Raw genomic sequence first — 115,343 nt, forward strand, 5'->3', positions numbered from 1 at the left:
CTGTTATTATCCATTTGGATGCCTCCTTTTGTTTTTGAATTTGGCTGCGAACCTTAATTCTATTTTAACAAAAGGAGGTTTTTTTGCCTTCTCACCGCTAAAGCTTTTCCGAACACACTTGCATAGCAAGTGGTTTTAATTAGGACAATAAAAAACAATCCAATAAATTTAATTAATGGATTGTTCTTTATATTTTGTATTTAGTTATAAGTAGCTTATGCTTTTTTCCAACGTTTAAGTGTTGGTAGTAAAGCAGTCATTTCTTTTCTTGCCTCTTCTTCTCCTATTGCTTTTCCTAAAACAGGTACAATTAGCTCAATCATATCTTCCATCGACATTTTGGGATCAATAAATTTTCCGTCTTTATAGCAATTTGTGCAGTAAATACTTTTACTTCCATCTGGTTCTTTTCCTATGAAATGTTTGTGTTCTTCATTAAAAGGTAAACCACAGCTTTGACACATTGTTACTTCTGTCATCTTCCTCATTCCTTTCGTTATAACTTAATATTATACTAAATTAATTATAAATTAACCCTTTAGTCCATTTGCTTGTCTTTCCATATTTTCTATAACAATGTCATGAATATCGCCTAATGAAGCGCAATATTCAAGAACTTTCCATGGTGTATTGGTATGAAAATGTATCTTTACTAATTCTTCATCTCCAACTGCAAGTAAACAATCACCTTCAATGTTTTTAGTAATATATTCATTTATCTCATCTTCTGATAAATTTTCTCCTTCGATTAATAACTGTGTATCAAACTTATATTCAATCATAATTATTCTCCTTTAAAAGTAATTCTTTCTATATACTTTATTATATATATCTTTTTTCAGAATTTCCATATAATTTTATATAAAAAAGGTCGCAAACCATGCGACCTCTTACATATAATAAAGATTTAATAGAGAATGTTCTTAATCTTCATTCAAGAATCCTAATTAATTTTTAAACTAGTTTACTCCCTCAATCTCATTATTTAAAATTCTATTTTTTAAATCTTCAACTTTTTCTTTGATCGTTGTGGCTATCTTTATGAATTCTTCATCACTTTTGCCTGTTGGATCATCTAATCCCCAATCTTCAATATGCTTTGCTGGTAAGAATGGACAAACTACGTTGCATCCCATTTTCACTACAATATCAACTTCTGGAATGTCAGTTAATAATTTTGATCTATGATTTTCATTCATATCTACACCATATAGATCTTTTATTATTCTAACTGCATCTTGATTAATCTGATCCTTTAATTCTGTTCCAGCTGAGTATGATTCAAATACATCCCCTGCAAACAATTTTCCTAATGCTTCTGCCATCTGTGATCTACAAGAATTGTGTACACATATAAAGGCAACTTTTGGTTTATTCATAAAAATAACACACCTTCCTAATTTAATTACTTTTCATCTAGTTGTTCTTATTTTGCTTATGAGAAGCCTTCTTAAATACAATTGAATTATCATTAAGCTTAGATGGTTTTCCTAGTGAAGTAATTGGTTTTTGTACAATCCCTACGAGTTCCCATCCCTCTTCACCATATTTATTTAACTCTTCTTCTAATGATAAATCACTATCTAAACTAATAAATTTATCTACTGTAAATACTTTATACTTCCATTCAGTATCCATTAGTTCACCTCTTTATTAATTATTTGTGAGATTAAGGTCCCCAAAAACTGTTCTTATCTCTATTAAACAATTAATATTTTGTCCTTATCCTTTATTTATTATTTTCAGTCTAGTATATTTAAAAGTTCTTTTCCTTTTACATCTTCAGCCTTCCATTCAATAACTGCAAAATTACCGCTTGATATTTCGTTCACTTTATTAATCCATTGAATTTCATTACTTGCCTTTGCTTTTAGAATTTTATTTGTGGTATTTGTTGCATATAAACTTGAGTTAATAACCCACCACTTACTATTAATACCTGCACGTTTTAGATCTTCGTCTAATCTTAAAGCTTCATAAACTGGTGTTGTTTCAGCTAATGTCACTATAACAACCTCTGTTTCATCTGAATTTTTAAGCTTAGGTAATAGCTTAATAACAGATTCTGGTATATCACCTTGAGAACGCTGTATTTCTTTATTATAGCTTTGAGTTGAATCTAGTAAAAGTAGCGTATGGCCTGTTGGTGCAGTATCAATTACAACTATTTCATTTTCTGACTTTTCAACTATTTCTGCAAAAGCTCTAAATACAGCAATTTCCTGAGTACAAGGAGATCTTAAGTCTTCTTCTACATATTCTAAATCTTCTTCACTCATAGTTTCTCTTGCCTTGCTTAATACTTCTTCTCTATATTTTTCTAACTCTTTCTTCTCATCTATATTACTTATAGTTATACCATAACTTTCATCTAAAACAAATTTTAAATGTGCAGCTGGATCAGTAGTTGTAAGATGCACTTTTTCACCTTTTTCTGTTAAGCCTAATGCAATAGTTGCTGCTATTGTGGTTTTACCTACTCCACCTTTTCCCATTGTAAATATAACTTTTTTATTAGAATTATATAAATCATCAATGACAGCTTTTAATCTTGGAATCTTATCAACACTTAATTTTTCTTCACTTTGCTTTATATTATCTTTTTTTAAAAAAGCTCTTACATTTTCAAGGCCTGTTATATTATATGGCCTTAATGGTATTTCAAAGGTTTTTAGATTAGTTAAATACTTAGGCATTTCTTTTAAGGCCTTTTGTTGCTTTTCATATAATGCAGTCGATAACTTGTCATCATGATTTTGAAGTACACCATTAATAATTAATATCTGATTATTAACTCCTATTTCTTGCAACTCTTTGGATGCTCTCTCTGCTTCTTTTAATGGAGAGGCTTCAGGCCTTGATACTAAAATCAATGTTGTTAAATCTTTATTTGCTAATGCCTTTACTGCATTCTTATAAATTTCTTTTCTATCTTCTAAACCTGCTAATTGTCCAAGACATGAAGCTCCATGCTTACTATCTCTTATAAAGTTACTCCAGGCTGATGGTAGTTGTAGCATTCTAAGGGTATGACCTGTAGGTGCTGTATCGAATATTACATAATCAAAATCCTTTTGAATCTTTTCATCTGTGATAAAATTGGAAAACTCATTAAATGCTGCTATTTCAACTGTGCAGGAACCTGAAAGCTGTTCTTCCATATTATTTATTACTACATCAGGAAGCTTTCCTCTATATGGTCCTACAACACTCTCTCTATATTCTTTTGCTGCATCTTCAGGATTGAAGTTTGCAACAACAAGATTCGGTACTTCCTTTATTTGAGTTCCCTTATTATTAAGCTCAGTATTAAAAACATCCTGTAAATTAGACGCTGGATCTGTACTTACAAGCATTATTCTTTTTCCTTGATCTGCTAAGGTCATAGCTGTAGCACAAGCAGTTGAAGTTTTTCCAACCCCACCTTTTCCGGTAAAGAATAAATATTTAGTTAATTCTAACTCATTTAGATTAAATAGCTTAGCCATATTTACACATCCCTTCGCTAATTAGCAGCATCCACCCTTGCAACCGCAGCTCTTAGGTTTAACATTAAGTGTGGCTTTTTTTATTGCAACTTTAAGATAATCTTCTGGTATATCTAAAAGAGCACAGAATTCTTCATTTGTTGGATATCCTTTTGTTTTAACTACTTTGTTATCAACTAGAATTACTGGAAGGATATCTACTCCATCACTATTTAATAATTCATTTATAATTTTATTGTCTACAAAAGCCTGAGGATTACTTGTTAGATTATATCTTTCAACCATAACTCCATTACTCTTTAAGTTATTTAATACAGTTGCCACTCTTAAAAGTTCTGGATCTACTCCTGGACCACAAACTCCTGTTGAGCAACACATTGCTGGATCAAAAATAATCATTTTTTTCATAAGACACAACTCCTTTAAACTTTAAATTTTACTTTTCACACTTTTCTTTTTTAGTAATACTTTTGCATATACAATCATCTGTTTCAGTAACAATGTTCATTAAATACAATATAAGCTTATTTGCCTTTGTATTATCAAGTGCATAATGACTCCATAATCCTTCTTTTCTACATTTAACAAGACCACACTCAATTAAAACCTTCATATGATGTGATAATGTAGGTTGAGTAAATTCAAAGTTCTCTAATATATCACAAGCACATTTCTCTCCGCAAGAAAGGATATCCAGAATTTCCAATCTATTGGGGTCTGATAAGGCTTTAAATATTTTTGCATTTATTTCATAATTTTTATCCATTAAATCACCTCTTATATAGATAACTATCTATATATTAATCATAGACATTCATCTATATAGTGTCAATAAGTCTTATATATATTTAACATTTATTAACACAATATATATATGCACATCAATATTATATTCAGCTCTTCTTTATTTGTTTCTGCATATATAACAATAAAATCTCTAGAATTTATAAAAAGTATATAAGAAGGACTTCTTATATACTTTCATAATCATCTATATATTATTTAATTATATTTCTCTAATGCACTTCGTCTTTCCATCATAATTGTGTTTCTCCACTTTCCATTTCTATCTTTTCCTACTTTTTCTCTATATCCAACCTCTCTAAATCCACATTTCTTATGTAGATTTATACTTGCCTCATTTTCCTCCATAATACCTGATTGAATTGTCCAGTATTCATGATCTTCTGACTCAACTATCAAGCTTGAAAGCAATTTTGAACCTACTCCTTTTCCTTTGTAATTATTATCTATATATATGCTTAATTCTCCTACCCCTGCATATACGCATCTACTTGAAACTGCAGATAAGGCAGCCCAACCAATAACTTTTTCTCCTTCTAATGCAACCAAACGACAACTCTTAACGTGTCCTTTATCCCATTCATCATATGATGGACACTCCGTTTGAAAGGTTGATATATTTGTGTCCATACCTTGCTGATATATTCTTGCTACACCTTCCCAGTCTTGCTTTACCATGTTTCTAATTTTCACTTCCATAATGCTTCCTCCCCAATTTAACCTTTAAACTTTTTTTGCTATTTCTTTATTCCTAAAATATCGTCCAGTACATTTAAATCCGATAATAAAGAATTTTCTCTAATTGTCCCTAAAAAAGAACCTGTGTTTTTTACTTGAATAAGGTTTTTAGTCATTGAACCTATTGAATTAAGAATCATAAATGTCGGCAAGCTTACTCTAGCTATTCCTAAATCTATGCAATCATTTATTGAGAACTCTTGTATATTATAAGGAAGACCTGCCGCAATGCTTATAGGCCCGTCTATTTCCTTAGCAAGAAGTTTTATTTCATCAAGAGTTTTTACATATGCTACAAAACAAATATCTGCTCCAGCTTCTAAATATTTATTAGCTCTTTCTATTGCAACTTTAATAGCTTCTTCCCTTTTATCATAAGCCTTTAAAGCATCTGTTCGTGCATTTAATATAAAATCATTTTTATTAAGTTCTTTTTTTATCCTCTTAACCGTGTCTATCTTCTCAAACATTACACTTTCATTATAAATTTTTAAAGTTTTCCCTTGAGTTTGATGATTTAAATCTTCTATGTTTATTCCTGATACCCCAGCATCTATAAATTCTTTTATTGTATTAATAAAGTATTCGCCATCACCATAACCATCTTCCCCATCTGCTATAACTGGTATATTTACTGCATCAACAATTTCCTTTGTAATTTTTAAATTCCTCTTTAAATCAATATCATCTTCACTCATATAGCCTTTTGAAATAGAAAAACTATATCCTGAACATTGAACCGCTGGGAATCCCGCATACTCAATAATTTTTGCTGAAATACCATCATAGGCATCTGGCATTATAATTGTTTTTCCTGAATTTAATAGTTCTTTTAAAACTCTATCTCTATCCATTTTACACCTCATTCTAGACTAAAGTTTTGTATACTAGTTCTTAAAATTGCGTCAGTATTCATATCTATTATTTTAACACAAATCCATGATATGGAAATGAATTATATATAAAAAGACACACCCTCAATATTTTGAGAATGTGCCTTTCTGCTTTTAATATTAATTATACTTCTTTCTTTAATCCAAAATATTTTCTTCCCCAATAAAGAGCTACATTTACAAGTCCAATCATTACCGGAACTTCTACTAGTGGTCCTATTACAGCTGTAAAAGCTTCTTTTGATTCTATACCAAAGACTGCAACTGCTACTGCTATAGCAAGTTCAAAGTTATTGCTGGCTGCAGTAAATGATAAAGTTGTTGTTCTCTTATAGTCTACACCTGATTTATAACTAATAAAGAAAGAAACTGAAAACATTATTGCAAAATAAATCATAAGTGGTATTGCAATTCTTACAACATCTAAAGGTAGTTCTACAATATATTTCCCTTTGTATGTGAACATTACTATGATTGTAAATAGTAATGCAATTAAAGCTAATGGGCTTATTTTAGGAACAAACTTTTTAGTGTACCATTCCTTACCCATTTTAGGCTCTAAGAAAAGTCTTGTTAACATACCAAGTGCAAATGGTATTCCAAGATAAATTGCTACTGAAGATGCCACTTCTCCCATTGAAATATCTACTTTATAACCAGTTAAACCTATCCATGTAGGTAAAACTGTAATAAATATATAGGAATATATCGAATAAAATATCACCTGAAATATTGAATTAAATGCTACAAGAGCAGCTGCATATTCTGTATCTCCATCAGCTAAGCTATTCCAAACAATAACCATTGCAATACATCTCGCAAGCCCTATTAATATTAAGCCTGTCATATATGCAGGATATCCCTTTAAAAAGACTACTGCTAGAACAAACATTAGTATTGGTCCTATAATCCAGTTCTGTACTATTGATAATCCTAGAACTTTAGGATTTCTAAACACTTTTCCTAGTTCTTTATAGTTTACTTTTGCAAGTGGTGGATACATCATAACAATTAATCCTATTGCTATTGGAATAGATGTAGTACCAACTGATAACTTAGATAATCCTTCTGATAAACTAGGCACACCCCAACCTAAAAGAATACCTATTGCCATAGCAAGAAATATCCATAACGTTAAATAACGATCTAACCACGATAATCTTGATGATTTATTACTCATTTAAATCACTCCTATTTTGTATAAATATTAAAGTCAACTTTCCCTTCTTTTAAGTCATCACAACTTAAACCGCTCTCTCTATACTTCTTAAGTCTTTTATAATCATCATTACACTTATTCATCTTAGTTGCATGTGTTCTCATAATTTCACTTATAAAAGGATATTCCTTTATTATTTCTTCATTTATTCTGTAGTACACGTACTTAGTAACTTTATAGTAATCTAATATTTTAGCATTAGTTAGCTTATTTAAGTGTCTTGAAGCATTTGATTGGTTTATATTTAGTATAACTTCAATCTCACAAACACAGAGTTCTTCGTCTTTAAGAATATTTAATATTCTTATACGTGTCTCATCTGATAATGCTTTCATCACTTGTACTAAATCCATTCTTTCACCTCTAATATGATTATATTCGTTTTTAATCATATGATAATTGTGCTTAATTTGCAACCTCTATTTTTATTATTTAGCATAAATTTAACAATTCTATTTAAACTACAATATTGTTGAATTTATTTTTAATATTTGGTAACATTACATAATACTACTATACTTTTTCTGGAGGATTAAAATATGAAAAGCAAAGGTTTAATAAAAAAGGTTTTACTACTTTCCTGTGCGGCTTTAGTTATTACTTTAAGTGGCTGTACAAAAGCACCAAGTGACACTGCTAATACTTCTTCAAAATCAAATAGTGATTATAAAAGTAAGTACAGTGGTAAAAAGCCTATTGTAACTATAGAAATGGAAGATGGTTCTAAGATTAAAGCAGAACTTTATCCTGATGTTGCACCTAAAACTGTAGATAATTTTGTAGACTTAATTCAAAAGAACTTCTATGACGGAATAATTTTTCATAGAGTAATTCCTGACTTTATGATTCAAGGGGGAGACCCAACTGGTACTGGTACTGGTGGATCAGATAAGACTATTCCTGGAGAATTTAGTGAAAATGGCTTCAAGAATGACTTAAAGCATACAAGAGGGGTTCTTTCAATGGCAAGAACTAATGATCCAGACTCTGCAAGTTCTCAATTCTTTATTATGGTAAAGGATGCTCCAAGTCTTGATGGGAAGTATGCTGCTTTTGGTAAAGTAACTGAAGGTATGGACGTTGCAGATAAAATCGTTAGTGTAAAAAGAAATTCTCAAGATAAGCCACTTACTGACCAAAAAATGAAAAAAGTTACTGTTGAAATACAATAATCTTAAAAAGAGCTGCTTTATTGCAGCTCTTAACTTTTTAACAAAACTATATGGACTCCTAAAGTTTCCTTTCGTTCATCACATTCAACAAAAACTTTTCCTCCGTGAAGATTAACTATGCTTTTTACTATAGGCAGCCCTAAGCCTGAACCTTCAACTTTTAAGTTCCTTGAAGCATCTCCTCTATAAAATCTCTCAAATATTTTATTTACTTTATCTTTCTCTAATTCTCTATATTCATTTGTTACTATAAATTCTACTTCACTAGGCGATTCTTTAATTTCTATATTTACTTCACTACCCTTTTTGCTGTACTTTATCGCATTGGTAAATATATTTTGAAATACTCTAGCTATCTTATCTCCATCAATATTTAGTATAATCTCCTCTTCAGAGAAATCCCTTATAAAATCTATATTGGCATTTTTACTCTCTAGCTCAAGTTCTCCTAAACATTGCCCTATTATTTCTACTACATTTATTTCACTTTTATTAAGCTTAATGTCCTTACTTTCTAGTTTTGAATATTCAAATAAATCATCTATCAAGCTTTTTAATCTCTTTGCATTATCTAAAGATATGTTTGAATATTTATTTATATCTTCATCTTGAGTACTTTTTTTATTTATAAGCTCTAAATAACCTAGTAATGATGTAAGAGGAGTTCTTAAATCATGGGATATATTTGTTATTAATTCATACTTTTGTTTTTCTTCTTCCTGCTCTTTTTCTCTCATCTGCTTAAGATTTTTGGACATATTATTTATTTCCTTAGCTAATACATTTAACTCATCTCTTCCTTTTTCATTAATGGTATAACCTAAATCTCCTGATGATAATATTTCTACCTCTTTTGCTATTTTCCCTATATATCTTGCTTTCCTATTTATAAGTAAATATATTATAGCTATCATTAAAATAATTGGTGCTACAAGAAACCATATATAATACTCACTAGATTTTATAGTTGTATTTTTCCATACATATAAATAACATTTTTCATTATCAACTTTTACTTCATATACTCTGTAAAAAACTGATTTTTCATCTTTAAATGGATGGCTTAAATCTATATATGAAAAAGGGATATAATTTTTATTTCCTGTTTTACTTACATTACTAGATTTTAAAATGATCTGCCCATCGTTATCTGTTATAGCCATATTAAAGTTGTTAAGCTTAGCTACTTCGTCTAAATATTCTTCACACGAATCACTCTTTCTAGTAACAAATCTACTACTTTCAACATAGGCCTCATTTGCTTTGTTTACTAAGGTTTCTGGATATTCACCCTTGTCATTTTCTATAAAAATCACTGTTGCTACTATTGTAACTAAAAGTGCTAGGATATTTATAATCAAAAGACTTCTACTTAAGCTTCCAAATAATATTTTCTTTATTCTATTTATCAAATTTATACCCAACTCCCCATACTAATTTTATAAATTCAGGATTCTTAGGGTTTATTTCTATTTTCTCTCTTATATTTTTAATATGTGAAGCTACGATATTGCTGGCATTAAAATAAGGTTCATCCCAAACATTTTCATATATTTGTCTATTGCTTAATACTCGTCCCCTATTTTCTATTAGTAAATCTAATATATTAAACTCTATTGGTGTTAACCTTACAAATTCTCCATCTACATAAACTTCTCTTGAATCCTTATTTATTTCTAGATTATCTATAATTAAATTCTTAGAATCACTTTTACCTGAAAATTCTATATATCTTCTTAGTTGTGATTTTACCCTTGCCATAAGCTCTATTGGATTAAATGGCTTTGTTACATAGTCATCAGCTCCCACGTTTAACCCTAATATCTTGTCACAATCCTCTGATTTTGCTGATAGTAAAATTATAGGCAGCTTTTTCTTCTCTCTTATTTTTAAGCAAGCTTTTATTCCATCAAGTTTAGGCATCATTATGTCAAGTATAATTAAGTCTATATCATTATCATTAAGTTTATTTATTGCATCTATTCCATCCTCAGCTAAAACAACCTTATATCCTTCATTTATAAGATAAATTTCTATTAATTCTCTTATTTCATTATTATCATCAACTACTAAAATAGTACTACTCAATACTTATCACCCTTCTAAAAGTTTATTTTTTCCTTTACTACATATAAAGGTCTATCCTTACTTTCTTCATATATTCTAGACACATATAATCCTATAATCCCTAAGGAAATTACTTGAATTCCTATAAAAAATGCTACCATAGAAAATAGAATTAACGTATGATCAGAATTATTTATTAATCCGTATATTAAAAGCACGCTTGAGATAAATTCTATGATAATTCCCAATTTTATTATAAACTTTATAGGTTTAGTTGAAAATGATATTATTCCATCTTCTGCTAATTTAATCATTTTTTTCAGTGAATACTTAGTATATCCATTTAGTCTTTTATCCCTTTCGAATTCTACATAAGTTTGTTTAAATCCAATCCAGGACACCATTCCCCGTATAAATCTGTTTTTCTCTGGCATATTCTTTAAATATTCTACTACTGCTCTATCCATGAGCCTAAAATCCCCTGTGTTTCTTGGTATATTTATATCTGACATATAGCCTAGAAACTTATAAAAATACTTTGCTGTTATAAGCTTAAAGAAGCTTTCTCCTTTTCTTTCAGTTCTTTTACCATAGACCACATCATATCCTTGTTCCCATTTTTCTATCATTTTAATTATAAGTTCTGGTGGATCTTGAAGATCTCCATCTATTACAACAACAGCGTCCCCTTTTGCATTATTTATTCCTGCTGTAATAGCTATTTGATGTCCAAAGTTTCTTGAAAAATCTATCACCTTGCAATTTTTATCTATATTGCATACCTCTTTTAACTTCTCTAAGGTTTTATCTTTAGAACCGTCATTAATAAATATCATTTCATAATTTAACTTATTATTTTCTACCACCTGCTTCACTCTTCTATAACATTCATGAATTAAATTTTCTTCTGAATACATAGGTATTACTATTGATATTAATTTATCTTTCATACTTTTTCTCCTTCTATATTTTTTCTTTAAAGGCCGTTAATGGCAATATAATAAATAACCAACTTACTATAAAGGAATATCTATCTTGTGATTCTGTTATCATATACAAAAGCCCATAGCCACAATAGATTATATAAAGTAGGTTTATAATTGAATTCTTTAAATATTGCTGCCTATTATATAAACCCTTATAAGTAAGTACCATCATTATTAAATAAAATAATTGTCTATACGCTTGCCCATAATTATTTAAATCTATGGTTATATCTTTAGGTTCGATATCTCTCTCACTCCAATATATCCCTCCAAAATCTCCTTCACTCCACTGAAAAGTGTACTTTCTTCCTAAAAAATATAGTAGTTTTGCAGGTGAAGTTTCTGTATATCTTTCTTTTACTAGTTCCTTTGATGCATGTTCTGTTTCATAATAGTTTCCATTGAAAGCTGCTGCTACTTCTGCATCTTCTTCATTCCACCTACCAAACGTAGTCATATTAGTTCCCTTTAATATTGATGTCCAAGGAGTTTCACTCCCATGCCATAAATTATATTCTGTGATTCCATTCATCTTTAAAGTCGCATTAACTGTTATGAGTGGAATAATAAATGCTATTAGAATATACGCTATTGCTACTGTCTTATATTTAAAGGATTTCTTAATATAAACTAAGGTATATAATATAAAGGCAATAACCATAACCGGTGCTACCATTCTAAAGAAATTACCTATTGATAAGATTAGTCCAGCTAATAATAAATACTCCTTAGGTTTTTTGTCTTTTATAACTAAAATAAATAGATATACACTTCCTAAGTAAAAAGATATTGCTATATTCTCTGTACAATAGGCTGCTGTATAAATTATTGTGGCTGGATATATGGCTGCTAAATACATTCCCCATATTGTTTTTTTCTCTTCCTTAAATATTTCTTTTGAAATCTTATAGCATATAAATACCCCAATAGTTGAACTTATAACATTAATTAGTTTAAGAGTTAATAATGGAACGGGCGAAATAAGTCTTATTAGTGCAAAATAAAGTACTGGTATAGTTAAATGTGGAAATCTTGCATAGTAATTAAAGCCTTTAAATATAGAATATTCTCCATTTAATACGAGCTCACTTCTTTCATACATACCTGCAAAGTCTGATACAGGTACACTATTTATTGAAAGTACCCAAGCAAGTCTTATTAAGAAAGCATAAATCATTATTCCAATTAATATTCTCCTGGTACTAAATCCTTTTTTTATTGCAATAAGTAATGCTATGGTAGTTATGCTGAATAAGGCTACAAATTCCATGTTTAGTGATTTATAATACTCAACATAACGTATATATAAGCCACAAGTTACAAAAACCACTAATAGTAACAATACTTTTAGACACTTATTTATAAAGATTGATAATCCTTTCTTCACTTCATCACCTCTTATTTCCATGATAGCTAGTAAATTTCAAGAAACTATTTGAAAAATAATGGAGATTCTATGAAGAATTCTTAAAAATACTCTATTAATTACATTTCCAGCTTTTAAATAAAAAAATAAGTTCAGACACTAATCCAAGCCTATTTCTTATGATTTTAAACACTATTTATTTAATATATACTGAATAAAATAGATTCAGTTTGAATTAAATAGTTTTATACGTTTACTTCATATTCAATTCGCCTTCAAGAACACGTTATATACTAACTTTTTTTGATTTTGTATGTTTATAGTCATATAATGAGAGAGGTCTTTTATTATAAAATACGGAGTTGAATATATATGGCAAATAAAAACAAGCATACTATACACCACGTTCTATCACATTGGCATAATGTAAAATTAAAGCTAATGCTAGAGGGAATCATTGTTGGTATTTTTACTGGGTTATTGATTGTCTTTTATCGGCTTACCCTTGAAAAAGCAGAAGAATTAAGAAATAAATTTTTAGAATTGCAAGCTTCAAACCACTTGATGATTATTGTGGGATTTTTAGGTTTAATTATTGGCGCTCTTATTGTTGGCAGACTAGTTGTTAGTGAACCTTTAATAAGTGGTAGTGGAATACCTCAAGTTGAAGCTATATTAAAAGGAAAACTTAAAATGAATTGGCTTCCTATAATTATTAAGAAATTTATTGGTGGCGTTATATCTATCGGAGCTGGTTTATCTTTAGGAAGAGAAGGTCCATCAATTCAATTAGGTGCTGCTGTTGGACAAGGTGTTGGGAAAGTATTTAAAAGAATGAAAATAGAGGAAAAGTATCTTATTACAAGTGGAGCAAGTGCTGGTCTTGCAGCAGCCTTTAATGCTCCTCTCGCTGGAGTAATGTTTGCTCTTGAAGAAGTTCACAAGCATTTTTCTCCTTTAGTATTGCTTTCTGCGATGTCAGCCTCATTAACTGCTGATGTTGTTTCTAAGCATTTCTTTGGACTTAACCCAGTATTTAATTTTAATCATATTAATCCTCTACCAATTAATGCTTATGGATATATTATTGTTTTAGGAATCATAGTTGGATTGTTTGGTGTTTTCTATAATTATGTACTTTTAAAAACTTTAAAAATATATGATAATCAAAAATGGGTTTCAAAGAAGTTCAACCTTTTATTACCTTTCATTATTTCAGGTATATTAGGATTATTTTTACCAGAAGTACTTGGTAGTGGTCATTCAATTATAAATTCATTAATTTCTGGGAGTTTTACTTTTAAATTAATCCTAATTATTTTAGTAGTAAAATTTTTATATTCCATGATAAGTTTTGGTTCAGGTGCTCCAGGCGGAATATTTTTTCCTCTTTTAGTTTTAGGTGCTATAACTGGAAGTATATATGTACATATATTAATTCAATTTTTTAACTTAAATCCAGAATATATGAATAACTTTATTATCTTAGCCATGGCTGGATATTTTGCTGCAATTGTAAGAGCTCCTATTACTGGAAGTATCTTGATAACTGAAATGACAGGTTCTCTAACTCATTTATTATCTTTAAGCATAGTTTCATTAGTAGCCTATATTATTGCAGATTTATTAAGATCTGAACCTGTATATGAATCTCTTTTAGATAGATTATTAAGAGGTAATAATTTAACTACATCATCAGAAAATACTAAAAATAAACTCATTCTTGAAATACCTGTATTTGTAGATTCTGAAATGGATGGTAAACCTATAAGAGAATTAAGCTTACCAGATAACTGTCTACTGGTTGCAATTAAGAGAGGGGAAAATGAAATAATTCCAAGAGGCGATACTATTATTTACTCTGGTGATTACCTAAATGTTTTAGTTGATGAAAATATGGCTTCTTTAGTAAATGATAATTTAATGGATAAGTGTGGACAATATTAACCAGTTTCTATATAAGCTTAACAATTTGGCTAAGCTTTTCGAAAAAGCACGTATAATCAAGGTTTAACCAAACAAAAATAGCAGTTAGATTTTAACTGCTATTTTTTATTTATCTATTATTTTTAAAAGGAATTATAAAATAAAACTCAGTATGCTTCCCCTTTTCACTTATAACCCCATATTCAAAATTATGAAGTTTTAATATTTCACTGCATATAGCTAGCCCTAGTCCCATTCCTCCGCTTTTTCTACTTTTATAATATCTTTCCCATATGCCGTCTGCATACTTTTCATCAATTCCTTCTCCATTGTCTTTTACCGATACTCTTATGCCCTGCTCTTCGTCTATTGCACTTAGCTCTATAACCCCACCATCGTTGCTAAACTTTATTGCATTATCAATAAAATTATAAATTACCCTATATAAATAATTACTATCTGCAAAAATATCTGCATCCTTATTTAACAGATTAATTTTTAATATAAGATTTTTATTTTCCAGCTGGATTCTAAATGAATTTTGAAAATCAAGTAAAAATTCATTTAGGTTGAAGTTTTCCTTTTTTAATATATCTGTTCCTCCCTGCAACTTTGAAAGCTGTAATATATCTATTACAAGAAGGTTTAATCTATCCACTTCTTTAATTATGTCTTTTAAATACTTCTTTCTATGCTCTTCTTCTAAAATATCATCGTATATAGCTTCACTATAATTTCTTATTACACTTAAAGGTGTTTTAAAGTCGTGTGATACATTTGCAATAAAATCTCGTTGCATAACATTTTTCTTTTCTATTGAATCTGCCATTATTTTAAGACTATTAGATAACTCTTGTATTTCATCCTTTGTATCAACATCAACATCAATATCAAAATTACCTTGAGTTATGTCTAATGATGCTTTTTGAAGTTTAATAATAGGTCTGGTAATTCTTTTCCCTATCATAGATACAAGAGGTATTGAAATAATTAGTGCAACTAAAAATATAACAGATAGAATTATATATGTAGATCTCATATACTCAGCTGAAAATTTATTGTTTTGTAGAATAATTATATCTCCCAAATTAGTACTGTTTTTATAATATAAGAACTCTTGATTCATTTGATTTTTATATTTTCCCTTTTCCTTTAATGCTTCAATACCAGTATTTTTTATGACAGACATCATTCCCATTTTTGATGCGGAAAGTGTAGTTATTTCTCCATCTTTAACAAGGATTGCACTAGATACTTGATACTCTGATATTATATCTGAGTACTGAGTTCCAGACTTTAGTGCTTCATATATTTTATCTGAAGCAGTTTTAAGTTCTGAATACTGCATATTAACATAAAAGTATGATAAAAAAATACTGCTAGATAAAAAACAAAATATAATTACCAAAACTATCATTCCAATGAAGTACTTTATGAGCCTTAATGTTAATTTCCCCATAATTTCACCTCCAATTTTTCTACAGTTTATTCTTCAATCTTAAGCTGTAATTTATATCCCACACCCCATACTGTTTTTATATGTTTATTACAGTATTTAATCTTTTCTCTCAAGTTCTTTATATGAGTGTCCACAGTTCTGGTATCTCCCATAAAATCATAAGACCAAACTTTTTGTAAAAGTTGCTCTCTTTTAAATACCTGCTCTGGATTTTTACATAGAAACATTAAAAGGTCAAATTCCTTTGGGGTAAGAGTTAGTTCATTTCCATTTTCAGTCACTATTCTTTTTTCCTCTGAAATACTCATATTTTCAAATTTAAATTCTTCTTGTACTTCAGTAGTATTTTTTTTGATTCTGAGACCTACCCTAAGTATTAGCTCCTTCATACTGATTGGCTTAACCATATAGTCAACGGCCCCAAGCTCTAATCCAAATATCCTATCTTCTTCTTCTCCCCTAGCTGTAGTTATAATTACTGGAGTGTCACCTTTATTTTTAATTTTCCTTAAGAGTGACCAGCCATCTTTTTCTGGCATCATAATATCTAAAATTATAATATCGTATTCATTGTCATCTATAGCTTCTTCACCTTTTGCCCCATCAGTGGCAACCACTACATCATATCCTTCATTTTTCAAATAAAGCATCATGACTTCAGCTAGTTTTTTTTCATCCTCAATTATAAGAATTTTTCCCTTCATCTTAAGATACCCCCTTTGTAGGTTTGTTTCTAGTACTATTCTATAACTTTCACAATTCTATCACAATTATCTCATAATTTAATCAATATATAAAATTATTATATAAATATAGACAGTAGTAATTGTGAAAATTAAATTTAATTAAAAGGAGTGTTTTTTATGAAAATCAAAAACATCGTATTATCTCTAGCAATTGTATCTGTAATTGGAGTTGGTACAACGGCGTATGCTGCTACATCTAGTTCAGCATCTGAAAGTAATCTAACCAATCAAACCTGTTCTGGGGTTGGCTTAGGTAGGGTTACAAATATGCGTGGATATGATATCTTAACCAATCTTTTGAAAAGCAAAGGTGCAACAGATGAGGAAATTTCTTCATCATTAAATTCAGGCAAATCTCTCTATGATCTTTTGAAAGAAAAGGGCGTAACTGATGAACAAATCAAAGAGTACATGGTAAATGAAAAAACAAAAGGCATAGACGAAGCTGTTGCTAGCGGTAAATTTACTAAAATGCAAGGAGAGGAATTAAAAGAAGATATCAAAGAAAATTCTGCAAACTGCACTACTCCTGGTCAAGGAAATAGCAATATGAGAGGCATGGAGAATAGAGGAAATAGTGCCGGAGGAAGAATGGGAATGCATCGTTCATAAATTAAAAGGGACTGTAACATGATTTGTGTATATACAAATCTGTTGCAGTCCCTATAATACTCTCCATACTATACATGGATGAGAGTTTTTTTATTCGTCTTCTTATCATAAGTTTTAATGATGATGATGCTCCCCATGATGATTACAAACTACATCTTTATCCTCTAAAGTTCTGTTAATGTATTCTTCAACCACCTTCAGATACTCTCCTGAAGCCCCCTTTACTACCTGAAGACCATTCTGCTGTAAACCAGCAATTGCTCCTGCGCCGATTCCTCCTGTAATAACTACATTTGTACCATGCCTTACAAGTAAATCTGCCAATCCTTGATGCTGATGTGTAAGTTCTGCAGAAGAAATTTCTTGAACTTGTAAAACTTTGTTATCTTCTACTGTTATAATTACAAAGCTCTTACTCATTCCAAAGTGTTGATTCACCACATCTCCATTATTAGGTATTGCTATTTTCATATTATATTACCTCCACTTTATTATTGTCATATGCTATTTATATTATATGATAGCAATAAGTTACTGTCAAATGCCAATAACAAAAAATATTAGTCAATCTCAATCTTTATATACATTTTTTATTCTTTTAACTTTTCCTTAGCTACTTCAACTTCAAATCCATCTACAAAGTTTTTTACATCTTTTAATTTAGTATCTTCTCGAATTGAATTAGGAATTTCTAGTTTTTTGTATACTTCTTCTAATTCAATTTTAGTTCCAATTGATACTTCTTTTATAGTCATATATCCCTTAATATCATCAATATTTAATTTAGACTCTTCTGTTATTTTCTGTGGTAAAACTTGAAAAATGCCAATACTTTTACTTATAAATACCCCTGTAAAAAACAATCCTATTACAAGTATAATTACAGTTAAAGTTTTTAATTTCTTCTTTCCAGTCTTATATTCTAATGCATCCTTTTTAGGACATGAGATCACGCACCTTTGACAACTAATACATTCTGCTGAGGTTACTTCTTTAACATTTGCTACCTTTATATTCATTGGACAGCTTTTACTACATAATCCACAATTTACACAAGCATCTTCGTTTCTAACAATTTTTGATGGGCTAATTTTCGAAATAATTCCATACACTGCTCCCATGGGGCAAAGGTATTTACAAAAGAATCTGTCATATAGCATAGATCCTACTAAAACAATAACTAACATTATAGTCCCTACTAAGTATTCAGTGGTTAAACTTGTGATTCCAGCACTAATATGTCCATATGCTGCCCATGGGTCATAAGGATCTACCCATAACCCTGTAGTTTGCCATGCGAAGTATAGAGTTCCCAGAAATACAACATATTTTAAATATCTTAAAGGTTTATCAATTTGGGGATGAATAATAAATCTTTTGTGAAAGATTTTCTTGCCAATTATTCCAAAAAACTCTTGAAGAGTTCCAAAAGGACAAATAATACCACAGAAGCTTCTTCTAAATACTAAGGCTAAAATTAATGTTATTCCTAGAAGTATCATGGTGCCTGAGAATATCTTTTGTAAGAATGTCCCTGTAAACACCAAACTATATAGAGATTCTAGTGCGCCATATGGACATAATGCATGTATTGAAGGTGCTACCCCTCCACCTTGAACTTGATGTAAATAAGCCTCTCTCGTCACCATTATTAGAAAAAATCCTAAGAGCACCCATCTTAAATATTTTGTAAACTTCTTGTTCATGAAATTTCCCCCTATTCGATTTTATTTATATGGTTTCTTTATTAAAACTTACCTTATACCTGTTAAAAATAGCTCCTCCTTGTATTTTTTAGACATGTATAAGTTTATAATTGAAGTTAGAACCATATATCAATTCTATAGTGATAAATTGATATAACTTTGGGGGAATTGTGAACAATTTGTGAAAAGTAGTTTTAATTAATTTTCTTTTTAACATATCTATTTACAGTGGAAATGTTGTAATAGTAAATAAATAGTCTGCAGATTTTTTTCTACAGACTATTTATTGCAATTCATATTCAACTTAATCTATTTAAGAAGAAATTATAGGGAGTTTAATTCTTAACTGCAGTTATTCCATAAAAATTATCACCAATATCTATATTGGAGATATCCGAAAATCCACTCTTGGCTAATATATTTATCAATTCTAACTTATCTAGTCTGTGATCAACTGGAGGTCCAAATTCACTTTTGATTTTTTGCCAGTCTACAATTGCAATTTTCCCTTTAATGCTTATAATTTTTTTAACTTCTCCTAAAAATCTCTCAAGTTCTTCCGTCTCATGCAAAACATTAGCTATAAACGCAAATGTTATTTTACCTTCTTCTAATTTAAGATTGTTTTCTTCTGTCAAAATTGTTTCTATATTAAAAATATTATTTTCCTTTATCTTTATTTCAACCTCCTGAAGCATTTCAGACAAAATATCTAATGCAAATACTTTTCCATTCTTACCAACAATTTCAGCTGCAGGAATGCTAAAATATCCGATTCCACAACCTATATCCGCCACGATATCTCCTTCATGTAGTCCAAGACTCGTAAGAGTTTTTTCTGGTGGCAACATTTTTCTTCTTTCTTCATTATCTAGTTTATGCTTATTTTTCACATCAAATTTATGTGCCATTTTTTACTCCTTCTTTCTTTTAGTGAATGCTTATAAATTAACTTGCCCTTTTTCATAATACTCAATAAATGCAAAAATTCTAACTGGATTCATTAATGTTAATTATGGAATTATCGTTTTAACTATTCTGGAAATAAGTTATTTATACATACAAATAAGCTATGATATCAATTAGGAATAAGTTTACCTTAATAATCTTTAACCTATATCCTATGTTAATAGCATAGCTTATGACTCCACATAATTTACTTAGAAAAATACTCTAATTTGTCCTTTAGAACATTTTTGGGTTGAAATCCTACCATTTTTTCGGCAACTTCTCCATTTTTGAAGATGATTACTGTAGGTACAGCCATTACTTGATATTTTTGAGCTATATCACCACTTTTATCTACGTCAAGCTTAAATACTTTAACCTTTCCCTCCATTTCCTTCCCTAATTCTTCTACTATTGGTGCAAGCATTTTGCATGGTCCACACCATGTTGCAGAAAAATCTACTAATACTATATCTTTACTATTTAAAACCTCATTTTGAAATTCGTTACTATTTAATTCTCTAGCCATAATTTTACTCTCCTCCACTTTATTTTTTATTTATCTTTCTAAAGGTTTGATATAAGATCCTGTTCCACCTGAAACATTAATAACTTTAAACCCTTGCGATGCTAATTCTGTACAGGTTCTTGCACTTCTAGCACCTGATTGACATATTATGTGATACTCTTTTGTCTTATCAAGATATTTATCAGCATCTGATATAATGTTCCCCATTGGTACATTTTTAGCTGTCGGTACATGACCATTATTGTATTCATAGCATTCTCTTACATCTATTAAATTAATCTTTCCTAATTTACTATCTAAATCATGAACACTTATTGTATTAAAATTTGAAAACATATTTCCTCCTCCTAAAATTCTTATTATTAGTTTATCTATAAAAATTTTAACCTATAGATCTTTTTACTATTCAGTATATTTCTGTCTAGTTTTTTATCTTTTTAACCTTCCTTTATATCCTCCAGTACCACCAGCAACATTTATAACTTTATATCCCTTTGAGGCTAATGATCCACATGTTCTTGAACTTCTAGTTCCTGATTGACAAATTATATGGTATTCCTTTTCCTTGTCTAAATACTTTTCAGTATTCTCTATGATCTTATTCATAGGAATATTTCTAGCATTAGGAACATGACCATTTTTATATTCATATGGCTCTCTAACATCAATTATATTTATCTTTCCTAATCCATCAATTTCACTAACCTTTACAGAACTAAATTTTTTCTTAAAAAGAAATCCAAACATAATAATCCTCCTAATTCTTCAATTAAATTTCACAATAATTTTTTTTAAGTACTTCAATTAACTCTCCAATTTTTTCGTCTCTAATTGAATAAGTTATTGTTTGACCATTTTTATTTGAATCTAATATTCTATGTGCTTTTAATACTGAAAGATGTTGTGATAACGCAGACTGAGTCAAACTACTAATCCTTTGATGAAGTTCACTTACATTCATTGGTCTCTCAATTAAATGACAGACGATCATCAATCTGTTTTCATTAGCTAAGACCTTTAAAAGCTCTGCTATTTCTTTTGCATGCTCAATCATCTAAATTTCTCCTTTTTCTCACTTTTATCATTAATCAATTACTTTGTATTAATATATTAGTAAATTCTAATATACTAATATATTATGCAATTAAATATTTTTTGTCAAGACTCTTTGAAAAAATATTTATATAAATATGAAATTTAGAATTAAGTATGCCATACTAAACTTTCACAAATCCCTTACATTTCTATCGAACTTCCATTAATATATAAAAAACTGGTTAAGAAGTCATTATGACATCTTAACCAGTATATAAATTCATATCCTTAATTATTATTATCTTTCCTCTTTCAAGTCTTATAAAACCTCTCTTTTCAATGTTCTTCAAATTTCTGCTTACTACTTCCCTTGCTGAATTTAATTCAAAAGCCAGTTCACTATGGGTTGCATATATTATTTTGCTGTTTTTACTTTTTAAAAGCTTTATAAGTCTTGTTTCTAAGGATTCATGAATCATTTTTTCTTTATTTTTAATCACTTTACTTAATTTCTTATGTAAATCCTCATAAATATACAAAAGAAAATCTGAATCCTTCATTATATATTCTTTTACTATATCAATTGGTATAATGCATATTTCTGAATATTGAATACTCTTACCTGAAATATTTAATGATTCAAAATTAGATATACAGCTTAGAGCTTCATGGCAGAATTCCCCCTCCTCTATATTATATAAGTTAGTATGCCCTCCATTTTTATTTATTCTATTTATATTAATCATCCCTTTAAGAACAAATAAAATTCCATTACAGGCTCCCTCTTCAGCTCCTATATATTCATCTGCATATAGATTTTTAAAATAAGCATTTTCACTTATTATTCCATTATTATTTTTATCAAATTTCTCTAATACTGGGTATATTTTATATAAAAGATTTATGTTTTTTAATTTTGCATTTAATATTTCTCCATCATAACTCATCATACACCCTCCTCAGCTTTATTATTTAATCATTTTAAAAAAAATATAATTTAGTTTTTAATTTATAATTACGCAGCTACTTTTTCATATCCTATTGCTTTTTTAGGACATACTGCAACACACTTTCCACACTGTATACAATCAGGATGGCTTAATATATCACCTTTATAATCATAAGGAACTAAACCAATTGGACATTTCTTCTCACATATCTTACAAGAAACACATGATGAAGATACCTGAAGTACTTTTTTATTTTTTTTGAATTTTGATGTTATTGAAGCAAGAGTTCCCATTGGGCAAAAATTACACCATGTTCTGTGATTATATATTAATGACAGTGCCACTCCTATTATAGTAGTTATCACTATTAATCTATAAAATACCATTCCTATACCATAAAAATTACCCCAATTTTTAATTATTCCTGCAATAAATTGCATCATCATAATTGTCAATATTAAAGCTCTGAAGTAATACGATTTAAAAATTTTCGGTGGTTTTCGTATATTACTAAATTTAGAAACTACATTATCATAAAAATTTCCTCTAGGGCATAAATTTCCGCACCAGAATCTCCCCTTAAAAACAGATACTATTACAGGTGCTATCATGCATATACCTGCTAAAACCCCAATTCTCAAATCAAGCATACCAATCAATATAAATGCTACCAGCAACGTAAATGAATACTTTTTCCACAGTTTAAAGATTTTTTTCATTATGATTCCTCCAAGTTATTAAAATATTATTAAATAAATGCACTTGTTAAACAGTGCTTTTTTATTTTAATGAATATCTTTAATATTTTCTGTGACTTTGTCACATATGTGAAATCACTTTTCCTCTTTTTAGTTTTTTTCTTTGCTACTTCAATTCCTAACAATATATATCTATAAATAATTTAAAATCATTGTTAAAAATCAAACAAAAGAATATTGACTTATTAATCACTATATCTTAATATATGAATATAATAATTTATATAGTATACTTTAGAAAGTAGGAAACACTATGGATAAAGATTTTGATAAGTATAATGATGTTTCAGAAATGCTTAAAGTACTGTCTCATCCAGTAAGACTTTGCATTGTACGTGGGTTATTAGAACACGGTGCCTGTAATGTTACTTATATGCAAGATTGCTTGGACACACCTCAATCTACTATATCTCAACATCTACAAAAATTAAGAACTGCAGGTATTATAGAAGGCAGGAGAAACGGTCTTGAGATATTCTACAAAGTTTGTAATGAGCAAGTTGAAAATTTAATTAAACTATTTTTTGGTGAAAATAATTAATTTTGGAGGTATTAATATGAGTAAAAAAGTTTTAATAGTTGGTGGTGTTGCTGGTGGAGCTTCTGCTGCTGCTAGACTTAGAAGATTAGATGAAACTGCTGAGATAATTATGTTTGAAAGGGATGAATATATCTCATTTGCTAATTGCGGGTTGCCTTACTATATTGGAGAAACAATAAAGGAAAGAAGTAAACTTTTAGTTCAAACACCTGAAGCAATGAAGGCAAGATTTAATATAGATGTTAGAAATAACAGTGAAGTTGTAAGTATAGATACAAAAAATAAAAAGGTTAAAGTTAATAGTAAAGATAAAGGAACTTATGAAGAAAATTTTGATTACTTAATACTTTCTCCTGGAGCAAAAGCCTTAAGACCTAATATACCAGGAATAAATAGCAAAAATATTTACACATTAAGAAACATTCCTGATACTGATGCCATAAAAGCATATGTTGATAAGAAAGGTGTTAATAGCGCTGTAGTTATAGGCGGCGGCTACGTAGGTGTTGAAATGGCTGAAAACCTAAAAGAAAGAGGTTTAGATGTTACTCTTGTCGAAGCTGCTCCTCATATTCTTGCACCATTTGATTCTGATATGGTTGTTCTTGCAGAAAAAGAATTAGTAGAAAATGGTGTTAAGCTTATATTAAATGATGGTGTTAAATCCTTTAATGATGTAGAAAATCAAGTTGAAGTAACTTTAAATAGTGATACTAAAGTTACTGCTGATTTAGTTATATTAGCTATAGGGGTAGCTCCAGATACTACATTTATAAAAGACAGTGGTTTAGAATTTGGACCAAGGGGCCATATCATTGTTAATGAAAAAATGGAAACAAATATGGACGGTATTTATGCTGTTGGAGATGCTGTAGAAGTTGTTGATTTTATAACTAAACAAAAAACTGCTATTCCTTTAGCTGGTCCAGCCAATAAGCAAGGTAGAATTGCTGCTGATAATATAGCTGGTTTAAATTCAACCTATAAAGGAACTCAAGGAACTTCTATAATTAAGATATTTGGATTAACTGCTGCTGGTACTGGGGCTAATGAAAGAACTCTTCAAAGAGCAAATATGCCTTACAAGGTTATATATGTACACCCAGTATCTCATGCATCTTATTATCCAGGCGCAATCCCTATGTCTCTTAAATTGATATTCAATGATGAAGGGAAAATATTAGGTGCTCAAGGAATTGGCTTTGATGGTGTTGACAAAAGAATTGATGTTATAGCTACTACTATAAGACTTAATGGTACTGTAGAAGATTTAGCTGAACTTGAACTTTCTTATGCTCCACCTTTCTCTTCTGCTAAAGATCCAGTTAACATGGCTGGTTTTGTAGCTCAAAATGCTTTAGCTGGAAGAAGTAATGTAATTGCTTGGAAGGATATTGAAGAATTTAAAAATGATGACTATATGCTTGTGGACGTTCGTTCTGAGGTAGAATTTAATAATGGACACTTAGAAGGTGCAGTAAATATACCTGTAGATGACTTAAGAGAAAGACTTAATGAGTTAGATAAGAATAAAACTATTGTTGAATACTGCCAAGTAGGTTTAAGAGGATATATTGCTGATAGAATTTTAAGTCAAAATGGCTTTAAGGTTTTAAATGTTACTGGAGGATATAAAACTACATCAATGTTAGACTTTTCTCCAAAACAAACTGAGTCAAATGACGATGATGATAGCAATGATACTCACTCTGCCCTAACTATTGATCCTGACACTCAGGTAGTAAAAACAGATGAAAACTCTAAAGGTAAGTATGATAAAGAGTTGGATGCTTGCGGACTTTGTTGTCCTGGTCCACTAATGCAGGTTAAAGCTTCTATTGATGATTTAAAGGATGGGCAAATCCTTAAGGTTTCTGCCTCTGACCCTGGATTTTATGAAGATATTAAGGCTTGGTGTAAAAGAACAAACAACGAATTAATAGATATATCAAAAAAGGGTGGTAATATAATTGCCTATATAAAAAAAAATGTTAAAAATAGAATAGTTAATGAAAACATGCCTACAATGCCTATAAAAGACAATAAGACAATGGTTGTATTTAGTGGTGATTTAGATAAGGCAATTGCATCTTTTATAATAGCTAATGGCGCAGCTTCAATGGGTAAAAAGGTTACCATGTTCTTTACCTTCTGGGGACTTAATATTCTTAGAAAACATGAAGCAGTTAGTGTGCAAAAAGGCTTTATGGATAAGATGTTTGGATTAATGATGCCAAGAGGAAGTAAGAGACTTAAACTATCTAATATGAACATGATGGGTATGGGCGGAAAAATGATTCGTAAAGTTATGAAGGATAAAAATGTTTCATCTCTTGAGGATTTAATACAATCAGCTATTGATAGTGGAATCGAAATTGTTGCCTGCCAAATGTCCATGGATGTTATGGGACTTCACAAAGAAGAGTTAATTGATGGAGTTAAAATAGGTGGAGTTGGTTATTATTTAGGTGAAGCTGAAGATTCTAACGTTAACTTATTTATATAAAACAAAAAAGTAAGATGACTTAAAGTTATCTTACTTTTTTCTATACTTACTATCACAAAGCTTTTGCTCATTCTAAAATGTTGATTTACTAAATTTCCACTATAGAGTACTGATTCTTAAATAAGACTATTACTCCTTATCTATTCCTTTGCACCAGTTTTTACAAAATTTAGCTTTTTTATTACACAATACTTTTTTAGAACCACAATTAGGACAGGTTCTTTTATCCTGTTCATAGTTTATATCATACTCTGCACCACAATCTAAGCATTTAAATTTACAAAAGTTTGTTGTGTAATTTCCTCCACTTATATTTATAGCTTTGCCTTCAGTTAGTGCTATAGCTACCTTTTTTCTTGCGCTATCTATTATATTTTGGAAGGTTTGTCTAGATACTTGCATTTTTTCAGCACATTCCTCTTGTTTTAATTCTTCAATATCCTTAAGTCTCATAGCTTCTAATTCTTCAACCTTTAGTACCACTTCTTCTATCTGACATTTAGGTTTTCCAATTGGAATAAAATACGTATCTTTAGGAAAAAATTCTACATTTCTAAATTTAGTCGGTCTAGCCATACTTAACCTCCTTTATATCTCTGCTATTTTATAAAACACTATTCTAAGTTATCTTCTTCAATCTTAATAGTTGTTGTATAACCAGAACTGAAGCTCCAACTGCAATTGATTTATTTTTAAAATATCCACCCCTATTAAAGATAACTTCATTATTCTTAATATGGCATTTTTCTAATGCTACTTTTATAGATGTATCATAAAATAATTGAGAATTTTGAATTAAAGGTCCACTTAATATAATCAATTGTGGATTAAATAACTTTATATAATTTGCAAGACCTATTCCGAAATGCATAGCAGAGTCTAACAATATATTAACAGCAATATCATTTTTACTTTCTGCTAGAATTAATATATCTTTATAGCTTATTTCTTCTAGATCTTTATTGATTAATGCTTTTTCTTGGCTTTTCACTTCTGCTATAAATTTTTGCTTTATTTTTAATATTGAAGCATAGCTTTCAATGCATCCGTTATTTCCACATGAACATAGTTCTCCTCTTGTATCAACAATCATATGCCCAAATGCATCTTCTGCATTATTTATTGTTCTAATTAAAATACCAGATGAGATTGCTCCAGTTCTTATTCCCACACCACAATTAATATAAGCTATATTTTTCTTGCCTTTACCACTACCAAAAAAATATTCTCCTACAACTGCTGTATTGGCGCCATTATCTATATATACTGGTACTTCAAATTCTTTTATTAGTTTATCATGTAAATATTCAGTGTTAAAATCCCCAACTGTTCCTATTCCAATTCCTATCACCATTTTCATGTCGATACTTAACTCTATTAGTAAGTCTTTTATATTCTCAGGTAAAAATTTAGTTATATTCTCGATATCATATGGATTATTTATTATCTTATCTGCTACTATTTCTATTTTTAAGTTTGTTATAGTTATCTCAATATATGTTCTAGATATATCAATACCTATAGTATAAAACTTCTGTGGATTGACATCATATAAAACAGGTTTCCTTCCTCCAGTTGATTCAGCAATAGCTGACTCAATTACTAATTCATTATCAGTTAGAACCTGAATATCTCTATTTAACGTTGTTAATTTAATTTTTGTTTTATCTATTAATTCATTTTTTGTTATTGGACCACATTTTTGTATAATATCAAAAATATATTTACATCTATCATTTAGATATTCTAGTATTTTATAAGCATTCATTTTCATATGCTCCTTTATAATATTAATAATATATTAATATCTTTTATAACTTTTGGCAAATAAAATAGTCCGTAGAATCATCTCTACAGACTATTTTTAAATATTAGCTTATTTTAGCAATTGTTCTTTTCTAGCTCTATATTCTTCTTCGCTTATTTCGCCTTTTGCAAATCTCTCATTTAATATATCAATTGCATTTGATGAAGTTCTATTAGCCGCTAAACTTATATCTTTTTTATTTATAGCTTTATAAACAAAATATATTACTAATAAAAGAATTATAACCATTGGTATCATCATAAGAAATCCTGCACCTCCATATCCATAACCGCCAAATCTTCCATAGCCTAATCCATTACAGAACATATAAAATTCCTCCTTTATTCATATGTTTTTATTAAGTTTTATCTTTGATTTTATTATATTATTTAATTGTGAAGGAATTATGGAGAATTCTATTCCCTTGCTATTATTAATATCAATTTATATTTTAAATTTTTTAAATATATTATACTTTAGGAAGTCAATAACAATCATAAAACACATAGTAATCCCTAATAAAATAAAGATTTGATTTATTAAAATATTAGGAATAAATGCACCAATTGTACCAATTAATATAAATCCAATTATTGTCGTTATATTTACTATTAATAAATTTTTATTAGGGATTGATGACCAAAAATGTTTTCTTTCTCTTACAATTAACATTCTAAATTGTGTATTAAATACAAGACTTAACATTACTAAAGTACGAAGCTTTTCAAATTCCAAGTGAAAGTAATTTATACCAATAAAAATTATAAATAAGTCTTCAAGTGCAAAAAAGACACCAAGAATCAATGAAGAAATAGTAATATTTTTAATATCCCATTCATTAGGTTCATCTGTAGCCTTTACATTGTCAGTTGCAATGGACATTGTAACAAAGTCATTGGCAAAAACCAATAAGGACATACCTAATAATGAAATGGCTATATCATGTAACCAAAAAAATCCTACAGTAAATAGCACAACTACTTCTACAACTTTAGTAATCTTATTTATAACCCAAGTTAACATTCTTTGATATGTTTTTCTACTAACTTTAACAGCATCAATTATTTCACTTAATCCTGGTTTAGTTAAAACTATACTTGCAGAAGCTTTTGCCACATCAGTAGCTGAACTTACAGCTGTTCCTAGTTCTGCCTGTTTTAATGCAGGTGAATCATTAACCCCATCTCCTGTCATTCCAACAACATGTCCATTCTCTTGAAGTAATTTTACTATTTTATATTTATCTTCTGGATATACCTCTGCAAAGCCATCACTATTTCTAATTAGTTCTAACTGTTCATTATGATTTAAGTTGTTTAAATCACCCGCTTTTTTAATTCTATTACCTATTCCAACTTGTTCTGCTATTTCTCTAGCGATAGCCACACTATCTCCTGTTAGCATTAAACTTTTTATTCCTAATCTCTTTATCTCTTCTATCATTATTTTTGAATCTTCTCTTGGAGGATCTGCTATTCCGAGCAAGCCTACAATTTTAATCATATTTATATCATCTGGGTCTGATATTGCAACTGCTATTGTTCTTAATCCTCTTTGAGAAAATTCATTTATGGATGCTTCAATTTTCTCCATGGTTATTTTATCTATTTTATTACAAATACCTATAATAGTTTGTGCTGCTCCCTTAATAATTCTATGGTTGTTTCCATTAACTTTAACCATTGCCTCTGTTCTCTTTATTGACGGATTGAATGGAGTATATTCAAGTTGCTCATATTTATCAAAGTTAAAATTATTAGTTCTTGCATAATTTATAATAGATATATCTATTGCATCCATGCCTTCTTCTTTAGATGCTGCTGCAGCTATTTCAGTTACATCTTCTTTTGTATATTCTTTAAAAGGAACGCTATCTACAACTGTTAGCCTATTTTGAGTTATTGTACCTGTTTTATCAAAACAAAATATATCTATGGAGGCTGCATCCTCTATTGAATCAAGTTTTGTTACTAAAACACCTTTTCTAGATAACTCTGTAGCCCCTACTGCTTGTACTATGGTTAAGACTGCAGGTAATGCTACTGGTATTGCCCCTATTAGAAAAACTACAATAAAAGATAATATTAATAAAATATCTTTGTGAAGATATATTGCATATGCAGAAACTATAACTGATGCTATTATCCCTAAATACATCATATACTTTACAATGCTTAACATTAATTCTTCTTGTTTTGACTTAGGTTTAGCTATTTTAACTAGTTCCACTGTTTTACCAAAGTATGTGTTAATACCAGTGTTTATAACTATACATCTAGCTTCTCCTGCTTTAACCACTGAACTTGAATAAATTACATCTGTGCTTTTTAAATTTTTAGGCAAAGATTCACCAGTTAATGCTGATTCATCAACAGATATCTCCCCGCTAATTATACTAACATCTGCAGGAATTAAATCTCCTAATTTAACTATAATTATATCCCCTGGAACAACTTCCCTTGCATCTTTTAATACCCAATTTCCATCACGTAATACTTTTGCTTTTATTTCTAACTTCTTTTTAAGAAGTTCTACTGCTTTTTTTGAATTACTTGATTGTAAGAATCCTATAATTGCATTTACAGTAAGTAATATAGAAATTATTATACTTTCAGTATAATGTTTCAATATGATTGTAAGAACTATTGCTAATTCCAACAACCAAGGCATTGGACCCCAGTATCTTTTAAAAAATTCAATAAATAGATTTTTTTTGATTTCTTCAACTTGATTATATCCAAATTTTTTTACACGATTATTTGCTTCCTCTGTAGAAATTCCATTTTCAGATGTCTCCAAAAATTTCATTATCTCATTAGAAGACATTTTTTTATATTCAAAAGTACTTTTCATTTCTAAAATTCTCCTTTCAAAGTCTTACTCTTTGCTTTCTTTATACTTCGATAATGCCAAAAACAATATCCAAATAATCACTCCGCCTAAACTTACTAATTGTGCTATTCTAAATGATCCTAACATTAAACTATCAGTTCTCAATCCTTCAATAAAAAATCTACCTATAGAATACAATCCTAAATAACTAAAGAATACTACACCTTGTTTTCTATTTTTTCTTAGAAGTATCATCAATATTATAAATACTACTAGATTCCATACTGATTCATATAAAAAAGTAGGCTGATAATATTCTCCATTGATATACATCCCTTTTTGAATAAACTCAGGAAAATGTTTTATATATTCATAAGATACTACCCCTCCATGGGCTTCTCCATTGAAAAAATTTCCCCATCTTCCAAGTGCTTGAGCAATAATAATTGATGGAGCTACCACATCTACTATCCTAAAAAAATTAACTTTTTTATACTTTGCAATAGCAAATGCTGAAATACCGCCAAATAGAATGCCTCCATGAATTGCAAGTCCGCCTTGCCTTAGATTAAATATTTGTATTAAATCATACTTGTAGTATTCAAATTCAAAAGCTACATAATAAAGTCTTGCCCCTATAATTCCTATTATCAATGAGACCATTAAAACATCTATAATAGAATCAAAATCTACTTCCCTATATTTACAATTAAACTTAGCCAATATAACGCCCAATACAATCCCTAGACTTATAAATACACCATACCACCTAATATCCATTCCAAAAACATAAAATGCGACTGGATTCATTATTTATTCCTCCTTTTATCCTTATTGCTATCTATAAGTATATATACTTTTAACCATTTTGGCAATAAGTTTCATTTAAAAAAGCTAGCATACTAATGCATCTAGATTTATTTAAAACCGCATTAATATACTAGCTTATATAAATTTTAGTTATACTTATCTTTCTAATGGACGAATATAAGATCCTGTTCCGCCTGAAATATTAACAACTTTAAACCCTTTCATTGATAATTCTGTACAAGTTCTTGCACTTCTTGCACCTGATTGACAAATTATATGATACTCTTTTGCTTTATCAAGATATTTATCTGGTTCTAAAATAATTCTTCCCATAGGTATATTTTTAGCTGTTGGTACGTGACCTCCGCTATACTCATAGTCTTCTCTTACATCTATTAATTCTATCTTACCTAACTTACCATCCAAGTCATGAACACTTATTGTATTATAATCACTTTTATTAAAACCTGAAAACATATTTCTTCCTCCTACTATTAAAGTTTTATTTTTTTACTATTTCATTTAGAGTCTCATAAGTATGCTCTATTATTTCAGCACATCCTATTTTATCTTTTTTCAAATCCTTACATAATTCTGATCCATATTTTTCTCTTATACTTGACATTAATTCTCTTGTATATTGTCTAGCATTATTAGTCTCTTCGTTACTTTCTCTTCCTTTTAAATATCCAATTATAGCAGTTGCAGCTCCGGCTGCACCGCATATACTTCCTACTGTGAAGCCTGTTCCCATACCACTTCCTAATGCTATTGGAATATCTGTATTATTTTCTTCATTAAATCTCTTAATTATTGCTTCCCCACAAGTATATCCTTGTTTATGGTATTCTGATGCTTTTGTCATTTGAGTTCCCCCTAAAATATTAATAATTACTATCTTTTTAATGTGCCTCTATATCCACCTGTGCCACCACTTACATTTATAACTTTATAACCTTTTGATGCCAATATTCCACAGGCTCTTGTGCTTCTTCCACCTGACTGGCAAATTATATGATATTCCTTTTCTTTATCCAAATACTTCTCTGTATTCTCTATAACTTTGTTCATTGGAATATTTTTAGCATTAGGAACATGACCATTCTTATATTCATATGGTTCTCTAATATCAATAAGATTTATTTTCCCTAACCCATCAATTTCATTAACCTTTATTGAATTAAATTTCTTATTCATCAAAAATCCAAACATAATAATCCTCCTAAATTTCATTTTATAATATAAGTAATTTAGATATTTCTAATATACTAATATAATATGAAGTTCTATTACTTTTGTCAATACTTTTTAAATCCAACTAAATAAAATATAGTCAAAAAAGCTAAATCTAAAATGGTTAACTTTTTAGATTTAGCTCCTTAATTTTAAATTTCGCAATAATTTGCTTTTAATACTTCAATTAACTTTACAACCCTCTCATCTCTAATAGAATAGGTTATTGTAAGTCCACTTTTATTTGACTCTAATATTTTATGTGCTTTTAACATTGAAAGATGCTGAGATAATGCTGATTGAGTAAGGTTATCTAAACGTCCATGAAGTTCACTTACATTTAATGGTCCTTCAATCAAGTGACATACAATCATTAATCTATTTTCATTTGCCAAAACCTTTAATAGTTCTGCTATTTCCTTTGCATATTCTTTCATTTTTTGTCTTTAGTGAGAGTATATTGCAAGTGCCCAGCTCTCACTAAATCCTCCTTCCTTACTATTCACTTTTTAATGTCTAATAAATTATTATTGTAGACTCAAAAAATCTTTCTTGAAATTCTACTAATGCTTTTATTTGCTCTTTGTTATATTTGTTTAATTCTTTACAAACTACTAATTTATCCTCAATATCATTTGCTCTTTTTATTATTGCTACAACATATCCTTCATATGTTTCTAAAGGCTCAAATTCACCAATAATATATACATCGATCTCTTCTCCATCTCCTGATATAGTATTGGGAATAAATCCATAGTTTAATGAATATATAAAGTTATGCTCAGGGTGCTTAGAACCTAATGGCCTATCTATTTTCACTTTAACACTTTTACCTAAGTAAGATTCCATGTAACTACCTCTCTACTTTATGTTTATAATACTTCTTCTATTCTGTTATCATCGTATATCTCCACGCCATATATAAGTATATTACACATTTCTAATACACTTATATAGTATTGGGTTAAATTCTTTTTGTCAACTCCAAACTTATTTTATGAAATTCGCTCCTCTTTTATTTTATAAAATAAAATTATCTTAGGAAATTTATCCACTTTATGTATATAACATGAAATCACTTTGTTTTTTACTGTATAATAGAATAGTAATATTTTTGCTTATTGGGGGATTGAATTATGCGAGACCAGATTCTATCAACTATATTTCAATGTATTATACTAATTGGAATACCGTGGATAGGGTATATGCTTTTTACTAAAGAGAAACTCGGTTTTTGTAAATGGGTTGGATTATACAAACCTAATAACAGTAAGTGGATATTGAAAGCTCTTTTAATACTCATTATATCAGTTATAATTATGGGTGGTCCTATTTTTATTTTTGAGACATTTAATGTTATTCCAAAAGGAATGGTATATTCTTTAAATGCTAGTGGTAAGGGCTTTACTGCTGAGATAATAGCCATTGTTTTAATAAAAGCAATTTTTCAAAATGCACTATCTGAGGAAGTATTCTTTAGAGGTTTTATAGGGAAAAGGCTTGCAAATAAATTTGGTTATTTATCAGGTAATTTGATTCAGTCAATCCTTTTTGGACTTCCACATGGTTTAGCATTCATAATTGCTTATAAAGCTTATGCTTTTGGTATTATTCTTTTTCTCGCTGCTACAACAGTAGGTTTTTTACAATTCTATATTAATGAAAAGAAGGCTAATGGAAGTATATTCCCTAGTCTAATTATACACAGCATTATAAACATAGTGTCCAATATTTAGCAAAGGGACATTTGAAGGAGAGTGATATTCTAATGAAATTTATAGATATGGATAACTGGAAAAGAAAAGACCACTATAAGTTCTTTAAAGAATTTGAATACCCACATTTTAATATTGGTGGAAATGTTGATATTACACAGTTTTATAAATATATTAAAGAAAATGAACTTCCTTTTTTTATATCAACCTTATATGCTGTATCAAAAGCTGCAAATAACATAAAGGAATTCAGACTTAGAATTAGAGATGATAGGGTTATTGAACATGAAGCTATACACCCTTCTTTTACAGTACTAGCAGATGAAGATTTATTTAGTTTTTGCACATCCAACTTTATTGATGATTTTAAGGATTTTAAAACTAATACATTAAATGATATAAATGATGTGAAAAATAATGTTATTATCAAAAATGAACCTGGTCGAGATGATCTATTATATACTACCTGCATTCCATGGATTTCCTTTACTAATATAATTCACCCTCTTCATATGAATCCAGTAGATAGCATACCTAGAATAGCCTGGGGCAAGTACTTTGAAGAAGGTGGTAAAATAAAGATGCCAATATCTGTACAACTTCATCATGCATTAGCTGATGGAATACATATTGGTAAGTATTTTAATCTTCTACAAGAAATATTAGATAATCCTTCTAAGTATCTATAAAACATAACTCAAAAGACTATTAGGGATAAACAACTATCCTAATAGTCTTTTTTCTACATCTTATATATCAACCACTTACATGTATTCATTTCATATTTAAGTTCATAAACTCTACTAGCTTCATTAATCACGCTTTGACATCTAAAAAGTATCATTGGATTTCCTGCTATTTTTTCTTTTTCCTTATACAGTACTCTATCAACCTTTATAACAGTTGTTGATTCATCCTCATTCTTCACTTTAAATCTTATGGGCCTTGGGGTACCATCCTCTGTAAACCAAGCTATCATCTCAATTGTCTTGAAAATTACTTTCATAAGTCTCAACTCCTCATAATAAACTTGACATAATCTTATAGTCCTCTTCTCCCACTCCCCCACTCATATTTCTTATACCTGAATGTAAAAATGAAGATCTTAATATGGACTTTGAACCATACTTAAGACGTATTTTATCAATAGTTTTATCTAAAGCTCTTATTTTGTCTATATCCTTATGGTCAAATAATCCATATTGATAAAATTCATTTGTACAAAAATCGGTAACCTGTACCCCCATATGTCTTATTGGTTCTCCTTTCCATTTCTCATCAAACAAATTACAAGCTACTTCTGAAATTATCTGAGTAGAATCTGTTGGACAATATAGTTTTCTTTGATGAGAATAATTAAAAAAGTCTTTACTTCTGATACTCATTGAAATAACTCTACAACAATTTTCAGAATTTCTAAGTCTTGTTCCTACCATTTCTGAAAGAGAAAGTAGTATAAGATGTGCTGTTTTTCTATCCTCCACATCAAAAGGAATTGTTGTAGAATTGCCTATTCCTTTCATGTCAATATGCTTATCACTTCTTACCTCAGAACTATCGATTCCATTTGCATAATTCCATATTAAAGTGCCATGACTTTTTAAATAGTACCTTAAAATATCTAGATCATAATTAGCTAAATCCCCAATTGTAAATATATTAAGCTTATTTAATTTAGGTAAGGTAGCTCTTCCTACCATAAACAAATCCTCTACCGGTAGCTTCCACATCTTTTCCTTTATTTCCCAGGAAAATAATGTATGTATATTATCCGGTTTTTTAAAATCTGAAGCTACCTTTGCCAAAAGTTTATTTGTAGATATCCCTATATTTACTGTAAAGCCCAACTCTTTTTTAATTCTATCTTTAATCTTATCCGCTAGCTTCATATAATCTGGATATATATGTTCCATATTTGAAAAATCAAGAAAGCTTTCATCCACTGAAAATCTTTGTATCTTAGGTGTATATTCTTCCAATATTGCATTTAATGCATTACTGCATTGCATATAAAGCCAGTATCTAGGCGGTACAACCACTAGATCTGGGCATTTTTGTCTAGCTGTAAATAAGGTTTCCCCTGTGTTTATTTTATATTTTTTTGCTGGAATAGACTTTGCAAGAACTATTCCATGTCTACTCTCTTCACTGCCGCCTACTACAGAAGGAATATCACGCAAATCTACTTTTTCACCTTGTTGCTTTCTATAGCTTGCTTCCCAGGATAAGTAAGCTGAATTAACATCAATATGAAATATTAGCCTATTTTGTTTATTCATAATATACATCCCTTTTTATTGATTGAAGTTAACGCTCTTTCTTTTCTAGCTCTATTATATGCGAACATCTGTTCTGTGTAAAGTATTTTTTAGCTTTATATGAAAAAATAGCCACTAGTTAAAACATAGAAAAACTTCAGAATTAATTCCTGAAGTTTGGTATTACCATGAATATTTAAAATTAGTGCTATATGTCCACTTACTAAAATTATAATACTTCAAATCTGTCAATTTTATGTGAAAAGTATGTGGTGTATTACTTTTTGGATTTACAGATATATTTTTCAAATCTGGCTCTGTTATTGTTGAAGAAAAAGTTCTTCTATTAATATCTTTTATTTTAATAACCAAGACTCCTATGCCTAATTGGTCTAGTTTTTAACTAGTAATTATTTTGAAATGCTAAGTAAAAAATACCGTAAATTAATTTAAATAATACGGTATTTTTATAACTTCATATCTAATTTTATTTGCATAACATGCTACTCAGTTTTCAAGAAGCATTTCTATTAATCACTTCGATTTTATTTCAAGTTAAATAGTAAGTAACTTAATAAATACTGTTATTATATCTCTTTTACATTCTGCCCACATTTCTCCACCATGAAGTTCAACAATTTTTTTAGAAATTGCTAACCCTAATCCTGAGCCCTGAATTTTATTTGATCTTGAAACATCAACCCTATAAAACTTTTCAAATATTTTATTTAATTCATCTTGATTTAGATGCTCGCCTTTATTTGATATAGATACTATAATATTGTCTTTATCCTTTTCTAAATTAATCAGTATATCTGACGGTTTAAAGCTATATTTTTCAGCATTGCTTAGAATATTCTCAAAAACTCTAACTATTTTTTCTATATCTATGTTTACAAATATCTCTTCATCAAAACTTCGTGGTATAACTTTCAACCCCTTATTTTCAAGCATAGGAGAATACTCACCTATTATTTGATTGATAATAGGACATATATTTACCTTGACCAATTCTAAATTAATTTCTCTATTTGAGAGTTTCGTATATTCAAAAAGCTCATCTATTAATGTTTTTAATTTTATAGAAAGATTGAATGATGAATTTAAATACTCATTTAATTCTTCTTTAGTAGTAAACTTCTCACTCTTTAAGATATCCAAATATGCAATTATTGGTGTAAGAGGAGTTCTTAAATCATGAGAAATATTTGTTATAAGTTCTGCTTTGTTTTTTTCTAATTCTCTTTCATATTCAAATTTATCTTTTAACTCTTTAGACATGAAGTTTATATTTACGCATAACTCTGCAAGTTCATCTTTACCTTTAACTTCTAGTTGCTGTCCTAAATTTCCACTAGCGATAGCTTTTATTTCTTTAGCCATATACCTTATGTATTTTATATGTCTATTTGATAATAATAAGAAAAATAAAATAAAAGTTCCTATTGCTGTTACTAAATATATGCCTAAAATGTAATATACTCTATATGTCTCTAGTATATATTGATTTTTAGTAATGTATGGAGCAAAAACATATATTGTCAAAACATATAAATACATCAATGTTAGTATAAAACTTAATACTGTTTCAATTAAAAGTTTTAATTTCAAGCTTATTCTAAGCTTCATATCTTATATCCAACCCCCCATATTGTTTTAACATATATAGGTTTCTTAGGATCTTCTTCTATCTTTTCTCTTATTCTAGTTATGTGAACCATTATAGTACTGTCAGCTTTATAGAAATCTTCCCCCCATACTCGTTCATATATCTTTTCTATACTAAATACAATTCCTTTATTTCTTGCAAGAAGTTCTAGTATATCAAATTCTTTGGGAGTGAGTCTCACATCTTTATTTCCTACAAATACTTCTCTTGTATCAGTATTTATAGTTAAATTACCAATTTCAATTATACTTTTAGATATTTGGGATTCAGCTGAATAGCGGGTGTATCTTCTTATCTGGGATTTAACCCTTGCAATTAGCTCCATCGCATTAAAAGGTTTAGTGATATAGTCATCAGCTCCAGAAGCTAGTCCTTGAATCTTATCTAAGTCCTCTGACTTTGCAGACAGAAAAATTATAGGCATAACTCTATCTTCTCTGATTTTCATACATACTTCTGTACCGTTCATGCCTGGCATCATAATATCTAAGAGCACAAGCGCAATATCATTATTATTTATAATTCTTAGTGCTTCTTCTCCATTTTCAGCTTTAAGAATTTCATAACCTTCATTTTCTAAATATATCCCTACTACTTTTCTTATTTCTTCATCATCATCAACAATTAAAATTTTATTTTGCATAAATCGGCTCCTTCTTTTTAAGGATTTTTACATTTCAAAACATACGCTGGTGGTACATTAAATAAAACTCTTTCTAAATCTATTTTTTTAAAATAACCAGCAATAAAATCTTTCTTTAAGAGAGTATATTGAAACGTTATAAACAATCCGTCTTTTTTTAATATACTTCTAGTCTTTCTTAAAATTTTTCTTGACATGTCTTTAGGTAAACTAGCAAAAGGTAATCCTGAAACAATATAGTCTACATTCTGAATATTATATTTTTTTAAATACATATCTACAAGCTCTGCTGAATCATTTATTACTATAATATTATCATCTTCATTATATCTTTCTTTTAACTTTTTACAAAAATCTTTATTATATTCTAATAGTATTAATAAAGTATCTTTATTTTTTCTTTCAATAAGTTTATCGGTAAAAACCCCTGTACCAGGCCCATATTCAACTATACACTTTGCATTTATAAAATCTATATCCTGAATCATTTTTTTTGCAAGTTTTTTGGAGCTTGGTGCTACTGCTCCTACAGTTCTCGGTGACCTAACATATTCTACTAAGAATTTTATAATATTCATAAATAACTCACTCCCTAATTTTAAAATCGAATTTATATCTACTCGATTTTTAGTAGTTGCTTTATGAACTTAGTATAAAGATGAAACATTAACTTTTTATTTTGAAATATATTAAGATTCCTTAATGATTCATAAACATAAATTAACTTTTAACAAAGATAAAGAATCTCAATATATAAGATTCTTTATTTTCAATGATTATATTATTAGCTTATTGATTAATCTAAACTTCTTAAAACTCAATTATTAGAGATAATTCAAATTAGTTTCATTATTATTTAGTAAAACATCATTAAGAAACTTTTCAGCTAAATATTTAGCCATAGGAAGATTCATATCAAGATAGTTTCCACAATCTTTTGCAGATGCTCCTGGAATTTCACCTTCAAAGTCTGCAATAAATTTATATAAACCAGTTAATAGTTTAACTATATCTTTTGAAATATAATCTCCCTTTAGTAATAAATAAAAACCTGTTCTGCAACCCATAGGACCAAAATAAATTATTTTCGTTCCAAAAGTATCATGATTTCTTAAATATGTTGCTGCTAAATGCTCAATAGCATGCATTTCTGCAGTATTCATAACTGGTTCAAAATTAGGTCTTGTCATCCTTATATCAAATGTAGTAATAATACTTCTACCTACTCTGTCTTTTCTTGAAACATATATCCCGGGATATAATTCTAAATGATTTATTGTAAAGCTCGCTATTTTTTCCACTTAATATTTTCTCCTTTTCTTCTTATGACTGAATTTTATTCTTCCAATCCTTATAATTAAAGTAGCTAATTATGGCTATAACAATAGAAGTAGCTATAAATACAGATATAGAATACTTACTACTAATTCCTAAGCATGTATATAGAAGAATGATCGGCGTATCTGCTAAAAGTATAGTTAATATGTATTTTTTTAAGCTTATGCCAGTTAAAACAGAAAGAAAACAAACAACATCTGAAGGAATTACTGGTGATGAAACTCCTAATGCTAATATTTGAGTGTTATTTCTTTCTATTACATTGTATATCTTAGGGTACTTTTCTATTATCTTATCTTGATATTTCATACCAATTGTAAACTTTGCAAAGAAAAATAATAAAACTTCACTTACTAAATTAGCTGTCGTGGTTAAAAAAAATGTCTCCACTGGACCAAATAACATACTCGAGATAATAATAAAAACAGTGAATGGAACAAAAGTAAAAATTCTAAAAGATGCAATAATAAAGAGTAGTATTCTACTATATTCTGGATAAGTCTTTAGAAACATGGTAATTTTGGCGATTCCATCATTGTATAATTGATGCTTAAAAAATATAAATATAATCACTAACCAAAATAGACATATTATGATCTTAAATAACTTATTCATCGGTCACCTCTGTTATCGTATATACTGTTCCTATTTAAAATAAGACATATAGTACTCTTATTTATTCCATATGTCTTATTTTTATGTTCTTATAAGTATTTCTTTATTTCTTCAACCTTTGTTAGCTGCTCCCAAGGAAGTTCTACATCTGTTCTTCCAAAGTGACCATATGCAGATGTTTGCTTATATATAGGTCTTCTTAAGTCTAAATCTCTTATTATAGCAGCTGGTCTTAAATCAAAAACTTTATTTATGGTTTCTACTATCTTATCATCAGCTATTTTTCCTGTACCAAAAGTATCAACTTCTATTGACACTGGTTTTGCAACTCCAATAGCATATGCTAATTCTATTTCTAACTTATTTGCTACACCTGCAGCAACTAAGTTTTTAGCTGCCCATCTTGCAGCATAAGCAGCACTTCTATCAACCTTAGTTGGATCTTTACCTGAGAATGCACCACCGCCATGTCTTCCGTATCCACCATAAGTATCAACAATAATCTTTCTTCCTGTTAACCCTGAATCTCCTTGTGGTCCTCCAATTACAAATCTTCCAGTTGGATTAATGTAATATTTTGTTTCACCATCTAGTAATTCAGCAGGTATTACAGCTTTAATTACATATTCCATCATATCAGATTTTATTTGTTCTTGAGTTACCTCAGGTCCATGTTGAGTTGAAATAACAATTGCATCGATTCTTTTAACTTTATCTCCATCATATTCAACTGTTACTTGAGTTTTTCCATCTGGTCTTAGATATTCTAATGTACCATTCTTTCTTACTTCTGATAATCTTCTTGAAAGTCTATGAGCCATTGCTATTGGTGCTGGCATAAATTCTGGAGTTTCATTTGTTGCAAATCCAAACATCATACCTTGGTCTCCAGCCCCTACTGCATCAATTTTGCCCATATCTCCTTCTCTTGATTCAAGAGCCTCATCAACACCTTGTGCTATATCAGCTGATTGCTCGTCTATAGTCGTTAATACTGCGCAAGTGTCACAGTCAAATCCATATTTTGCTCTATCATAACCTATCTCTCTAATAGTTTGTCTAACTACTTTAGGAATATCCACATAACATTTAGTTGATATTTCACCCATTACCATTATCATTCCTGTTGTAACTGCTGTCTCACATGCTACTCTAGCATTTGGATCTTGTTCAAATATTGCATCTAGAACTGAATCTGATATTTGATCACAGATTTTATCTGGATGCCCTTCTGTAACTGATTCAGATGTAAATAATCTTTTCATTTTTCCTCCTAATTTTCATATATTTAAATTTTATTTTGTCTAAAGTATTTATTTATTATGGAATTAAAACATTAATATTTTATAGCGAATAATCTTAAGAATTCTTAATATTGAAAAAGTATTCTGAAGATAGTAATTTTATATCTTTTTGCTGGAATAGACTTTCAAAGAACTATTCCATATCCAATCTCTTCCAACTACTACAGAAAGAATTTCACGTGAATCAATTTAATTTCCTAAACTAGAATATAGAATGAAATTTTACAGAAACTAAACTTAATATCAATGCTACATCTATTTAAAGGAGGAATTATTTTAATGCCTACTATTAATATGCTTTCTTCAGCTGATAAAGTAAAAGGGCAAGGAGTTTTGTCAGCTTATGTTGAACAAGTTAACTTAGTTAAAAACGGACTTAATGATGATTATAAGATTAAAATAAACAACTTTAACTTTTGTGATATCATGCACTACCATACTATTGACTTTAAGTTTTTCTTAAGCATTCCTCTATCAAAGCTTCTTGGCACAAGCGTAGCTTATGTACACTTTGTACCAGAAACAATCGAGGAAAGTCTAAAACTTCCTAATGTAATAAAAAAGGTGTTTTATAAATATATGATTTATTTTTATAAAAGTGTTGATCATTTAGTTGTGGTTAATCCCTATTTCATTGATGTTCTTAAAAAATATAAAATAGATGAAAACAAGGTAACTTATATACCAAACTTCGTATCTGAGGATAATTTCTATAGATATGATGAGGAAGAAATAACTTCAATTAAAGAAAAGTATGGAATCCCACTAGAAAAGTTTGTTGTTTTAGGGGTGGGTCAAGTTCAAACTAGAAAAGGTGTTATGGACTTTATTAAGGTTGCTGAAAATCTTCCTGATATTCAATTTATATGGGCAGGTGGTTTTTCTTTTGGTTCTATAACTGATGGATATAAAGAACTTAAAAAAGTTATAGAAAACCCTCCTCAAAACGTCAAATTCTTAGGAATTATTAATAGAGAAGAAATGAATGATGTCTATAATATTTGTGACTTAATGTTTTTACCTTCTTATAATGAATTATTTCCTATGTCAATTCTTGAAGCTATGGCATTAAAGGTGCCTGTCCTTTTAAGAGATTTAGATATATATAGTAATATATTATTTAACTATTATTTAAAAGGAGATAATATATCAGACTTTACTGAAATAATAAAAACCTTACAAGCCAAAAATGGAGAATATAAAAATTGGTGCAATAGCTCTTGGAAATGTCATGAATTTTATTCTAAGGATTATGTCTTAAAAATGTGGAAAAAGTTCTATGATGAAATATATTCTAACCGCAATACACCTTTTAGGAGAAATACGAATGAAAAATAAGGTACTTAACTTAATTATAGTAATTGTTTGTGCAGTAATATTTTTATCATTTTTCCTTTTTACTAAAGGGTTAAACACTTTAATAGAGGAACTAAAAAGCTTAAATACCTCTTGGATACTTTTATCTATTTTAATGATACTTTTATTTTGGTTTCTTGAAATGTTAGCATTTTATGTCATTGCGGAAGCATTCACTAAAACTAAAAACTTATTAATTAAATCTTTTAATATTGAAATGGTTGGTTTATTTTTTGCTGCTGTTACACCTTTTTCCGCTGGAAGTCATCCTGCTCAGCTATATGCAATGACAGAAAGTGAAATTCCTGCTGGAACAGCTGGTTCCATTTTAATGATAAAATTTATAATACACCAAGCTATAAATATAGTTATTTTGCTCTTAGCTTTTGTATTCAAATTTAATTACTTTAATACAAAGGTTAAATACTTCCTATACCTATGTATCTCAGGTATTATTGTGCACATATTAATTATGATTCTTGCAATATTATTTTCAGTTAATAAAAACCTAACAAAAAAAATATTCTTATTTGTTTTTAATTTTCTAAAGAGATTCAAGTTTATGAGAAAAAGCGGTTATACCTTTGAAAAGCTTGAAGTTGAACTAGAGAAATTTCATGAGAATGCTGCTCTAATGACTAAGAATGTAAAGATGTGTATTTATGCTTCTATATACACATTTTTTCAATGGTTAGCCTTTTTCACTATACCATACTGTATTTATAGAAGCTTTGGATTTAATTCAGCAGATATATTCACAATGATTTCTGCCCAAATCTTTTTAATAAACTTTATGGCAATTATTCCTCTTCCTGGTGCTGAGGGGGGTGCTGAAGGGGGATTTTATTTGATTTATAGCTTATTTTTTAAATCAGGTACAATTATTACCGCAATATTCTTATGGAGAATACTAACTTATTACTTAACTGTAGCTGTGAGTGGTATTTTCACATTAATAATTCCACATATAAAATTTAAAAAAGAAAAACTATTATAGTTAAGTTTTACTATAATAGTTTTTCTTTTCTCTTATTAGTTTCTGGAGTTAGTTAGTTTTATTAAATCAGCACTTACTTCTTCATTTGCATGTGTAATACGATAATATTTATCTAGCATTTCATCTCCAAAAATATTACTTGAATATCTATTAGCCTTGACAATGGCTTTTTTCCTCATATGAGCTCTTAGATATCCATCTCTAAGTATTTTACCTATATAATATTCAAAATGAGCTTTATCCTTATATGAAAATCCGTTTTCTCCTTGTTCTATTACACCATCTATACAAGGATCATATTTGCAAACCACAGGACATCCACTGCTTAAAGCTTCTATATAAGTTAATCCTTGTGTTTCACTAGTGGACGCTGTGACAAATATTTCAGCTATTCTATAATATTTATGAATTTCTTTTGAATCTATCATTCCTGTAAATATAACATTATCTTTTATATTCATTTCTTTGACTTTTTCTTTTAGCTTATTTAAGTATGGGCCTCCACCTACTATTAGAAATTTTATATTTTTAAATTCTCTTATTAAATTAGGGAAAAGTTCTAAAATTTCACTTATATTTTTCTCTTCCCCAATTCTCCCGATATAAGCTATAACCCTATCACTCATACTAATTCCTAATTTTAATTTAATATTATACATTTCTTCATAAGATATTTTTTGTTTAAATCTACTTAAATCTATTCCCGTTGGAACTACATAAATAGGCTTATTTACTCCATAGCTTAATAGTGTTTTTTTAGTTTTTTCAGTAGGGGCAATAACACTATCTAAGCTATTTAAGAGAAGTTTAGTTATTTTTGCTGAGGTCTTTTTCCTAATTATCTTTCCCCCTAATAAATAATCCAAATAATTTTCATACATGGTGTGATATGTATGCATATGTGGAATATCTAGTTTGCTTGCGATATATTTAGACACGAACATCATAGAAAATTCCGTTTGAGAATGAATAACATCTGGCTTCCATTTTATAATTTCATTTATTAATCTATTATGTAAAGGAAACTTAATTCTAGCATCAGGATACACCCCTATTCCAATGGATTTTAAGAAATATATATCCCCTTCAACTTTTTCGACCCCATTACTAGACAGAGTTAAAATCTTAACAGAATGTCCTCTATATTTTAATTCCTTATATAAATTATTAACTGAAGTAGATACTCCATTTATCACAGGAAAATATGTATCTGATGTTATTAATATTTTCATTAACTTTGCCTCCTAGCAAATATTATTACCCTTATATAGTTATTGTTTCCATTTATAGAAAAAGAAATCCTATAAAAAAATAAAATACCTAAATTATTATATTTAGATATTTTATATATATTTAATATTCAACTTTTTTAATTTCTAATATTCTCATTCTATAGGCATTCATTGCTGTTTTGCCAAGCTTATCTAAAAGTTTTGAATTTGCATAAGCACCTACAAATGCACCTATAAATGGTACTAACTGCAGAAGCTTCGCTAAATCTATATAATCCCTATATTCTTGTTGAAATTCACGCCAATCAAATTCATTAATATTTCTTGGTAAGGTTGCTACATTTTTTTCCCACTGATCCATCACTTCAAAAATTTCATTAGTCTTTGCTTGACTTGAAAAAGCTAATTGGAATATATAAAGAATATATAGTCTCTCTCTATAATCTTTTACATCGAAGCCGTAAATAGCAGCCATTTCATACAAGAATTTAATTTTTATACTAAGCAATAGTGGAAAATCTGCAAGCCCTAATAGAAAACCTCCTGCACCTGTACCAGCACCTTCTATAATGGCAGTATTTTTATAGAAATTAATTTTTTCTTTTGCAAGTTCATCTCTAAGCTCTAATGATTTTCCTTCAATAGGCTTCTTAGCTATATATTCTGAACCAAGCAAAACTCCTTTTGTCATATTTTTTATTGCAGCAGTCATTATATCATGATATTTTTCAGGTAGAATTCCATTAAACTTATTTTGAACTCCTTTTGAAGCTCTATTAAAAATAGAAGGTTTCATTCTCATTTCACGTTTCCATCTATTTAATTCAGAAATTACTACTCTATTATGATCATACATGTTAATTCTCCTTGATAATATTACTTATTTATCATATATTATATAATGCAAAAATCATATTACATCTCATTGTCCAACTCTTAGTTGAAACGTCCAAGAGTTGGACAGTGACATGTAAATTCTTTAAAGCATTATATATATTATATCATTTTTATTAATTTCTTATTAAAAATTAGATAAACATTAGAATATTCATAAAATTTAGCAAATACTATAGTAAATTACTGAAAATGAGATTTATCATCAGTATTGTTTTGTTTTCAGACTTTGATATAATTAGCCAATATGATACCATATTAATTGTTATGTAAAAACGACAAATTTAAATTTCTACTGGAGGTGGGACAACCTTCCTTTATTCAAGTTACATGGGAAGGTGGAATTGATAATAGCTACATATATATTAATATTAAAAAGATTGATTAGGAAAAGACTCTATAAATATTTTCAAAAATTTCATCAAGGTAGGTGCATATAATTATGGATAAAATCAAAAACGTTTCAATACGTACTCGTATCATGGGATTAGTATTTTTAGCTATGCTATTATCAAATATAGGTATAATGACTAGCTTATCATATAATACATACGGTAACTTCTTTCAAATAGTTACTCCTTCAGTTATTAGTAAATCAGTAATCTTTATTATTATCTTTCAGGCAATAGCATTTTTTCTATCTGAAGGTCTTCTAATAAAACCTTTAAAGAAAAGTGTTTTATTAGCTGATTCAATCTCAAATAATGATTTAACTGCTAGTATTGATACTTTACAACACGGAGAAATTGGACAACTTATTGAATCACTTTTAACAGCTCAAGAAAACTTAAAAACGCTAATATCTACAATACAAAATTCTTCTGGAAAGGTTACTCTATCCGCTGAAGATTTGAATCAAATAATTACACAAGCTAATGAAAAAGTTAAAGAAATAGATGAAGGTGTTAATAAACTTATATCTCATTCTTATGAGAATGCTGAAAGCATTAAACAAACTTCTATTGCTCTATCTGGAATAACAGATAATTCCCAAAGAACTGCAGAGCTTGCTTCAAAAATTGAAGAACATGCAAAAGGTGTTCACTCTGCTGCTGAGGAAGGTAAAACTTCAGTTGATTCCATTGTAGTTGCTATAAAAGATCTTGTTACTAACACAAAAGAAGTAAATACTGAAGTCCTTGGACTTGAAGCACAAAGTAATAAAATATCTGAAATAATTAGTATTATTTCTCAAATTTCAGAGCAAACAAACCTATTAGCTTTAAATGCTGCTATTGAAGCTGCTAGAGCTGGTGAAGCTGGTAAAGGCTTCTCTGTAGTTGCTGAGGAAATAAGAAAACTTGCTGAGGATACAAATACTTCTTTACAAGATATCGGAAATCTTATTAAAGATATGAACATAAAGACAAAGAACGTAGTATCAGCAGTTAATGCAGCTGGAGAAAAGGTTTCGGTTGGTGTGTCTAAATCAGATGAAGTAAAATTAAGTATAGATAAAATTATTGATAGTATTCAAAGTACTTTCTCTATGTTATCAGATATAACCGATGGTGTAACTACCCAAGCTGCTTCTCTTGAAGAAATGACTGCAACAATTGAAGATATAAGTATGACTATAGATAGTGGACTTAATGTTTCAAATGATATTCAAGAAAAGCTTAATACACAAGAAAATTTATTTACTAAGATTGATAAAACCTCAGGCGAACTTGTAACGCTATCTGAGGATATGAATAAGCTTACAAAGATATTTAAAGTATAATATAGAAAATGGCTTACTAAATTAAAGTAAGCCATTTTTTATATTCTTTAATACCTTATTGCTTTTGCTTAATTTCTAAATAAAAACTTACAAATTAAGTTAAACCTAATGCATGTATTTCCATTTTAAATTTGAATTTATATAAATAGAACTGTTATTATATAATGAGGAGGTGTATTATGTTTATACATAATTTAATTACATATACACTAGGTTTAGTGCTTATTATAGGTCTTTTTATCGTTTTTACTAAACAAATATTAATCTATAAGGAAATCACCTTAAGAAATGGAGAAAAAAAACAGTTAAGTGAACTTAATTGGTTAAAAAAAAGTGGCTTTTTCTTTCTTTGGTTTCTGAGTTTAATTATAGGCATCATTATGTTTTTTGCTATTATTCCTTATATTAAAGATTTTTCAATCTACAATAATAATAAATATGAAGTGATTGATTATTATAATGTAGAAAATGTACGACATATAAAAAGCTCAAGAAAAGCATCATCTTTTGATGTAATTACTATAGATGGAATAGATTATAAAATAGAAAGTGCTACACCAATTAAAGAAGGTGATACTGTAAAAATATCTTACTTACCTAATACAAAAATTATAATAGATTTCAAAATATATAATTACTAAATATATTCTTTACATCTACAACTATTGCTATTGTATTTTTTCAAGACTTGTCTAACATGTGGAAATCAAAGAATCATTTGAAAATGATTATGTAAATCTTCATTTACTTGTTTTTGCAATAACTTTTCAATATATTTTTTTCTACATTAATATAATTCTCATTTATATAATGCTCCATGTTATTTTCTAAAATATGCATAATTTTTTCTAAAGAAATTGGATATCCCAAAAAATATTTAGTTCTTTCTAATAAATAATTAGTATCATCTGAATTTTCATATTCTAAAAAATAATGTTTATATAACTTATTAGCAGAATTGAAATCTTTTTCTATAACAAGAAGATATATAATTACTAAATGTATATAATAAATAATTTCTTTATGAATTATGTCTAACTTATAATACAAATATATCAAATTCTTAATATTTTTTTTGACCACTTCATTATTAATAAACTTATTCTTTATAATAGAATTTTCTATTATGTTACACTGAATTTCAATTTGTATTAGTTCATTTTTATCTATCAATTCTAAGTTTATTTCTTCACATTTTTTTTTGGCTACAATATATAAATAATCATTATTTGAATAATTATTTGAATAATGATTAAAAGACATAAGAATATTTATAGTATTTTTTTCATTTTTTAATAATGAAAAAAACATTTGCCCATCTCCAAAAAACAAATTATATACTCCTATAAATAATGATGTTATACAGAAAATATTTCTAATTAATATAAGTAAATCTATATTAGTTTGAAAAAAAGAACAAGCACCTGCAACCATAATACTTGCAATAGGTCCGAATATTGTACTAATTGCAATTTTCTTTACAACAACATCATACTCTTTATTATTTCTGACTATAGGAATATTAGGAATATTAAATCCACCATATTGAAGCATATACTTAATATTCACACTAATATCCCACCTACTATTATTTTTTACCATTAAGAATGGAAAAATATAAAGAACAGATGAATTTATTCCTAAAATAACAGATATTAATTGATGTCCTAATTCATGTATCAAAATTGCGATAAATAAACAAATAATAAAATTATAAATTATAAAATATAATTTATAGCTTTCTACTTCAATTTTGTCATATATAAAAATATAATTAATTAAAAATGTCATAATTATACTAATAAAAGCTAAAATTTTGTATACTAAGTTCTTCATTTGCTTACCATCCTTGATAATTAATAAATTTTTAAAATATATTTATTGCCTTTCTTAAAATGCTTCTTTGAAATCTATTTTTTATTCCCCTTTAAAAATAAATCTCCAAATGAAATACCAAATGCAACTCCTATCGCAACAAATATATTTCTATATAAATTTATATTTGAAGGTTTAAAAAAGTAATCAAAAATATAATTTAAACAAGCAAACATTATAAATAACTTAATAAAATTAATTATTCTACTTTTCTTTGGACTATTAATATTAATCACCTCACATTAAATCTTTTGAGTTTTTTCCAAATATATTCAATATGACCTTATAAAACCATGATAACCTACTTATGTTTAAATATCTTAGTTATTAAATATACAAATTTATAAATATACGATAAATATGAGGAGCTTATACCTCATATTTATCGTATTTAAATCACTATTTTTATTTTTATCCTATCCAACCATTGTTATGATAAGTATCAACGGAATCTAAATAGCTAGCTACTGCTCCTCCTATATCTGAATAATTTATTGCAAAATTTACTGCTGCTCCTATAAATCCAGCTAATCCTGTACATCCAATTGCTATTAATTTACTTGTTATAGTTCTTGTAAATATTTTTTTAGCCTGTTCTTTTCCAACACTTGTTATCCAAGCTCTTACTCCTGCTACTCCAGCTCCACCAATAGCCAAACCAATTGCTGTATTTATTGCAGCTGCAACAACTGTCGTAGATACTGCAAATCCTCCATCAATATATTCCTTTTCATTTTCGTGAATTTCTAAAGAATTCACTGGTAAAATTAATTCCATCTTTTTCATTTAAAACTCTCCTTCACTTATTACATATTTTTAAATATATATTAAAGGTATCTGCAGCTACCTCTAATGGCTAATTTAAATTTATTCCTATTTGCTCCATAAAGTATTTCATATAAGTAATTTTTTCATATTTAACTCTGGTTTCTGTTACCATTCCTAAAGATAAGCCTACTACTTGTCCTTTTTTATCTTTCAAATACGTTTTTTCTGGTTTTATCTTTGCTTTGAAATATATATTCCCTTTCTCGTTATCAATTGTCGCATCTTCATCAACACTTACAATCTTTCCTTTTAATGTTCCATATTCTATTTGACTTAATCCGCCTATTTCCATAGATACCTCATCGCCTATCTTTACTCTTGGCCGATCACTTCCTGATATCAAGGTTTCTACAATCTTGTCGTCATTCTCATTTGCTATAGTTCCAATCATACTACCAGCTTGTAATACCATCCCTTTATTTAATGGTGAACTAAGGTGTATTTTTCCACTGGTTGTCGCAAATAATTTATATTCATCTGATGTTCTAATTAAGGCACTCTTTTGGCTCTCCAACTTATTTTCCTCTAATTCTAATTGTTTCTTTTCGGTTGTAAAACTTAAAATAGTATCATAGTATAATTCATTTAGTTTAGTTTTACTTTGATCTTTATATTGCTTTATTTGATCATCAGTATACCCTTGCTTTTTTAAGTCATTTTCATTAATTTTATATTCATCTTTTCTAGCATAATTATCATGCAATCTATTATAAAATTCTAATTCATCTGAATTATTTTTATTAAAGGAGTTTTCTCCTCTTTCCGCATCCTTTTCGGCTCTAGAGAGTAATTCTATTCTTTTATTTAGTACATCAATTTGTCCTTGAGTTTGGTCTGACTGATAATTTATATCTGCTGATTTTACGGTTAAAAGAACATCGCCTACCTTAACTTCCTGTCCTTCTTTAATATTAACATCATCTATCTCTCCTGATACTTTGGACATTACATTGAACTTACTATCTGTTGTAACAATTCCAGTTCCTTTTACTATATCTGTCTTTATAGACTTAGTAGACCATATTATAAATGCAGCTAATAGTGTTGTTACAATAAAAATTATAAATATCATAAACTTAGGAGGATTCTTATCATACAAAACTTTACTATCACTTATTTCATTTAAATTATAGACCTTCAAGTTCGTGTCCTCCCTTTAACTCCTCCATAAACACATCTGCAATGATATCATTATTTTCCATTTTATCTACAAAAACTGTATAACTATCACCCTTAAGCCTTATATCATTTTCAAATGCATAAAGGTTAAGTTTTGAATATGCAAACTGTAAATTTTCCTCTTTTTCAGTGAATCTTGCAAAAAGACAGTTTTGAATTCTAATTTGATTTCTTAGTTCATATGGAGTTTCAACATTATGTAATGGAGCTTTAAGCTGTATCATGAATTTTAACACAAGCTTAGCCTGTCCATTCTCATCAGCTGAGACTGAAGTATAATTTATCATAGGACCTATTTTTGAATTCCCCTTTGATTTAATATAACTCTCTATCATATAGGATATTTTATCTATATCTTTTAACTCAGCTTCACCTATCTCTCTAATAAGTACATTATTTAATTTTAATGTTTTATTCTCTTTAACTATTATTTTTTCAGTTATACTCATACTCTTCACCCTCTTCTAAAACTTGATCTTTTTTTTCTACTTTCACAGCACTTGAACTAGTTAGTTCTTCACTTTCTTTGATTGTCTTTGGTTCTATCTCACCAACTTGGCTTACATAAAGTTTATAATAATATCCTTTTTTCTTAAGTAAAGTCTCATGATCTCCAATCTCTACTACTTCTCCCTTATCAAGCACATAAATTATGTCACAATTTCTAATAGTAGATAATCTATGAGCTATTATAAGCATAGTTAAGCTTTTTCCTTTAACAAATAAGGTATCATAAATCTTTGCTTCACTTATAAAATCTAAATTACTTGTGGCTTCATCTAAAATAAGAAATTTACATTTTTTTATTAATGCTCTAGCTAAGGCTAATCTTTGTCTCTCTCCTCCTGAAAGTCCTCCTCCAGCTTCATCTAAGAATGTATCATATTTAGCTGGAAGCTTTTCTATAAAAGAGCTACAATTCGCATTTTCACAGGCACTTTTCATTTCTTCATAGGTCACATTCTCTTTACCCAACAGAAGATTTTCTCTAATAGGGCCTGAAAACAACTCAATATTCTGTGGTACATAAGCCATAGCCTTCCTTAGCTCATATATATCTAACTCTTCAATATCATACCCAGAAATCTTAATCTTTCCTTCTTCTGGAGTATAGTATTTAAGCAATAACTTCGATATTGTGGTTTTCCCACTACCAGATTCCCCAACTAATGCAACCTTTTTCCCTTTAGGTATATTTATAGTTACATTTTTAAGTACAGGTGCTCTACTACCATATCTAAATGTTATATTATCTAGCTCAACATCTCCATCAATACTCTCTATTTTTATTTTGTCTTCTATAACTTGTTCCCTTTCAACCTCATATATTTCTGATATTCTTTTTAATGATACGCTCGCCTCTTGTATACTTAGCTGAAGACTTATTAATCTACCTATAGGATCCATAAAATATCCTGATAGTGATGTAAATGCCATTAAACTTCCGAGTGTTATCTTCCCATCTATAACCATAGTAGCACCTAAATACATAAGAATTAGATTTCCTACGGTTGAAACTCCTGAGGAGATAGATCCCTGTATATTTGATAGAACCCCTTCCTTAAAGGCAATTCTTAAATTCTTAATATATTCTGTTTCTAATTTTTCTAAACTCTTTTTTTCTGCTGCAAGTACTTTTATTGTTTCTACGCCTTTTAGACTTTCAATTATATGACTATTTAATCTTGCTTCAGCTTCCATTTTTTTTAGATTAATTTTCTTATAAGGACTCTTAAATATATATATTAAAGCTGCGCTTATAAGAGTAAGTATTAGAATTACCACAAAAAGAGTTTGATTCATGATATATAAAACTATTGCTGAAACTACAGCTAAAACGATATCAATTATTAGTGATAAAGAAATTGAAGTTAATACGTTCTTTATAGTAAAGGCATCTCTAAACCTTGTTAAAATATCTCCTACTTTCCTTGTTGTAAAAAACTTCATTGGAAGCTTGTACACATGTTTAAAATAACCAAGCAATAGTGGGATATCTATCTTCTGAGATAAATATAATAACATCTGTTGTCTAATTGCTGATAAAGCTATTTGTGTTACTCCTAGAACTAAGAATCCAATTACAAAAATTGTTAGTTGATTCTTTAGTCCATATGGAAGAATCTCATCCATCAAAATCTTATTAAAAAATGATGATGCAATCCCAAGTACTGTAAGTATCACAGATACAAGGATACTGTAAAAAAACAACGCTTTTTGTGGTACAAGAAGCCCAACAAACTTCCATAGCATTCCATCCTTATTCCATTTATCTATCTGAAACTCATTATTAGGAACAAGCAAAAGCATAACTCCATCAAAACTTCCGAAAAAATCCTCTATACTTTTCTTTTCTACGCCCTTATCTGGATCTAATATTATAACCTTATCTTTCTTAATTTTGTGTACTACTACAAAGTGGCTTACCCCTTCATTAGTTATAATATGTGCTATTGCCGGCAAGGAATATTTACTCTTAAATCCTTCCTTATCTACCCTAATAGCTTTTGTATCAAAACCCAATTTTTTAGCTCCATCTTCTAGTCCTTTTAAAGTTGTCCCTTTTATGTCAGTACCAAGCACATCTCTTAATTTTGTTATAGTTATTTCTTTTTTATAATACATGCAAATTGTAGCAAGGCACGCTGCTGCGCAATCTGTCATATCATGTTGTTTAACTAAATATTTTTTATAGGCCACTTTTTAGTCTCCCTTTGTCTAAATCATTTTATATTTTTTATTAAAATAATAATACAATATTTTGTAACTAAAATTACATTTATGTAATAAAGTGGTATTTTTTTGTAATAACCGTATTATATGCACGAAAAAAAGTCCTTAATAACTCAAGGACTTTTTTATTTTATTAATATAATCTACATTTAATTTCTAGTTTAAAAACCACATTATTTTATCTACAAGATCAGTAAGAGAATGTCCCTTACCCTTCAATATATTAATATTTGCTTTAGGTCGTAATTCACTCAACCTTTTCGCAGTCTTTAAAGAATGTAGCATTATATCATTTTCTCCTACAAATAGTGCTATTGGCATATCTAATCTTTTTAATTCATCATCTAAAAATATAGGAATTGTCTCTCTTCTATAGATAAAATTCTTAGTGATTAATCTTTGATATTTTAAGATAGTCTCAGGAATTTCTTTATTTCCATTAATTTTATAGACTAGCCTTTTTACGCCAGTCTCTCCTAAACAGGAATAATACAAAGCTTTAAAGATAAAGGACTTTTTTTGTGGTCCTATTCCAGAGGGTGAAATAAGCACAAGTTTATCCACTTTCTCAGGGTAATTCACGGCAAATTTTAATGCCATCCAGGCACCTAAAGAAATACCTACAAAACTTGATTTTTCTATTGATAATTCATTTAAAACATCATTAACCCAAGAAACATAATCCATTCCATTTAAAGAAGCTTGATATTCATTGCTTTTACCTGGCTCTCCTGGTATGTCTATAGCATACACTCTATAATTAAGAGCATACTCTTTTATATCTTTTAACCACATAAAAGAATTCATTCCACTCCCATGAAACAATATAATAGGTGGAGCTTCCTTTTTCCCGCTAGCTATAATAAATGTATTTCCTAAACATGAATTTAGATTAATTATCTCATGTGGAAAATCAATCTTTTCAATAAAAGAATCGTAGTATTTTAATATATCATTTTTTCCTTGTACCGATTTAAAAACGGTTTTTGCATTCAATTATCTCTCCCCCATTTTATCTTAGTTTTAATAACCACTCCTCAGTCTCAGTTATATCCTTAAAGGTTCTAAAATCATTTCCCTTATTTGACTCTAATATCATTTCTCTAAACCTGTCATTTAGTCTATCTTCATTTTCTATAATAACTCCAACCTTAATCTTATAATTCATAAACTTTTGTAACACCATTCCTGCTAGTCTTGTTTTTAAATTAAAGAAATCATCAGAAAGTGCTTTATCATAAAACACTAAATAATTTGTGTCATTTTCCCAACACTTAGATATATAATCTGTTGCTTCTTCTTCTCTCTTTAATTGTTCTTCATTAGAATCGAAAACAATATATACTAAATCTTCTTTTTTTATTACTTCATAATTCATTTTACTTTCCTCCCTCTACAAGCATTTTAATAAAGCTAAGCATATCTTCAGTGAATTTTATATCTCCCCAAAGTAGTACCTTTAACTTATTTTCCTTTTCATAATACTTTACGTTAATAGTTGAATTTCCCATGCTAGCATCCTTGCTATTTAGTAGGGCAATTAATGTATTAGATATTCTCATATATTGATCTGAATTTATTTCATTTATATCAGCTACAGTAGATACATTAATCCTTCCACTTGATTTTCTTATATTTTCTCCTTTAGTTGAAAACTCAATAACTTGTTCTTTATCTTCATTTTCCTTACTAATGTTTAAGTTATTGCTCTCCATAAATAAGCTTAAATCGTGTCCTGTAATTCTCCACTGCTTTCCAACTTTATTTGCCCTGAGCTTGCCCTCTGTTATAAACTTTCTTATAGTTTTATGATGCATATCTAAAATCTCTGCGATTTGATCAATCGAATAAAATTTATCTTCCATTGCAATCTTTCCTTTCTTTGCTATCCTATAGTGAAATTATATTGAGTTTTATTGCTATTGTCAATACTTTGTTGTATTTTATTGTACTTTGATTAACTTTATTGCTATTTGTTGGAATAAAAAAAGCAGCTACAATTTCATTTGCAGCTACTCTTGTTTAAAGAGTAAATCAATTAATCTAATCTTTAAGACTCTTAATAATTCGCTCAGTTGCTTTGCGATACTTTTCTAATCTTATATAATCTCTTTCTGTAGGATTCTTAATTCTTGATAAATCCATATTATCATTTAAATCTGCAAGCTTTACATAACAAGCTAATTTATTATTTATAACTCTTTCTATAAAATCATCGTAGTTCTCATTAGCTTTTCTTGTTAACGCATCTAAAGCTTCTAATATTTCTTCTGAAAACCCTTCTGCTTTTAAATATTCTAATGTAACCTCTGTGTCTTCTATTACATCATGCAATACCCCGCATATTCTCTCAATTTCAGTTTTTCCTGAAAGCATAACTCTAAGTGGATGAAGAATATATGCTTCTCCAGCTTTGTCAACTTGCCCCCCATGAGCTTTTGTTGCTATAATAATAGCTTTTTCAAGCATTTAAGCACATCCTTCTATCTATTATTTAAGAAAACTAATTACTTGATCTTTTATATTAAAAACCACTGTTCCTATAAGAATTGCAAATAGAATAATATAAAGTATCCATGAAATTATACTTGCTTTGGGTTGCCTAAATTCATCTATCTTAATACCTTTGCTTTCATTTAAATACTTAATTGCTTCCATAAAAATTCTTCTATTATCTTCACCATATGCTCTTGCAGATATAGCAAACTCATCATTAAACTCAAATGTAATGGTGTCGCACTTTTCCCATAGATTTATTAAATGTTTTAGATTCTTTATTTCATTACAATATTCCTCTAACACCTCATATAATTTACTCATTTTATATGCAAATATTCTCTTATTAGTAATAAATAGTGCAATATATACTCTAGGTTCTCCCCAAACTGGTGCAGAATAGATTCTAAATATCTCCTTTTCATAATTACTTTGAAGCATAATCATTTTATATTCTATTTTTTCATCCTCAAGAAGGCTCTCATTAACTTTTTCCTCTAATCTCATAAACGCTACTTTTCTTAATATCTTATCATTTTTTACATTATATAAATCTTCACCTACACTATTAGGTGCTTCTAGTGCGCTTTCTTCAATTGCATTTATTTCTTCCTCTGAATACTCTATGGTGTTTAATAACTTTAATAATTCTCTATCATCCATTATAATCACCTACTATTCTTTTAATTTTCTTCTTAGCTCTAGAAATTCTTGTGTATATATATTCCTCTGAATATCCAAGTTCTTTACCTATTTCTTTAATGGGAACCCCTTCTAAATATCTTTTAAGAAATATAATCTTGTCCTTTTCTTCTAAATTATCAAGAAGTTCATTTATTAGTTCTTTATTTTCAATTCTCTCTAAGTCATCATTATATATTGAAGTAATCTCATCCATATATTCTAAAACATTATTTTCTCTTAAACTTTTTCTTTTAATATTTAATGCCTTGTATTTAGTTATAGATATTAACCATGCTTTAAAGTTTCCTTTATTATAATCAAAGCAATCAATGTTAGACCATATGGTCATGAACACATCATTATAGCACTCTTCAATGCTTTCTTTTTCATAAGGTTCATTTAGTATCTTACTGGCCACGTAATAAACTAATTTTCCATAATGAGTCATGAGTTTTTGGAAGCTCTCCATGTTCATATCTTTAATGCCTTGTATAATTTCACTTTCATTAAACTCTCCCATGTCTTACCCCTCCTTCTATCTATTATTAACTTATAACTATAAGTTTCTGTCAAATATTTATAAAATTTACCTATTTAATTTTATAATTCCATGTATTTAAATTAATGTTATAATTAAGTAACGTAATGACTATTTATGCAATATGAAGATAAATAAGACTTTTGGAGGTAACAATGAGTAAAATATTAGTAGTGTTTTATTCTTTTTCTAATACAACAAAAAGATTAGCAGAAGAAATAGCAGAACAAACTAAAGGTGATATTAGAGAGTTAATTCCTGAAAAATCCTATGCCTTTAATTATAATACAGCAACAAAGGAAGTAAGAAACGAAATTGAGAGAGGGTATTGCCCTAAATTAGTATCTGGTGTTGAATCAGTTGAGTCCTATGACTACATTTTTTTAGGAACACCTAATTGGTTTAAATCATTTGCTCCACCCATATTAAGTTTTTTAAGAAACGTAGATTTGCAAGGAAAAACTATTATTCCTTTCTGTACCCATGGCGGTGGTGGCCTAGGACAAATTCAAGTTAATATTGAGGAGGAATGTCCCAAATCAACAGTCCTTTCTGGTTTTGAAACCATGAGTAATTTTGATAAAGAAAAAATTAAAAATTGGCTTAAAAAAATTAGTCTATAATATAAAATCCACTAGTTAAACTAGTGGATTTATGTTTTTAATATATATTTCATTTATGGATTTGTCTTCATACTATCTATGTGCCAAGCTCTATCTTTATCTCTTTTCATATTAAAGAATATTACTTCATTAATACCAGTTATTTTATCGTAATTATAAACATCAATTTCGTATCCAAATTTTTCAGAATATTTTAGTGTAGGAACTATTTTAACTTTATCTGCTACTTCTATTCCACTTCTAGATTTTATATAGTCATACACTACGCTTTTAGATATTTGCACCTCTGAGCACATAAATATTCCGCAAGCTAACAGAACTATAATTACACCTAGTATTATATACTTTCTCCTTTTCACAAATATCCTCACCTAAACCTCTATAAGCTCATACTCTTGGCTGCCTAAGCCTATACTTTCTGCATAATCAAGAGTATATCTCCCTCTTCTAAATACAGTCTTATTATTGTCCTTATCAATCATATCCAAACATGCCTTATCAATAGCTACGGGATCTAGGGATGCAAAAACTCCCACATCATCAACTATTGGTTTCATATTATGACCTTCACAGTCACAATTTTTAGTAATGTTAAAAGCAAAGGTTATATAAATATTCTTCTTATCCTTTGCTGCAGCATAAGCATATTCAGATAGTCTTTCATTAAAGGATTTCGAAATAGATGCAAACCAGCTATTAGTTATAGCTCCATGTGGGCATATTGCCATGCAGGATGCACAACCAACACATTTGTCTTTATCTATCTTTGCCTTCTTATTTAGAGTTATTGCATTTTCCGGACATCTTTTTGCACAAGCACTGCAAGCCTTACATTTTAGTGCACTAATCTTAGGTATTGAATTTGCATGTTGAGCAAGCTTCCCCCCTCTTGCTGCACACCCCATACCAAGTTGTTTTATAGCTCCGCCAAAGCCTGCTAATGCATGTCCTTTAAAGTGACTTATAACAATTAATTGCTTTTTATCTGCTATTTCTTTACCTATCTTGCACTTATTAAAATTCTTCTTATTTATCTCGACTTCTTCGTAAGCTTCACCATGTTCTCCATCTGCAATTATCACAGGAAGTTCTGTAAAGCCATGCTCCTTTGCAAGCTTTACATGCCTCTCTCTTGTTGTTCTCTCTCCCTTATATAAAACATTGGTTTCAATGAATGCACTTTCTATTTTTCTATCTTTTAAATAACCTATTATTCCTCCAAAATTTTTTGACTCAATAAAAGTTTTATTTCCACTTTCACCAAAATGAACTTTAAGTGGTATAAAGTTTTCAAGCTTTATATTTTCCTCTTTTACTAATCTCTCTAAAAGTTCACCTGCTGCTTCACTAATTTCTTCAGTTTTAGAATAAGAATCAATCCCCTTAAAATATACCTTGTTCACCATACATCCTCCACTACACGTTAGTTAAAATCTTAAATATAATTTTTCAATTAATTTTATTATAAATCAAATACTTCCAAATATCTCTATTAGAATTAAAAATTTAATAGAGATAATACTATTACTGTGGTATTATTAACTAGCACTAACAGGAAAAATTTAAGTTAATAATGAAAGGTGAACATATGAATTTTAAAGAATTAGGTATTAGTGAAGATATAATGAGGGTATTAAAAAACCAAGGGATTAAAGATCCAACTCCAATACAAGCTCAAAGCTTTAACCTTATAAAGGATGGAAAAGATGTTATAGCTGAAGCTCAAACTGGAACTGGTAAGACTCTTGCATTTTTACTCCCACTTTTTGAAAATATAAATCCAGACTCAAATTTAGTTCAGGCTCTAATTTTAACACCTACTAGAGAACTAGCTCTTCAAATAACTGAAGAAGCTAAAAAATTAAAAAAGGGCAAGAACATTAATATATTAGCTGCTTATGGCGGAAAAGATATAGGATCTCAATTAAAGAAGCTTAGAGGAAACATTCATCTAGTTATTGCAACTCCAGGAAGACTTCTTGATCATATTGAAAGAAAAACCATAAACTTAAGCAAGTTAAAAACTTTTGTACTAGATGAAGCTGATCAAATGCTTTTAATGGGTTTTAAAAATGAGGTTGAAACTATCATAAAAGAAACCAATAAAAGCCGTCAGACTCTATGCTTTTCTGCAACATTAAATTCTGATGTGAAAAAATTAGCCTATAGATATATGAAGGAGCCTTTCTCAATATCTATAAAAAAGGAAGAAGTTACTCTAGATACAATTAAGCAAGATGTAGTTGAAACTACAGATAGATGGAAGCAAGATTCCTTATGTAAAGTTTTAGATGAAGATAATCCTTTTATGGCCATAATATTCTGCAGAACCAAAAGAAGAGCTGATGATCTTGAGGCTGCACTTCACAAACGCGGATATGACTGTAAAAAACTTCATAGTGATGTACTTCAAGCAAAACGTGAAAAAATTATGAAAGCCTTTAGAAATGGTGATTTCCAATACTTAATTGCTACAGATGTTGCTTCTAGAGGATTAGATATAAATGGTGTTAGTCATATATATAATTATGATATTCCAGAAACTGTTGAAAGCTATATTCACCGTATTGGAAGAACAGGAAGAGCTGGAGAAGAAGGCTATACTTGCCTATTTGTCGATCCTAAAGATAAGAAAATGCTAGAGGAAATAGAAAGAACAATAAAGCTTAAAATTTCAAGAAGAATATTAGATGGAGGAAGTAATGGCTAGAAATCAAAGTGTTAAAGGAAACTTCAATTATAATAATATTGAGAAAAAAGATAAAAACTTTATGTATAAAAACCTATCAAGAAGCAATTGCTATAATTGTGATTTTGAAGGTTCAAATTTTGATTATGTAAGCTTTAGAGGGGCACACTTTAAATCTACTAACTTTTTTAGTTGTAGTTTTAAATGGGCTGAGTTTATAGGAACTAACTTAAAAGATAGTGATTTTAAGGATGCAGTTTTTGAAAACACCATCTTTGACTCTGTAAAATTAGAAGGTGTTAATTTCAAAGATGCAAAGTTTATCAATACTATATTCTTATCAACTGATTTAACTAATGTTAAAAATTTAAATACCCAAAATCCAGAAATAAGAATTTTTAATGAAATGCCCAATATAGAAATAAGTGAAAGTTTGCAAACTGCTGCATTTAATGCTTTAAGTAATAAACATATAAAAGCTTCAAGAGTTCTAGACACAAAAGATGGCAGTCTTAATAACTTAAATATTATGATTCTTTTAGAAAACTTTGAAGAAGAAACATTAATAAAGGGCTTAAACTTCATTAGTACTAATTTAGATAGAGATTTTTACACTTTAAGTTATATAATAAAGTTTTTAAAAAATGCTGAGATAAATTAATATAAAAAGGTCTGATTTTTATTTGAATCGGACCTTTTTTCTCATTGTAGCAAAACCTTTAGGTATTTTTACGGACGAATTATAATTATCTGCTATTAATGATTATTTAATAGTCTCCTTTCCACGAATCCAAACTTGTTTAATATCCTTCACTGCATTAATATCTACAGTTGGATCACCTTTTATAAGAATAAGGTCTGCCCTATAGCCTGACTTAATAATTCCTCTGTCATCCATGCCAAAATATTTTGCTGGTATACTTGTCGCGCTTTGTATTGCCTGTATAGGTGTAAAACCTGCCTCAACCATTAGTTTAAGTTCATCAAGAAGTGAAATACCATAGGGTGCAGAATATGGAGTTGTTGGATCACCAGTATTAGAATCACTTCCTGCCATAATTGTCACACCAGCTTTATAAAGTCTTGCAACTGATTCCTTAACGTAATCATAATTCAATGGCGCGTAGGGATTAAATTTTTTAATAGATTCAACAATCCCTTTCATTGTTACCATGGTCGGAACTGATACAGTACCATTCTTGCTCATCAATTCAATAATCTCTTCTGTTAAAGGTTCAACAAATGGAATATGTGTCACCACATCTACGCCAGCCTTTATTGCAGTTTTAAATGAGCTAGTTGAAACAGCATGTGCAATGACTTTCTTCCCATTAATATGAGCTTGAGTAACAATCGCAGCAACAATTTCTGGTGGAAACACTACAGTTTTAACACTTACACTTTGTTCCTCTAAAATAACTTTAATGTAATCTGCACCGTTTGCTATCTGTTCATTTACAAAACGTTCTGCATCAGTCGCACTTATTACATAAGCAGATTCAGAATACCCCATTTTAATTGGCATATTACTTCCTGATGTAAAAGCTGGACAGTAACTGCTTCGTATATCAGGTAAGCCAGATAAATTTTTTAGACTATCGACTACTTCTGGTGAACGTGTTCCCATATCCATCATAGTTGTAACACCATACATTGAAGCTTCCTTTAGGTTTTTACTTTCATATAAATGAATGTGTGCATCTATAAATCCTGGAAGTAAAGTGCATCCACTTCCATCAATCTCAATGTCTCCTTCTGCTTTATCAGTAATATATCCATTTTCAATTACTACTTTATCCGCCTCTATGCATTCAATACCATTAAATATTTTCACATTTTTTATTAGGGTAGTAGACATTTTAGTACCTCCTATGAAATTACAATATTCTCAAGGCTGAAAAACTACCAAATTTAATCACATTCATAATACTGGATAATCACCTGCAGTATAACTTTCAGTATTCTTCATTAGTGTATTATGCTTCAGTACAATACACTTTAGATAGCCGTCTTGCCTTATATTTCTGATTATAATATACTGTTATTGCATAAACAATGTACTGAAATTCGAATTTTCTTTTATAATAACAAAGGAAATTGTGCTATAGCACAATTAAAATATTAGGAGGTTTCCATGAAAAAAAACTTCGATATAGATAATCTAAATGAAGTAGATATAAAACTTGCACTTTATATGCAGGATCTCTTTGATGGCTTTTGCTCTAATAAAGGACTTCAATATCTGATAGATAAAGCAAGAGAAAGATTTAACAGACCATTGATTCTAATGGATGCAAGCGGCAAGCTCTTGGCTTCTTCATATGATGCCGAAAATGTTTTTCAATTTATTACAGATGAAAATAAGAATATTTTCCTTTCAGAAGATACCTTATCACTAATATATTCAAATAAAACAAATGATACTTTAATAAAAGAGACTACTTCAAATAGAACTCTAATAAATTCCATAAAAATTGATATCATTGAAATTGGAGAACTTGTTGTTTACGAAAATGGCATCCCCTTTCAAGATATTGATTTCATGCTAATAGACAAGGTTAGTGCACTTATATCTGCTCAATTGCAAAAGAATATTCTTTTAAATTTAGATAACAACAATCTCCCAAATTACTTGTTAGCTGACCTTATAAAAGGAAAACAAATTGACGAGTCTATTATAGAAAACAAACAACACTATTTAAAATGGGCTAGGGCAGATAATCTTTATATTATGGTTATTGGAAGTAACAGGCAAGAAACTTTTGACAGTAAGATTTCTACTATTTTTAGAACTTTAAAATCTTACATTCCTATTACTCAATGTATTATTTATAATCCTGGAATTGTAGCTTTTATTGATCAATTCCTATTTGATAAACTTTTTAACACCAACAATAGTGATTTTACTCACTTCTTGAGTAAAAATAATTTATATGCTGGAATAAGCCAAAAGTATACTCTTTTGAACGATTCAAAAAAACACTATTTGAATGCAGTTAAAGCTATGGAGATAGGACAAAAAAGAAACATGCATTGCTCCTTTTTTGAGGATTGTACTTTGTATATTATCTATGAATTGATCTCAACTAGATATGATCAGATGGATTTTTGTCATCCGGCTGTAGCAATGCTTATGGTTTATGATAAAGAAAATGGAACAAATTTTCTAGAAACATTGAAACAGTATATCTTTTATTCTTCTTCTCCAGGAGAAGCTGCAAAAATATTAAACATTCATCGAAATACTTTATTCTACCGTATCAACAAAATAAAAGATATGACTGGTATAAGCTTAGAACATGGTGACGAAATATGCAAAATCTTTATATCTATCAGACTATTAGATATAAAAGCTGAAACACCCTGATTTTGAAATTAAAATTAGAAGCAAAGAAAAAAGTGCTCCATCTTCACAAGATTAGCACTTTTCTAAGATTCATAGTTTATAACATAAATATAATCCAATAGCCCTAGCGAAAAATAAATGTTCTAAGAATGTATATTTAATGTTGTCTCTTTTATTGATAATAATAAACAAACTCCCGAGAAGATTTCCTAAACTCCGTTGGAGTCATTCCTCTTTTTGCAGTAAATTGCTTTATAAAATAAGTATCATACTCAAAACCAGTAGCCCGTGCAATTTCATTTAAGCTCATATCTGTATGAGTTAAAAGACTCTCTGAAAGCTTTAGCCTATATGTAAGTAAGTATCCCATTGCTGTATAGCTAGTTACTTCCTTAAACATTTTATTTAGGGACACTCTATTTAAGTGAGCACATCTTGTTAAATCTTCTAAACTAATTTTATCACTATAGTTTGTATGTATATATTCTAAAACTAAATCAACTGGTGACTGCTCGCCACTTTTGTTTAGTTCCTCAACCAACCCTAATATTTGTATTAAGTACTTTTTTATTCTGCATACCCAAAGAGAATCGCTTTGTGCATGTACTTCTGTTCCCATAATAAAGAACCATTCATATATTTTAGGATAAGCTTTTTCAGTTACATAATACACACCAGTATTGATATTTTCCTTATTAAAAAGGGAAAGACCTGTTTCTATTTTTAAGCTGTTTGACATATATCCTGTTTCCTCAGAAAAATAAGCTGTATTAAAGAAGTCTGGATGAAAGCAAAATGACTGCGCGGCTGAATTATTCTTTTCAATAACTTGTATTCTATCCTCTTTTGATAAACAAAGAACACTTGGAGCAACAACTTTTATTGGATAGTCATTAAGTTTTAAATTCACGCTTCCGTTTGTTACAAAAACTATTGTAAATCTCTCCTCATAAGGAAGTTTATTAAAATTCTCCTCTGTATTAAATTCAATATATACTTTTCTATTCTTATAGCGGTCCATTTGAGGCATAAACATTCCCCCATTAACAAATAGTATAGTTTAAAGCTTCATTTATCTCATTGTATCATAATTTCTAAATGATAAACTATTGGTAAACACTTAAAGGTTACGAAAGGAGAATTATTATGTCTATAGAACGCTTTAATATTAACGTATCTGATGAGGTACTTAATGATTTAAAATACAGGTTAAAAAATGTTAGATGGCCAGATCAATTAGAAGCTTTAGGTTTTGAAAGAGGCACTGATATAAATTATCTTAGGTCCCTTGTTTCTTATTGGAGAGATGAATTTGACTGGCGTGCACAAGAAGCTGAATTAAATAGTTTGTCTCAGTTTCATTGTGAGGTAGATGGTATAGATATTCATTTTGTACACGAAAAAGGAAAAGGACCTAATCCTACTCCAATTATTTTAACCCATGGATGGCCTGATAGTTATATACGTTATAAAAAACTCATTCCGTTACTCACTGATCCTGCTAAGTATGGTGGAAATCCTAAAGACTCCTTTGATGTAATTGTTCCTTCTATACCTGGGTTTGGTTTTTCAAGTAAACCTAAGAATGGTGGAATGAATAATTCTCGTGTTTCTGAACTTTGGGCAAAGCTAATGACTGAAAAGCTTGGATATAATAAATTCGCTGCTGCTGGAGGAGATGTTGGTTCTGGAGTTACAAGGTATCTTGCATTAAATCATCCAGAACTTCTAATAGGGATTCATCTAACAGATGTTGGTATTATAAAAGCTTTAATGACTTCACAAGATACTCTAGTGCTTTCAGCGGAAGAAGTACAATATAAGAAAAATGCCTCTAAGTGGATTTCTGAAGAAGGAGCTTATATTTCTATTCAATCCACAAAACCTCAGACTCTTGCTTACGGGCTTTCTGACTCTCCAGTAGGTTTAGCAGCTTGGATTATTGAGAAATTTCGTGATTGGAGTGATTGCAACGGCGATTTAAGTAGAAGATTTACTAAGGATGAACTGCTAACTAATATAATGATCTATTGGATTACAAATACCATTGGATCCTCAGCAAATATATATTATGAAAACACTCACTCTTTACCACCAATAGGCCCGATTGATGTACCAACAGGCATGACTATTTTCCCTGCTGATATATTACTTCCACCTAAAGAATGGGTTGAACGCAATCTAAATATTACACGATGGACTTCTCTTCCTAGGGGTGGACATTTTACTGCAATGGAAGAACCTGAACTTCTAGCTGAAGAAATTCGAGCATTCTTTAAGTCTTATAGAAATTAAGTTTAAAATAAATAGTCTGTGTTTACTTCATTATGGTTAACATTTGAAGTTTATGCAGACTATTTTGTATTCCATGTTTTATTAAAATCATTTTTCTAAATTTCTAAAACTCTTTGGCTAATTTTTCATAGAAACTTTTAAATGCACTATTCTTTCTCCATATAAAATAAAAATCGTGGCTCTTCTGCAAATCTTCGATTTCTATCTTTTTTAGCATCCCATTATCTAGTTCTTCTTTTACAGCAATTTCGTAAAGAGCTGTAATTCCGTTATTGTCTTTCACTAAATGTTTTATTGCATTAATATTTCCTATCTCTATTACTTTACTAAAATCATCTATTGTAAGGTTTTGACGTTCTAAATTCTTTTCAAAAATATCTCGTGTTCCTGACCCTTTTTCTCTTACAATCAAAGTCTCTTCAAGTAAATCTTCCAATACATGAGATGGTTTCTTTAATTTATAATCCTTACCTGCAATGCAGATATACTTTTCCCTTGAATATACAATAAAGTCATATTCATTTTTTACAAAATATCCTTCAACCAAAGCAAAATCAATTTCTCCATGCTCTAACTTGTAAAGTAGTTCTTCTGTATTCTCTACAATCATAGTTATCTTCATATTATTGTTTTTATTTAAAAAATCACTGAGCTTTGGTGGTAATATGAACTCCCCAATTGTAAGAGTTGCGCCAAATTTAAGATTTCTAATACCTAACTTTTCGTGGTTAATTTTTTCCTTTAGATATTGTTCATCGTGCTTCATAGTAGCGACAGTTTCATATAACATTTTTCCTGACTCAGTTAAGCTTATCTTTTTGCCTTCATATTCAAAAAGTTTAGTATCATAACACTTTTCTAAATATTTAATATGCTGCGATACCGCTGGCTGTGTAATACATAATACTTCTGCAGCCTTAGTGAAATTCATATATTTGCATACTGTTAAAAATGTATCTATTCTAAAATCCAACATATATACTACCTCCAAAATTAATCATAACATATTCTTATTGTTACATAAAAATAAATAATTTTTACTTATCATCATCCTATGCTAATATACTTTTTGAAGTAGAAATTAATAAAAGGAGAACAATTATGATTTTTATAAAAAAGAACTATCAGGGTTTATTACTTTCATTTTTAATCGGTATAACAGCTTGGTTTCTTGGACAGAAACTTCCAATCATAGGAGGTCCAGTATTTGGTATATTATTAGGTTTGATAATTGCACTTATTCCTCGAAATAATTCTTTTGATGCTGGAATTAAATTTGTATCAAAGAAAATACTGCAATACGCCATCGTTTTACTTGGCTTTGGAATGAATCTCTTCCAAATATTCAAGGTAGGAAGTGAGTCATTATTAATTATCATTTCAACAATTGCAACTTCACTAATTGTTTCATATCTAGTAAGTAAATTAATGAAAATTCCTTCAAATATATCAATATTAGTTGGTGTGGGGTCTTCAATTTGCGGAGGATCAGCAATTGCTGCCACTGCACCAGTAATAGATGCGCATGATGAGGATATTGCGAAATCAATCTCTGTTATTTTCTTATTTAATGTAATTGCTGCATTTTTGTTTCCAATCTTGGGGAATCTATTAGGGTTTAATGATAAAGGTTTTGGAATGTGGGCAGGAACTGCTATAAATGATACATCGTCAGTGGTTGCTGCTAGTCAAACATGGGCAAGCTCTCATGGAAATGATATAGCTCTAAATTATGCTACAATTGTTAAACTTACAAGAACTATTGCTATAATTCCAATTACGTTGGTACTAGCTTTATATCGTACTAAAAAACATTCATCAACTACACTTAGCTTATCAAAAATATTTCCATGGTTCATTTTATTCTTCTTATTAGCTGCTATTATAAGCACATCATTTAACATGAATGCAAGTGTTACAAAGCCACTAACTGAAACAGGAAAATTCTTTATTACAATGGCTATGGGTGCAATTGGTTTAAATACTCATATTGTAAAACTTATTAAAACTGGTGGAAAGCCAATTATTATGGGATTTTGTTGCTGGGTAAGTATTTCATTAGTAAGTCTTCTTATACAGCACATTTTACATATCTGGTAATATGCAAATATTTAAGTTTATATTATATTGATTATCGTATTTTGTCTCTGCTCTAAGAAATTTTTATGAGATTTCTATCATATAAAAGAGGCATTATAAAACTTATTTCATATATTATTGTATAGATAATAGTCATAAATAAAACTATGGAGTTGAATTTTATGTCATATAATATAAATTTTGATACTCCTAAGTCTGGTACTTCAAGGGTTGTTCAAGTTGAAGGTGCTATTCCCCCAGGCAATCGGGGATATTTTTCAATTGATTTCAATGTTACCAATAGTGCTTCCCCATCTAGAAATCGGTCATTTTATAGAACATTAAGCTATGATAATTCTACTGGTAACACAACTCAAGTAATTAATACTTCCTGTACTGTGTTAATTGTACCAAAACTTTTAGGCTCAGATACTGTCAATGTAAATAGAGCTTTCTCACTTCAATGCACAAAAACTAGTGTAACTATACAGTATTCATCAGGAACTCCTGTTACATTGACCAGTATTGCTGGTGGATTGGTTGGACTTCCAGGATTAATTGGTTTTGGAAGCTCGGTTCAAGGACAAACTAATCTTGGATCAACTATAGATCTCAATAGTTATCCCCCTTCAGTACTCTCATATGTTTTTACAGTTCTATGTTCTGGAACTATAAACACTATAGATAGTCACTTTAGTACTAGTTTAGCTTTAAGTTTATTACTAACTGAAGTACAAGTTTCTTCAGTACTTTATGCATCTACTTCTTCAAGTAATATATTTTCATTTGTACCTGGCTCACAAGTAGATTTAATCCCAAAGCTTACAGGAGTATTAGATATAGGGACAAACATTAGCAAAACAAATAGCGTTTCAATTCCTGTTACACCTGGTACTAGACTATTAATGGTATATTTTATAACTGTTACTGGTGTAGCACTTATTAATTCTATCTCAGGATATGCAAATGCTAATGTTTCAATTCAATCCGTTTAGCTAAATGGGTATTCTTTATATTAAAAGGGACTGTTACCAAATGTAATGGCCCCTTTTATTTAGGATATTATAGGACATTCACTGTAATATCCTTCATTAAAATCAAATATCAAATTGCTCAAAGTTCTTTAACTGCAAAAGTTTTTCAATTGCTTTAGATGCTTTCCACCAATTTTCGCTAATGGCAAATTCTTTAGAATATTTTCCCCCATCATACCATTCCCATGGAATATTCCAAACACCTAATTCAGGTCTTTCATCTATTATTAAATCAAGAGCTGCCTCTACTTCCTCTTTATTTTCCTCATAAAATCTACTATTTGTAGACAAAATGAACTCTAGAGGGTTCGCCATAAAATTGTCTTTTTCATTATTTATTTTCTCTCGAACCAAAATAGCCACTTTTTCACGAAGATAAGTATAATCAAAGCACTCCTTAATATCTAAGGCTTCTAGATCTTCTAGCAACTCACAATATCCGAAAACACCCATATCGCCATAATCAGTTGTTGATTTGAGTTTTTCTATTAGCATTTTTACATAAGAAAAAGCCATTTCGTATAGCTTGGACTTATTATCACCATATCGAAGAATGAAACCACACAAACTTGCTGTGATTCCAATGCTTTGAAATGTGTTTGTTTGCGCATTATAATCCCACCAGCATCCATGAGGATAGCCATCATTTGATGGTATAGTAAAAAACCAGCCATATTCTGCTTTGTACTCAGTATTTTCAAGATAGTTGAATATTGATTGATACATAGGGTGAGTAATATCAGTAAAATTTATTTGCCTAAGCATTTTAATTACAATATATGCATTATACGGAGTAGAATTTGGATTCCAATTATCAGCATCAATTGCATTACCAAAACCACCGTCACTATTCTGGTAAAATTTTAATGCTGAAATTACTGCATCCTTACTTCCATTTTCAAAATGATATTGCCACAATGCCAAATCAAGGGGTCTTGCATTCCTATGAACCCAACTACTAATTTCTTGGTACGCTTCTTGAGATAATTTCTTCATGATACACCTCTCATATTAAATACATCTTAAATAAAATTAGCCACTGTAAATACATGGTAATTAAATTATATCAAGAACTGACTTAAATGTATTGTAAAAAATGACATGAAGTTTTTATTATATATGGACTTAAACTGAATATATAAATATATATATGTTTTACCCATCTCTTCCAATTATTTTTCCATTTTCTTTATTTTCTATTGCTAAAATGTGTTATTCCTTGTATATTACGCCACCCTTTTTTCACTATTTTATCATTTGACATTTACCTGTAAGCTTATTAATTGTTCTCCTTGATCCAATTAAAGCAATTCCAAGATATTTCATAGCTTCTGTATGAATATTACTAGTAGTAGCAAGAAATTCTTCATAATTTTTAGTTTGTTGACCTTCTACTGGAAAATCTACCACATCGCAACCTTTTTCTAATGCAGCCTTACGAATTTCTTTTAAATCTTCTGTATCTGCACAAAGCATAGGAATACCTGTGGGAATAAGTCCTGGATGTGCTTCGCCGGATGCGTCAATAAGTGACTCTCCAAGAAGTACAGGATGCCTTTTACCTGCGGTAAGAGCGATAACTGCAATTGCATTGGCAAGCAGTCCACCTGATAAAGCCTTGTCCATTATAATTGTACAGCGGGTAGGTATTTCATCTAAAACCGTCAAAAATTCATTATTTTCATTATACATTTAATCTCCTCCTTTTTAAATTGAACTCAATATAACACCTATGATTACTATAATTCCACCTGAAATTTGCTTTATTGACACAGTTTCACCCAAAATTAGCACAGAAAGTGCTAAGCCTAAAACTGGTACAAGGTTTAAAAATGATACTGAAACGCTAGCTGAAAGTTTCCTTAGTCCTAAGTTATATAGCAGGAAGGCTGCCACTGAACATCCTACACTTAAATATATTAATGAACTTATAGAAGTAAAATTTGGAAGCCTCCAGGGTGCATCTTCAATGAAGACAAATGGTACAAAGAAAACAGCACCTGAAAGCATCTGATAATAAGTTAATGTAATAGCGGAATATTTATTTGTTATTTTTCTAGTAATAAAGTTATAAAATGCCCACACTATACCAGCACAGATTAGAATCACATTTCCCCATAAGGATTTCGTACCATATAATACGTTACTATGTGTAAGAATAGTAACTCCTACAAGAGCTAGGATAATTCCAATAATCTTTCTAACAGAAGGCTTAGATCTGTAAATAAAAAATTCTAACAGTGTTGTAATAGCTGGGAAAGAAGCTACAATCAAAGCAGCATTGGAAGATGATGTCATACTAACACCAATATTTTCCGTAGTAAAATAGAGTGTAATACCTAAAAGTCCACTAACTGCAACATATTTACGATGCTCTTTGCTTATTCTTTCGTTATTTTTTGTTGCCCTTCTTATTAATCCAAAAATGACAACTGCAAAAATAGTCCTTACTTCACCTAATTGAATAGGTGCAAAAGTTCTATAAGCTAATTTTGTAGCTATAAAAGATGCACTCCATAACAGAACAGCGCTTATACTAGCTAAATAGTTGACATAAACTTCTTTTGTATATTTTTCATCTTCTTGCTTTTGAGTAAAACTCTCGTTTCGTATAACTTTTTTTAATTTCATCATTTAAATCAAGCTCCCATTCGCTAGTGACTACTAATGTAGCTACTTATACGGTGATGATATCAGTTTGAATTGAATGTGTCAAGTGATTTAGGTATAATAATAGTTACTAAAGTAGCAACTACGTTTATTGGAGGAGTTATGAAAGAAAATGTTTTGGAAACACTAAAAAACTTAAATTTTACAGAATATGAAGCTAAAGCTTATCTTGCTCTATTGGAGGAATCCCCATTAACAGGCTATGCTGTAGCCAAAAATTCTGGTGTGCCACGATCAAAGATATATGAAACTCTAGATAGTCTTACTATACGTGGAGATATCTTAATCAGCCCTGGAAGTACTCAGCAGTATATTCCAGTTCCTGCAAAAGAATTAATTAAAAATCGCCGAATTAAAGCCGAAGAAGATTTTAAACTTGCTGAAAAATCTTTAGAACAATTTAATCAATCTGCAAAGAATCGTGAGAATATCTGGAATATTACCGGACATAATGAAATATTAGATAAAGTAAAGGAATGTATACTTTCAGCAGAACATAGAATCCTAATAGAACTTTGGAATGAAGAATTTAAAGAACTTGAATCTGAACTAAGAAAAGCTGCAGATAAAGGTGTAATTGTAACTATCGTAGCTTATGGGAAAGTTGAATGTGATTTTGCCTTTGTCTATTTTCATGATATGAGTGCTGAAATTACAGATGAGTATGGTGGTCGTTGGATTGTAGTTAGTGCTGATGATTCTGAAGTTGTAGCGGGAATTGTATCTCTCGATAAAGACAGCAGAGCTGCATGGACTATGCATCAGGGATTAGTGATGCCTATTACAGAAGTAATAATTCATGACTTATATATCATGGAGATAATGGATAAACATAGAGAACTACTAGAAGATAGTTTTGGTAAAAATCTTGTTAACTTGCGCAAGAAATTTTCTATGCATCCGGATTTCAAAAAACATTATGTATAATAAAAAATAGTAGAAACCAAATTATTTTGGATCTACTATTTTTTCTATAGAATTATTGCCACCAAGGATTTCTTTTCCTCCCCTATATACTTGTAATAAAGTTTTTATAGTCTTCGATACCTCTTGTACCTTTTCTATCATTAGCATATAACCTGCTCCTACTCTATTTATAATCTGGATGAACATATCTATCCTTCGTTATTGTTTCTTTACCATTTTGAATTGCCTTTTTAGGGCATCTATTAATACATGCAAGGCAAGCAGTACAGTTATTTCCCCAAACAGGCTTATCTTTTAAGGTTATGTTATTAGTTGGACATACCTTCTCACACTTTCCGCAGTTTACACAGTTATCATCTGCATAAAACTTTTTATGTTGACTGGTAAATATAATTTCATGTAACACCAATCCAAATTTTGTAGATAGTCGTGCTTTAATATCTGAGTTTTTGTACATTATTATTGCTCTTTTTTCCTTAATATCGTGCACAAACTTACTGATTATAATTTCCGAATCAGCTAATAACTTCTTATTATATTCTTTATCTCTAATATTAAAATTTCTCAAAATAATATTCCCAGGCATGGTTATTTGAAACCAACTATCTAGTTTTGGTAACTTCTTTTTAAAAGTTAAATATGCTGCCTCAACATGATTAGCATAATTTATTACTGCATAAACATATTTATCGCTAAAATCAATCTGATTTGATAATCTTTCACAGAACTCTAAAACCATCTTTGGTGGATTTGCAGTATAACATGGAAAAACAAAACCTATTCTTTCTTCATTGTTATATATAGATAAGTCTGCATTTGAATTTAAGAGATCCGGGATAAAAATAACCTTCTCATTCTCAATATTTGAAGCAATTTTCTTTGCTATTGCTGCAGAATTACCTGTGCCGCTAAAATAAAAAATCATAAGAACTTCCTCCTAAAATTATAGATAATTAAATAATACTTTGAAACTCAACACATATTGCAAAAGCAACACGTGTCTCTTATAATAAGAATATATACTATGCTTCTATGCTTTACAATCAACAGATTAAAGGAAGTGTCGGTTATGTAACACTCCCTTTAATCTGTCCGTTAAATAAATAATTTTATTGAGAGGAACTTTATTTATGGCAACAATAAATGAAAATGATCCAAGAGTAAAAAGAACACGTGAACTGATAACCACCGCGTTTATTTCAGTTGTCTCTAAAAAAGGTTTTGAATCTATTACTGTGAAGGATATCACCACCGCTGCAACCGTAAACCGTACAACCTTCTACGCACATTTTACTGACAAATATGATCTTCTTGATACACTTGTAGCAGAAAAATTCACTGAGCTTCTATCAAATAAAATTCAAGAGGAACTGTCTATAAATGAACATTCAATACACAATTTAGTTCTTTGTCTTTGCGATTTCTTTGAAATGATAAAGGCTACCTGTGACTGCGGGTACATTTCCATACTTCCACTAATCGGTAATAAAATAACTGAAGAGCTTTATTCTATTATATATACAGCATTTAAAAATGAACCCGTATGGGCTGAACCTGAAATAATGCATATTGAGCTAATATCAACAATGATAAGCACTTCAATTTATAACGCTGTTTATAGATGGGAAATTCAAAAAATGGATATTACTAGAGAAGTGTTAGTAGAGGAAGTAATTGACTTCGTTCTTACTGGTGTAAATAAACGCATATAAAGCAACTAAAAACCCTCGATTATCTACCGAGGGTTTCTTTTAATTAATGTATCTTCTGTGACTGCCAATCAATCTCCACTAGAAATATATTGACTAAGTACTATTCTGTAAGCTTCTTAGGCTTTTTAGCTATAAACATTCCACTAGCCTTAGGTATATCGATACTGCCATCTTTTAATATTATATCTTTTAAATATTGATAAAACTCTTTTGTTCTACTCTCTGTCATTATTTCTTGTATGTTTACATGCCCTTCTAAAGACAGAACATAATCTACTAAAGGCTTTGGTTCTGTTATATGGAGAGAATCTTCGTATACTAACTTTTCAACTGATTCAAAATGTTTAGATAACTGTTCAGCTCCATTTTCTAATCCAAATTCACTTGCAACAGAAAAGGAAGAATAATCAAGTCTGGAATCAAAATCCATCACTAAATTTTTAAGTCCCTTCATGTTGTAAATACTATTTGTAGTAACATAAAAAGTTCCATCTTCTTTAAGTATCCTTGCAATCTCACTTATTGCTAAATCTCTATTTTGTACATGATAAAGCATATGGTTAGCAATTGCACAGTCGAAATAACTATTTGTGTATTTAATATTTTGTATATCCATATTGCAATACTTTATTATCTGTTCGATTTCTAAAAGATTACTCTCTGCTGTACTTAACATACCTTCAGATATGTCTGTAAGAGTCACCTTAATATCCTTTGGGATCTTGTTACTATTATTAGCCCAGGTGCTTCCATTACCACAACCAAATTCAATGACTTTATCATTTGGTTTAAACATATATTGATCAAAAACCCAATTTTCCCATCCATATTTATTTGTGCTGAAACCCCTATGCAAGGCTTGTCTAGCGTATAAATTTTTGTCTGAGTTATACTGAAACTTAACTATATCTCTGTCATTAGCTCTAGACATATAACCACCCCTTCTAACCTTTTAATTTCCTTCACTATCTTCTGTAATCCTTTCTGATGAATGGCTCTTCAATACTTTCAGAAATTAGTAGTTTGTACTTCTGGGGATGTCTGAATGCATTACCATGTACTTCACTACTTCTATACTCTCTGATTTCATCTATAGGAAAGTCAGCTATATAAATTCCCTCTCGTTCATCAGCTTCAATAATAAGAGTATCTCTTGAACTAAAATCTGAAGGCCTGTACGCAATTCCATCAAATGCAGAAGAATGGCCATTGCAGTCAGGTTTGCCTTTTGGATAATTTACTGTTGCAATACCAACCATATTTTCATATGCTCTTGCTCGCAGTTGTGAAATGCGGTTTATCTCCATAGGACAAGCGTTTGGAACTAAAATAATCTCAGCACCTTTTAGCATAAGAATTCTCGCACTTTCTGGAAATTCCCTGTCATAACAAATCATTGCTCCAATTTTCACATTACCTTGCTCAGTATCTAAGTCAGTAACATAAAAATCTTCTCCTGGCGTAAGTCTACATTCATCGCCAAAATCACAGGTATGTACCTTTGCATAGGTAAGTACTTTGTTACCAAAACGATCAAACAGGCAAAGTGTGTTTCTTGGTAATGGATCGTACTTTTCAAGAAATGTTATTCCTATCGCCATATTAAGTTTTTTTGCAAGTTCACCAAATGAATTAACAAAATCACTATTAGCAGATACAGCGTTTACTTTCAATTCATCAATATCTTCAGGGATTTCATAGCCGATGCTCCACATTTCTGGAAACAATGCAATATCTGCACCCATCTCCTTAGATTTTCTGCAATAGTTCAATCCTTTCTGCATATTGCCCTCCAAAATATCTTCTGGCATAAGCTGCAATAAAGCTACTTTCAGATTTTTCATAGTAAAAGCCCCCTTTTAAACTACTAGTTTTACCTCACTAAAAATCAATTATTTCTCTATTATAACATATCCTGTAAAAACAATATTACTTATGATATGGGTTTAGATAAATAAAAAACGCCTTAACAAATTAATATCAATGGTTAAGGCAAAAACTTCTGTTATTTATAAATTAAATATTCATTTCATTGTTAGACACGTATCTTTTCATTAAATATCTCATCTAACTGCATTATTTCTTTTTTTGCACTAACAGCATGGTTTCCTAGTAAAACATCAATGGTAAACTCACTGCTCAGCATCTTTCTATACATATTGATAATATCCTTTTCTGACATTTCTCCTAATGACTTTGTTTCTGGTGGGATTACTGGAATTCCCACTTGAGCTACCATATGTATATTTTGTCTTAATTCTGTGGCAATTTTTAGTAAAGTGTTTTCACTTCTTGCTGTCTCTATATCCATCATACCAGTATTGGTATAAAAATGTTTTATAACTATAGCTGTTGCTGTGTGGGAAATATGGAATGCTGTGATGTTTTCTTGTATTTCATAATGTAAATTTGAAGCTTCAAGTATTTTAGCAAGTTCTTTCACTCTTTCGGTAATTTGACCATTTATTTCACCAAAAATAGTTCCTTGATGCTTTTCGGAACCAAATTGTGCATACAGAATACCATCTTTCATATCACCACCTGCACCTGGGAATCCTGGAAGCAATCTGTCTCCTACAATTTCAAGCCAACGATCGTATCCCATGGTATTGGTTAAGGTGATAATAGTTTTACTATGATTATTCTTAATTGAGTTCAGTGCAGATTCAGCCTGATCATAACGTACAGGAACAAAGATGAAATCATAAATATCATCATCTTCCAATTTTTCGATTGTCTTAATAACCATACACTCTATCTTCCCGTTGTCATTATATCGTAATCCATCCTTTTTTAGTTCCTCTAACCTCTTTCCTCTCGCTAGTAGTGTAACATCCATTCCAGACTGAGCAAATCTAAGTGCATATATACTTCCAACCACCCCTGCTCCAAATATCAAAATTCTTTTTTGTTTTATATTCATATTATCATTCCTTCCTTAAAATTATTCACACGTTGTTTAAGCAACATCTGTATGATATTATATTAGTACGATACTCTTATGGCTACAACCAGCAGAATAAATGAAAAGTTGCTTAAACAACAAATTTTGATATTTGATGTTTTGGAAAGGAATATATATGGTAAATCAAGAAGATCCAAGAGTTTTACGCACACGACAATTAATAAGGGAAGCCTTCAGCATTTTATTACAGAAAAAAGGATTTGATGCAATTACTATAAAAGATATTGCGGAGAAAGCTTCCATTAACCGCGCTACCTTTTATGCACATTATGAAGATAAATATGCTTTATTAGAAGAAATTACAGAACGGGCTTTTTATGAGATGATTCCTGAAGAAGTTAAGTATGCTCAGGAATTTACGGATGAAATATGTAACAAATTGATCTTATTGACGCACAAGTACATTGTAACTTTTTATAAGATATGCGGATGGAATTCCAAATCCATCGCTACGCTTGTTGATAATAAGATCAAAAATATGCTCCAGCAAACTATAGAAGATATATTTTTGAAAGGAAATACTTTCAGTATAAAAGACAACCTAAATATAAAAATTCTTTCAGCCATGACATGCTCAGCTGTCTATAGCGCTACTTATTCTTGGTTTATGGCTGGTGAAAATAATGAAATAAATTTACTTGTAGATATTGTCCGTCCCTATGTAATGAAAGGTCTAGATTTATATCGCACTAGTAATGTATAACAATCTTATTTCTTTTTCATCAAGTATTTATAACAATACATTAGACTTAATAAAAAATTACTACAGAGAAAGTTTCCCTGTAGCAATTTTTTCTATATATAAGATACGAAGTTCTTCATTCATTAGTCATGATTAGTAGCATTTGTCACTAAATCATTTTTTAAAATAGTCCCCTTGTTCGAGATCCTCAATCAGGGTAGTATGCACTGGCCTCCAGTTCAAAAGTTCTTGAGTCTGTGCACTTGACCTTGGCATGTCAAAGGCTGCAATAGGACCTAGAAAACCGAAGTGAGCCACTGCCTCCTCTGGTGTAATACTGACTACAGGTAAGTTCAGATGGTTACCTATTACATTTGCAATATCACGGAACGGTATACCCTCATCTCCAACCCCATCCAGCTTTGAACCTGCTGGGGCAGTTTCTAATGCTAAACGGAAAAGTCGTGCCGCATCTTTACGATGTACTGCTGGCCAACGGTTGGACCCATCGCCGATATATGCAGAGAAACCTTTTTCACGAGCAATATTGATTAATCTTGGAACAAAGCCCTTGTCTCCATCCCCATGTACTGATGTTGAGAGCGACACCACTGATGCCCTTACACCACGCTTTGCAAGTGCCAAAGTGGCATTGTCTGATGCTGTACCATTTGCATGAGCTGTAGTCAAAAATGGCTTGCCAGTACCCTCAAGTACTTCCCCTATTGCCTCGATTGCTTTTAAATCTGTGGCAAGTGAACCTGCAAAATCAGAGAAATCGTGCTTAAATGCTAAATGAATAACACCATCTGCAATTGCAGCTCCACTTCGAAGGCTATCTAGATCATCAAGTGAACCTAGGTGCACTTCGGCTCCAGCTTCCTTTAATTTTAATGCACCATTGTCTGAACGTGTTAACCCAATAACTTTATGTCCAGCATTAATAAGTTCACGTACAACCTCAGAACCAATATATCCTGTTGCTCCTGTTACAAAAACACGCATATTAAAATCCTCCTTAAAAATTTATTTATAATTTTTTGTTAATCATATCAGCTAATGTTATGTCTGGGTGATGATAACGGCCACGGTTTTGTGTTTTATTCTTAATGTTTATAGCTTGTTTAGGACACCACTGAACACAAGCAACACACTGCTCGCAATGATGTAAAAATATTGGCTTACCGTCTTGCATTTTTATATTTTCTACAGGACAAACCTTACTACAAGTTGCGCAACTGTTACAAGCTTCGCTTACATTGAACGCTTTATCCCTTTTTGCCAGCCACTTTATGAAAGGCCCATGAAGTAGTATCATTGGATTGTTTTTAGAAGGTGGCTTTACAGCTAGACTTTGAATGTCTTTAATAACTTGCTTTGTGGCCTGAGCTTGTGCCTTTGCTTTAATATCGGCATTGTTTCCCATGGCGTACAAACCAACGTAATTAGAAAAACAACGAACTGTTTCACCGTAGCTCAGTTTACCATCCTTGCTATCAATAATTTTGCTAATATTTGTCAACCCTCCTGCACTCCCGCTTCCGCTTGTACAAACAGAAAAGATAAAGCTGTTTTTATTTTCTAAAAGGTCAAGTGCTTTTACAAACCTTTCGACTGCGCCAGGTAGACCACCACCATAAACAGGATACACAAAGCCAATTCGCTCATATGTACCGCTTAACTTGTGCGATTTCCCCATTGAAATTAACTCACAGTCTTCAATTGCGGCAGCAATATCCTTTGCCACTTTTAGACTGTTACCAGTACCGGAAAAATAGAAAATGATATTCTTAGACATTTTACATCCCCCTGAAGTTTTTATTGCTTTCTAATCTGGATTCGTTCCGTCTCACGACTCAATAATTGGCTTAACCTAAATATTTTCTAGCTAATTCAGGATATCAAGCGTGGCTTTTTATATCATTTGTTACTAGTTACATAATTTATTTTTTGTAACTTGTGATATTAATATTACCACACCACATTACAAATTACAATACACCAAATATGTAACTTGTAATAAATTTTTAAAAGAATGTTTTTCCATCTTTCTGTTTAAACATGTTTTTTTATGTCTGGTTAGACTTTTGAATACGAATAAATAAAGCCCTCAACACTCCTATTAGGAAAGTCAAGGGCTAAGAATGATTCATTTATTAGGGTTTTTAAGTCCTCTTATTAGAAGATTTATAACAGATTCTATGTTTTGCTTTCTATTATGAGCTTTGAATGAGTTCGGATGGATAAAAGCGCTGGTTGCATGATATACAGCTATTGCTGCTTGATGAGGAAATTCTTCAAAAAATATCCCCTCTTTAATTCCTTGTTCTATAATCTCTTTAATACAATTTATCCCATCTTCTATACTTTTTTCTATTACATCCATTGAGCTTTGGGCAAGCTTAAGATAATTAGCAAACATTTCTGGGTCATTAATGCTACTTCTACGCTTCGCTTCAGCAAACTCCTCAAGCAAACGAAAAAGTTTAATATCTGCAGGATTATCTTCACTTAAAATATTCTTTGAAGAAGCATGCAAATTTGAAAGCCATCGTTCTGTAACAGCCTTCCATAGGTCTGTTTTTCCATTATAATATCTATAAAGTGCCGCATGGCTAACTTTTAATGATTTTGCTACATCAGAAATATTCGCTTTCTCTGGTCCGAAACGGCGAATAACTTCTTCAGTTGCATTGAGTATTATTTCTTTATCTAACGAAATCTTTTCCAAAATTATCACCTCTTTGATTTTACAATTATATCACTGTCAGTTTCAGGCTTCAAGTTACGTTAATTGTAACTCCAAGGCGAACACAACTCTTTAATCTGTCATTCCTATTTAATTATTCTATTAGATTATTATACCATCAAAATGATCCATTTCATGTTGAATTATTTGTGCTGTAAATCCAGTAAACACTTGCTTTTGCTTTTTAAAATTTCTATCAAAATATTCTACTTCTATCATTTCATATCTTTTTGCTTTTCTAAAGCCAATTAAAGATAAACAACTTTCTTCTGTTTCATAAGGCTTTTCTTTCTTTAATATAACTGGATTTATCATAGGCACAATAAAGCCCCCAACTGTAAATACCAATATACGTTTTTTTACTCCAATCATATTACCTGCCAAACCAACACAATTTTCTAAGTTTGCTCTTAATGTATCTATTAAATCATCAATTACTCCTATATCATTTTTAGTTGCCTCTTCTGATTTTTGTCCTAAAAACAATATATCTTTTACGATCGGTTTTATCATAATTTATACCTCTTTTTTCAGTTATATTTTACATTTTTAACTCAAAGAAATTATAACATAAACCAATGATACTTTTAACATCATTGGTTTACTTTTTAATATTTAATCCTGTTCTATTTATTTTAGTTGTTCATGTATACGCTTTACAAGAATATTATTCACTTTCACTTGCATTTTACTTACAATGAATAAAAAATGAAACTCATCTATTAATATGTAGACAACCTATATGTTTTATGATATACTAATAAAGTTACAGAAGAATGTGCCTTATAGCACAAAACAATTTTATCCATAAATTAAGATATTATTTGACTCTTGTGATCTTTATTGCAAGAGTCTTTTGTTTTTTATGGCAACAGAAATAAGGAGGAAAAATGGAAATTTTAATAGTATTTTTACTAAAACTACTCGACAACACTCTAGGAACAATGAAGAATATATATTTAGCCCGGGGGAAGTTCTTCTTCTCGAGCTTGCTAGCAGCATTGTCTACCACTATATACATGATTGCTGTTGTGAGAATGGCAAAATCAGATGGCATACTCAGTGTCATGGCAATATGTGCCGCAACATTTATCGGAACTCTGATTCCAGGGCTTGCTGTTAAAAAGTCTGAGAAGGAGAAACTTTACATCTTTGATATCACAGCAGACAACATGCATAGCGGTAAAGAGTTTGCAGATATATTAAGAAGTGCAAACATTGCGATAAAAACCAGCGTTGTCTATGACAAGATGATGATAAAGACACTTTCCATAAAGGCATACTGTGCCAACAAGGAAGAAAGCAAAAAGGTGAATGATGTCATATCCCCAGCTTTCAAATACAATGTTTATGCACCAATGAGTTTGGATTAAGCTCGGCATAAGTACAATGAAAAATTAACTCAGAGGAACTTCTAAATAAACAACAAATTACAAAATGACATCTAAAAAAATTGTATATTAGGTTATTTAGAGTTATTTTTATCATCTATAAAAACATTATATTTTGTTCCTGTCATAACATGATTAATAAAGAAATTAATTATTTTTAAAGTTGTATTCAACTTACAACTCTAGCCTAACAGTCCCACTTATTTCCCTTCATATCAACATGATTCTCATCTTTAAATGATACACCTTCTTCTAAAAGTAGAAATCGTTGTTCCATCCACCCTGGTGCTAACCTTCCAGCATGATTTACCACACGATGACATGGATATTTCCCATAAAATTCTGCCTGGCTAAGAACCTTCCCGACAAGTCGTGCATTTTTATCTCTGCCGGTAAGTCTGGCAATTTGTCCATACGTAGCTACTTTTCCTACTGGGATTTCTTCCACAACTGAAAGTATTTCATAAATTAATTGTTCATTCATAATTTTTTTCATATATTCACCTGTGATACAAATCTTTACTTTGAGATATTGTGATATCTTTGCACCGTATTTTAATATTTAATCTTCTATTTTGGTGATATAATACTAGCAAAAAATAAACATTGTGTCAAAATAAGCGAATTGATCGTGTCCATTTTGAACGATATCATAAAAGATTCAATCTATTTTGGAGTTTTTCCTTTACCTAAAACAATTAAAAACCCTCGATTATCTACCGAGAGTTTCTTTTAAAATCTTCAATAAATGTATTTTATTTTGTTCCTGCCATAACATGATTAACAAAGAAATTAATTATGTTTAAAGCAGTATCTTTCAAATTAGGATACTCTCTTTTAATTAAGGTTTTAACCTCTTTAGCTGATGTATCTAGTGGTAATGTGTTTTCTCCTGCTACTCTATTTCCTATGGCTATATGCCCAGATGCATAATCTCCAATTGCTATATCTGATGCCATGGCCGCTGCCCCTACAGCATATTTTCCAATAGCTAGTGCCCCAAATGAAAATACTCCTATTGAAATTGCGCCAATTGAAATAATCCCTAATGATATAGTTCCTACAGCTAGTAATAATCCAATTGAGAAAAGTGCTAAGCTAATTAATCCAATTGATAAGAAACCACAACTTAAAAAACCAAAAGAGACAAATCCTAATGATAGTATTCCATAAGATATGTTTCCTACAGCAACTATTCCTTTTGCCTTTTTAAATCCTCTTCCTATATTAATATGAACAAGTGGTAATCCAAATAGTAATCTCTTACTCTTATATTCATATTCCATTGAGATTTTATTTACATTAATAACCACTTGTGAATTTTTATCACCTATTTTTTCAGGTTCTTCCTTTTCATTTTGATAACTTTCCTTACTTTGTACAATATCAAAGTCATCCCCATCTTTAACTAAACTGTCTATAGTAACATTATAAAGATCCGCTATAGTTATTAATTTTTTTAAATCTGGAGTTGCTTGTCCTGACTCCCATTTTGAAATAGCCTGTCTTGATATTCCTAACCTTTCTGCAAGTTCTTCTTGAGATAGTCTATTCTTATTTCTTAAAAATTGTAATTTTTCAGCTAAGTTCATTCTCTTCACCTCAATAAAATTATATAAAAATTACCTTTTTCAAGCTACCAACTGATGATTTCTTTTTGTAAACTGGTGGTTGCACCCTAGTGTTTGTGAGGCTTTATTAAGGTTTAATTTTTAAAAATAATTTTTTAGTATTTACTGACCATATTTAAAATATTTATCTGTAATATCAGCATTATCTTCATTATATAGTTTAATTTGTTTCATCTTATTATCTTGCTTTTGAATAATCATAAAGGAATTATCCTTTCCTATAAAGTTATCTCTCATAATTTCATCACTAGTACCATCTTCATAAGTTATAACTGCTTTGTAAATTTCATTACTTTCGTCCTTACCATATATAACTGTGTACTTACTCTCTCCTAATTTTAAATAATCCGTAGCTATAAACTGTTTTAGAGGTAATTCTCCACTAAAATTTGTTACCACCTTATACCTATTTAAAAATACTTTTTCTATTGCAATTATACCAATTCTCTCATTGCTTCCGTATAAATAAACTCTGTAACTGCCAAAATCATGTGATGTAATGTAATCTATATTTTTCATTGGATATAAAGAAGTCCTATCATATTTCAATATTTTAGCTTTAATAGCTTTATCTGAACCTCCAACAGTATAAATATTGGTTAATGTACTAGCCCAAATAACACAAATTAAAATTGGAGCTATTAACAACGATACTGAAGAATATACTTTCCTTAGATCATTTTTAGAATAATACTCTATACCCTTACTTCTTTTCAACTTTCGCTTTAATATTATATAGGAGTTTATGAACCTTACTAAAATAAAAGATAATAGTAATATAGTAATTAAAATTAAGCTTATTGCTCTCAGGCTTGTATTTTGTAGAAAACTTAAGTTAAAAAGGGAAACAAATTGAAGTCCATAAACTATTAAAAATATTATCAACCATTTACGAAGAAATGCTATATGTTCCGTAGGTTCATTATAAATATCTGGAGTATTCCTATAACTAGATGCATCTCCCCCATATCTAAAGTATTTAAAAAATCTTATCTTATATATAAACTCCCATCCACTTTCACGAAATAAATCATAGTATTCCTCAATATCACCTATATTTTTATTGAAATCAATTTTATATATGGTATCAGTACATGGTCCTTTTATAAATGTATAAACTCCTAAGTAATTTACCTTTTCAAAAAACCAACCTTTATTAGCCATTTCTCTAAGCCAATTCTCTTCTTTCTCTAAATCAAAAATATAGAATAATTTAAATACTTTTTTAGTTGTCCTCAAAATTAACACTCCTTAGCATTTTTTTGGACTCAATAACTAAAGTCTCTAATCGTTTAAACTCTAGCTTAACTACTTCTCTTCCTAATTCAGTTAAAACGTAATTCTTTTTTCTGTCTGCCCCTAGCGTATTATCCATAGCTTCAATCAGATTATCCTTTGTTAATTTTGATAATGCACCATACAATGTTCCTGGTGCAAGTACTATTCTTGAGTTCGTCATTTTCTCTACATTTTGCATTATTCCATAACCATGAAGTGGATTCCACAATGATGTAAGAATTAGATAAGTTGTTTCTGTTAATGGTAGAAAGCTCTCTGCAGTCTTTTTCATAAATACACCACCAAATCTATATCGTACTTCTATATATCGCTTCTCTATATATCGTATGTCTATATATTACTCCATATATTTCCACGTGTAAATATATTCCACGTAAATTAATTAAAATTTAATAAAAAAAGTAGCCTTACTCAGACTACTTTCATTTATACTACTTCGCTGCTATAACTGTAAGCCATTCACTATCTTCTTCAACCTCTTTGGAATATAAACCATTTAAAACATTAACTTTGCTAAATCCGTTCTCTAAAACTATTTCTTTAATAGTATTTAAAGTATACTCATGAAACCAATTCCTATAAACTTTTATCTCTTCATTATCAATCACTATAAATTGATCTAGCCAAATATTATCGCTATATTCAAATCCTTCCTCAAAAACAATATGCGCTTCTCCCCTCCAGAAGCCGCAATCACTTACATACCAATTTTTATTTAATCCATTTTTTCTTCTATGAACTGGCGTAGACACATCAAAGATAAATAATCCTCCTGGCTTTAAAGCATTTTTAACCTTATCAAATAATTTATTTCTATTTTCATCTGAAAAAGTATTTACTTCACCAAAAACTTGTATTACTGTATCATATTTTTCATTATAATTGATATTAAACATATCTTCACATCTATACTCTATATTAAGCCCTTGTTTATTTGCACTTTCTTTAGCATAATTAATTGAATTACTTGAAAAATCTATTCCAGTTACTTTATATCCGTTCCTACAGAATTCTTCAGCATATAAGCCTGGTCCACAACCTAAATCTAATATCCCCTCCCCCTTATTAGTAGTTTCTTTTAAGAAGGTCACAGTCTTTTTAACTTTTTCAATATTCCTTGATGCTCTATCAGATTTATAATCTAAATGGGCCTTAAGCATTTGCGTTGAAATATATGGTTCTGTCCAGATATTCCCTGTTCCTTTTTCAAATAATTTAGGTCTTTTACTTAATTTCTCAATTTCATTTATGATATTTCTATTCATAATATTTTCTAAACTCCTTTATTATATATTTCTTTGTAATAGTAGAATATTTTAAAATAAAAAAAGCTATAGATTTACTCTATAGCTTCATAAAATGATAAATTTATAGCTTAGAGAGTAAAGATAAAATCATATAATAATAAATTGGCAACACAAAAAAACTATTATTTAAAACAGCTTCTACCAAAATATTTACTTATTGATTTTATTTTACTTCTCCGTGCCTACTTATGCTTTGTGATTACTTAACACTAAGTTAGCCGAATAAATTACCACCTTTCATATTCATACTATTACACTCATAATATATCAAATTTCCATTATATTGTAAATATACTTAGATAAGAGAATGATAGCATAACTGCACTACACCAGAAGAAAATTTCTTAGTACTAATAAGCTTGAGACCTACTTTCTGCTTTATATCATTAAATAGAGGTTTACCCTCTCCTAAAATGACAGGATGGATAGATAGTCTAAATTCATCAACAAGTCCTAGATTTAAAAAAGTTGTTATAAGACTAGCTCCTCCATAAAGCCAAATATCTTTACCTGGCTGATTTTTTATTTCTTTTACTTTCTCCACTATGTTTGAACTTATTAGATCTGCCCCTGGATACTCTTTTACAGATGTTTTTGAAAACACATATTTCTTCTTCCTATGAACTAACTTCCATACTTCTTTTTCAGCATCTGATATTCCACCTTCAGGAACATACTGTCCCCATAATTCATAGCTTTTACGTCCGTAAAAAATTGTATCTATATCATTTAGAAAGTCAGTGAAGCCCATATCATCGTCCATGATACACCAATCAACTTCACCACTTGGCCCCTCTATAAATCCATCTAATGTCACTGCTAAATCTAAAATTATTTTTCTACTATTTCCAGTACTCATTATTATATTACGCCTCCTCTTTAAAATAATTCATTATGAATCATATCTATATATACTAAATTATTATCTCTATCTAATTTTTTGTTAATCTATTATACCATAAGTTAATATTACTAATAGCTATTTTAAATCTATGAATATAAATAGCTCTCCCCTCGGATTATTTCGAGGTTCGTATTGTTTTAAAAAAGAGACCATTGCATTTGCAACAGCCTCTTTTAGCATAATATTTATACATTTTTAGATATAAATTATTTCTACTCCTGAAAACTTGATATCGCCAACTACGGTTAAAGTACTTGTAGTTATTTTATCATTTTTATTCTTTTCACTAAGTGAGCCTAGGAAACCACTAGTTTTATCCTCTACGTTCCAAGTTTTTGGTACATATAATTCAACTCCTGAAAAAGAAGCATCAATTCTAACTACTGCATTACCGTTACGTATAGTTGCGTTATCAAAATACACCTTCAAAGATCCAAAAGAACAATTAAAATCAGCTTGTTCGAAATTATCTGAGTTTATATATTTTATAGTAGAATTAAATGAACTTCCATATTTAACATGGCTTTCATCTTCTACTTCAATTTTTTCAAACTTATAATCATCCCAATGATGCTTATCGTGAATCCATCCAGCACGTTTATGAAAAATCATAGAAAGACCAACACTTCCTAGTAATGCTGCAAAAAGTACAGTCCATGGAGTAATGCTTGTAATTCCCAATTGGTCATCATATATTATGCTGATAAACGCTAATGGAAATAAAATACCTGGAAAATTCATGCGAGTTAAGCTTTTAATAATAATTACTACTAAAAATACTGTTAATAATAAACTAAATACATTTATATCAGGAAAGTATCCTAGCTTACTTACAATTAAAAAAACTCCGCATAGTATAAATACTAATCCCCAAAAAATTCTTTCTCTTTTCATATCATTTCCTCTTTTCTAATAATTTAATTTTTAATGGTTTGTAGTAATATCGTGAAACATATACCTGCTTATGCGTATTTTGAAATTCAACCTTACTTGATGATGATATACTGCGTGTTATGGAGTAAATATGATTTGTATTCAGAATTGTGGATTTTGAAACTCTCATAAAATATCCTGGTAAGAATTCTTCAAGTTCATAAAGTTTATATTTCACATTGTATATATTGTCAACTGTATGTGCACAAATCCAGTTTTCTTCAGTTTCAAAGAATAAAATTTCATCCAAAGAAAGATAGTATTCTGTATCTCCTTTATAGAAAGTTATATTCTTATTTTGTGATAATATATCGTTAAGCGAAACTTGAATATTCTTAACTTCATCATTTAATTCACTACATCTAATGATAACTTCATTTTCTTCAATTTTATTATCTACTTCGATTCGTATCTTCATATTTTCACTCCCCACATTTTTTATTATATGGACTGTTTTCCCCCTTGTAAATATAACTTAAGCAAGTGGTTAGTTATTGCTTGTAAGTGGTATGATTTTTATACAGATATTGCACAAATAGTTCTTTTACTTGACTATGACGTAAAGTTATAGTGTATTCTATATATAACTATAAATAAGTAAAGGGCATTTTAAAATGAAAAAACAATTTTTTATAATTAAAGATATAGTACAAATAACAGGAGTCACTGCTAGAACATTACATTACTATGATGAGATAGATTTATTGAAACCAACTCGCATACTCGACAATGGTTATAGGGCTTATAGCAGAGAAGATTTAGAAAAGCTTCAAACCATTTTATTTTTCAGAGAAATGGATCTACCTTTAAAAGAAATAGCTGATATTATGAAACTATCAAAACTAGAACAACAAGAAATGTTAAAAGTACATTATCAAACGTTACTATCTAAACAGAAACGATTAGGTAAAATAATTTCTGCCTTAGAGGATTATGTATCAGGAAAAGATGTATTTAGCTTGAATGTATTTAATAATTCACCTGTTTTGCCACTAGAGGAGCAATATACCCGTGAAGCTAAAATAGTATATGGTGAAACTGAAAAGTATAAGGAATTTGAGGGTAACCTAGAAAAACTATCTGATGATGAAAGAATAAAAGTATCTAATGATTTCGCTGATAATATAGAAAAGGTGTTTAAAAAAATATCAAAATTAATTCATAAATCTCCTTCTTCTGATGATGTTCAAAATTTAATTTTAGAATGGAAAGGTTACTTGGAGAAGTTTATGACTTGCGATACTGAAATTTTAAAATGTATTGCTCATAACTATAAATACGATAATAGATTTAAAAGCTACATAAATCAATTTAGTGATGAAGATTTGAGTGATTTCATTTATAGGGCAATTATATATTACTGTGTAAAATAAAGAACTTACTATTTAAAGTAAGTTCTTTATTCTTTAAGCTTCAAAATAGCCTGATGACTTCATAATTTCATTTCCATCTATTATTGTAGCCTTTTCTATTGAAACTTCAGTTTTTCTTAAATATGCTTGTACTGCGTGATATCCCACAGCATAACCTCCACAAAATGGCATGTCAAATCCCTTAGTTTCAGGCATCATTGGATGCTTTCCAAATATATATTTACGCACTTCCATAAATCCTTTAACATCAAGAGCTTTTGAAGTTATTCTTCTTGCTTTCTCTAAATCAGCACCTTGTAGACCAGTTACCCAAGGGCCAATAAACTCTTCACCATATAAACTAGCTGCAAAGCTTTCAGCCAATCCTTCAACTGCAAGGTACCTTCCAACTGTTACATCAGTCATAAAGTTCCATTTTGCATTATAGAAAAGCACGTTATGATGAAATTCATGAGCTATGCATGCATTTAGCTTTGGTAGATTCTTTTCATTAGGATCAATTATTATTTGTATATAACCAGGTATAGACCCCATACCTGTATATCCTTCCACCATAGCTAAAAATTCTGGATTTCCTAAAAAGATTCCTACTATAACTTTCTCAGGTAATGGTATAGATGCTTTTTCAAAGCGATCTACTGCTGTCCCCATGGCTTTTCTTGCATTATTCCATGCATCTGCTTTTTCAAGCCTTTCTAACATTTCTATCATCTTTGAGTCACGGCCAGATATCTCTATACATCCCATTGCCTCAGGTGTCTTTGGCATATGCATTATTTCAAACATAGGATTAAAAGGTTCTACCAATTCTCTACTAAAGAACTCCCTTCTCTCTTCTTCTGGCAAACTAAGCATTTCTTTATATAAACTTAAAGTATCCTGTATAATTATTTCCATTAAAATCATCTCCTTATAATTCATTTGAAACTGTGATATCACTTATTACAATTTCGATTATAAAGTATGACGCCACGTGAAGGTCAATAAGGAAATTAACTTATTTTATTCCTTGAGGATAATCAAATAAGTTATATGGGTCATATTTTTCTTTTACCCTTCTTAATCCTAGTCCATATAAAATAATCTTATCTCAATAAATAGAATTTTTAATCGTATATTTATTATCTAAATTTTCTCCAACCTTTTGAAATTCCTGTTAAATCTCCGATCATATTGATTTCCTCCAAATTGCATCACATGTAACGCTATAATATATGGATATTTCTAAAATTACATTGATATTTTTTTAATATCAGGAATATATTTGAATTAGATTTAACGTTCAACCAAATTTATAGCTATACTTCCCATTGAAATTTAAAGGAGGCGATAATAATTATAAAAATTTAAATTTATGAAAAAGTTTTATTATGTAATGGAGGTAAATTTATGAAAAAAAGTTATAAAAAATATACAACTTTTATTCTTGTGTTAGCATTTATGCTGACTCAAGTTATTGCTTTTGCTCCCATTGTACATGCAGCAGATACTGCTAACTTAGCTCTTAACAAAGCTATTACTACAAGCAGTGTACAGCAGAGCTATGTTGCCACAAACGCCAATGATGGTAACGTTAACACTTACTGGGAAGGTGCTCCTGGTACGTATCCCAATACCCTTACAGTTGATCTAGGAAGCGCACAATCGATTAATAAAGTGGTATTGAAACTTAACCCAACATGGGGTGTTAGGACACAAACCTTCTCATTACTTTCAAGTACAAATAATTCTTCCTACTCAACTCTTGTAGCCTCAAACACCTATACCTTCAATCCTTCAAGTAGTAACACTGTAATAATCACCTTCACTGAAACAAGTGCAAGGTATGTACGCTTGAACTTCACTGCAAACAGTGGTGCTACAGGTGGACAGATTGCGGAATTTGAAGCATATGGCAGTTCTACTTCTGTAGGAACTCCTGATCTTGTGGTTACTGATATTTCCTGGAACCCTGAAAGTCTATTAACAGGAAATTCAGTTACATTTAGTGCAACTATAAAAAATCAAGGCACAGGTGCTACCCCTGCTGGCGTAATAAATGGAGTAAGTTTCTTTGTTGACGACACACAAGTATCATGGTCTGATAATAATTCAAGTTCAATAGCCCCTGGTGCATCTATAACTGTAACTGCAAATGGGGGACCATCAGGTTCTTCAACATGGGCAGCTACAGCCGGAAACCATAATATAACCGCATGGGTAGATGATGTAAATAGAATGTCTGAATTAAATGAAAATAACAACAAATATTCAGAAAGTCTTGAAGTAACTAATTCCCCAATGGCTGATCTGGTAGTAACAAATTTAACATGTACACCAAACTCTCCAGTAATTGGGGACACTGTAAACTTTACAGCTACTATTAAAAATCAAGGCAACGCTGCAGGCGCACCTGGAATTGTTTCCTTCAAGGTTGACGGAACACAAATATCTGCAAGTGCAAATGATACAACTTCTTTAGCAGTTGGTGCTACTAAAACTGTCACAGGAACTTGGAGTGCCTCTGGCGTTGGAAGTCATTCTGTAACCGCAACTGTTGATAATTCAAATATAACTACAGAGGGAAATGAAGCTAATAATACCTATAACTTGAACTTATCTGTAAACCCAAAATCCGGTATTGATCTAGTTGTAACTGACATTACCTGGTCCCCTTCCTATGTTACAGCTGGAAGCCCAGTAACCTTCAGTGCAACAGTTAAGAATCAAGGTACAATCGCAGGAGCTGCTGGGGTTGTTTCTTTTAAAGTTGATGGTACTCAAGTTGTTGCCTCCTCAAACAGCACTGCTTCACTAACTGCAGGCTCTACTCTTACCTTAACTGCAACTGGTACATGGGCTACAACAAGTGGAGCACATTCAATAAGTGCAACTGTTGATAACAATAATACAACCACAGAGACAGATGAAACAAATAACACTTATAATGTAAACATGTCCGTAGGAAATGGTGATCGTGGAGCTACAGTACCTTATACAAGATATGAATCTGAAGATGCTACAATCGGCGGTGGTGCTCAATTAAAATCTGCACCAACCTTTGATTATTCTCTTACAGCTTCTGAAGCTTCTAATCAAAAATATGTAGAACTTCCTTCAAACGGCTCTTATGTTCAATGGACAGTTAGTAAAAGTGGCGCAGGCGTGAATATAAGGTTTACTATGCCTGATTCATCTGACGGTATGGGACTTAAGGGTTCTCTTGACTGCTATGTAAATGGTGCTAAGGTTCAAACAATAGACCTTACCTCTTACTACAGTTATCAATACTTCCAAGGGGATCAACCTGGCGATGCTCCAAATGGGGGCCAAGTTGCTTTCCGATTTGACGAAAAACACTTCCTACTATCAACACCACTTAAGGCTGGTGATATACTCAAAATTCAAAAATCAGGAGATGGCTTGGTATACGGTGTTGACTTTGTAGAAGTTGAATCAGTTCCATCAGCTATTTCTCAACCTGCTAACTCATTGTCTGTAACCTCCTATGGAGCAACTGCTAATGACGGCACAGATGATCTTGCAGCTTTCAATGCTTGCGTAAGTGCAGCCGCTTCCCAAGGAAAAACTGTATATATTCCTGCAGGTACCTTTAACTTAAATAATATGTGGGTAATTGGATCAGTATCTAGTCCTCTTTCAAGTATGACAATTACTGGAGCTGGTATGTGGTATACAAATATACAGTTCACTAATTCAAATTCAGCTAGCGGTGGTATATCTCTAAGAATGGCTGCTACTGGTAATTTAGATTTTAGCAATGTATATATAAATTCAAATCTTAGATCACGTTATGGACAAAATGCTATATACAAATGCTTCATGGATAACTTCGGTACAAACTCTAGGATTCACGACTTCTGGGAAGAGCACTTTGAGTGTGGTTTCTGGGTAGGAGATTATGCTCATACACCAGCTATTCCTGCAGATGGACTTGTTATTGAGAATGGTCGTATAAGAAATAACTTAGCTGACGGTGTAAACTTCTGTCAAGGAACTAAGAATTCCACAGTCAGAAACTGTAGCGTAAGAAATAATGGGGACGACGGACTTGCTATGTGGCCTGATTCTACTATGGGTGCACCTATGGAAGTAAACAACTCCTTCCTATATAACACAATAGAAAACAATTGGCGTGCTGCAGCTATAGCTATCTTCGGCGGTTCTGGACATCAAGCAAGATATAACTATATTAAAGACAGCTTTATGGGTTCAGGTATTAGATTAAATACTGTATTCCCAGGATATCATTTTGAGAACAACACAGGAATCACCTTCTCAGACACCGCCATAATAAATTGTGGTACAAGTAAAGATTGCTACAATGGTGAGCGTGGTGCAATTGATTTAGAAGCTTCAAATACTGGTATAAAAAATATCACCTTTGAGAATATCGACATCATTAACACCCAAAGAGATGCAATACAATTTGGATATCCCGGAGGTTTTAGTGGTATCGTATTTAAAAATATAACCATTGATGGTACAGGTAAAGATGGAATAACAACTTCAAGATTTTCTTCACCACATTTAGGTACAGCTATATATACCTATACGAGCAATGGGTCTGCTACTTTCAATAATCTTGTTACAAGAAATATTACAGCAAATCCCCCTTATTTAATTATGAACGGTTTCGTAACTACATTTAACTAATTATTAGTATAAAAACAAAAAACTAAGCCTGCCATCTTGGCAGGCTTATGTACTTAAATTCTTTAAGATGTCATTAATTTGTGGATGATATAATCTGCAGTACGAATTGATAAAGAAACAGTTGTCAATGTTGGATTTGCCGCACCAACAGAAGGGTATACACTATTGTCAGCAACATAGATATTAGGTATTTCATGTAATTGCCCATAACGATTAGTTACCGATGTAGAAGGATCATTTCCCATTCGACAGGTTCCCACTTCATGATAATCATCTCCTGGTACAAATAAACATATCTTGGAGTTGCTTATGCTTGTATATCTCCCTATACCCTTTATTATATTATTTATCCCATTTAACATTTGTCCGATAACATCCATGTCCTTTTCACCATAAGAAAATTCAACTTTTATTTCCGGCACTCCATATTCATCTACTTTATTTAAATCTAATGATATATTATTTTCAAATCTTGGCTCAACAATACCTAATCCTTCAATTCCAATTCCAATCTCATTTAATAGTGGTCTATTTTCATATGGTTGATACCACAAATGTCGTTCAAGATCTGGGCCGTAAAGCGTAACTTGATAAGGACGTTCATTTGTTCCAGGCACCAAAAGATCAAGTGTCCCTAGTACCTCTCCAAAATCGCTTCTATTCACATTCAATGTTGCTAAAATTTTCGAGTGATTTGCCAAATAATGCCCAACAGGACTACCTTTAATTCCAGAATGTAAAAGAAGACGAGGAGTTTCCCAAATACCAGCTGATAAAACTATATTTTTTGCTTTAATAAAATAAGATTCTTTATTGGGAGACATAACTTCAATACCCTTAGCTTTATTGTCTTTTTTATGAATTCTTACTACTCGTGCATTAACGGCTAAATCAAATTCATGTTGATATAATGCCCTTGCAAATAACAAAATAGAACTAAATAAAGCATTTGAGTGTACTTGCCCGTATTTTGTTTGTGAAAGATCCGCTGCCACCGGTATTTTCATGGAATCTGGGAAGCCACTTGTTCTTAGAATTTCAAGCATTGTTGAAGATAATTTAGAGTCTTGTGTATATCCATTTGAAATACTCATTATTTCTTCTGCAATATTGTAATATGGAATCAAATCATTGTAAGATATAGGCCAATCAATCATTTCACCTGGATTTAATCTTGGGGTATTACCTGACCAAAATAATGTTCTACCTCCAAGTGCAAATATTTCATTTGCTCCTGGAAATTCAGGTTGAAATTTTCCAAGTCTGTAACCTACGTTGTAATAATAATCTCTTCCACTTGCTGCATTTAATGTTGGAACGTTTAAATAATTAGTTGGTATGAGCAAATCTCCTCTCTCGATTATACCTATTCGTACCCCTTTTCCCATTAATCTTTCGCACAATCTCCATAATATAGCTCCACCACCTGCTCCTGTACCTACAATTACAACGTCATATTCTTTTTCTGACATTTCTTTTAATGGAGTTAACGGAATCCAGTGATTTTGATCAGTTGATGGCATCATGGGATTACAGACAGGGAGTATATTATTAGTTTTTTGTCCAAAATAAGTAAGCATCCTATTATTAAGCCCTTTCAGTACTATATTACTAATTATATGTGTTGAATTTTAAAGTGTTTATAATTTAATAAAAGTTTTATTTAAGAATGTAACTATTGATGGTGTTACAAGAACTATTGCAGCAAATCCACCTTATCTAATTATGAATGGTTTCGTAACTACATTTAACTAATTATTCTAAATCTATGAACAAGCAAAACCCCTAGACATTTATGTCCAGGGGTTTATTCGTCTACTTTTATATCTTTTTAACAAATTCAGACTTTAGTTGCATAGCTCCAAAACCGTCAATTTTACAATCAATATTATGATCTCCATCAACTAGACGTATATTTTTTACCTTTGTTCCCATTTTTATGGATGATGAGCTTCCTTTTACTTTAAGATCTTTAATTACCGTTACCGAATCACCATCACTTAGAATATTTCCATTAGAATCTTTTACAACATTCTTATCTTCACTATTTTCAGTCTCTATTTCCAAATTCCATTCATGTCCACACTCTGGGCAAATAAACAGACCTCTATCTTCATAAGTATATTCTGAATTACATTTCGGGCAACTTGGTACATTACTCATACATTCATTCCTCCTACGTTTGTTACATAAAGCATATAATTTTTTACATACTTAAATATACTATCATAGTTTTCAAATACTTACAAACTTGAACTTACTTAGCTTATGGCATTTTACCTAAATCCATGGGTTGCAAGGCTTCTTGTATTTGAATTATCTTTTTATCTAAGCTACTTTCAACTGCAGCAGTTACTGCTCCTTCTACTATAGGACAATCTATTATTTTTACTTTATCTATCATTTCTGCATCTAAAAATTCTATGGCCATTTCAGCATTCATAAAAGCACTGCCTAAGTCAAAAATAACAATTACTCCATCTTCTGAGTAAACTCTTTCTATTCCATTCATTATTTTTTCAATATCAGTACCTATACTTCCATCATATGCTCCTCCAGCTGCTGCAATAGGTACATTAGGCACCATTTGTTCAACTAACTCTTTTACCCCTTTTGCTATATTTTCACTATGTGAAACTATTACTAACCCTACCATGTATACTCTCCTTTTTGAAGTTATCTAAACATGATCAATACAAAAATTTTTAATTAAATGCTTGGTATATAGTCTCTAGCATTATAGCAGATGAAGTAGCTCCAGCATCTTGATGTCCTATACTTCTAAGTCCTAAGTAACTAGCTCTCCCTTTTTTTGCTATAATATCCTTAGTATGTTCAACACCTTTAAATGCTGCTTCCTTAGCCAATCTAAGTACCTCTTTTGCTTCAAGTTCTTTTGATATTCCTTCCCTCACAGCTTTCAAAGCAGGTTCTAGTGCATCTATCATAGTTTTATCCTCTGCTTCACTTCTTCCTCTCATCTTTATACCCTCAAGGGCATAATATAGCATCTCTCCAAAATCATTTATATCTATTTCTGTTTTCCCACTTACACATCCAGCCGCTTTCATAAAAGCTGTTCCATATAAAGGCCCTGATGCACCTCCTACATTCGTAACTAATGCCATTCCTGTTTTCTTTAAAATACCTGCAATATCCTGTCCATCATCCTCTTTTAGTTTTTCTACCACAGCCTTAAATCCCTTACACATATTTAAGCCATGATCTCCATCTCCAATAGCTGCATCTAATTCTGAGAGGTAAGCCTTATTTTCCTCCATCTTTACATTTATCTTTTCTAATACCTCTATAACCTTTTTCCCATCTATACTCATAACCTTTATTCCTCCACCTTATATACTTTTAAAAGCTGGTGTATCTGCGGTCGCATCTAGTAGTTCCTTTAATTCACTATCAAGCTTTAATATAGTTATAGAAAAGCCTGCCATCTCTAGTGATGTTATAAATTCTCCTACAAAAGTTTTATGGATTTTTATACCTTTTTCTTCTAGTATTTCACTTACCTTTTTATTAACTATATACAATTCCATAAGAGGAGTTGATGCTAATCCATTAACCATTACTGCAACTTCTTCTCCTTTATTTAGTGGAGAATCCCCTAAGATTTTATTTACTAAGTGCTCAGCAATTTCATCAGAAGATTTAATTTTTTCTCTATGAGTCCCAGGTTCCCCGTGTATCCCCATTCCTATTTCCATTTCCTCTTCACCTAAAGTAAAGTTTGGTTTACCTGCTGCAGGGACTATACATGAAGAAATCGCCATTCCCATACTTCTTACATTTGCTATTACCTTCTCTGCTACAGCCGTAACTTCATCTAAAGAAGCTCCAGTTTCAGCTTTTGCTCCAGCTATCTTGTGTACAAAGATTGTACCTGCTATTCCTCTTCTTCCAGCTGTGTAGGTACTATTTTCTACTGCCACATCATCATTAACTACGACAGCGTTTACATTTATCCCCTCCATTTCAGCCATTTCCTTTGCCATCTCGAAATTCATTATATCTCCAGTGTAATTCTTAATTATAAGTAAAACTCCTTTTCCTGAGTCAGTTGCTTTTATAGCTTCGTATACCTGGTCAGGTGTTGGAGACGTAAATACAGCTCCTGCAACTGCTGCATCAAGCATTCCTTTACCTACATAGCCTCCATGTGCAGGTTCATGACCACTTCCTCCTCCGCTAACTAACGCTACCTTTTCATAAGCATTCAAATTTGCTCTAACTATAACATCTGCATTTTCTAATTTCTTTATATATTGTGGATGAGCTGCAACCATTCCTTTTAGCATGTCCTCAACTACTAAGTCCGGATTGTTTATAATTTTTTTCATTAAACCCTTCCTCCCTTAAATATAAAAAATTAATTATAAATAAATTAGAAATCTAATTATTCACCTTTTATTTCATATAACCCTTAAAATCTCTCTTTGATATTATTGTATTCACCTTATTAAACTTAAAGTATTAACTCCTTAATTATTTCAAACATAAAATCACCTCAAAATATAATATGAGGTGATTTTAATTAATATTACTTATGTAACTTTATCAACTTATTTTTTATATTAACCAATAAAGAATTAAGTAACGTGCGATTTTAAATATCGCACGTTTTACTACATTTTATAAAAAAACTATCCATCTTAATAATAATCAATTGTTGCTATTACTTATAGTCCTTATGGCATTTATCACAATCAGGTGGTATCGGAATACTCTGTACGAAATGGAAAATGTTTCCCGGATCATATTTTGCTTTAACTTTTTGAAGCCTAGCAAAGTTATCACCATAATATTCCTGACCATAATTCTTTATGCCTAAGTCTGGTACATTGACGTATGATCCAGTTACATAAGGCCTTAATTGTTCCCGTGTTTGTTGGACAAGTTCAATATTCTTTTGTGTTTCACATGGATCAGTCCATGAGGCATCCCACTCCAAATAATATTTAGTATTGCGCCAGAAAAAAGCCGTAGCCTGTGGAGGTACCTGGTTCATTGCTCCTCCAGAGTTTAAGAAAAAGAAATTAGATTCGCTTCCTTTTGCTTTTTCCAAGAAATCACGGATTGCATTAATTCCATCATCAGGAAGCATTTGTTCTACCCAAGCAGAAGACCAGGTAGTATTTTGATTGTCAAACAGAGGTTCATTCGGAGCCCAAAAATCTATCGCCTCTAGTAGTGAAACCTCATCAATAAACACTTTTATAGGAGATCCTACATCTGTCAAAGTTGTTATCATTTTCTCCAGTTCTTCTTTTGGACCAAGGAATATACCCTGTGAACGTAGAAGCCCATTAGTTTTTGAATATATCTCTAGAATTGTACCAAGTCTTTTATCTACAGAAGGAGACCATCTTTGCCAAGCATCTATAACTTCATTCAATTGCTCCCATGGCCATATTATTTGAAATATTCCAACTTTAAATGGTGCTGGACGCACTTTAAATGTGTAGGAGGTAATAATTCCGAAGTTTCCTCCTCCACCTCCGCGAATTGCCCATAACAAATCAGAATTTTCATCTTCACTAACATTTAGAATATCACCATTGGCATCAACTAAAGTAGCTGATAGAATATTGTCTGAAATAACTCCTGCTGTTCTCTGGATAGCAGTAATTCCGCCTCCAGTACTTATGCCTCCTATACCAACAGTTGAACTATCTCCAAAAGGAGCCAAGATTCCTATCTGTGCAAGCATCCTCACAAGTGCTCCTACACGTATTCCAGCTTCAACAGTAGCAATTCCTAATGACTTATCAAATTCAACTTTTCTCATTAAACTAGTATCTATTACTATGCCTCCATTTGTTTGCGAAAAATCTTTTGCCAAAGCATGTCTACCACTCCTCATACGAATGGGCACATTATTCTCACGAGCCCATCTTACGGCATTTACAACATCTTCATTCTGCTGTGCGAATACAAATACGATAGGGTAAGCATTGGTAAATGGATTCCAGTTCATACGAGCTCGCTGGTATCCTGGATCATTAGGATATATTACTCTTCCCGTTAACTTTGTCTTTTGTTTCATTCAATCACCCTCTATTTTGAATTACTCTATCTTGATATCAAATAATCGACTAACTAAAGTTACCTTATGTTATATAATATGACCTTTAATTAGTTTAGTTCCATCTTTGATTCTGGTGAAATAGATTTACTTCGAGATAAGGTCACCAAAAATTAATTTCTCACTTTAAAATTCATATAGAGGATTTCATACTTTATTGTTTTTAGTTTATTGAACGTTAACCTTTAAAATATCATTTCGTAATATCTTCCTATATTTGCTTCTAATTCTAGCAAATCTAAATTCCTTCCAAGTCTTATACTTTCCTTTCCATCTATATATAGCAAAAATATTGGCACAGAAAAAATATTGTACTCCGCTGCTAAGTTTAGATGCTTTTCTGCATCTATTTCTCCACACTTAATATTAGGATATTTTTTTAATATATCTTCAATTTTAAGTTTAATAACTTCGCAAGCTCCACAGGTATTTCCACTAAAATAGACCCCTGCCATTCTATTATTTTTTATTAATTCAACTATTTTATTATCATTATGCAACTTATTCAATTATTTACACCTCTTTATTGTAAATTTTCTATTAGTGTATTTAGTGTCATTACTCTTTTTTCACCTAATATTATACCTGCTGCATTAAATAGTTTTCTGTCTTCTGTTATTAATATGAGACTTTCTTCTAAGGTGCAAGCATATAAAATAATCAAATCAATCCTAGATAACTTATTAACCTCTTCAAAATATGCATTCCCTTTCATTGAGTATTTTATATGAAGCATTTCATAAAACTCTTCAATGCCACTTTTATCAATATCCTTAATAAAAGTTAGTAGATTGCAAAATCTCTCAGACAATACTTCCTGTCCTTTATATATTTTTCTTTCCTTAATCACTAGTTCTTCACTAATCTCTCTTATAATTGTAATATTATCATCTCTAATAAGTTTGTCTAAAACATTTGGATACTTACTCCAAAGTCCTATTATGACATTAGTATCTAGTAAATATTTTATCATAATTATTACCCCTAATTTGTGACATAAATAGATAGTAAAACACTTAATTCCCATATATTACGGATAATTTTAAATATTTTATAGCAGTTTATCTTTATTTTTCCTTAATATTGGATTAAAATTATTATTATCTACGAATAAAAAAGGAATACTATTTTTCGTAATATGTTCTTTTTATAACTTAATTATACAGAATAAGAGAGGTAAAACTATGTCAAACGAAATTAATTCTTCTAATTTTATAAGAAATATAGTCCTAGAGGATCTTGAAAGTGGTAAACATAAAGAGATTGTTACCCGCTTTCCACCTGAACCAAACGGATACTTACATATAGGGCATGCTAAATCTATTCTTTTAAACTTTGGTTTAGCAGGAGAATTTAATGGAAAAACTCATTTAAGATTTGATGATACTAATCCAGTTAAAGAAGATACTGAATATGTTGAATCAATTAAAGAAGATGTAAAATGGCTTGGCGGAAATTGGGATGAACTTTTCTTCGCATCTAATTATTTCGATACTATGTATGAAAAAGCTGTTTTATTAATAAAAAAAGGTTTAGCTTATGTTTGTGATTTAACTGCTGAAGAAGCTAAAGAATATAGAGGTACATTAACTAAACCTGGTAAAGAAAGTCCATATAGAAATAGATCTATTGAAGAAAACCTAGATTTATTTGAAAGAATGAAAAACGGAGAATTTGCTGACGGTGAAAAGGTTCTAAGAGCAAAAATAGATATGGCTTCACCAAATATAAATATGAGAGATCCTATTATCTACAGAATATCTCACTCTACACATCATAATACTGGAGACAAGTGGTGTATATATCCAATGTACGACTTTGCTCACCCATTAGAAGATGCTATAGAGCACGTAACTCACTCTATTTGTACTTTAGAGTTTGAAGATCATAGACCTTTATATGATTGGGTAGTACGTGAATGTGAAATGGAAGCTACTCCAAGACAAATTGAATTTGCAAGATTAAACATGACTAATACCGTTATGAGTAAGAGAAAGCTTAAACAATTAGTTGATGAAAAAGTCGTTGATGGATGGGATGACCCAAGAATGCCTACTATCTCAGGATTAAGAAGAAAAGGTTGTACTCCTGATGCATTAAGAAATTTCTGTACAGCAATTGGTGTTGCTAAAGCTAATTCTGTTGTTGATTCTCAAATGTTAGATTATTTCATAAGAGAAGATTTACAACTTAAAGCACCACTAGCTATGGCTGTATTAAACCCACTAAAGCTTGTAATAACTAACTATCCTGAAAATGAAACAGAAATGCTTGAAATAGAAAATAACTCTAAAGATGAAACACAAGGTACTAGATTAGTTCCATTCTCTAGAGAATTATATATTGAAAGAGAAGATTTCATGGAGGTTCCTCCAAAGAAATACTTTAGACTATTCCCTGGTAACGAAGTTAGATTAAAGGGAGCTTATTTCGTTAAATGCAACGAAATAATTAAAGATGAAAATGGAGAAGTAATAGAAATTCACTGTACCTATGATCCAGAAACTAAGAGTGGTTCAGGTTTCACTGGTAGAAAAGTAAAAGGAACTATCCACTGGGTAGATGCTAAATCTTGTGTTCCAGCTGAATTTAGATTATATGAACCATTAATATTAGATGATTCTGAAGAAGGTGAAGATAAGCACTTCTTAGAACAAATAAATCCAAACTCAATGGAAATATTACAAGGTTTTATCGAGCCAACTGCTATTAAAGATGCTAAACCTCAAGATAAATTCCAAATGGTTAGAAATGGTTTCTTTAATATAGATACTAAGTATACTACTCCTGAAAAATTAGTATTTAACAGAATAGTATCATTAAAATCATCATTTAAATTAAGCTAATATCATAGGGTTTAAGTTCAACTAATAACTTATTCATGCCTGGAAATGTCCAGAAACCGACATTTTCAAACAAGAATAAATTAAGTTTCCTATAATAAACCCTATATAATATAAAATACCGTGCTAACAAAATAGCACGGTATTTTTAACAGTTGTAATTATTTATTATGATTAACTTAATTCTCTACTACATCTCTTTAAGAAGCTTAAGATTATTATTGCAATTATAATCGATGCAGCAAAAATCGCAAATGTATATATTATAGCTAATACAGGTATGAATATCAATACTAGCACCATCCATACTGCTATCTGCAACATCAAATAGAGTTTCCATTTTTTCTGAGAGGCTTCAGCTAGATCATACTGCTCTTGCATATAAGCAACATCATGTATTCCCATAAATATATTGTATACAACTAGTAAATTAACAACAACTACTACGATACCTATAACTGCACCTAAGATTCCCATGGAACCAAAGTGAATTCCTTCTGCTTGAGTAGGTCTTTGGTAAATTGAAAATATAGATAAAACTATCAATGCTATATTATATTTTGAAGCCAAGCCAAAAAACTCACTTCTTGAATTAAGATCTCTAAAAGCAAATGCAAATAACACATAACCAACTACATCTGGAAAAATATCAAAGCCTTGAATTCTAAAACTGAGCATTATAAATATAAATCCCCAGAACAACTTATTTAACCCTTTTTCAACCATATAATTTCCCCCTCATATTTCCCAATTAATATTAAACTACTTTACACTTTTAATAACCACTGGTTCAAACCTATATCTTTGTCCTATATTAGGATATTTTTCTCTATCAACTTCGCTTAAGAACATATCTATTGGCCTTGCATATACTCCACAATCTCCATATAAAGCTTTATATATAACTAGTTCCTCTCTACTCTCTGAATGCACCGCTATATCTAATAATAAGTATAAATCACCTTTAAAATGTCTAAATATAGTTCCTTTATAATCTATTAAGTTTATGTCTTGCATGTTTTTCTCCTTTCATTTGTGCAGATTACTTATTCACCCATGTCATCAATAAGCCATGGTGAATTTTCATTTTCCCTAATTACAAAAAACCACCAATCATATACTCCACTATCTTGTGGTCCTACTCCGTCTTTTAAATATTTCACCTCATACTTTACTTTATAAACCTTGAGGTTATTTTCTGTAGTGTTATTTACGCTTCCTCTTCCATTTTGCAAATACCCATTTCGCACATCTTTACTATTTTCTTCTTTAATATCTACTATCTTTATATTATCTAAATTCTCAAAACCCCAAACAACATTAGGCGCATCGTGCCATTTTGTTAAAGTTTTAAGTATTTCTTTTTTATTTTTTTCATTTCTATACTTAAAATAATTTTCTACTACTTGCTTTGAATCTAATGATTTATTTTGAGAATTTGAAGTTAGTGCTTTTACTCCATAATACCCAATACTTACTGACACTAACAATAAAACTATTAAGAATACCCTTTTTCTCATTTATTCACCCCGATAACATAAACTCATATATATCCAAATTATAACATTTAATTTTACTTAAATATATCAAAATATTAAAGGACTTCACAAAAATAATTGCGAAGTCCTCTTTTTTATATTTTTAAGAATTTTTCAAATCTTGATCTAGTTTTTTCTTCACCCATTATTTGCATTATAGTGTAAAGATCAGGTGTGTTAGTTCTATGCGATAATGCAATTCTAACAGCTCCTGCCACATCAGAAATCATTCCTTTATATTGGTCTGGATTTGCTTTGAATTCTTTTCTATTCGCACAGTATCCAAGTCTTGTTCCAATTTCTTTTAAATCTTCAAACCAAGCTTCTTGGCTTCCAGCATTAAAGTTAAATTCATTTTTGTAAACTTCAATTACAGCTTTAGCATCTTCTAGCGAAAGTCCTTTTGGCATTTCAATTTGTTCTGCTGTTTCTTTATCAAATAATTCATCAAAGAAATAGAATACTTTTTCTTTTACTTCATCCCATTTTGCATAGTCTTTTCTTGGCTTTGGACCTTCTTTGTCTATATTAAATATCTCTTTAGCCATAGCTTCATTTTCTGTAACTAATTTATACATTTCATTATCAAACTCTTTAGCCCAAGCAGTATAAATTTCATAAACATCTTTAGCTTTCATAGCTGCAATACGGTCCTTAGATACATCATTTAATTTAACTAAATCAAATAATGCTCCACTCTTACTCATTTTTTCTAAATGAATCTCGAATTCATGATAATCAGCTGTTGGATTTTCTGCTCTCCAATCCTCGAAGGTTGAATTTATGATATTTAATAAATACTCTATTACAGTTACTGTTGGATATCCAACTTCTTTATAATAGGAAACAGCTGCTTCTGCATCTTTTCTCTTTGAAAGTTTTCTCTTTGATCCACCATCTTGCTTCATAATAGTTGGTATATGAGCATATCTTGGAGCTTCAAAACCTAACACTTCAAATAATTGAACATGTATTGGAAGAGATGATAACCACTCTTCTCCTCTTATTACATCTGTAGTTCTCATTAAGAAATCATCTATTGCATGAGCAAAGTGATATGTAGGAAGTCCATCACCCTTAATAAGTACTATGTCTTGATTATTTTCTGGGAAAGATATATCCCCTTTAATTAAATCATGGAATTCAACTCTTGTCTCAGGATTTCCTGGAGACTTTAATCTTATTATATATTTCTCTCCATTTTCAATTCTCTTAATTGCTTCTTCCTCAGTTATATTTCTAAACTTAGCATATTCACCATAATAGCCTGGAGTTATTTTATTAGCTACTTGTTTTTCTCTAAGTTCAGCTAATTCTTCTGGTGTGCAGAAACATGGATATGCTAATCCCTTTTTAAGTAAGTCTTTAGCAAAAGTATTGTATATTTCAGCTCTTTGACTTTGTCTATAAGGACCATATTCTCCTTTATATGTTTCTTGGCCAGTCATTCCCTCATTAAAGTCCATTCCAAAGTTGTGCATTGTTGCTATAGTATCATCAATAGCTCCTTCAACTTCTCTCTTCTGATCAGTATCTTCTATTCTTAAATAAAATACACCTTCTGATTGACTTGCTAATCTTTCATTTATTAATGCAGCAAATACTCCACCTATATGTTGGAATCCAGTTGGGCTTGGTGCATATCTTGTAACTCTAGCACCTTCTTTTAGATTTCTTTTTGGATATTTTTCAATATAATATTCTGTTGAATTATTAACTTCTGGGAATATCATATCTGCTAATTTTTCGAAACTCATTATCTACATCTCCTTTAAAACTTAAAATAAAAAAAGCCTTCATCCTAAAAATCTTAGGACGAAAGACTAACTTCCGCGTTACCACCTAAATTGATTAAAATATTAATGTAATACTTCAATCCTCTTAATAATCTTTAAGGGAATAACCCCATAAATATAATACGTCCTAGAGACTTTCTATTTATTGCTCCAAAGCTTCCTTCAATAGATTTAAATTCTAGGATTTCACCCTCCCTAGATCTCTAAGATTTAAATTTCTATTTACTCTTCTTTTTCACTGCACTTATTAAATATATAATTTTAAATTAATATTTACCAAATACAAAACAATTATACAGTTTGAAGAAATGATTGTAAAGAAATTTTAATCATTATTTTAATTAATCTAATTCTAGAATATACTATAATCATTTTCTACTTCTAACATGTGCATAATAAAAAACTATAAACAAACACTATTTTTGTTAACTAAACTTTAAAATTGAAATAGGAAGTGATTTAATTGGAATTACTACAGCATGATGTAAATAAGGTTAGAACACTCAATCAATGGGAATGGAGAAATCCTCTTCCTCAAGGTAATGTACTTTTATCTGTAGCAACAGATAATACCACACTTGTAGTTGTTGGCTTCTTTGACACTATACTTACTTCCAGTGATTTCGGGCAAACCTGGACTCAAATTGGAACTGGAACTTGTGCATCTTTTAGAAAGATTACCTATGCTAATAATACCTTTGTTGCAGTTGGGGAGGAAGGTATTATTTTCACATCTACAGATAGTGGCGCTACCTGGACTCAAAGAACTTCTGGTACTGAGAGTTGTCTGTATGACATTACTTTTGGTAATGATACTTTTGTCGCAGTTGGAGAAGGTGTTATATTAGCTTCAAATGATTATGGTGCAACTTGGACTCAGAATGCAGTTCAGGCTTCGTTCTATGGAGTTACCTTTGGTAATAATACATTTATTACAGTTGGAGATTATGGATTAATTGGTATATCGAGAGAAGGTACAGATTGGTCAATGTCATCTGATGTTACAGGTAATGCTCTATATTCAATTACTTTTGGGAACAATGTCTTTGTTGCTGTTGGCCAAGAGGGGATTGTATGCACTTCAAAGAATAACGGCAAAACTTGGTCTGCAAAACGTTCAGCTTTTATTACTGATCTTCTAGGAATAAGTTATAGTCAAAATGCATTTATGGCTATTGGAGAAGAAAATTGTGTTATTTCTTCTACTGATATTGGTGTTACCTGGAAAGATGTCGCACCTGATTCTCCTATTAGCTTTTATGGTATCACTTCATCCTATAATACTTTTGTTATAGTTGGTAGTTGTGGAGCTATATTTACAACTAACGATTATGGAGAAAGTTGGTCACTAAAAACCGGTAACATTTGGAATCAGCTTTTAGGTAGCACCGTTTGTGCTAATAATACATTAATTGTAGTTGGTGATTCTGGAGGAATTTTTTCCTCAGGTGATGGTGGCTTAACTTGGATTGAACGCATTTCTGGAGTATCTCATACTCTTACTAGTGTTGCTTATGGCAATGGTAAACTTATAGCTGTTGGTGATCCGGGGCCTATTTTAGTTTCTAATAATAACGGGGGAACTTGGTCTACACTAACTCCTTCTCGCGATTATTTAAGTAAAATATTTTTCAACGGGAATGATACGTTTATTGCAGTTGGAATTAATGGTCTTATTTATACCTCAAACGGTACGAATTGGGTTCAGAAAACTTCTGGGAGCAATGCATATCTTTTAGGAATTACTTATGGAAATGGAATCTATGTTGTAGTAGGCGAAGATGGTGCTATTCTAACGTCTACAGACCTTACAACTTGGACAAAAGCAGATTTTGAAACCCAAAATTCAATTATGGATATAACTTATGGAAACGGCATGTTTGTTGCTGTTGGCTATTTAGGGGAATTTTATACATCTTCTGACGCTGTAACATGGAATATAATAAGTCCTGTTACCCAAGGTAACTTTACAAGAATCCTCTATGCTAACAACATATTTATTGCAATTGGTTATGAAGGAATAATGGCAACTTCTATCAATGGAACTAACTGGGAACCACTAAATTCTCCTACATATAATAATTTATTTAGTATCATCTCCAATAACAATTCCTTCTTTGCTACTGGAGAAGGCGGTACAATTATTCAATGCCAAAACACTTAATTTAAAATTATAACACACACACTTCCTATTAATAGACGTATTATATTAAGTCAATATATTTATTTAGGAAGTGTTTTCTCGTGACATTTTTAGATAATTGGGGTTGGAGTAATCCTATACCTCAAGGTAATACTCTTAGAGCTGTTACTTCAGGTAATAATATGCTAGTCGCGGTTGGTATAAATGGAACTATACTTACTTCTACTGATAAAGGAGTAACTTGGACTTCTCAAAATTCTGGCACCCTAGAGACACTTTACTCAGTTGCATTTGGAAATAACGTCTATATAGCTGTTGGTACAAATGGAATAATTCTAATTTCCTACGATGGTACAAATTGGTCCATACTACCTTCTAAAACTACTAATAATTTAAATGGAGTTTGCTTTGGAAATGGTATTTTTATTGCAGTAGGTGATAACTTAACAATAATTTGTTTTGATAACATTCAAGGAGTTATTAGAGTCCCTAAAACAAGTATAACTTCAGCAAAACTTAATGGTATTACCTTTGGTAATAATACCTTTATAGCTGTTGGAAATAGTATAATTATATCTTCTAATGGAAATGGCAAGTATTGGTCATTAAGGCCAACTTCTGGTTCTCCATCAGGTACCTTCTTAGGAATTACTTTTGGTAATAATACTTTTGTTACAGTTGGTTTAAATGCCCTTATATACTTTTCATCTAATAACGGGGGCTCCTGGACAAAAAGTTCCATTACTCCTTCCTTATCGAAATCAATTAACGGAGTATTCTATGGGAATAATACTTTTACCGCAGTATGTGATACTGGCACAGTTGTTACTACTACAGATCCAAGTACTACTTGGACTAATCAAAGTCAAAATTACAATTTAATTAATTCTCTTTATGGAATTACCTTTTTTAAAGATACTTTTATAACAGTTGGAAGCAATGGAGCAATATTCACTAACACTAGTCCTAATGGTACTAATTGGACTCCAATAGCCACTAAATTCTTTTCTTCTCTCTACTCAAGTGTTATGTTAAATAAAGACACTTATCTTGCTGTAGGCGACAATGGAACAATTATACGTTCCCTTGATGGCGGCAAAAGTTGGAGCATCCTTTCTTCTCATGTTTCTACTAAGCTAAATGGAATTACTTTCGGAAATGGTACTCTTTTGGTTGTTGGCAATACAGGTACAGTACTTATTTCTACAAATAATGGTGATACTTGGACAACTATATCTTCTGGTATCACAAACAATTTTTCCAGTATATGTTATGGAAATAATAATTTTGTTGGGGTTACAAATAATCCAAGTGGTTCAATGTATCTTTTTAATAATCAAGGTATTATACAATCATCCTTTACACCTACAGGCAATCAATCTTTAACTGGAGTTGCTTTTGGAAATGGCACCTTTGTTGCTGTCTCTAATCTTGGAAACATTTATACTTCAACTAATGGGAGTTCTTGGACACTTTCTGTTAATTTAACTACCGCATATCCATTCTCAAGTGTCTACTACTATAATGGTACTTTTGTTGCAGCAACTAATACCATTGGCTCTAATACCGGTGGTGCTATAGCTATTTCTAAAGACTTTGGAATCACTTGGAGTATATCACTAAATCCAAATTCTTATACTTCATTCAACCGTGTTTCCTATGCTAGCAATAGCTTTGTTGCTCTAGGAAACGATGGATTAATTGTCACTTCAGAAAATAATGGTGTTACTTGGAATGAAAAAGAATCCATTATAGGTGCAAGCCTTTATAACTTATCTTCTTTTAATGATGATTATATTATAGTTGGTGCCGAAGGAAACATTATTAAGTCACTTCCCAAGATAATTCCACCTGTTCCTCCTCTTCGCCCAGTTTCTCTAGAACCTAGTCGTGGTATTAATCTTTTAGATTCTGATGAAAAATATGTGTAAGGACGTACAGTTTGCCACAAGTGGCAGACAATACGTCCTTATGTCATCATAATATACTCATATATTTTATATGGAATATAATCTATTTCAGTAGAGTTTATGGAATAAATAATATAATTTCCTCTTCTTTCTTTAATGACTAAATTACCTTCTTGCATGATTTTTAATGCCTTTGAAACTGCAGCCTCTGAGATACTTAAAATTTTACTTAGTTCTTGAGTGCTTTTTCCTTTTTTAGATATCTCTTTTAAAATTTTTAGTCTAGTATTATCTCCAAGTGCCTTAAGAGTTTTTTCTAAATCCAAAGGACTTTCCTTCTCGTATGAACCTAGATCAATTAAATGAGTTAAATATAAATTATCACCCATTATTCCTATCATAAGATGGGGACTTATAAATGTTGAAGAATATATAGTTATGCATTTAAGTTTCTCTCTATTTACCACATATTCTTTATTTTTAATAAATACAATTTTCTCATCACTAAGCTTTATTCTTTCATGTATAGTATCAACTAAATTAAATATACCTTTCTCTCGCCCTAAAACTGCTTCTCTCTTAAGAACTCTTGTAATAATTGGTTCTATATACTTAAGTTCTTCCTGAAATACTTCAACATAAAACCTCTTTAGCAAATCTAAAAAAAATAAATACTCTTTATGAGAAAGTCTTTTTTCATAATCTTTAAATATCCTATTTATTTTATATATTGAAACATTCGACAAAAATTCTATAGCACTTGGTATACTTAAATCATTGCACTCTTCAAAAAGGTTGCAAAAATCCATCACTATGCAATATTGATTAGTATGCTCTCCAAATTTCACTATATCTTGTAAAAATTTATTATCAATCTTTTCTTGAACCTTTTGCACCCACTGCTTTCTATGTAAATGATGCTCTGGAGAAGATAATACATGCATTGCACAAAACATTTCATAAAGCGGTGAATACTTAAACTCACATAATGTTCCTTTTTCATAAATTACATCTATCTTCATATTACCTCTAAAAATAAGTAAAATTACCTGTTTTTCTGCTGTGAACCTCCACTATTTTTATTATCTTTATACAAGCAAAGTATAATAAAGCTATTATACTTACTCCAATAATAATAAAATTTATTATCCCACTTAATGAACTTCCTTTTAATATAACACTTCTAACTGCTTCAATTGCATATGTTAATGGAAATAATAAACTTATTCCTTTTGCCCAAAATGGAAACACCGATGTTGGTACCTTCACTCCAGAAAATATCTCCATAGGCTCTTCTAAGATTGTAAATAAAAATCCAGAATCCCTTGAGAATAAAAACAAAGAATTTAAAAGCATACCCCATATAACAGCCATTGTTAAGGTTATTATAAAAACTACCATTAAGGAAAGATAATTAATATTCAATACTTCTCTTTTAAATATTAGAACACCTAAGGTAAATATCACCATAAATATAACACTCTCAAATAATGAAGATAAAGCATTTCCTAAAATAACTCCTTGTCTTGTAGCTGGGGATAAATAAATAAGTTCTAAGGTACCACTCATCCGCTCAAAAGAAAAATTCCATGCAGATTGCACTAGGCTTCTAAACAGGCTCATAGTCATATATCCTAATACTATAAATACTACCACATTTTGCTCATTTAAGTAATTAATATTGCTATTATTTATCTTAAAGGGCTTAAAGCTATAATATGATGTTACAAAACTTAAAATTGGCCATATGAATAATGAAATATATATTAGCTTGCTATGGAAATAATTAAGATGCTGCTTTTTTATTTCTCCAATAACAACTTTAAAAAACTGCCTCATAGCTATGCCCCTTTCTTTGAAAGCTTAATTATTGTATCCTCAAGTCTTGGCACTATCTCGTAAAATTCTTTTATAATTGCTCCCTTGCTAGAACAAATTTTAGATATATCTAGACTTAAGTTCTTTGAACTAATAATCTTATAGGAGTTTTCCTCCTGTTCTATTTCTAAGGTATTGTCTTTTAAAATAAGGTTATTTAGCATATACGATTTAAATTCACCAGAATTATTATGAAGTGTCAATTTATATATAATCTTTGTAAATACATCCTTAGATAATTCTTTAACTGTTCCCTGCTTTATTATTTGTCCTTTATCTAAGACATAAATATAATCTGAAAGTTCCTCAACCTCATCCATATAGTGTGAAGTTAATAATATTCCCTTCCTATTTTCCTTAGACAATAATTTTACATGTTCTCTTAATTCTTTAGATACCACAGCATCTAATCCCAAAGTTGGCTCATCCATAAATATATAACTTGGATCATTAATAAGACCTCTTGCTATTTGTAATCTTTGCTTCATTCCTTTTGAGAACTCTTCTACTTTCTTATCCTTGCTTTCTTGTAAGCCTACTAGATTAAGTAAGTAATCTATTCGCTTTTTTAAGATATCATTTGGTATTCCGTATAATTGTCCATAATACCAAAGGTTTTCATTTGCAGTTAGCCTCCAATATATCATCCTTTCTCCACCAGCTAT

At 30.3% G+C, this 115,343-nt stretch carries 127 protein-coding genes and 1 other annotated feature (1 of these 128 cut by a window edge); of the genes, 28 read left to right on the plus strand and 99 right to left on the minus strand.

Annotated elements, in window-relative coordinates; genetic code table 11:
- Positions 1-215 precede the first annotated feature (215 nt).
- From JK634_RS08040 to JK634_RS08090, 11 genes are all read right to left on the minus strand, one after another.
- Positions 216-479 carry a zinc ribbon domain-containing protein gene (locus JK634_RS08040; protein ID WP_202767131.1) on the minus strand — a complete coding sequence of 88 codons (264 nt, stop codon included), beginning with the start codon at positions 477-479 and terminating at the stop codon, positions 216-218.
- Between the two features lie 51 nt (positions 480-530).
- Positions 531-782, minus strand: a complete 252-nt coding sequence (locus JK634_RS08045) for a kinase to dihydroxyacetone kinase (RefSeq protein WP_202767132.1) — start codon at positions 780-782, stop codon at positions 531-533.
- 177 nt (positions 783-959) lie between these two features.
- The gene (locus JK634_RS08050; protein WP_202767133.1) at positions 960-1,379 is read right to left on the minus strand and encodes an arsenate reductase ArsC; all 420 of its coding nucleotides are present in this window, start codon (positions 1,377-1,379) and stop codon (positions 960-962) included.
- Between the two features lie 37 nt (positions 1,380-1,416).
- Positions 1,417-1,638 (minus strand): DUF4177 domain-containing protein, encoded by a 222-nt coding sequence (locus JK634_RS08055; protein WP_202767134.1) that lies wholly within the window; start codon positions 1,636-1,638, stop codon positions 1,417-1,419.
- 104 nt (positions 1,639-1,742) lie between these two features.
- Positions 1,743-3,488 carry an arsenical pump-driving ATPase gene (gene arsA / locus JK634_RS08060; protein WP_202767135.1) on the minus strand — a complete coding sequence of 582 codons (1,746 nt, stop codon included), beginning with the start codon at positions 3,486-3,488 and terminating at the stop codon, positions 1,743-1,745.
- Between the two features lie 21 nt (positions 3,489-3,509).
- Positions 3,510-3,896, minus strand: a complete 387-nt coding sequence (gene arsD, locus JK634_RS08065; protein WP_202767136.1) for an arsenite efflux transporter metallochaperone ArsD — start codon at positions 3,894-3,896, stop codon at positions 3,510-3,512.
- 28 nt (positions 3,897-3,924) lie between these two features.
- The gene (locus tag JK634_RS08070; RefSeq protein ID WP_202767137.1) at positions 3,925-4,254 is read right to left on the minus strand and encodes an ArsR/SmtB family transcription factor; all 330 of its coding nucleotides are present in this window, start codon (positions 4,252-4,254) and stop codon (positions 3,925-3,927) included.
- 236 nt (positions 4,255-4,490) lie between these two features.
- Positions 4,491-4,991: a GNAT family N-acetyltransferase gene (locus tag JK634_RS08075; RefSeq protein WP_202767138.1), complete on the minus strand. Its 501-nt coding sequence runs from the start codon at positions 4,989-4,991 to the stop codon at positions 4,491-4,493.
- 38 nt (positions 4,992-5,029) lie between these two features.
- Positions 5,030-5,884 carry an isocitrate lyase/PEP mutase family protein gene (locus JK634_RS08080; protein WP_202767139.1) on the minus strand — a complete coding sequence of 285 codons (855 nt, stop codon included), beginning with the start codon at positions 5,882-5,884 and terminating at the stop codon, positions 5,030-5,032.
- Between the two features lie 163 nt (positions 5,885-6,047).
- Entirely contained in the window at positions 6,048-7,103 is a 1,056-nt protein-coding gene (gene arsB / locus JK634_RS08085) for an ACR3 family arsenite efflux transporter (protein ID WP_202767140.1), read from the minus strand.
- An 11-nt stretch (positions 7,104-7,114) separates the two neighbouring features.
- A complete protein-coding gene (locus JK634_RS08090) occupies positions 7,115-7,495 on the minus strand; it encodes an ArsR/SmtB family transcription factor (RefSeq protein ID WP_202767141.1) in 381 nt (126 codons plus the stop codon).
- Positions 7,496-7,852: 357 nt separating this feature from the next.
- Between JK634_RS08090 and JK634_RS08095 the strand changes: the two genes are divergently transcribed.
- Positions 7,853-8,314: a peptidylprolyl isomerase gene (locus tag JK634_RS08095; RefSeq protein ID WP_243425601.1), complete on the plus strand. Its 462-nt coding sequence runs from the start codon at positions 7,853-7,855 to the stop codon at positions 8,312-8,314.
- Between the two features lie 29 nt (positions 8,315-8,343).
- Here the strand turns inward: JK634_RS08095 and JK634_RS08100 are convergent, their stop codons facing one another.
- Genes JK634_RS08100 through JK634_RS08115 form a run of 4 tightly spaced genes read right to left on the minus strand, consistent with a single transcriptional unit; the run spans position 8,344 to position 12,775 of the window.
- Positions 8,344-9,726: a HAMP domain-containing sensor histidine kinase gene (locus JK634_RS08100; protein WP_202767143.1), complete on the minus strand. Its 1,383-nt coding sequence runs from the start codon at positions 9,724-9,726 to the stop codon at positions 8,344-8,346.
- Positions 9,716-10,402 (minus strand): response regulator transcription factor, encoded by a 687-nt coding sequence (locus JK634_RS08105; protein WP_202767144.1) that lies wholly within the window; start codon positions 10,400-10,402, stop codon positions 9,716-9,718. The genes JK634_RS08100 and JK634_RS08105 overlap by 11 nt, the downstream gene beginning before the upstream one ends.
- 14 nt (positions 10,403-10,416) lie before the next feature.
- Positions 10,417-11,331 carry a glycosyltransferase family 2 protein gene (locus JK634_RS08110; protein ID WP_202767145.1) on the minus strand — a complete coding sequence of 305 codons (915 nt, stop codon included), beginning with the start codon at positions 11,329-11,331 and terminating at the stop codon, positions 10,417-10,419.
- 13 nt (positions 11,332-11,344) lie between these two features.
- Positions 11,345-12,775 carry a glycosyltransferase family 39 protein gene (locus JK634_RS08115; RefSeq protein ID WP_202767146.1) on the minus strand — a complete coding sequence of 477 codons (1,431 nt, stop codon included), beginning with the start codon at positions 12,773-12,775 and terminating at the stop codon, positions 11,345-11,347.
- A 330-nt stretch (positions 12,776-13,105) separates the two neighbouring features.
- Here JK634_RS08115 and JK634_RS08120 point away from each other — a divergent pair, with 330 nt between their 5' ends.
- Positions 13,106-14,680, plus strand: coding sequence for a ClC family H(+)/Cl(-) exchange transporter (locus tag JK634_RS08120; RefSeq protein ID WP_202767147.1), 1,575 nt, complete (start codon positions 13,106-13,108; stop codon positions 14,678-14,680).
- A 109-nt stretch (positions 14,681-14,789) separates the two neighbouring features.
- Here JK634_RS08120 and JK634_RS08125 read toward each other — a convergent pair whose 3' ends face one another.
- Together JK634_RS08125 and JK634_RS08130 are read right to left on the minus strand one after the other, a co-directional pair.
- Positions 14,790-16,118: a sensor histidine kinase gene (locus tag JK634_RS08125; protein ID WP_202767148.1), complete on the minus strand. Its 1,329-nt coding sequence runs from the start codon at positions 16,116-16,118 to the stop codon at positions 14,790-14,792.
- A gap of 26 nt (positions 16,119-16,144) precedes the next feature.
- Positions 16,145-16,822, minus strand: coding sequence for a response regulator transcription factor (locus tag JK634_RS08130; RefSeq protein WP_202767149.1), 678 nt, complete (start codon positions 16,820-16,822; stop codon positions 16,145-16,147).
- 159 nt (positions 16,823-16,981) lie between these two features.
- On the opposite strand from JK634_RS08130, the gene JK634_RS08135 reads away from it, so the two are divergent.
- On the plus strand, positions 16,982-17,476 hold the full coding sequence (locus JK634_RS08135) for a hypothetical protein (protein ID WP_202767150.1): 495 nt from the start codon (positions 16,982-16,984) through the stop codon (positions 17,474-17,476).
- A 114-nt stretch (positions 17,477-17,590) separates the two neighbouring features.
- On the opposite strand, the gene JK634_RS08140 is transcribed toward JK634_RS08135, so the two are convergent.
- From JK634_RS08140 to JK634_RS08180, 9 genes are all read right to left on the minus strand, one after another.
- Positions 17,591-17,947 carry a NifB/NifX family molybdenum-iron cluster-binding protein gene (locus JK634_RS08140; RefSeq protein WP_202767151.1) on the minus strand — a complete coding sequence of 119 codons (357 nt, stop codon included), beginning with the start codon at positions 17,945-17,947 and terminating at the stop codon, positions 17,591-17,593.
- Positions 17,948-18,066: 119 nt separating this feature from the next.
- Complete coding sequence (locus JK634_RS08145) at positions 18,067-19,182, minus strand: 4Fe-4S binding protein (RefSeq protein WP_202767152.1); 1,116 nt, start codon at positions 19,180-19,182, stop codon at positions 18,067-18,069.
- A gap of 335 nt (positions 19,183-19,517) precedes the next feature.
- A complete protein-coding gene (locus tag JK634_RS08150; protein ID WP_202767153.1) occupies positions 19,518-20,093 on the minus strand; it encodes a class I SAM-dependent methyltransferase in 576 nt (191 codons plus the stop codon).
- 245 nt (positions 20,094-20,338) lie between these two features.
- Positions 20,339-20,659, minus strand: coding sequence for a thioredoxin (trxA, locus tag JK634_RS08155; protein WP_202767154.1), 321 nt, complete (start codon positions 20,657-20,659; stop codon positions 20,339-20,341).
- 30 nt (positions 20,660-20,689) lie between these two features.
- Positions 20,690-20,995 (minus strand): rhodanese-like domain-containing protein, encoded by a 306-nt coding sequence (locus JK634_RS08160; RefSeq protein WP_202767155.1) that lies wholly within the window; start codon positions 20,993-20,995, stop codon positions 20,690-20,692.
- 93 nt (positions 20,996-21,088) lie between these two features.
- On the minus strand, positions 21,089-21,406 hold the full coding sequence (locus JK634_RS08165; protein ID WP_202767156.1) for a rhodanese-like domain-containing protein: 318 nt from the start codon (positions 21,404-21,406) through the stop codon (positions 21,089-21,091).
- 22 nt (positions 21,407-21,428) lie between these two features.
- Positions 21,429-21,713 (minus strand): ArsR/SmtB family transcription factor, encoded by a 285-nt coding sequence (locus JK634_RS08170; RefSeq protein WP_202767157.1) that lies wholly within the window; start codon positions 21,711-21,713, stop codon positions 21,429-21,431.
- Positions 21,714-21,957: 244 nt separating this feature from the next.
- On the minus strand, positions 21,958-22,644 hold the full coding sequence (locus tag JK634_RS08175) for a Crp/Fnr family transcriptional regulator (protein WP_420839042.1): 687 nt from the start codon (positions 22,642-22,644) through the stop codon (positions 21,958-21,960).
- A 65-nt stretch (positions 22,645-22,709) separates the two neighbouring features.
- On the minus strand, positions 22,710-23,363 hold the full coding sequence (locus JK634_RS08180) for a 4Fe-4S binding protein (protein WP_202767159.1): 654 nt from the start codon (positions 23,361-23,363) through the stop codon (positions 22,710-22,712).
- A gap of 292 nt (positions 23,364-23,655) precedes the next feature.
- Between JK634_RS08180 and JK634_RS08185 the strand changes: the two genes are divergently transcribed.
- Both JK634_RS08185 and JK634_RS08190 read left to right on the plus strand, forming a co-directional pair.
- A complete protein-coding gene (locus JK634_RS08185; protein ID WP_202767160.1) occupies positions 23,656-23,943 on the plus strand; it encodes an ArsR/SmtB family transcription factor in 288 nt (95 codons plus the stop codon).
- 16 nt (positions 23,944-23,959) lie between these two features.
- The gene (locus tag JK634_RS08190; protein WP_202767161.1) at positions 23,960-26,449 is read left to right on the plus strand and encodes a CoA-disulfide reductase; all 2,490 of its coding nucleotides are present in this window, start codon (positions 23,960-23,962) and stop codon (positions 26,447-26,449) included.
- Between the two features lie 129 nt (positions 26,450-26,578).
- On the opposite strand, the gene JK634_RS08195 is transcribed toward JK634_RS08190, so the two are convergent.
- The 10 genes from JK634_RS08195 to JK634_RS08240 form a co-directional block, all read right to left on the minus strand.
- The gene (locus JK634_RS08195) at positions 26,579-27,025 is read right to left on the minus strand and encodes a DUF134 domain-containing protein (protein ID WP_202767162.1); all 447 of its coding nucleotides are present in this window, start codon (positions 27,023-27,025) and stop codon (positions 26,579-26,581) included.
- 43 nt (positions 27,026-27,068) lie between these two features.
- Positions 27,069-28,217 carry an ROK family protein gene (locus JK634_RS08200; protein WP_202767163.1) on the minus strand — a complete coding sequence of 383 codons (1,149 nt, stop codon included), beginning with the start codon at positions 28,215-28,217 and terminating at the stop codon, positions 27,069-27,071.
- 108 nt (positions 28,218-28,325) lie between these two features.
- A complete protein-coding gene (locus JK634_RS08205) occupies positions 28,326-28,583 on the minus strand; it encodes an SHOCT domain-containing protein (protein WP_202767164.1) in 258 nt (85 codons plus the stop codon).
- 117 nt (positions 28,584-28,700) lie between these two features.
- On the minus strand, positions 28,701-31,109 hold the full coding sequence (locus JK634_RS08210) for a plasma-membrane proton-efflux P-type ATPase (RefSeq protein WP_202767165.1): 2,409 nt from the start codon (positions 31,107-31,109) through the stop codon (positions 28,701-28,703).
- A 24-nt stretch (positions 31,110-31,133) separates the two neighbouring features.
- Complete coding sequence (gene lgt / locus JK634_RS08215) at positions 31,134-31,898, minus strand: prolipoprotein diacylglyceryl transferase (RefSeq protein ID WP_202767166.1); 765 nt, start codon at positions 31,896-31,898, stop codon at positions 31,134-31,136.
- 156 nt (positions 31,899-32,054) lie between these two features.
- Positions 32,055-32,375 carry a rhodanese-like domain-containing protein gene (locus tag JK634_RS08220; RefSeq protein ID WP_202767167.1) on the minus strand — a complete coding sequence of 107 codons (321 nt, stop codon included), beginning with the start codon at positions 32,373-32,375 and terminating at the stop codon, positions 32,055-32,057.
- A 25-nt stretch (positions 32,376-32,400) separates the two neighbouring features.
- A complete protein-coding gene (locus tag JK634_RS08225; RefSeq protein ID WP_202767168.1) occupies positions 32,401-32,763 on the minus strand; it encodes a C-GCAxxG-C-C family (seleno)protein in 363 nt (120 codons plus the stop codon).
- A 29-nt stretch (positions 32,764-32,792) separates the two neighbouring features.
- A complete protein-coding gene (locus JK634_RS08230) occupies positions 32,793-33,110 on the minus strand; it encodes a rhodanese-like domain-containing protein (protein ID WP_202767169.1) in 318 nt (105 codons plus the stop codon).
- 173 nt (positions 33,111-33,283) lie between these two features.
- On the minus strand, positions 33,284-33,568 hold the full coding sequence (locus JK634_RS08235; protein ID WP_202767170.1) for an ArsR/SmtB family transcription factor: 285 nt from the start codon (positions 33,566-33,568) through the stop codon (positions 33,284-33,286).
- Between the two features lie 79 nt (positions 33,569-33,647).
- The gene (locus JK634_RS08240) at positions 33,648-33,980 is read right to left on the minus strand and encodes an inorganic diphosphatase (protein WP_202767171.1); all 333 of its coding nucleotides are present in this window, start codon (positions 33,978-33,980) and stop codon (positions 33,648-33,650) included.
- Positions 33,981-34,267: 287 nt separating this feature from the next.
- On the opposite strand from JK634_RS08240, the gene JK634_RS08245 reads away from it, so the two are divergent.
- A complete protein-coding gene (locus JK634_RS08245; protein WP_202767172.1) occupies positions 34,268-34,867 on the plus strand; it encodes a CPBP family intramembrane glutamic endopeptidase in 600 nt (199 codons plus the stop codon).
- 32 nt (positions 34,868-34,899) lie between these two features.
- Positions 34,900-35,535: a chloramphenicol acetyltransferase gene (locus JK634_RS08250; protein ID WP_202767173.1), complete on the plus strand. Its 636-nt coding sequence runs from the start codon at positions 34,900-34,902 to the stop codon at positions 35,533-35,535.
- A gap of 53 nt (positions 35,536-35,588) precedes the next feature.
- Here the strand turns inward: JK634_RS08250 and JK634_RS08255 are convergent, their stop codons facing one another.
- From JK634_RS08255 to metK, 8 genes are all read right to left on the minus strand, one after another.
- Positions 35,589-35,852 (minus strand): hypothetical protein, encoded by a 264-nt coding sequence (locus JK634_RS08255; protein WP_202767174.1) that lies wholly within the window; start codon positions 35,850-35,852, stop codon positions 35,589-35,591.
- Between the two features lie 13 nt (positions 35,853-35,865).
- The gene (locus JK634_RS08260) at positions 35,866-37,125 is read right to left on the minus strand and encodes a DNA polymerase Y family protein (RefSeq protein WP_202767175.1); all 1,260 of its coding nucleotides are present in this window, start codon (positions 37,123-37,125) and stop codon (positions 35,866-35,868) included.
- 534 nt (positions 37,126-37,659) lie between these two features.
- Positions 37,660-38,733, minus strand: a complete 1,074-nt coding sequence (locus JK634_RS08265) for a HAMP domain-containing sensor histidine kinase (protein WP_202767176.1) — start codon at positions 38,731-38,733, stop codon at positions 37,660-37,662.
- Complete coding sequence (locus JK634_RS08270) at positions 38,730-39,416, minus strand: response regulator transcription factor (protein WP_202767177.1); 687 nt, start codon at positions 39,414-39,416, stop codon at positions 38,730-38,732. The genes JK634_RS08265 and JK634_RS08270 overlap by 4 nt, the downstream gene beginning before the upstream one ends.
- Positions 39,417-39,433: 17 nt before the next feature.
- On the minus strand, positions 39,434-39,994 hold the full coding sequence (locus JK634_RS08275) for a class I SAM-dependent methyltransferase (RefSeq protein WP_202767178.1): 561 nt from the start codon (positions 39,992-39,994) through the stop codon (positions 39,434-39,436).
- Positions 39,995-40,240: 246 nt separating this feature from the next.
- Entirely contained in the window at positions 40,241-40,717 is a 477-nt protein-coding gene (locus JK634_RS08280; protein WP_202767179.1) for an S-ribosylhomocysteine lyase, read from the minus strand.
- A gap of 22 nt (positions 40,718-40,739) precedes the next feature.
- A complete protein-coding gene (locus JK634_RS08285; RefSeq protein ID WP_202767180.1) occupies positions 40,740-41,369 on the minus strand; it encodes a TVP38/TMEM64 family protein in 630 nt (209 codons plus the stop codon).
- Between the two features lie 89 nt (positions 41,370-41,458).
- Positions 41,459-42,634 (minus strand): methionine adenosyltransferase, encoded by a 1,176-nt coding sequence (gene metK / locus JK634_RS08290; protein ID WP_202767181.1) that lies wholly within the window; start codon positions 42,632-42,634, stop codon positions 41,459-41,461.
- Positions 42,635-42,952: 318 nt separating this feature from the next.
- Between metK and JK634_RS08295 the strand changes: the two genes are divergently transcribed.
- Both JK634_RS08295 and JK634_RS08300 read left to right on the plus strand, forming a co-directional pair.
- Positions 42,953-44,011, plus strand: a complete 1,059-nt coding sequence (locus JK634_RS08295; RefSeq protein ID WP_202767182.1) for a glycosyltransferase family 4 protein — start codon at positions 42,953-42,955, stop codon at positions 44,009-44,011.
- Complete coding sequence (locus tag JK634_RS08300; RefSeq protein ID WP_202767183.1) at positions 44,001-45,026, plus strand: lysylphosphatidylglycerol synthase transmembrane domain-containing protein; 1,026 nt, start codon at positions 44,001-44,003, stop codon at positions 45,024-45,026. The genes JK634_RS08295 and JK634_RS08300 overlap by 11 nt, the downstream gene beginning before the upstream one ends.
- 35 nt (positions 45,027-45,061) lie before the next feature.
- Here JK634_RS08300 and JK634_RS08305 read toward each other — a convergent pair whose 3' ends face one another.
- Entirely contained in the window at positions 45,062-46,258 is a 1,197-nt protein-coding gene (locus tag JK634_RS08305) for a glycosyltransferase family 4 protein (protein ID WP_202767184.1), read from the minus strand.
- 121 nt (positions 46,259-46,379) lie between these two features.
- The gene (locus tag JK634_RS08310; protein WP_202767185.1) at positions 46,380-47,114 is read right to left on the minus strand and encodes an EcsC family protein; all 735 of its coding nucleotides are present in this window, start codon (positions 47,112-47,114) and stop codon (positions 46,380-46,382) included.
- A 480-nt stretch (positions 47,115-47,594) separates the two neighbouring features.
- Here JK634_RS08310 and JK634_RS08315 point away from each other — a divergent pair, with 480 nt between their 5' ends.
- A complete protein-coding gene (locus tag JK634_RS08315; protein ID WP_202767186.1) occupies positions 47,595-48,875 on the plus strand; it encodes a methyl-accepting chemotaxis protein in 1,281 nt (426 codons plus the stop codon).
- 179 nt (positions 48,876-49,054) lie between these two features.
- Entirely contained in the window at positions 49,055-49,516 is a 462-nt protein-coding gene (locus tag JK634_RS08320) for a hypothetical protein (RefSeq protein WP_202767187.1), read from the plus strand.
- A 103-nt stretch (positions 49,517-49,619) separates the two neighbouring features.
- Here JK634_RS08320 and JK634_RS08325 read toward each other — a convergent pair whose 3' ends face one another.
- The 11 genes from JK634_RS08325 to JK634_RS08375 all read right to left on the minus strand — a co-directional run bounded on the left by JK634_RS08325 (position 49,620) and on the right by JK634_RS08375 (position 59,190).
- Positions 49,620-50,711 (minus strand): zinc metalloprotease, encoded by a 1,092-nt coding sequence (locus JK634_RS08325; RefSeq protein WP_202767188.1) that lies wholly within the window; start codon positions 50,709-50,711, stop codon positions 49,620-49,622.
- A gap of 450 nt (positions 50,712-51,161) precedes the next feature.
- Positions 51,162-51,536, minus strand: a complete 375-nt coding sequence (locus tag JK634_RS08330) for a hypothetical protein (RefSeq protein WP_202767189.1) — start codon at positions 51,534-51,536, stop codon at positions 51,162-51,164.
- A gap of 70 nt (positions 51,537-51,606) precedes the next feature.
- Positions 51,607-52,719, minus strand: coding sequence for an HlyD family secretion protein (locus JK634_RS08335; RefSeq protein WP_202767190.1), 1,113 nt, complete (start codon positions 52,717-52,719; stop codon positions 51,607-51,609).
- Positions 52,706-53,206 carry a hypothetical protein gene (locus tag JK634_RS08340; RefSeq protein ID WP_202767191.1) on the minus strand — a complete coding sequence of 167 codons (501 nt, stop codon included), beginning with the start codon at positions 53,204-53,206 and terminating at the stop codon, positions 52,706-52,708. The genes JK634_RS08335 and JK634_RS08340 overlap by 14 nt, the downstream gene beginning before the upstream one ends.
- Complete coding sequence (locus JK634_RS08345; protein ID WP_202767192.1) at positions 53,193-55,457, minus strand: peptide cleavage/export ABC transporter; 2,265 nt, start codon at positions 55,455-55,457, stop codon at positions 53,193-53,195. Before JK634_RS08345 ends, JK634_RS08340 begins: the two co-directional genes overlap by 14 nt.
- 189 nt (positions 55,458-55,646) lie before the next feature.
- Positions 55,647-56,486, minus strand: coding sequence for an alpha/beta fold hydrolase (locus JK634_RS08350; protein ID WP_202767193.1), 840 nt, complete (start codon positions 56,484-56,486; stop codon positions 55,647-55,649).
- A 16-nt stretch (positions 56,487-56,502) separates the two neighbouring features.
- Positions 56,503-56,868 (minus strand): DUF4180 domain-containing protein, encoded by a 366-nt coding sequence (locus tag JK634_RS08355; protein WP_202767194.1) that lies wholly within the window; start codon positions 56,866-56,868, stop codon positions 56,503-56,505.
- 1 nt (position 56,869) lies between these two features.
- Complete coding sequence (locus JK634_RS08360; RefSeq protein ID WP_202767195.1) at positions 56,870-57,355, minus strand: helix-turn-helix domain-containing protein; 486 nt, start codon at positions 57,353-57,355, stop codon at positions 56,870-56,872.
- A gap of 178 nt (positions 57,356-57,533) precedes the next feature.
- Complete coding sequence (locus JK634_RS08365) at positions 57,534-57,959, minus strand: GTP pyrophosphokinase (protein WP_202767196.1); 426 nt, start codon at positions 57,957-57,959, stop codon at positions 57,534-57,536.
- Positions 57,960-57,980: 21 nt separating this feature from the next.
- Positions 57,981-58,649, minus strand: coding sequence for a hypothetical protein (locus tag JK634_RS08370; protein WP_202767197.1), 669 nt, complete (start codon positions 58,647-58,649; stop codon positions 57,981-57,983).
- On the minus strand, positions 58,642-59,190 hold the full coding sequence (locus JK634_RS08375) for a sigma-70 family RNA polymerase sigma factor (RefSeq protein WP_202767198.1): 549 nt from the start codon (positions 59,188-59,190) through the stop codon (positions 58,642-58,644). Before JK634_RS08375 ends, JK634_RS08370 begins: the two co-directional genes overlap by 8 nt.
- A gap of 173 nt (positions 59,191-59,363) precedes the next feature.
- On the opposite strand from JK634_RS08375, the gene JK634_RS08380 reads away from it, so the two are divergent.
- Complete coding sequence (locus JK634_RS08380; RefSeq protein WP_202767199.1) at positions 59,364-59,831, plus strand: flavodoxin; 468 nt, start codon at positions 59,364-59,366, stop codon at positions 59,829-59,831.
- A gap of 53 nt (positions 59,832-59,884) precedes the next feature.
- Here JK634_RS08380 and JK634_RS08385 read toward each other — a convergent pair whose 3' ends face one another.
- Together JK634_RS08385 and JK634_RS08390 are read right to left on the minus strand one after the other, a co-directional pair.
- Positions 59,885-60,190 (minus strand): hypothetical protein, encoded by a 306-nt coding sequence (locus JK634_RS08385; RefSeq protein WP_202767200.1) that lies wholly within the window; start codon positions 60,188-60,190, stop codon positions 59,885-59,887.
- Positions 60,191-60,202: 12 nt separating this feature from the next.
- Complete coding sequence (locus JK634_RS08390; RefSeq protein WP_207753610.1) at positions 60,203-61,237, minus strand: DUF362 domain-containing protein; 1,035 nt, start codon at positions 61,235-61,237, stop codon at positions 60,203-60,205.
- Positions 61,238-61,419: 182 nt separating this feature from the next.
- Here JK634_RS08390 and JK634_RS08395 point away from each other — a divergent pair, with 182 nt between their 5' ends.
- Both JK634_RS08395 and JK634_RS08400 read left to right on the plus strand, forming a co-directional pair.
- A complete protein-coding gene (locus JK634_RS08395; protein ID WP_202767201.1) occupies positions 61,420-62,541 on the plus strand; it encodes a DEAD/DEAH box helicase in 1,122 nt (373 codons plus the stop codon).
- The gene (locus JK634_RS08400; RefSeq protein ID WP_202767202.1) at positions 62,534-63,181 is read left to right on the plus strand and encodes a pentapeptide repeat-containing protein; all 648 of its coding nucleotides are present in this window, start codon (positions 62,534-62,536) and stop codon (positions 63,179-63,181) included. Before JK634_RS08395 ends, JK634_RS08400 begins: the two co-directional genes overlap by 8 nt.
- 102 nt (positions 63,182-63,283) lie before the next feature.
- Here JK634_RS08400 and JK634_RS08405 read toward each other — a convergent pair whose 3' ends face one another.
- On the minus strand, positions 63,284-64,378 hold the full coding sequence (locus tag JK634_RS08405) for an amidohydrolase family protein (RefSeq protein WP_202767203.1): 1,095 nt from the start codon (positions 64,376-64,378) through the stop codon (positions 63,284-63,286).
- A gap of 276 nt (positions 64,379-64,654) precedes the next feature.
- Here JK634_RS08405 and JK634_RS08410 point away from each other — a divergent pair, with 276 nt between their 5' ends.
- The gene (locus JK634_RS08410) at positions 64,655-65,887 is read left to right on the plus strand and encodes a PucR family transcriptional regulator (protein WP_202767204.1); all 1,233 of its coding nucleotides are present in this window, start codon (positions 64,655-64,657) and stop codon (positions 65,885-65,887) included.
- Positions 65,888-66,038: 151 nt separating this feature from the next.
- On the opposite strand, the gene JK634_RS08415 is transcribed toward JK634_RS08410, so the two are convergent.
- Positions 66,039-66,896 (minus strand): helix-turn-helix domain-containing protein, encoded by an 858-nt coding sequence (locus JK634_RS08415; protein WP_202767205.1) that lies wholly within the window; start codon positions 66,894-66,896, stop codon positions 66,039-66,041.
- Positions 66,897-67,012: 116 nt separating this feature from the next.
- Between JK634_RS08415 and JK634_RS08420 the strand changes: the two genes are divergently transcribed.
- Positions 67,013-68,161, plus strand: a complete 1,149-nt coding sequence (locus tag JK634_RS08420; RefSeq protein ID WP_202767206.1) for an epoxide hydrolase family protein — start codon at positions 67,013-67,015, stop codon at positions 68,159-68,161.
- Between the two features lie 103 nt (positions 68,162-68,264).
- On the opposite strand, the gene JK634_RS08425 is transcribed toward JK634_RS08420, so the two are convergent.
- Positions 68,265-69,137 (minus strand): LysR substrate-binding domain-containing protein, encoded by an 873-nt coding sequence (locus tag JK634_RS08425; RefSeq protein ID WP_202767207.1) that lies wholly within the window; start codon positions 69,135-69,137, stop codon positions 68,265-68,267.
- A 125-nt stretch (positions 69,138-69,262) separates the two neighbouring features.
- Between JK634_RS08425 and JK634_RS08430 the strand changes: the two genes are divergently transcribed.
- Together JK634_RS08430 and JK634_RS08435 are read left to right on the plus strand one after the other, a co-directional pair.
- Entirely contained in the window at positions 69,263-70,261 is a 999-nt protein-coding gene (locus tag JK634_RS08430) for a YeiH family protein (protein ID WP_202767208.1), read from the plus strand.
- A gap of 161 nt (positions 70,262-70,422) precedes the next feature.
- On the plus strand, positions 70,423-71,235 hold the full coding sequence (locus JK634_RS08435) for an exosporium glycoprotein BclB-related protein (protein WP_202767209.1): 813 nt from the start codon (positions 70,423-70,425) through the stop codon (positions 71,233-71,235).
- Between the two features lie 102 nt (positions 71,236-71,337).
- Here JK634_RS08435 and JK634_RS08440 read toward each other — a convergent pair whose 3' ends face one another.
- From JK634_RS08440 to JK634_RS08450, 3 genes are all read right to left on the minus strand, one after another.
- Positions 71,338-72,270, minus strand: a complete 933-nt coding sequence (locus JK634_RS08440) for a hypothetical protein (RefSeq protein WP_202767210.1) — start codon at positions 72,268-72,270, stop codon at positions 71,338-71,340.
- 249 nt (positions 72,271-72,519) lie between these two features.
- Positions 72,520-72,942: a DUF2000 domain-containing protein gene (locus JK634_RS08445; RefSeq protein ID WP_202767211.1), complete on the minus strand. Its 423-nt coding sequence runs from the start codon at positions 72,940-72,942 to the stop codon at positions 72,520-72,522.
- Between the two features lie 39 nt (positions 72,943-72,981).
- Positions 72,982-73,908, minus strand: a complete 927-nt coding sequence (locus JK634_RS08450; protein WP_243425586.1) for a DMT family transporter — start codon at positions 73,906-73,908, stop codon at positions 72,982-72,984.
- A 75-nt stretch (positions 73,909-73,983) separates the two neighbouring features.
- Between JK634_RS08450 and JK634_RS08455 the strand changes: the two genes are divergently transcribed.
- Positions 73,984-74,871, plus strand: coding sequence for a helix-turn-helix domain-containing protein (locus JK634_RS08455; RefSeq protein ID WP_202767212.1), 888 nt, complete (start codon positions 73,984-73,986; stop codon positions 74,869-74,871).
- A gap of 21 nt (positions 74,872-74,892) precedes the next feature.
- Here the strand turns inward: JK634_RS08455 and JK634_RS08460 are convergent, their stop codons facing one another.
- Both JK634_RS08460 and JK634_RS08465 read right to left on the minus strand, forming a co-directional pair.
- Entirely contained in the window at positions 74,893-75,057 is a 165-nt protein-coding gene (locus JK634_RS08460) for a hypothetical protein (RefSeq protein ID WP_202767213.1), read from the minus strand.
- The gene (locus tag JK634_RS08465) at positions 75,035-75,796 is read right to left on the minus strand and encodes an EFR1 family ferrodoxin (protein ID WP_202767214.1); all 762 of its coding nucleotides are present in this window, start codon (positions 75,794-75,796) and stop codon (positions 75,035-75,037) included. The genes JK634_RS08460 and JK634_RS08465 overlap by 23 nt, the downstream gene beginning before the upstream one ends.
- A 205-nt stretch (positions 75,797-76,001) precedes the next feature.
- On the opposite strand from JK634_RS08465, the gene JK634_RS08470 reads away from it, so the two are divergent.
- Positions 76,002-76,583 (plus strand): TetR/AcrR family transcriptional regulator, encoded by a 582-nt coding sequence (locus tag JK634_RS08470; RefSeq protein ID WP_243425587.1) that lies wholly within the window; start codon positions 76,002-76,004, stop codon positions 76,581-76,583.
- Positions 76,584-76,683: 100 nt separating this feature from the next.
- Here the strand turns inward: JK634_RS08470 and JK634_RS08475 are convergent, their stop codons facing one another.
- The 3 genes from JK634_RS08475 to JK634_RS08485 all read right to left on the minus strand — a co-directional run bounded on the left by JK634_RS08475 (position 76,684) and on the right by JK634_RS08485 (position 79,506).
- Positions 76,684-77,514: a class I SAM-dependent methyltransferase gene (locus JK634_RS08475; RefSeq protein WP_202767216.1), complete on the minus strand. Its 831-nt coding sequence runs from the start codon at positions 77,512-77,514 to the stop codon at positions 76,684-76,686.
- Positions 77,515-77,548: 34 nt separating this feature from the next.
- Positions 77,549-78,427, minus strand: coding sequence for a carbon-nitrogen hydrolase family protein (locus JK634_RS08480; RefSeq protein ID WP_202767217.1), 879 nt, complete (start codon positions 78,425-78,427; stop codon positions 77,549-77,551).
- A gap of 191 nt (positions 78,428-78,618) precedes the next feature.
- Complete coding sequence (locus JK634_RS08485; protein WP_202767218.1) at positions 78,619-79,506, minus strand: ketopantoate reductase family protein; 888 nt, start codon at positions 79,504-79,506, stop codon at positions 78,619-78,621.
- 157 nt (positions 79,507-79,663) lie between these two features.
- Here JK634_RS08485 and JK634_RS08490 point away from each other — a divergent pair, with 157 nt between their 5' ends.
- On the plus strand, positions 79,664-80,251 hold the full coding sequence (locus JK634_RS08490; RefSeq protein WP_202767219.1) for a TetR/AcrR family transcriptional regulator: 588 nt from the start codon (positions 79,664-79,666) through the stop codon (positions 80,249-80,251).
- 153 nt (positions 80,252-80,404) lie between these two features.
- Here the strand turns inward: JK634_RS08490 and JK634_RS08495 are convergent, their stop codons facing one another.
- The 4 genes from JK634_RS08495 to JK634_RS08510 all read right to left on the minus strand — a co-directional run bounded on the left by JK634_RS08495 (position 80,405) and on the right by JK634_RS08510 (position 83,492).
- Positions 80,405-81,235: an SDR family oxidoreductase gene (locus tag JK634_RS08495; protein ID WP_202767220.1), complete on the minus strand. Its 831-nt coding sequence runs from the start codon at positions 81,233-81,235 to the stop codon at positions 80,405-80,407.
- Between the two features lie 25 nt (positions 81,236-81,260).
- Positions 81,261-82,028: an EFR1 family ferrodoxin gene (locus JK634_RS08500; RefSeq protein ID WP_202767221.1), complete on the minus strand. Its 768-nt coding sequence runs from the start codon at positions 82,026-82,028 to the stop codon at positions 81,261-81,263.
- 351 nt (positions 82,029-82,379) lie between these two features.
- Positions 82,380-82,961: a TetR/AcrR family transcriptional regulator gene (locus JK634_RS08505; protein ID WP_202767222.1), complete on the minus strand. Its 582-nt coding sequence runs from the start codon at positions 82,959-82,961 to the stop codon at positions 82,380-82,382.
- Between the two features lie 120 nt (positions 82,962-83,081).
- Positions 83,082-83,492 carry a peptide deformylase gene (locus JK634_RS08510; RefSeq protein ID WP_202767223.1) on the minus strand — a complete coding sequence of 137 codons (411 nt, stop codon included), beginning with the start codon at positions 83,490-83,492 and terminating at the stop codon, positions 83,082-83,084.
- Positions 83,493-83,869: 377 nt separating this feature from the next.
- On the opposite strand from JK634_RS08510, the gene JK634_RS08515 reads away from it, so the two are divergent.
- The gene (locus JK634_RS08515; protein ID WP_202767224.1) at positions 83,870-84,352 is read left to right on the plus strand and encodes a hypothetical protein; all 483 of its coding nucleotides are present in this window, start codon (positions 83,870-83,872) and stop codon (positions 84,350-84,352) included.
- 205 nt (positions 84,353-84,557) lie between these two features.
- On the opposite strand, the gene JK634_RS08520 is transcribed toward JK634_RS08515, so the two are convergent.
- The 8 genes from JK634_RS08520 to JK634_RS08555 all read right to left on the minus strand — a co-directional run bounded on the left by JK634_RS08520 (position 84,558) and on the right by JK634_RS08555 (position 90,862).
- Positions 84,558-84,866, minus strand: a complete 309-nt coding sequence (locus JK634_RS08520) for an MGMT family protein (RefSeq protein WP_202767225.1) — start codon at positions 84,864-84,866, stop codon at positions 84,558-84,560.
- Positions 84,867-85,125: 259 nt separating this feature from the next.
- Positions 85,126-85,962 carry a helix-turn-helix domain-containing protein gene (locus tag JK634_RS08525; RefSeq protein WP_202767226.1) on the minus strand — a complete coding sequence of 279 codons (837 nt, stop codon included), beginning with the start codon at positions 85,960-85,962 and terminating at the stop codon, positions 85,126-85,128.
- A gap of 141 nt (positions 85,963-86,103) precedes the next feature.
- On the minus strand, positions 86,104-87,240 hold the full coding sequence (locus tag JK634_RS08530; RefSeq protein ID WP_202767227.1) for a DUF2812 domain-containing protein: 1,137 nt from the start codon (positions 87,238-87,240) through the stop codon (positions 86,104-86,106).
- Positions 87,227-87,571, minus strand: a complete 345-nt coding sequence (locus JK634_RS08535) for a PadR family transcriptional regulator (protein ID WP_202767228.1) — start codon at positions 87,569-87,571, stop codon at positions 87,227-87,229. Before JK634_RS08535 ends, JK634_RS08530 begins: the two co-directional genes overlap by 14 nt.
- A gap of 160 nt (positions 87,572-87,731) precedes the next feature.
- Positions 87,732-88,565 (minus strand): class I SAM-dependent methyltransferase, encoded by an 834-nt coding sequence (locus JK634_RS08540; RefSeq protein WP_207753612.1) that lies wholly within the window; start codon positions 88,563-88,565, stop codon positions 87,732-87,734.
- A gap of 337 nt (positions 88,566-88,902) precedes the next feature.
- The gene (locus tag JK634_RS08545; RefSeq protein ID WP_202767229.1) at positions 88,903-89,466 is read right to left on the minus strand and encodes a dihydrofolate reductase family protein; all 564 of its coding nucleotides are present in this window, start codon (positions 89,464-89,466) and stop codon (positions 88,903-88,905) included.
- Positions 89,467-89,706: 240 nt separating this feature from the next.
- Entirely contained in the window at positions 89,707-90,405 is a 699-nt protein-coding gene (locus JK634_RS08550) for a LiaF transmembrane domain-containing protein (protein WP_202767230.1), read from the minus strand.
- Between the two features lies 1 nt (position 90,406).
- Positions 90,407-90,862 (minus strand): LytTR family DNA-binding domain-containing protein, encoded by a 456-nt coding sequence (locus JK634_RS08555; protein ID WP_202767231.1) that lies wholly within the window; start codon positions 90,860-90,862, stop codon positions 90,407-90,409.
- A 27-nt stretch (positions 90,863-90,889) separates the two neighbouring features.
- Here JK634_RS08555 and JK634_RS20535 point away from each other — a divergent pair, with 27 nt between their 5' ends.
- Complete coding sequence (locus tag JK634_RS20535) at positions 90,890-91,015, plus strand: hypothetical protein (protein ID WP_274601342.1); 126 nt, start codon at positions 90,890-90,892, stop codon at positions 91,013-91,015.
- A 43-nt stretch (positions 91,016-91,058) separates the two neighbouring features.
- Complete coding sequence (locus JK634_RS08560; protein ID WP_202767232.1) at positions 91,059-91,817, plus strand: MerR family transcriptional regulator; 759 nt, start codon at positions 91,059-91,061, stop codon at positions 91,815-91,817.
- Positions 91,818-91,850: 33 nt separating this feature from the next.
- On the opposite strand, the gene JK634_RS08565 is transcribed toward JK634_RS08560, so the two are convergent.
- Both JK634_RS08565 and JK634_RS20705 read right to left on the minus strand, forming a co-directional pair.
- Complete coding sequence (locus JK634_RS08565) at positions 91,851-92,714, minus strand: DUF2268 domain-containing putative Zn-dependent protease (protein ID WP_202767233.1); 864 nt, start codon at positions 92,712-92,714, stop codon at positions 91,851-91,853.
- 100 nt (positions 92,715-92,814) lie between these two features.
- Positions 92,815-92,901, minus strand: a complete 87-nt coding sequence (locus JK634_RS20705) for a BBE domain-containing protein (protein ID WP_202768092.1) — start codon at positions 92,899-92,901, stop codon at positions 92,815-92,817.
- 305 nt (positions 92,902-93,206) lie between these two features.
- Between JK634_RS20705 and JK634_RS08575 the strand changes: the two genes are divergently transcribed.
- Positions 93,207-96,473, plus strand: coding sequence for a CARDB domain-containing protein (locus JK634_RS08575; protein ID WP_202767234.1), 3,267 nt, complete (start codon positions 93,207-93,209; stop codon positions 96,471-96,473).
- Positions 96,474-96,535: 62 nt separating this feature from the next.
- Here JK634_RS08575 and JK634_RS08580 read toward each other — a convergent pair whose 3' ends face one another.
- The 8 genes from JK634_RS08580 to JK634_RS08615 form a co-directional block, all read right to left on the minus strand.
- Complete coding sequence (locus tag JK634_RS08580) at positions 96,536-97,999, minus strand: GMC oxidoreductase (RefSeq protein ID WP_202767235.1); 1,464 nt, start codon at positions 97,997-97,999, stop codon at positions 96,536-96,538.
- A 295-nt stretch (positions 98,000-98,294) separates the two neighbouring features.
- On the minus strand, positions 98,295-98,636 hold the full coding sequence (locus tag JK634_RS08585; protein WP_202767236.1) for a zinc ribbon domain-containing protein YjdM: 342 nt from the start codon (positions 98,634-98,636) through the stop codon (positions 98,295-98,297).
- Between the two features lie 103 nt (positions 98,637-98,739).
- The gene (dhaM, locus tag JK634_RS08590; protein WP_202767237.1) at positions 98,740-99,129 is read right to left on the minus strand and encodes a dihydroxyacetone kinase phosphoryl donor subunit DhaM; all 390 of its coding nucleotides are present in this window, start codon (positions 99,127-99,129) and stop codon (positions 98,740-98,742) included.
- Between the two features lie 49 nt (positions 99,130-99,178).
- On the minus strand, positions 99,179-99,808 hold the full coding sequence (dhaL, locus tag JK634_RS08595; RefSeq protein ID WP_202767238.1) for a dihydroxyacetone kinase subunit DhaL: 630 nt from the start codon (positions 99,806-99,808) through the stop codon (positions 99,179-99,181).
- Positions 99,809-99,826: 18 nt separating this feature from the next.
- A complete protein-coding gene (gene dhaK, locus JK634_RS08600; RefSeq protein WP_202767239.1) occupies positions 99,827-100,825 on the minus strand; it encodes a dihydroxyacetone kinase subunit DhaK in 999 nt (332 codons plus the stop codon).
- Positions 100,826-101,160: 335 nt separating this feature from the next.
- Entirely contained in the window at positions 101,161-102,531 is a 1,371-nt protein-coding gene (locus JK634_RS08605) for an FAD-binding oxidoreductase (RefSeq protein ID WP_202767240.1), read from the minus strand.
- Between the two features lie 224 nt (positions 102,532-102,755).
- Entirely contained in the window at positions 102,756-103,079 is a 324-nt protein-coding gene (locus tag JK634_RS08610) for a thioredoxin family protein (protein ID WP_202767241.1), read from the minus strand.
- A 14-nt stretch (positions 103,080-103,093) separates the two neighbouring features.
- Positions 103,094-103,543, minus strand: coding sequence for a PIN domain-containing protein (locus JK634_RS08615; protein ID WP_202767242.1), 450 nt, complete (start codon positions 103,541-103,543; stop codon positions 103,094-103,096).
- 211 nt (positions 103,544-103,754) lie between these two features.
- Between JK634_RS08615 and JK634_RS08620 the strand changes: the two genes are divergently transcribed.
- Positions 103,755-105,416 carry a glutamine--tRNA ligase/YqeY domain fusion protein gene (locus JK634_RS08620; RefSeq protein WP_202767243.1) on the plus strand — a complete coding sequence of 554 codons (1,662 nt, stop codon included), beginning with the start codon at positions 103,755-103,757 and terminating at the stop codon, positions 105,414-105,416.
- 171 nt (positions 105,417-105,587) lie between these two features.
- Here JK634_RS08620 and JK634_RS08625 read toward each other — a convergent pair whose 3' ends face one another.
- The 4 genes from JK634_RS08625 to gltX all read right to left on the minus strand — a co-directional run bounded on the left by JK634_RS08625 (position 105,588) and on the right by gltX (position 108,708).
- Positions 105,588-106,139, minus strand: a complete 552-nt coding sequence (locus tag JK634_RS08625; protein WP_202767244.1) for a hypothetical protein — start codon at positions 106,137-106,139, stop codon at positions 105,588-105,590.
- Positions 106,140-106,175: 36 nt separating this feature from the next.
- Complete coding sequence (locus JK634_RS08630; RefSeq protein WP_202767245.1) at positions 106,176-106,430, minus strand: DUF1653 domain-containing protein; 255 nt, start codon at positions 106,428-106,430, stop codon at positions 106,176-106,178.
- Positions 106,431-106,459: 29 nt separating this feature from the next.
- A complete protein-coding gene (locus JK634_RS08635) occupies positions 106,460-106,933 on the minus strand; it encodes a DUF4829 domain-containing protein (protein ID WP_202767246.1) in 474 nt (157 codons plus the stop codon).
- A gap of 113 nt (positions 106,934-107,046) precedes the next feature.
- Positions 107,047-108,708: a glutamate--tRNA ligase gene (gene gltX / locus JK634_RS08640; RefSeq protein WP_202767247.1), complete on the minus strand. Its 1,662-nt coding sequence runs from the start codon at positions 108,706-108,708 to the stop codon at positions 107,047-107,049.
- A 51-nt stretch (positions 108,709-108,759) separates the two neighbouring features.
- Positions 108,760-108,995, minus strand: a binding site (T-box leader).
- Between the two features lie 215 nt (positions 108,996-109,210).
- On the opposite strand from gltX, the gene JK634_RS08645 reads away from it, so the two are divergent.
- Together JK634_RS08645 and JK634_RS08650 are read left to right on the plus strand one after the other, a co-directional pair.
- Entirely contained in the window at positions 109,211-110,911 is a 1,701-nt protein-coding gene (locus JK634_RS08645; RefSeq protein WP_202767248.1) for a WD40/YVTN/BNR-like repeat-containing protein, read from the plus strand.
- Positions 110,912-110,991: 80 nt separating this feature from the next.
- The gene (locus tag JK634_RS08650; RefSeq protein WP_202767249.1) at positions 110,992-112,821 is read left to right on the plus strand and encodes a YCF48-related protein; all 1,830 of its coding nucleotides are present in this window, start codon (positions 110,992-110,994) and stop codon (positions 112,819-112,821) included.
- A 38-nt stretch (positions 112,822-112,859) separates the two neighbouring features.
- Here the strand turns inward: JK634_RS08650 and JK634_RS08655 are convergent, their stop codons facing one another.
- The 3 genes in view from JK634_RS08655 to JK634_RS08665 are tightly spaced (at most 7 nt apart) and all read right to left on the minus strand, a layout consistent with a single transcriptional unit that may run on beyond the window.
- Positions 112,860-113,822 carry an ArsR/SmtB family transcription factor gene (locus JK634_RS08655; RefSeq protein ID WP_202767250.1) on the minus strand — a complete coding sequence of 321 codons (963 nt, stop codon included), beginning with the start codon at positions 113,820-113,822 and terminating at the stop codon, positions 112,860-112,862.
- 7 nt (positions 113,823-113,829) lie between these two features.
- A complete protein-coding gene (locus tag JK634_RS08660; RefSeq protein ID WP_202767251.1) occupies positions 113,830-114,639 on the minus strand; it encodes an ABC transporter permease in 810 nt (269 codons plus the stop codon).
- Positions 114,640-114,641: 2 nt separating this feature from the next.
- Positions 114,642-115,343, minus strand: the 3' portion of a protein-coding gene (locus tag JK634_RS08665) for an ABC transporter ATP-binding protein (protein ID WP_202767252.1). The gene runs 273 nt beyond the window's last position; 702 of the gene's 975 nt are visible here — the last part of the coding sequence; its start codon lies off the right edge, out of view; its stop codon occupies positions 114,642-114,644.

Source organism: Clostridium paridis (assembly GCF_016765615.1).
Taxonomy (GTDB): domain Bacteria; phylum Bacillota; class Clostridia; order Clostridiales; family Clostridiaceae; genus Clostridium_T; species Clostridium_T paridis.

What these genes read in the sequence shown, in the direction of transcription:
- JK634_RS08430 (WP_202767208.1), top strand. Translation starts at nt 69,263, where the DNA reads ATGATTTTTATAAAAAAGAACTATCAGGGTTTATTACTTTCATTTTTA.
- JK634_RS08565 (WP_202767233.1), bottom strand. Translation starts at nt 92,714, where the DNA reads ATGGAAATAATTATACAGGATACTTTAAGTTTATATAAAGAAATGCTT.
- arsA (WP_202767135.1), bottom strand. Translation starts at nt 3,488, where the DNA reads ATGGCTAAGCTATTTAATCTAAATGAGTTAGAATTAACTAAATATTTA.
- JK634_RS08325 (WP_202767188.1), bottom strand. Translation starts at nt 50,711, where the DNA reads ATGAAGAACTTAGTATACAAAATTTTAGCTTTTATTAGTATAATTATG.
- JK634_RS08275 (WP_202767178.1), bottom strand. Translation starts at nt 39,994, where the DNA reads ATGAATATTATAAAATTCTTAGTAGAATATGTTAGGTCACCGAGAACT.
- JK634_RS08545 (WP_202767229.1), bottom strand. Translation starts at nt 89,466, where the DNA reads ATGAGTACTGGAAATAGTAGAAAAATAATTTTAGATTTAGCAGTGACA.
- JK634_RS08055 (WP_202767134.1), bottom strand. Translation starts at nt 1,638, where the DNA reads ATGGATACTGAATGGAAGTATAAAGTATTTACAGTAGATAAATTTATT.
- JK634_RS08110 (WP_202767145.1), bottom strand. Translation starts at nt 11,331, where the DNA reads ATGAAAGATAAATTAATATCAATAGTAATACCTATGTATTCAGAAGAA.
- JK634_RS08125 (WP_202767148.1), bottom strand. Translation starts at nt 16,118, where the DNA reads ATGGGGAAATTAACATTAAGGCTCATAAAGTACTTCATTGGAATGATA.
- JK634_RS08395 (WP_202767201.1), top strand. Translation starts at nt 61,420, where the DNA reads ATGAATTTTAAAGAATTAGGTATTAGTGAAGATATAATGAGGGTATTA.
- JK634_RS08295 (WP_202767182.1), top strand. Translation starts at nt 42,953, where the DNA reads ATGCCTACTATTAATATGCTTTCTTCAGCTGATAAAGTAAAAGGGCAA.
- JK634_RS08255 (WP_202767174.1), bottom strand. Translation starts at nt 35,852, where the DNA reads ATGAAAGTAATTTTCAAGACAATTGAGATGATAGCTTGGTTTACAGAG.
- JK634_RS08305 (WP_202767184.1), bottom strand. Translation starts at nt 46,258, where the DNA reads ATGAAAATATTAATAACATCAGATACATATTTTCCTGTGATAAATGGA.
- JK634_RS08380 (WP_202767199.1), top strand. Translation starts at nt 59,364, where the DNA reads ATGAGTAAAATATTAGTAGTGTTTTATTCTTTTTCTAATACAACAAAA.
- JK634_RS08555 (WP_202767231.1), bottom strand. Translation starts at nt 90,862, where the DNA reads ATGAAGATACGAATCGAAGTAGATAATAAAATTGAAGAAAATGAAGTT.
- JK634_RS08340 (WP_202767191.1), bottom strand. Translation starts at nt 53,206, where the DNA reads ATGAGTATAACTGAAAAAATAATAGTTAAAGAGAATAAAACATTAAAA.
- JK634_RS08045 (WP_202767132.1), bottom strand. Translation starts at nt 782, where the DNA reads ATGATTGAATATAAGTTTGATACACAGTTATTAATCGAAGGAGAAAAT.
- JK634_RS08195 (WP_202767162.1), bottom strand. Translation starts at nt 27,025, where the DNA reads ATGGCTAGACCGACTAAATTTAGAAATGTAGAATTTTTTCCTAAAGAT.
- JK634_RS08130 (WP_202767149.1), bottom strand. Translation starts at nt 16,822, where the DNA reads ATGAAGGGAAAAATTCTTATAATTGAGGATGAAAAAAAACTAGCTGAA.
- JK634_RS08090 (WP_202767141.1), bottom strand. Translation starts at nt 7,495, where the DNA reads ATGGATTTAGTACAAGTGATGAAAGCATTATCAGATGAGACACGTATA.
- arsB (WP_202767140.1), bottom strand. Translation starts at nt 7,103, where the DNA reads ATGAGTAATAAATCATCAAGATTATCGTGGTTAGATCGTTATTTAACG.
- JK634_RS08205 (WP_202767164.1), bottom strand. Translation starts at nt 28,583, where the DNA reads ATGTTCTGTAATGGATTAGGCTATGGAAGATTTGGCGGTTATGGATAT.
- JK634_RS08440 (WP_202767210.1), bottom strand. Translation starts at nt 72,270, where the DNA reads ATGAAGAAATTATCTCAAGAAGCGTACCAAGAAATTAGTAGTTGGGTT.
- JK634_RS08225 (WP_202767168.1), bottom strand. Translation starts at nt 32,763, where the DNA reads ATGACAAAAGCATCAGAATACCATAAACAAGGATATACTTGTGGGGAA.
- JK634_RS08070 (WP_202767137.1), bottom strand. Translation starts at nt 4,254, where the DNA reads ATGGATAAAAATTATGAAATAAATGCAAAAATATTTAAAGCCTTATCA.
- JK634_RS08620 (WP_202767243.1), top strand. Translation starts at nt 103,755, where the DNA reads ATGTCAAACGAAATTAATTCTTCTAATTTTATAAGAAATATAGTCCTA.
- JK634_RS08535 (WP_202767228.1), bottom strand. Translation starts at nt 87,571, where the DNA reads ATGAAAAAGACTGCAGAGAGCTTTCTACCATTAACAGAAACAACTTAT.
- JK634_RS08635 (WP_202767246.1), bottom strand. Translation starts at nt 106,933, where the DNA reads ATGAGAAAAAGGGTATTCTTAATAGTTTTATTGTTAGTGTCAGTAAGT.
- JK634_RS08420 (WP_202767206.1), top strand. Translation starts at nt 67,013, where the DNA reads ATGTCTATAGAACGCTTTAATATTAACGTATCTGATGAGGTACTTAAT.
- JK634_RS08050 (WP_202767133.1), bottom strand. Translation starts at nt 1,379, where the DNA reads ATGAATAAACCAAAAGTTGCCTTTATATGTGTACACAATTCTTGTAGA.
- JK634_RS08405 (WP_202767203.1), bottom strand. Translation starts at nt 64,378, where the DNA reads ATGTCTACTACCCTAATAAAAAATGTGAAAATATTTAATGGTATTGAA.
- JK634_RS08150 (WP_202767153.1), bottom strand. Translation starts at nt 20,093, where the DNA reads ATGGCACATAAATTTGATGTGAAAAATAAGCATAAACTAGATAATGAA.
- JK634_RS08095 (WP_243425601.1), top strand. Translation starts at nt 7,853, where the DNA reads ATGGAAGATGGTTCTAAGATTAAAGCAGAACTTTATCCTGATGTTGCA.
- JK634_RS08075 (WP_202767138.1), bottom strand. Translation starts at nt 4,991, where the DNA reads ATGGAAGTGAAAATTAGAAACATGGTAAAGCAAGACTGGGAAGGTGTA.
- JK634_RS08115 (WP_202767146.1), bottom strand. Translation starts at nt 12,775, where the DNA reads ATGGAAATAAGAGGTGATGAAGTGAAGAAAGGATTATCAATCTTTATA.
- JK634_RS08190 (WP_202767161.1), top strand. Translation starts at nt 23,960, where the DNA reads ATGAGTAAAAAAGTTTTAATAGTTGGTGGTGTTGCTGGTGGAGCTTCT.
- JK634_RS08250 (WP_202767173.1), top strand. Translation starts at nt 34,900, where the DNA reads ATGAAATTTATAGATATGGATAACTGGAAAAGAAAAGACCACTATAAG.
- JK634_RS08315 (WP_202767186.1), top strand. Translation starts at nt 47,595, where the DNA reads ATGGATAAAATCAAAAACGTTTCAATACGTACTCGTATCATGGGATTA.
- dhaK (WP_202767239.1), bottom strand. Translation starts at nt 100,825, where the DNA reads ATGAAAAAAATTATAAACAATCCGGACTTAGTAGTTGAGGACATGCTA.
- JK634_RS08200 (WP_202767163.1), bottom strand. Translation starts at nt 28,217, where the DNA reads ATGAATGCTTATAAAATACTAGAATATCTAAATGATAGATGTAAATAT.
- JK634_RS08425 (WP_202767207.1), bottom strand. Translation starts at nt 69,137, where the DNA reads ATGTTGGATTTTAGAATAGATACATTTTTAACAGTATGCAAATATATG.
- JK634_RS08080 (WP_202767139.1), bottom strand. Translation starts at nt 5,884, where the DNA reads ATGGATAGAGATAGAGTTTTAAAAGAACTATTAAATTCAGGAAAAACA.
- JK634_RS08460 (WP_202767213.1), bottom strand. Translation starts at nt 75,057, where the DNA reads ATGTTCATCCAGATTATAAATAGAGTAGGAGCAGGTTATATGCTAATG.
- JK634_RS08465 (WP_202767214.1), bottom strand. Translation starts at nt 75,796, where the DNA reads ATGATTTTTTATTTTAGCGGCACAGGTAATTCTGCAGCAATAGCAAAG.
- JK634_RS08500 (WP_202767221.1), bottom strand. Translation starts at nt 82,028, where the DNA reads ATGTCTAAGAATATCATTTTCTATTTTTCCGGTACTGGTAACAGTCTA.
- JK634_RS08615 (WP_202767242.1), bottom strand. Translation starts at nt 103,543, where the DNA reads ATGATAAAATATTTACTAGATACTAATGTCATAATAGGACTTTGGAGT.
- JK634_RS08365 (WP_202767196.1), bottom strand. Translation starts at nt 57,959, where the DNA reads ATGCTTGAAAAAGCTATTATTATAGCAACAAAAGCTCATGGGGGGCAA.
- JK634_RS08655 (WP_202767250.1), bottom strand. Translation starts at nt 113,822, where the DNA reads ATGAAGATAGATGTAATTTATGAAAAAGGAACATTATGTGAGTTTAAG.
- JK634_RS08410 (WP_202767204.1), top strand. Translation starts at nt 64,655, where the DNA reads ATGAAAAAAAACTTCGATATAGATAATCTAAATGAAGTAGATATAAAA.
- arsD (WP_202767136.1), bottom strand. Translation starts at nt 3,896, where the DNA reads ATGAAAAAAATGATTATTTTTGATCCAGCAATGTGTTGCTCAACAGGA.
- JK634_RS08575 (WP_202767234.1), top strand. Translation starts at nt 93,207, where the DNA reads ATGAAAAAAAGTTATAAAAAATATACAACTTTTATTCTTGTGTTAGCA.
- JK634_RS08605 (WP_202767240.1), bottom strand. Translation starts at nt 102,531, where the DNA reads ATGAAACAAAAGACAAAGTTAACGGGAAGAGTAATATATCCTAATGAT.
- JK634_RS08510 (WP_202767223.1), bottom strand. Translation starts at nt 83,492, where the DNA reads ATGATAAAACCGATCGTAAAAGATATATTGTTTTTAGGACAAAAATCA.
- JK634_RS08515 (WP_202767224.1), top strand. Translation starts at nt 83,870, where the DNA reads ATGGAAATTTTAATAGTATTTTTACTAAAACTACTCGACAACACTCTA.
- JK634_RS08375 (WP_202767198.1), bottom strand. Translation starts at nt 59,190, where the DNA reads ATGGGAGAGTTTAATGAAAGTGAAATTATACAAGGCATTAAAGATATG.
- JK634_RS08135 (WP_202767150.1), top strand. Translation starts at nt 16,982, where the DNA reads ATGAAAATCAAAAACATCGTATTATCTCTAGCAATTGTATCTGTAATT.
- JK634_RS08450 (WP_243425586.1), bottom strand. Translation starts at nt 73,908, where the DNA reads ATGATGAAATTAAAAAAAGTTATACGAAACGAGAGTTTTACTCAAAAG.
- JK634_RS08490 (WP_202767219.1), top strand. Translation starts at nt 79,664, where the DNA reads ATGGTAAATCAAGAAGATCCAAGAGTTTTACGCACACGACAATTAATA.
- JK634_RS08160 (WP_202767155.1), bottom strand. Translation starts at nt 20,995, where the DNA reads ATGTTTTCAAATTTTAATACAATAAGTGTTCATGATTTAGATAGTAAA.
- JK634_RS20535 (WP_274601342.1), top strand. Translation starts at nt 90,890, where the DNA reads ATGGACTGTTTTCCCCCTTGTAAATATAACTTAAGCAAGTGGTTAGTT.
- JK634_RS08390 (WP_207753610.1), bottom strand. Translation starts at nt 61,237, where the DNA reads ATGGTGAACAAGGTATATTTTAAGGGGATTGATTCTTATTCTAAAACT.
- JK634_RS08165 (WP_202767156.1), bottom strand. Translation starts at nt 21,406, where the DNA reads ATGTTTGGATTTCTTTTTAAGAAAAAATTTAGTTCTGTAAAGGTTAGT.
- JK634_RS08470 (WP_243425587.1), top strand. Translation starts at nt 76,002, where the DNA reads ATGGCAACAATAAATGAAAATGATCCAAGAGTAAAAAGAACACGTGAA.
- trxA (WP_202767154.1), bottom strand. Translation starts at nt 20,659, where the DNA reads ATGGCTAGAGAATTAAATAGTAACGAATTTCAAAATGAGGTTTTAAAT.
- JK634_RS08210 (WP_202767165.1), bottom strand. Translation starts at nt 31,109, where the DNA reads ATGAAAAGTACTTTTGAATATAAAAAAATGTCTTCTAATGAGATAATG.
- JK634_RS08180 (WP_202767159.1), bottom strand. Translation starts at nt 23,363, where the DNA reads ATGAAAAAAATCTTTAAACTGTGGAAAAAGTATTCATTTACGTTGCTG.
- JK634_RS08230 (WP_202767169.1), bottom strand. Translation starts at nt 33,110, where the DNA reads ATGTTTGGATTTTTGATGAATAAGAAATTTAATTCAATAAAGGTTAAT.
- JK634_RS08270 (WP_202767177.1), bottom strand. Translation starts at nt 39,416, where the DNA reads ATGCAAAATAAAATTTTAATTGTTGATGATGATGAAGAAATAAGAAAA.
- JK634_RS08520 (WP_202767225.1), bottom strand. Translation starts at nt 84,866, where the DNA reads ATGAAAAAAATTATGAATGAACAATTAATTTATGAAATACTTTCAGTT.
- JK634_RS08415 (WP_202767205.1), bottom strand. Translation starts at nt 66,896, where the DNA reads ATGCCTCAAATGGACCGCTATAAGAATAGAAAAGTATATATTGAATTT.
- JK634_RS08480 (WP_202767217.1), bottom strand. Translation starts at nt 78,427, where the DNA reads ATGAAAAATCTGAAAGTAGCTTTATTGCAGCTTATGCCAGAAGATATT.
- JK634_RS08300 (WP_202767183.1), top strand. Translation starts at nt 44,001, where the DNA reads ATGAAAAATAAGGTACTTAACTTAATTATAGTAATTGTTTGTGCAGTA.
- JK634_RS08040 (WP_202767131.1), bottom strand. Translation starts at nt 479, where the DNA reads ATGACAGAAGTAACAATGTGTCAAAGCTGTGGTTTACCTTTTAATGAA.
- JK634_RS08400 (WP_202767202.1), top strand. Translation starts at nt 62,534, where the DNA reads ATGGCTAGAAATCAAAGTGTTAAAGGAAACTTCAATTATAATAATATT.
- JK634_RS08435 (WP_202767209.1), top strand. Translation starts at nt 70,423, where the DNA reads ATGTCATATAATATAAATTTTGATACTCCTAAGTCTGGTACTTCAAGG.
- JK634_RS08540 (WP_207753612.1), bottom strand. Translation starts at nt 88,565, where the DNA reads ATGAATAGAAATATCATAAATGAAATTGAGAAATTAAGTAAAAGACCT.
- JK634_RS08320 (WP_202767187.1), top strand. Translation starts at nt 49,055, where the DNA reads ATGTTTATACATAATTTAATTACATATACACTAGGTTTAGTGCTTATT.
- JK634_RS08245 (WP_202767172.1), top strand. Translation starts at nt 34,268, where the DNA reads ATGCGAGACCAGATTCTATCAACTATATTTCAATGTATTATACTAATT.
- JK634_RS08330 (WP_202767189.1), bottom strand. Translation starts at nt 51,536, where the DNA reads ATGAAAAAGATGGAATTAATTTTACCAGTGAATTCTTTAGAAATTCAC.
- JK634_RS08265 (WP_202767176.1), bottom strand. Translation starts at nt 38,733, where the DNA reads ATGAAGCTTAGAATAAGCTTGAAATTAAAACTTTTAATTGAAACAGTA.
- JK634_RS08370 (WP_202767197.1), bottom strand. Translation starts at nt 58,649, where the DNA reads ATGGATGATAGAGAATTATTAAAGTTATTAAACACCATAGAGTATTCA.
- JK634_RS08285 (WP_202767180.1), bottom strand. Translation starts at nt 41,369, where the DNA reads ATGAATAAGTTATTTAAGATCATAATATGTCTATTTTGGTTAGTGATT.
- dhaL (WP_202767238.1), bottom strand. Translation starts at nt 99,808, where the DNA reads ATGAGTATAGATGGGAAAAAGGTTATAGAGGTATTAGAAAAGATAAAT.
- JK634_RS08240 (WP_202767171.1), bottom strand. Translation starts at nt 33,980, where the DNA reads ATGGAATCTTACTTAGGTAAAAGTGTTAAAGTGAAAATAGATAGGCCA.
- JK634_RS08310 (WP_202767185.1), bottom strand. Translation starts at nt 47,114, where the DNA reads ATGTATGATCATAATAGAGTAGTAATTTCTGAATTAAATAGATGGAAA.
- JK634_RS08360 (WP_202767195.1), bottom strand. Translation starts at nt 57,355, where the DNA reads ATGGAAGATAAATTTTATTCGATTGATCAAATCGCAGAGATTTTAGAT.
- JK634_RS08485 (WP_202767218.1), bottom strand. Translation starts at nt 79,506, where the DNA reads ATGAATATAAAACAAAAAAGAATTTTGATATTTGGAGCAGGGGTGGTT.
- lgt (WP_202767166.1), bottom strand. Translation starts at nt 31,898, where the DNA reads ATGAATCCAGTCGCATTTTATGTTTTTGGAATGGATATTAGGTGGTAT.
- JK634_RS08475 (WP_202767216.1), bottom strand. Translation starts at nt 77,514, where the DNA reads ATGTCTAGAGCTAATGACAGAGATATAGTTAAGTTTCAGTATAACTCA.
- JK634_RS08140 (WP_202767151.1), bottom strand. Translation starts at nt 17,947, where the DNA reads ATGAAAATAGCAATACCTAATAATGGAGATGTGGTGAATCAACACTTT.
- dhaM (WP_202767237.1), bottom strand. Translation starts at nt 99,129, where the DNA reads ATGGTAGGGTTAGTAATAGTTTCACATAGTGAAAATATAGCAAAAGGG.
- JK634_RS08495 (WP_202767220.1), bottom strand. Translation starts at nt 81,235, where the DNA reads ATGCGTGTTTTTGTAACAGGAGCAACAGGATATATTGGTTCTGAGGTT.
- JK634_RS08580 (WP_202767235.1), bottom strand. Translation starts at nt 97,999, where the DNA reads ATGATGCCATCAACTGATCAAAATCACTGGATTCCGTTAACTCCATTA.
- JK634_RS08175 (WP_420839042.1), bottom strand. Translation starts at nt 22,644, where the DNA reads ATGATGAGTTATGATGGAGAAATATTAAATGCAAAATTAAAAAACATA.
- JK634_RS08220 (WP_202767167.1), bottom strand. Translation starts at nt 32,375, where the DNA reads ATGTTTTCAGGTTTTAATAAAAGTGATTATAATACAATAAGTGTTCAT.
- gltX (WP_202767247.1), bottom strand. Translation starts at nt 108,708, where the DNA reads ATGAGTTTCGAAAAATTAGCAGATATGATATTCCCAGAAGTTAATAAT.
- JK634_RS08170 (WP_202767157.1), bottom strand. Translation starts at nt 21,713, where the DNA reads ATGATTGAGCATGCAAAAGAAATAGCAGAGCTTTTAAAGGTCTTAGCT.
- JK634_RS08585 (WP_202767236.1), bottom strand. Translation starts at nt 98,636, where the DNA reads ATGAGTAATGTACCAAGTTGCCCGAAATGTAATTCAGAATATACTTAT.
- metK (WP_202767181.1), bottom strand. Translation starts at nt 42,634, where the DNA reads ATGAAAAGATTATTTACATCTGAATCAGTTACAGAAGGGCATCCAGAT.
- JK634_RS08260 (WP_202767175.1), bottom strand. Translation starts at nt 37,125, where the DNA reads ATGAATAAACAAAATAGGCTAATATTTCATATTGATGTTAATTCAGCT.
- JK634_RS08235 (WP_202767170.1), bottom strand. Translation starts at nt 33,568, where the DNA reads ATGAAAGAATATGCAAAGGAAATAGCAGAACTATTAAAGGTTTTGGCA.
- JK634_RS08660 (WP_202767251.1), bottom strand. Translation starts at nt 114,639, where the DNA reads ATGAGGCAGTTTTTTAAAGTTGTTATTGGAGAAATAAAAAAGCAGCAT.
- JK634_RS08145 (WP_202767152.1), bottom strand. Translation starts at nt 19,182, where the DNA reads ATGAACAAGAAGTTTACAAAATATTTAAGATGGGTGCTCTTAGGATTT.
- JK634_RS08560 (WP_202767232.1), top strand. Translation starts at nt 91,059, where the DNA reads ATGAAAAAACAATTTTTTATAATTAAAGATATAGTACAAATAACAGGA.
- JK634_RS08550 (WP_202767230.1), bottom strand. Translation starts at nt 90,405, where the DNA reads ATGAAAAGAGAAAGAATTTTTTGGGGATTAGTATTTATACTATGCGGA.
- JK634_RS08185 (WP_202767160.1), top strand. Translation starts at nt 23,656, where the DNA reads ATGGATAAAGATTTTGATAAGTATAATGATGTTTCAGAAATGCTTAAA.
- JK634_RS08355 (WP_202767194.1), bottom strand. Translation starts at nt 56,868, where the DNA reads ATGAATTATGAAGTAATAAAAAAAGAAGATTTAGTATATATTGTTTTC.
- JK634_RS08525 (WP_202767226.1), bottom strand. Translation starts at nt 85,962, where the DNA reads ATGAACTTAGCTGAAAAATTACAATTTTTAAGAAATAAGAATAGACTA.
- JK634_RS08625 (WP_202767244.1), bottom strand. Translation starts at nt 106,139, where the DNA reads ATGGTTGAAAAAGGGTTAAATAAGTTGTTCTGGGGATTTATATTTATA.
- JK634_RS08630 (WP_202767245.1), bottom strand. Translation starts at nt 106,430, where the DNA reads ATGCAAGACATAAACTTAATAGATTATAAAGGAACTATATTTAGACAT.
- JK634_RS08120 (WP_202767147.1), top strand. Translation starts at nt 13,106, where the DNA reads ATGGCAAATAAAAACAAGCATACTATACACCACGTTCTATCACATTGG.